At 73.1% G+C, this 108508-nt stretch carries 89 protein-coding genes, 1 tRNA gene, 3 rRNA genes and 15 pseudogenes; 56 read left to right on the top strand and 52 right to left on the bottom strand.

The features are described from left to right. On the bottom strand, nt 1–1117 hold a 1117-nt coding region (locus KPL57_RS12080), incomplete at its 3' end, for an MFS transporter (protein ID WP_226351657.1). 89 nt (nt 1118–1206) lie between these two features. Next, on the bottom strand, nt 1207–3357 hold the full coding sequence (locus KPL57_RS12075) for a malate synthase G (protein ID WP_226351656.1): 2151 nt from the start codon (nt 3355–3357) through the stop codon (nt 1207–1209). Between the two features lie 175 nt (nt 3358–3532). On the opposite strand from KPL57_RS12075, the gene KPL57_RS12070 reads away from it, so the two are divergent. The 3 genes from KPL57_RS12070 to KPL57_RS12060 all read left to right on the top strand — a co-directional run bounded on the left by KPL57_RS12070 (nt 3533) and on the right by KPL57_RS12060 (nt 7611). Next, complete coding sequence (locus KPL57_RS12070; protein ID WP_020622066.1) at nt 3533–4987, top strand: FAD-binding oxidoreductase; 1455 nt, start codon at nt 3533–3535, stop codon at nt 4985–4987. Nucleotides 4988–5069: 82 nt separating this feature from the next. Then, a complete protein-coding gene (locus KPL57_RS12065; protein ID WP_226351655.1) occupies nt 5070–6215 on the top strand; it encodes an FAD-binding oxidoreductase in 1146 nt (381 codons plus the stop codon). Nucleotides 6216–6222: 7 nt separating this feature from the next. Next, nucleotides 6223–7611, top strand: a complete 1389-nt coding sequence (locus KPL57_RS12060; RefSeq protein ID WP_226351654.1) for a (Fe-S)-binding protein — start codon at nt 6223–6225, stop codon at nt 7609–7611. Nucleotides 7612–7635: 24 nt separating this feature from the next. On the opposite strand, the gene KPL57_RS12055 is transcribed toward KPL57_RS12060, so the two are convergent. Next, entirely contained in the window at nt 7636–8520 is an 885-nt protein-coding gene (locus tag KPL57_RS12055; protein WP_264197998.1) for a LysR family transcriptional regulator, read from the bottom strand. A 98-nt stretch (nt 8521–8618) separates the two neighbouring features. Between KPL57_RS12055 and KPL57_RS12045 the strand changes: the two genes are divergently transcribed. Continuing rightward, entirely contained in the window at nt 8619–9509 is an 891-nt protein-coding gene (locus tag KPL57_RS12045) for a TIGR03564 family F420-dependent LLM class oxidoreductase (protein ID WP_226351653.1), read from the top strand. Nucleotides 9510–9520: 11 nt separating this feature from the next. On the opposite strand, the gene KPL57_RS12040 is transcribed toward KPL57_RS12045, so the two are convergent. After that, entirely contained in the window at nt 9521–9877 is a 357-nt protein-coding gene (locus KPL57_RS12040; RefSeq protein WP_226351652.1) for a hypothetical protein, read from the bottom strand. A 315-nt stretch (nt 9878–10192) separates the two neighbouring features. Between KPL57_RS12040 and KPL57_RS12035 the strand changes: the two genes are divergently transcribed. Further along, nucleotides 10193–10417 (top strand): hypothetical protein, encoded by a 225-nt coding sequence (locus tag KPL57_RS12035; protein ID WP_020622071.1) that lies wholly within the window; start codon nt 10193–10195, stop codon nt 10415–10417. A gap of 81 nt (nt 10418–10498) precedes the next feature. On the opposite strand, the gene KPL57_RS12030 is transcribed toward KPL57_RS12035, so the two are convergent. Continuing rightward, complete coding sequence (locus KPL57_RS12030) at nt 10499–11500, bottom strand: thiamine-phosphate kinase (RefSeq protein ID WP_226351651.1); 1002 nt, start codon at nt 11498–11500, stop codon at nt 10499–10501. A gap of 85 nt (nt 11501–11585) precedes the next feature. Between KPL57_RS12030 and KPL57_RS12025 the strand changes: the two genes are divergently transcribed. Both KPL57_RS12025 and KPL57_RS12020 read left to right on the top strand, forming a co-directional pair. Continuing rightward, on the top strand, nt 11586–11822 hold the full coding sequence (locus tag KPL57_RS12025; RefSeq protein WP_020627802.1) for an Lrp/AsnC family transcriptional regulator: 237 nt from the start codon (nt 11586–11588) through the stop codon (nt 11820–11822). A gap of 28 nt (nt 11823–11850) precedes the next feature. Beyond that, nucleotides 11851–12372, top strand: coding sequence for a DUF3515 domain-containing protein (locus KPL57_RS12020; RefSeq protein ID WP_226351650.1), 522 nt, complete (start codon nt 11851–11853; stop codon nt 12370–12372). Here the strand turns inward: KPL57_RS12020 and KPL57_RS12015 are convergent, their stop codons facing one another. Then, nucleotides 12373–13443 (bottom strand): D-alanine--D-alanine ligase family protein, encoded by a 1071-nt coding sequence (locus tag KPL57_RS12015; RefSeq protein WP_075307684.1) that lies wholly within the window; start codon nt 13441–13443, stop codon nt 12373–12375. A 23-nt stretch (nt 13444–13466) separates the two neighbouring features. After that, nucleotides 13467–14822, bottom strand: a complete 1356-nt coding sequence (locus tag KPL57_RS12010; RefSeq protein ID WP_226351649.1) for a PLP-dependent aminotransferase family protein — start codon at nt 14820–14822, stop codon at nt 13467–13469. Between the two features lie 68 nt (nt 14823–14890). On the opposite strand from KPL57_RS12010, the gene KPL57_RS12005 reads away from it, so the two are divergent. The 5 genes from KPL57_RS12005 (at nt 14891) to KPL57_RS11985 (ending at nt 22111) form a co-directional block, all read left to right on the top strand. Beyond that, nucleotides 14891–15544 carry a pyridoxamine 5'-phosphate oxidase family protein gene (locus KPL57_RS12005; protein WP_020622422.1) on the top strand — a complete coding sequence of 218 codons (654 nt, stop codon included), beginning with the start codon at nt 14891–14893 and terminating at the stop codon, nt 15542–15544. A gap of 98 nt (nt 15545–15642) precedes the next feature. Then, nucleotides 15643–16623 (top strand): mechanosensitive ion channel family protein, encoded by a 981-nt coding sequence (locus KPL57_RS12000; RefSeq protein ID WP_255676766.1) that lies wholly within the window; start codon nt 15643–15645, stop codon nt 16621–16623. Nucleotides 16624–16646: 23 nt separating this feature from the next. Then, on the top strand, nt 16647–17030 hold the full coding sequence (locus tag KPL57_RS11995; RefSeq protein ID WP_020622424.1) for a globin: 384 nt from the start codon (nt 16647–16649) through the stop codon (nt 17028–17030). A gap of 186 nt (nt 17031–17216) precedes the next feature. After that, the gene (locus tag KPL57_RS11990) at nt 17217–18575 is read left to right on the top strand and encodes a hypothetical protein (protein ID WP_226351647.1); all 1359 of its coding nucleotides are present in this window, start codon (nt 17217–17219) and stop codon (nt 18573–18575) included. Nucleotides 18576–20509: 1934 nt separating this feature from the next. Next, the gene (locus KPL57_RS11985; RefSeq protein ID WP_226351646.1) at nt 20510–22111 is read left to right on the top strand and encodes a hypothetical protein; all 1602 of its coding nucleotides are present in this window, start codon (nt 20510–20512) and stop codon (nt 22109–22111) included. Between the two features lie 24 nt (nt 22112–22135). On the opposite strand, the gene KPL57_RS11980 is transcribed toward KPL57_RS11985, so the two are convergent. The 4 genes from KPL57_RS11980 to KPL57_RS11965 form a co-directional block, all read right to left on the bottom strand. Then, nucleotides 22136–22780 carry a hypothetical protein gene (locus KPL57_RS11980; RefSeq protein ID WP_226351645.1) on the bottom strand — a complete coding sequence of 215 codons (645 nt, stop codon included), beginning with the start codon at nt 22778–22780 and terminating at the stop codon, nt 22136–22138. Next, complete coding sequence (locus KPL57_RS11975; protein WP_226351644.1) at nt 22777–23202, bottom strand: thioesterase family protein; 426 nt, start codon at nt 23200–23202, stop codon at nt 22777–22779. The genes KPL57_RS11980 and KPL57_RS11975 overlap by 4 nt, the downstream gene beginning before the upstream one ends. A gap of 9 nt (nt 23203–23211) precedes the next feature. Then, nucleotides 23212–28053: an NAD-glutamate dehydrogenase gene (locus KPL57_RS11970; protein ID WP_374203700.1), complete on the bottom strand. Its 4842-nt coding sequence runs from the start codon at nt 28051–28053 to the stop codon at nt 23212–23214. 118 nt (nt 28054–28171) lie between these two features. Continuing rightward, nucleotides 28172–32134 carry a hypothetical protein gene (locus KPL57_RS11965; RefSeq protein ID WP_226351642.1) on the bottom strand — a complete coding sequence of 1321 codons (3963 nt, stop codon included), beginning with the start codon at nt 32132–32134 and terminating at the stop codon, nt 28172–28174. 53 nt (nt 32135–32187) lie between these two features. Between KPL57_RS11965 and KPL57_RS11960 the strand changes: the two genes are divergently transcribed. Continuing rightward, entirely contained in the window at nt 32188–32451 is a 264-nt protein-coding gene (locus tag KPL57_RS11960) for a hypothetical protein (protein WP_226351641.1), read from the top strand. 39 nt (nt 32452–32490) lie between these two features. After that, nucleotides 32491–33400: pseudogene (locus tag KPL57_RS11955) on the top strand (IS5 family transposase); the annotation flags it as partial. 65 nt (nt 33401–33465) lie between these two features. Here KPL57_RS11955 and ettA read toward each other — a convergent pair. From ettA to KPL57_RS11930, 5 genes are all read right to left on the bottom strand, one after another. Then, nucleotides 33466–35142: an energy-dependent translational throttle protein EttA gene (gene ettA / locus KPL57_RS11950; RefSeq protein ID WP_075307698.1), complete on the bottom strand. Its 1677-nt coding sequence runs from the start codon at nt 35140–35142 to the stop codon at nt 33466–33468. Nucleotides 35143–35166: 24 nt separating this feature from the next. After that, a complete protein-coding gene (locus tag KPL57_RS11945; RefSeq protein ID WP_226351640.1) occupies nt 35167–35709 on the bottom strand; it encodes a single-stranded DNA-binding protein in 543 nt (180 codons plus the stop codon). 1315 nt (nt 35710–37024) lie between these two features. Further along, nucleotides 37025–37141 (bottom strand): 5S ribosomal RNA (gene rrf, locus KPL57_RS11940). 104 nt (nt 37142–37245) lie between these two features. After that, nucleotides 37246–40335: ribosomal RNA gene (locus tag KPL57_RS11935) — 23S ribosomal RNA — on the bottom strand. Between the two features lie 316 nt (nt 40336–40651). After that, nucleotides 40652–42171: ribosomal RNA gene (locus KPL57_RS11930) — 16S ribosomal RNA — on the bottom strand. Together the 16S, 23S and 5S rRNA genes form the textbook arrangement of a ribosomal RNA operon. 734 nt (nt 42172–42905) lie before the next feature. On the opposite strand from KPL57_RS11930, the gene KPL57_RS69605 reads away from it, so the two are divergent. After that, the gene (locus KPL57_RS69605) at nt 42906–43529 is read left to right on the top strand and encodes a methyltransferase domain-containing protein (RefSeq protein WP_226351639.1); all 624 of its coding nucleotides are present in this window, start codon (nt 42906–42908) and stop codon (nt 43527–43529) included. 3 nt (nt 43530–43532) lie between these two features. On the opposite strand, the gene KPL57_RS11920 is transcribed toward KPL57_RS69605, so the two are convergent. Then, on the bottom strand, nt 43533–44336 hold the full coding sequence (locus KPL57_RS11920; protein WP_020624704.1) for a PP2C family serine/threonine-protein phosphatase: 804 nt from the start codon (nt 44334–44336) through the stop codon (nt 43533–43535). A gap of 192 nt (nt 44337–44528) precedes the next feature. On the opposite strand from KPL57_RS11920, the gene KPL57_RS11915 reads away from it, so the two are divergent. Then, nucleotides 44529–44602, top strand: a tRNA-Arg gene (locus tag KPL57_RS11915). Nucleotides 44603–44698: 96 nt separating this feature from the next. Here KPL57_RS11915 and KPL57_RS11910 read toward each other — a convergent pair. The 6 genes and pseudogenes from KPL57_RS11910 to KPL57_RS11885 form a co-directional block, all read right to left on the bottom strand. After that, a complete protein-coding gene (locus KPL57_RS11910) occupies nt 44699–45169 on the bottom strand; it encodes a nuclear transport factor 2 family protein (RefSeq protein WP_226351638.1) in 471 nt (156 codons plus the stop codon). 246 nt (nt 45170–45415) lie between these two features. After that, nucleotides 45416–46237 carry a family 1 encapsulin nanocompartment shell protein gene (locus KPL57_RS11905; RefSeq protein ID WP_226351637.1) on the bottom strand — a complete coding sequence of 274 codons (822 nt, stop codon included), beginning with the start codon at nt 46235–46237 and terminating at the stop codon, nt 45416–45418. Nucleotides 46238–46239: 2 nt separating this feature from the next. Continuing rightward, the gene (locus KPL57_RS11900) at nt 46240–46812 is read right to left on the bottom strand and encodes a hemerythrin domain-containing protein (RefSeq protein WP_226351636.1); all 573 of its coding nucleotides are present in this window, start codon (nt 46810–46812) and stop codon (nt 46240–46242) included. A gap of 9 nt (nt 46813–46821) precedes the next feature. After that, nucleotides 46822–47220: pseudogene (locus KPL57_RS11895) on the bottom strand (protein kinase); the annotation flags it as partial. After that, nucleotides 47169–48144: pseudogene (locus KPL57_RS11890) on the bottom strand (IS5 family transposase). The pseudogenes KPL57_RS11890 and KPL57_RS11895, both read right to left, overlap by 52 nt. Next, on the bottom strand, nt 48050–48595 hold the full coding sequence (locus KPL57_RS11885; protein ID WP_226351634.1) for a serine/threonine-protein kinase: 546 nt from the start codon (nt 48593–48595) through the stop codon (nt 48050–48052). The pseudogene KPL57_RS11890 and the gene KPL57_RS11885 overlap by 95 nt, the downstream one beginning before the upstream one ends. 358 nt (nt 48596–48953) lie before the next feature. Here KPL57_RS11885 and KPL57_RS11880 point away from each other — a divergent pair, with 358 nt between their 5' ends. Continuing rightward, complete coding sequence (locus KPL57_RS11880; protein WP_075307712.1) at nt 48954–49766, top strand: LmeA family phospholipid-binding protein; 813 nt, start codon at nt 48954–48956, stop codon at nt 49764–49766. Between the two features lie 119 nt (nt 49767–49885). On the opposite strand, the pseudogene KPL57_RS11875 reads toward KPL57_RS11880, so the two are convergent. Together KPL57_RS11875 and KPL57_RS11870 are read right to left on the bottom strand one after the other, a co-directional pair. Then, a pseudogene (locus KPL57_RS11875) lies at nt 49886–51384 on the bottom strand (FAD-dependent oxidoreductase). A gap of 13 nt (nt 51385–51397) precedes the next feature. Then, nucleotides 51398–52327 carry a diiron oxygenase gene (locus KPL57_RS11870; protein WP_020627538.1) on the bottom strand — a complete coding sequence of 310 codons (930 nt, stop codon included), beginning with the start codon at nt 52325–52327 and terminating at the stop codon, nt 51398–51400. 186 nt (nt 52328–52513) lie between these two features. Between KPL57_RS11870 and KPL57_RS11865 the strand changes: the two genes are divergently transcribed. Genes KPL57_RS11865 through KPL57_RS11855 form a run of 3 tightly spaced genes read left to right on the top strand, consistent with a single transcriptional unit; the run spans nt 52514 to nt 54142 of the window. Then, nucleotides 52514–53095 (top strand): carboxypeptidase-like regulatory domain-containing protein, encoded by a 582-nt coding sequence (locus tag KPL57_RS11865; RefSeq protein ID WP_226351633.1) that lies wholly within the window; start codon nt 52514–52516, stop codon nt 53093–53095. After that, entirely contained in the window at nt 53092–53337 is a 246-nt protein-coding gene (locus KPL57_RS11860; RefSeq protein ID WP_308252849.1) for a carboxypeptidase-like regulatory domain-containing protein, read from the top strand. The genes KPL57_RS11865 and KPL57_RS11860 overlap by 4 nt, the downstream gene beginning before the upstream one ends. Beyond that, a complete protein-coding gene (locus KPL57_RS11855; RefSeq protein WP_020627540.1) occupies nt 53330–54142 on the top strand; it encodes a YceI family protein in 813 nt (270 codons plus the stop codon). The genes KPL57_RS11860 and KPL57_RS11855 overlap by 8 nt, the downstream gene beginning before the upstream one ends. A gap of 106 nt (nt 54143–54248) precedes the next feature. Here KPL57_RS11855 and KPL57_RS11850 read toward each other — a convergent pair whose 3' ends face one another. The 3 genes from KPL57_RS11850 to KPL57_RS11840 are packed head-to-tail and all read right to left on the bottom strand — an operon-like array spanning nt 54249 to nt 57942. Further along, nucleotides 54249–54578, bottom strand: a complete 330-nt coding sequence (locus KPL57_RS11850) for a hypothetical protein (RefSeq protein ID WP_226351631.1) — start codon at nt 54576–54578, stop codon at nt 54249–54251. 38 nt (nt 54579–54616) lie between these two features. Further along, a complete protein-coding gene (locus KPL57_RS11845) occupies nt 54617–55912 on the bottom strand; it encodes a YeeE/YedE family protein (RefSeq protein WP_226351630.1) in 1296 nt (431 codons plus the stop codon). A 23-nt stretch (nt 55913–55935) separates the two neighbouring features. Beyond that, nucleotides 55936–57942: a hypothetical protein gene (locus KPL57_RS11840; RefSeq protein ID WP_226351629.1), complete on the bottom strand. Its 2007-nt coding sequence runs from the start codon at nt 57940–57942 to the stop codon at nt 55936–55938. Between the two features lie 165 nt (nt 57943–58107). Here KPL57_RS11840 and KPL57_RS11835 point away from each other — a divergent pair. From KPL57_RS11835 to KPL57_RS11820, 4 genes and pseudogenes are all read left to right on the top strand, one after another. Further along, a pseudogene (locus KPL57_RS11835) lies at nt 58108–58218 on the top strand (IS5/IS1182 family transposase); the annotation flags it as partial. Nucleotides 58219–58232: 14 nt separating this feature from the next. Then, a pseudogene (locus KPL57_RS11830) lies at nt 58233–59187 on the top strand (IS5 family transposase). Beyond that, nucleotides 59141–59833: pseudogene (locus tag KPL57_RS11825) on the top strand (transposase family protein); the annotation flags it as partial. The pseudogenes KPL57_RS11830 and KPL57_RS11825, both read left to right, overlap by 47 nt. Before the next feature lie 123 nt (nt 59834–59956). Then, nucleotides 59957–60118, top strand: coding sequence for a hypothetical protein (locus tag KPL57_RS11820; RefSeq protein WP_226351628.1), 162 nt, complete (start codon nt 59957–59959; stop codon nt 60116–60118). A gap of 27 nt (nt 60119–60145) precedes the next feature. On the opposite strand, the gene KPL57_RS11815 is transcribed toward KPL57_RS11820, so the two are convergent. Next, on the bottom strand, nt 60146–60295 hold the full coding sequence (locus tag KPL57_RS11815; RefSeq protein ID WP_226351627.1) for a hypothetical protein: 150 nt from the start codon (nt 60293–60295) through the stop codon (nt 60146–60148). A gap of 168 nt (nt 60296–60463) precedes the next feature. Here KPL57_RS11815 and KPL57_RS11810 point away from each other — a divergent pair, with 168 nt between their 5' ends. Both KPL57_RS11810 and KPL57_RS11805 read left to right on the top strand, forming a co-directional pair. After that, nucleotides 60464–60976 carry a hypothetical protein gene (locus KPL57_RS11810; RefSeq protein ID WP_226351626.1) on the top strand — a complete coding sequence of 171 codons (513 nt, stop codon included), beginning with the start codon at nt 60464–60466 and terminating at the stop codon, nt 60974–60976. A gap of 73 nt (nt 60977–61049) precedes the next feature. Next, a pseudogene (locus KPL57_RS11805) lies at nt 61050–63206 on the top strand (DEAD/DEAH box helicase); the annotation flags it as partial. Here the strand turns inward: KPL57_RS11805 and KPL57_RS11800 are convergent. Beyond that, nucleotides 63207–64116 (bottom strand): annotated as a pseudogene (locus tag KPL57_RS11800) (IS5 family transposase); the annotation flags it as partial. Here KPL57_RS11800 and KPL57_RS11795 point away from each other — a divergent pair. Continuing rightward, nucleotides 64114–66468 (top strand): annotated as a pseudogene (locus KPL57_RS11795) (DEAD/DEAH box helicase); the annotation flags it as partial. The pseudogenes KPL57_RS11800 and KPL57_RS11795 sit on opposite strands and share 3 nt — an antisense overlap. A 67-nt stretch (nt 66469–66535) precedes the next feature. Next, nucleotides 66536–67105 carry a hypothetical protein gene (locus KPL57_RS72025; RefSeq protein ID WP_374203699.1) on the top strand — a complete coding sequence of 190 codons (570 nt, stop codon included), beginning with the start codon at nt 66536–66538 and terminating at the stop codon, nt 67103–67105. 23 nt (nt 67106–67128) lie between these two features. On the opposite strand, the pseudogene KPL57_RS11790 reads toward KPL57_RS72025, so the two are convergent. Then, a pseudogene (locus KPL57_RS11790) lies at nt 67129–67922 on the bottom strand (carbon-nitrogen hydrolase family protein). A 73-nt stretch (nt 67923–67995) separates the two neighbouring features. Between KPL57_RS11790 and KPL57_RS11785 the strand changes: the two are divergent. Continuing rightward, complete coding sequence (locus tag KPL57_RS11785) at nt 67996–68601, top strand: GntR family transcriptional regulator (RefSeq protein WP_226351625.1); 606 nt, start codon at nt 67996–67998, stop codon at nt 68599–68601. Here KPL57_RS11785 and KPL57_RS11780 read toward each other — a convergent pair. Then, nucleotides 68591–69784, bottom strand: coding sequence for an MFS transporter (locus KPL57_RS11780; protein WP_226351624.1), 1194 nt, complete (start codon nt 69782–69784; stop codon nt 68591–68593). The genes KPL57_RS11785 and KPL57_RS11780 overlap by 11 nt on opposite strands. A gap of 9 nt (nt 69785–69793) precedes the next feature. Between KPL57_RS11780 and KPL57_RS11775 the strand changes: the two genes are divergently transcribed. Together KPL57_RS11775 and KPL57_RS11770 are read left to right on the top strand one after the other, a co-directional pair. Beyond that, the gene (locus KPL57_RS11775) at nt 69794–69955 is read left to right on the top strand and encodes a hypothetical protein (protein ID WP_226351623.1); all 162 of its coding nucleotides are present in this window, start codon (nt 69794–69796) and stop codon (nt 69953–69955) included. Between the two features lie 86 nt (nt 69956–70041). Continuing rightward, complete coding sequence (locus KPL57_RS11770; RefSeq protein ID WP_226351622.1) at nt 70042–70917, top strand: DNA-formamidopyrimidine glycosylase family protein; 876 nt, start codon at nt 70042–70044, stop codon at nt 70915–70917. A 142-nt stretch (nt 70918–71059) separates the two neighbouring features. Here the strand turns inward: KPL57_RS11770 and KPL57_RS11765 are convergent, their stop codons facing one another. The 4 genes from KPL57_RS11765 to rimO all read right to left on the bottom strand — a co-directional run bounded on the left by KPL57_RS11765 (nt 71060) and on the right by rimO (nt 74715). Continuing rightward, nucleotides 71060–71908, bottom strand: a complete 849-nt coding sequence (locus KPL57_RS11765; protein ID WP_226351621.1) for a PspA/IM30 family protein — start codon at nt 71906–71908, stop codon at nt 71060–71062. Nucleotides 71909–72097: 189 nt separating this feature from the next. Next, entirely contained in the window at nt 72098–72469 is a 372-nt protein-coding gene (locus KPL57_RS11760) for a helix-turn-helix domain-containing protein (RefSeq protein WP_020623215.1), read from the bottom strand. A gap of 135 nt (nt 72470–72604) precedes the next feature. Next, nucleotides 72605–73222: a CDP-diacylglycerol--glycerol-3-phosphate 3-phosphatidyltransferase gene (pgsA, locus tag KPL57_RS11755; RefSeq protein WP_149663878.1), complete on the bottom strand. Its 618-nt coding sequence runs from the start codon at nt 73220–73222 to the stop codon at nt 72605–72607. Further along, complete coding sequence (gene rimO, locus KPL57_RS11750) at nt 73219–74715, bottom strand: 30S ribosomal protein S12 methylthiotransferase RimO (protein WP_226351620.1); 1497 nt, start codon at nt 74713–74715, stop codon at nt 73219–73221. The genes pgsA and rimO overlap by 4 nt, the downstream gene beginning before the upstream one ends. Before the next feature lie 52 nt (nt 74716–74767). Between rimO and KPL57_RS11745 the strand changes: the two genes are divergently transcribed. Genes KPL57_RS11745 through KPL57_RS11730 form a run of 4 tightly spaced genes read left to right on the top strand, consistent with a single transcriptional unit; the run spans nt 74768 to nt 77027 of the window. Beyond that, nucleotides 74768–75289 carry an amino-acid N-acetyltransferase gene (locus KPL57_RS11745; protein WP_020623218.1) on the top strand — a complete coding sequence of 174 codons (522 nt, stop codon included), beginning with the start codon at nt 74768–74770 and terminating at the stop codon, nt 75287–75289. Between the two features lie 29 nt (nt 75290–75318). Next, nucleotides 75319–76179: a helix-turn-helix transcriptional regulator gene (locus KPL57_RS11740; RefSeq protein WP_226351619.1), complete on the top strand. Its 861-nt coding sequence runs from the start codon at nt 75319–75321 to the stop codon at nt 76177–76179. After that, on the top strand, nt 76176–76562 hold the full coding sequence (locus tag KPL57_RS11735; protein WP_226351618.1) for a VOC family protein: 387 nt from the start codon (nt 76176–76178) through the stop codon (nt 76560–76562). Before KPL57_RS11740 ends, KPL57_RS11735 begins: the two co-directional genes overlap by 4 nt. A gap of 3 nt (nt 76563–76565) precedes the next feature. Then, a complete protein-coding gene (locus KPL57_RS11730) occupies nt 76566–77027 on the top strand; it encodes a tRNA (cytidine(34)-2'-O)-methyltransferase (RefSeq protein ID WP_226351617.1) in 462 nt (153 codons plus the stop codon). Here the strand turns inward: KPL57_RS11730 and KPL57_RS69600 are convergent. Further along, nucleotides 76994–77884 carry a GntR family transcriptional regulator gene (locus KPL57_RS69600; protein WP_226351616.1) on the bottom strand — a complete coding sequence of 297 codons (891 nt, stop codon included), beginning with the start codon at nt 77882–77884 and terminating at the stop codon, nt 76994–76996. The genes KPL57_RS11730 and KPL57_RS69600 overlap by 34 nt on opposite strands. 96 nt (nt 77885–77980) lie before the next feature. On the opposite strand from KPL57_RS69600, the gene KPL57_RS11720 reads away from it, so the two are divergent. Further along, a complete protein-coding gene (locus KPL57_RS11720; protein WP_226351615.1) occupies nt 77981–79132 on the top strand; it encodes an FAD-dependent monooxygenase in 1152 nt (383 codons plus the stop codon). A gap of 15 nt (nt 79133–79147) precedes the next feature. On the opposite strand, the gene KPL57_RS11715 is transcribed toward KPL57_RS11720, so the two are convergent. From KPL57_RS11715 to KPL57_RS11680, 8 genes and pseudogenes are all read right to left on the bottom strand, one after another. Then, nucleotides 79148–80062: a YceI family protein gene (locus KPL57_RS11715; protein ID WP_226351614.1), complete on the bottom strand. Its 915-nt coding sequence runs from the start codon at nt 80060–80062 to the stop codon at nt 79148–79150. 135 nt (nt 80063–80197) lie between these two features. Next, complete coding sequence (locus KPL57_RS11710) at nt 80198–82789, bottom strand: DNA translocase FtsK (protein ID WP_226351613.1); 2592 nt, start codon at nt 82787–82789, stop codon at nt 80198–80200. 79 nt (nt 82790–82868) lie between these two features. Beyond that, nucleotides 82869–84557 (bottom strand): ribonuclease J, encoded by a 1689-nt coding sequence (locus KPL57_RS11705; protein WP_043277545.1) that lies wholly within the window; start codon nt 84555–84557, stop codon nt 82869–82871. Nucleotides 84558–84726: 169 nt separating this feature from the next. Further along, nucleotides 84727–85757, bottom strand: a pseudogene (gene dapA, locus KPL57_RS11700) (4-hydroxy-tetrahydrodipicolinate synthase). Between the two features lie 37 nt (nt 85758–85794). Next, nucleotides 85795–86421 (bottom strand): TIGR03085 family metal-binding protein, encoded by a 627-nt coding sequence (locus tag KPL57_RS11695; RefSeq protein WP_060712821.1) that lies wholly within the window; start codon nt 86419–86421, stop codon nt 85795–85797. Then, nucleotides 86418–87998, bottom strand: coding sequence for a glycosyltransferase family 39 protein (locus KPL57_RS11690; protein ID WP_226351612.1), 1581 nt, complete (start codon nt 87996–87998; stop codon nt 86418–86420). The genes KPL57_RS11695 and KPL57_RS11690 overlap by 4 nt, the downstream gene beginning before the upstream one ends. 134 nt (nt 87999–88132) lie before the next feature. Next, complete coding sequence (locus tag KPL57_RS11685) at nt 88133–88534, bottom strand: MauE/DoxX family redox-associated membrane protein (protein ID WP_226351611.1); 402 nt, start codon at nt 88532–88534, stop codon at nt 88133–88135. A gap of 29 nt (nt 88535–88563) precedes the next feature. After that, a complete protein-coding gene (locus tag KPL57_RS11680; protein ID WP_020622815.1) occupies nt 88564–89262 on the bottom strand; it encodes a DUF2848 domain-containing protein in 699 nt (232 codons plus the stop codon). A gap of 119 nt (nt 89263–89381) precedes the next feature. On the opposite strand from KPL57_RS11680, the gene KPL57_RS11675 reads away from it, so the two are divergent. The 3 genes and pseudogenes from KPL57_RS11675 to KPL57_RS11665 all read left to right on the top strand — a co-directional run. Continuing rightward, nucleotides 89382–90707 carry an MFS transporter gene (locus KPL57_RS11675; protein WP_226351610.1) on the top strand — a complete coding sequence of 442 codons (1326 nt, stop codon included), beginning with the start codon at nt 89382–89384 and terminating at the stop codon, nt 90705–90707. 188 nt (nt 90708–90895) lie between these two features. Next, the gene (locus tag KPL57_RS11670) at nt 90896–91636 is read left to right on the top strand and encodes a Crp/Fnr family transcriptional regulator (RefSeq protein WP_060712822.1); all 741 of its coding nucleotides are present in this window, start codon (nt 90896–90898) and stop codon (nt 91634–91636) included. A gap of 14 nt (nt 91637–91650) precedes the next feature. Continuing rightward, nucleotides 91651–92584, top strand: a pseudogene (locus tag KPL57_RS11665) (IS5 family transposase); the annotation flags it as partial. Nucleotides 92585–92603: 19 nt separating this feature from the next. On the opposite strand, the gene thyX reads toward KPL57_RS11665, so the two are convergent. Then, on the bottom strand, nt 92604–93368 hold the full coding sequence (gene thyX / locus KPL57_RS11660) for an FAD-dependent thymidylate synthase (RefSeq protein WP_020627863.1): 765 nt from the start codon (nt 93366–93368) through the stop codon (nt 92604–92606). A gap of 151 nt (nt 93369–93519) precedes the next feature. On the opposite strand from thyX, the gene KPL57_RS11655 reads away from it, so the two are divergent. The 3 genes from KPL57_RS11655 to KPL57_RS11645 all read left to right on the top strand — a co-directional run bounded on the left by KPL57_RS11655 (nt 93520) and on the right by KPL57_RS11645 (nt 95761). Next, entirely contained in the window at nt 93520–94098 is a 579-nt protein-coding gene (locus KPL57_RS11655; protein ID WP_226351609.1) for a toxin-antitoxin system HicB family antitoxin, read from the top strand. Then, a complete protein-coding gene (locus KPL57_RS11650) occupies nt 94095–95252 on the top strand; it encodes a DUF4097 domain-containing protein (protein WP_226351608.1) in 1158 nt (385 codons plus the stop codon). The genes KPL57_RS11655 and KPL57_RS11650 overlap by 4 nt, the downstream gene beginning before the upstream one ends. A gap of 65 nt (nt 95253–95317) precedes the next feature. Next, entirely contained in the window at nt 95318–95761 is a 444-nt protein-coding gene (locus tag KPL57_RS11645; protein ID WP_139318968.1) for a nitroreductase family deazaflavin-dependent oxidoreductase, read from the top strand. Nucleotides 95762–95765: 4 nt separating this feature from the next. On the opposite strand, the gene KPL57_RS11640 is transcribed toward KPL57_RS11645, so the two are convergent. Continuing rightward, entirely contained in the window at nt 95766–97013 is a 1248-nt protein-coding gene (locus KPL57_RS11640) for a winged helix-turn-helix domain-containing protein (protein ID WP_226351607.1), read from the bottom strand. A 63-nt stretch (nt 97014–97076) separates the two neighbouring features. Further along, the gene (locus KPL57_RS11635; protein WP_226351606.1) at nt 97077–97961 is read right to left on the bottom strand and encodes a 3,4-dioxygenase subunit beta; all 885 of its coding nucleotides are present in this window, start codon (nt 97959–97961) and stop codon (nt 97077–97079) included. A 154-nt stretch (nt 97962–98115) separates the two neighbouring features. Here KPL57_RS11635 and KPL57_RS11630 point away from each other — a divergent pair, with 154 nt between their 5' ends. After that, nucleotides 98116–98646 carry a GNAT family N-acetyltransferase gene (locus KPL57_RS11630; RefSeq protein WP_020627869.1) on the top strand — a complete coding sequence of 177 codons (531 nt, stop codon included), beginning with the start codon at nt 98116–98118 and terminating at the stop codon, nt 98644–98646. Between the two features lie 4 nt (nt 98647–98650). On the opposite strand, the gene dapB is transcribed toward KPL57_RS11630, so the two are convergent. Continuing rightward, entirely contained in the window at nt 98651–99409 is a 759-nt protein-coding gene (dapB, locus tag KPL57_RS11625; protein ID WP_226351605.1) for a 4-hydroxy-tetrahydrodipicolinate reductase, read from the bottom strand. Between the two features lie 5 nt (nt 99410–99414). Next, nucleotides 99415–99894: a DUF456 domain-containing protein gene (locus KPL57_RS11620; protein ID WP_226351604.1), complete on the bottom strand. Its 480-nt coding sequence runs from the start codon at nt 99892–99894 to the stop codon at nt 99415–99417. 230 nt (nt 99895–100124) lie between these two features. On the opposite strand from KPL57_RS11620, the gene KPL57_RS11615 reads away from it, so the two are divergent. From KPL57_RS11615 to KPL57_RS11560, 13 genes and pseudogenes are all read left to right on the top strand, one after another. Next, nucleotides 100125–100730 (top strand): hypothetical protein, encoded by a 606-nt coding sequence (locus KPL57_RS11615; RefSeq protein ID WP_226351603.1) that lies wholly within the window; start codon nt 100125–100127, stop codon nt 100728–100730. Further along, on the top strand, nt 100706–101107 hold the full coding sequence (locus KPL57_RS11610) for an ABC transporter permease (protein ID WP_308252848.1): 402 nt from the start codon (nt 100706–100708) through the stop codon (nt 101105–101107). Before KPL57_RS11615 ends, KPL57_RS11610 begins: the two co-directional genes overlap by 25 nt. A gap of 1 nt (nt 101108) precedes the next feature. Next, nucleotides 101109–101825 (top strand): ABC transporter permease, encoded by a 717-nt coding sequence (locus KPL57_RS11605; protein ID WP_264197995.1) that lies wholly within the window; start codon nt 101109–101111, stop codon nt 101823–101825. Then, complete coding sequence (locus KPL57_RS66290) at nt 101765–102064, top strand: ABC transporter permease subunit (protein WP_308252850.1); 300 nt, start codon at nt 101765–101767, stop codon at nt 102062–102064. Before KPL57_RS11605 ends, KPL57_RS66290 begins: the two co-directional genes overlap by 61 nt. Then, nucleotides 102061–102210 carry a hypothetical protein gene (locus tag KPL57_RS11600; protein ID WP_226351602.1) on the top strand — a complete coding sequence of 50 codons (150 nt, stop codon included), beginning with the start codon at nt 102061–102063 and terminating at the stop codon, nt 102208–102210. The genes KPL57_RS66290 and KPL57_RS11600 overlap by 4 nt, the downstream gene beginning before the upstream one ends. After that, nucleotides 102207–102593, top strand: coding sequence for an ATP-binding cassette domain-containing protein (locus tag KPL57_RS11595; RefSeq protein ID WP_226351601.1), 387 nt, complete (start codon nt 102207–102209; stop codon nt 102591–102593). The genes KPL57_RS11600 and KPL57_RS11595 overlap by 4 nt, the downstream gene beginning before the upstream one ends. A gap of 102 nt (nt 102594–102695) precedes the next feature. Continuing rightward, nucleotides 102696–103043 (top strand): hypothetical protein, encoded by a 348-nt coding sequence (locus KPL57_RS11590; protein WP_226351661.1) that lies wholly within the window; start codon nt 102696–102698, stop codon nt 103041–103043. Then, entirely contained in the window at nt 102961–103260 is a 300-nt protein-coding gene (locus tag KPL57_RS11585; RefSeq protein WP_226351664.1) for a hypothetical protein, read from the top strand. The genes KPL57_RS11590 and KPL57_RS11585 overlap by 83 nt, the downstream gene beginning before the upstream one ends. Next, nucleotides 103235–103294 (top strand): annotated as a pseudogene (locus KPL57_RS72020) (hypothetical protein); the annotation flags it as partial. The gene KPL57_RS11585 and the pseudogene KPL57_RS72020, both read left to right, overlap by 26 nt. A 55-nt stretch (nt 103295–103349) precedes the next feature. Continuing rightward, nucleotides 103350–103625, top strand: a pseudogene (locus KPL57_RS72015) (peptide ABC transporter ATP-binding protein); the annotation flags it as partial. A gap of 643 nt (nt 103626–104268) precedes the next feature. Next, complete coding sequence (locus tag KPL57_RS11570) at nt 104269–104469, top strand: hypothetical protein (RefSeq protein ID WP_226351600.1); 201 nt, start codon at nt 104269–104271, stop codon at nt 104467–104469. A 96-nt stretch (nt 104470–104565) separates the two neighbouring features. Continuing rightward, a complete protein-coding gene (locus tag KPL57_RS11565; RefSeq protein WP_226351660.1) occupies nt 104566–105114 on the top strand; it encodes an ABC transporter substrate-binding protein in 549 nt (182 codons plus the stop codon). A 139-nt stretch (nt 105115–105253) separates the two neighbouring features. After that, the gene (locus KPL57_RS11560; protein WP_226351659.1) at nt 105254–105877 is read left to right on the top strand and encodes an ABC transporter substrate-binding protein; all 624 of its coding nucleotides are present in this window, start codon (nt 105254–105256) and stop codon (nt 105875–105877) included. Nucleotides 105878–106083: 206 nt separating this feature from the next. Here the strand turns inward: KPL57_RS11560 and KPL57_RS11555 are convergent, their stop codons facing one another. Both KPL57_RS11555 and KPL57_RS11550 read right to left on the bottom strand, forming a co-directional pair. Further along, entirely contained in the window at nt 106084–107400 is a 1317-nt protein-coding gene (locus tag KPL57_RS11555; protein ID WP_226351658.1) for a pitrilysin family protein, read from the bottom strand. Between the two features lie 64 nt (nt 107401–107464). Further along, on the bottom strand, nt 107465–108508 hold a 1044-nt coding region (locus KPL57_RS11550; protein WP_226351599.1), incomplete at its 5' end, for a polyribonucleotide nucleotidyltransferase.

The following is a 108508-nucleotide window of genomic DNA, read 5'->3' as shown; positions in this document are numbered from 1 at the left end:
GACCAGGCAGAGCGCCTGCACCCCGGCGACGACGAGCAGCAGCACCGGGTACCCCGCGACCCCGGTCAGAGCCGAGAGCAGCATCGGCAGCAGGAACCCGAGGTAGGTCAGCGAGTAGAACACCGCGGTGAGCCCGACCAGGTGCTCCGCGCGGCGATCCGCTGGACCTCCTGCAGCCCGGACAGCAGCACGAATCCGTAGCCGGCACCGAGCAGCGCGGCCGCGACGAACGCCACCGGGATGCTGCGCCCGGCCGCGCCCAACGCGGCCACCACCGTCCCGGCGACGACGAGCGCGAGCCCGATCCGGGTGGCGGCCAGCGGCGAGCGGGCGTCGACGGCGCGGCCGGCGGACTGGCGAGGAACCCGCAGCCCAGGGTGACGGCGGTGAGCAGGGTCGCGTCGAGCAGCCCGTAGCCGCCGAGGACGTCGCCGAGCGCGGTCGGCTGCACCGCGAACGACAGCGCGGCGGCGCCGAACACCCAGGGCGCGGCGGGCAGCACCAGCCACCGGAAGCGCGGGTGGGCGGCGGCGGGCACCCGCAGGTCGCGCAGCCAGGACCGGGAGCGGCCCGGCTCGACCGTCTCCGGGGCGGCCACGAGCCACCAGGTGACGGGGACCATGAGCACGATGTGCACCAGGTAGGGCAGCTCCATCGGCAGCGGCGCGAACTGCGCGAGCAGCCCGCCGACCAGCGGGCCGAGTCCGAATCCCGCGGTGAGCGCGAGTGCGGCCCGCCGCGCACCCTCACCCTCGCCGGACAGCTCCTTGACCCAGGTCGTCGCCACCGCCATCGCGACGCCGATGCACAGGCCGAACAGCAGTCGTCCGATGTAGAGGAGGGGCTCGGAGAACGCCCCCAGCGCGATGACGGCACTGGCCGGGATCGAGGCGGCCGTGGCGGGCAGCAGCACCCGGCGCCGCCCCCAGCGGTCCGACGCCGGCCCGCCGACGAGCAGGCCCGGGGCGAGACCGAGCACGTAGACGCCGAAGAACGCGGCGACCACGGTCGCCGAGTAGTGGCCCTGCTCGCGGTACATGACCATCAGCGGGCTGAACTGGTTGGCGCCGTAGCCGACGCCGAACAGCACCAGCGCGGGCCGCATCCACGGCTTCACGATCCTCGTCCTCCCTGATCACGACGACGCCCCCGGGAACCCGTCCCGGGGGCGTCGTCGTCGACGGTGGTGGTGACGGTGATGCGACCTCAGGCCGCGGCCTTGGCCCGCTGACGCCAGCGGGTGAGCGTCCGCTCGGTGTAGCCGTTCGGCTCGGTCGCCCCGCTGAACACCAGCTCCAGCGCGGCCTGGAACGATTCGCTGGACTCCAGGTCCTTGGCCATCGCGGGGTAGCCGTCCTCGCCGGCGTTCTGCTCGTCGACGACGGCGGCCATCCGGGCGAAGGTGTCGCGCACGACCGCCTCGTCGACGACGCCGTGCCGGAGCCAGTTCGCGACCAGCTGCGCGGAGATCCGCAGGGTGGCGCGGTCCTCCATCAGCCCCACGCCCTCCAGGTCCGGCACGGTGGAGCAGCCGATGCCCATGCCGACCCAGCGCACCACGTAGCCGAGGATCGACTGGGCGTTGGTCTCCAGCTCGTGGGTCACGTCCTCGGCCGACAGCGACGACGCGTCGGTGACCGGGACCTCGAGCAGCGCGCGACGGTCGGCGGTGGGGCGGGAGGCGATCTCGTCCTGGACCCGGTGCACGTCGACGCGCAGGTAGTGCAGCGCGTGCAGGGTCGCGGCGGTGGGCGAGGGCACCCAGGCGCAGTTCGCGCCGGCCTTCGGGTGGCCGATCTTCTGCTCGATCATCTCGGCCATCGCGGCGGGCTTGGCCCACATGCCCTTGCCGACCTGCGCGGTGTGCGCGAACCCGGCGGCGAGCGCGACGTCGACGTTGCGGTCCTCGTAGGTCGTCAGCCAGGTGGTCGACTTCATGTCGCCCTTGCGCAGCACCGGGCCCGCGGCGAAGCAGGTGTGGATCTCGTCGCCGGTCCGGTCGAGGAAGCCGGTGTTGACGAAGATGACCCGGTTCGCGGCCTCGGCGATGCAGGCGGAGAGGTTGACCGAGGTCCGCTTCTCCTCGTCCATGATGCCGATCTTGAGGGTGTTCGGCTGCAGTCCGAGGGCCTCCTCGACGGCGCCGAACAGCTCGACGGTGAGCGCGACCTCCTCGGGCCCGTGCTGCTTGGGCTTGACGATGTAGACGCTGCCCGCGCGGGAGTTGGTGTGCGGGCCCTTGCCCTGCAGGTCGTAGAGCCCGGCGACGGCCGAGACCAGTGCGTCGAGGACGCCCTCGGCGATCTCGCCGCCGTCGGCGGTGCGCACGGCGTTCGTGGTCATGTGGTGGCCGCAGTTGCGGACCAGCATGAGCGACCGTCCGGGCAGGGTGAGGGCGGAGCCGTCGGCCGCGGTGTACTCGCGGTCCGGGTTGACCCGGCGGGTGACGGTCTTCCCGCCCTTGCGGAACTCGGCGGTCAGGTCACCGCGGAGCAGGCCGAGCCAGGTGCGATAGGCCAGGGCCTTGTCCTCGCCGTCGACGGTCGCGACCGAGTCCTCGAGGTCGACGATCGTGGTGACCGCGGACTCGAGCACGACGTCGGCGACGTCGGCGTGGTGCTGGGTGCCGACCTGGGTGGTCGGGTCGATCGTGATCTCCAGGTGCAGCCCGTTGCGGGTCAGCAGGACGGCGCCGCGGCCGTCACCGTCGACCGGGCGGAAGCCGGCGAACTGCGCGGGGGCGGCGAGCCCGACCGTGCCGTTCGCGGCGGTGTCGACGACGAGCCCGTCGGTCGACGGCCGGTAGGCGGTGGCGTCGGCGTGGCTGCCCTTCGCGAGCGGGAACAGCTCGTCGAGCAGCTCGTCGGCGGCGGTGATGACCTGCGCGCCGCGGCGCTCGTCGTAGCCGGGGGCGAGCTCGTGGTCCTGCGGCAGTGCGTCGGTGCCGTAGAAGGCGTCGAACAGCGAGCCCCAGCGCGCGTTGGCGGCGTTGAGCGCGTAGCGGGGCACGGTGGAGGGCACGACCAGCTGCGGGCCGGGGATCTCGGCGATCTCCGGGTCGACCCGGTCGACGTCGATCGTCGGGGACCGTTCCGGGAGCAGGTAGCCGAGGTCGGTGAGGAACTTCTCGTAGTCCTCGACCGAGCCGGTGCCGTGCTCGCGGTGCCACTCGTCGATGCGTGCCTGGATCTCGTCGCGACGGGCCAGTGCGTCGGCGATCTTGGGAGCGAAGCGCTCCTGGAGCCGCGCGAGGGTCGCCCAGAAGTCGTCCGCCGTGAGGTCGACGTCGGACAGGAGCTCGCCCTCGACGAAGGACCTCAGGTGCTCGTCGACCTGCAGGCCGGCGGTGTCGGCCATCTGTGACCACCCTCTCCGTGTGGATGTCGGAACTGGTCGCATTTCTACCAGTGGATTATCTTTTCCGCATCACGGAAGTGACGCGGACCCTGTCCGTGACGTCGAACAGGCGTGGCGTCACCGTGTCGACGTACCCTCCCGTGAGCCCCGCCACGCGCAGCAAGGGAGTCCAGCGATGCCTCTGGCCCGCTCGATCCACGACGAGTTCGTCGCCCTCCTGGGTGCCGCGGACGTGCTCGACGACCCGGTCCGGACCCGGACCTACGAGTGCGACGGCCTGACCGGCAGCCGGGTCGTCCCCGAGCTGGTCCTGCTGCCCCGCACCGCCGACGACGTCGCCGGGTGTGTACGGATCTGCGCCCGGCACCGGATCCCGTTCGTCGCCCGCGGCGCCGGTACCGGCCTGTCCGGCGGCGCGCTGCCGGTGGCCGAGGGCGTCGTCATCGGGCTGAACCGGCTCAACCGGGTGCTCGAGGTCGACCCGGAGAACCGGCGCGCGGTGCTGGAGCCCGGCGTCACCAACCTGGAGATCACCGCGGCGGCGTCGCCCCACGGGCTGTACTACGCCCCGGACCCGTCGAGCCAGCAGGTGTGCACGATCGGCGGCAACGTCGCGGAGAACTCCGGCGGCGCGCACTGCCTGAAGTACGGCTTCACCACCAACCACGTGCTGTCGATGGAGGTCGTGCTCCCCGACGGCGAGGTCGTGACCCTCGGGTCGGACTCGATGGAGCAGTCCGGGCCCGACCTGCGCGGGGTGTTCCTGGGGTCGGAGGGCACCCTCGGGATCGTCACGAAGGTGACCGTGCGGCTGCTGCGCACCCCCGAGGTCATGCGCACGCTGCTGGCGGACTTCCCGTCCGTGTCGGCGGGGGGCCAGGTGGTCTCCGACATCGTGGCGGCCGGGATCGTCCCCGCCGCGGTCGAGATGATGGACGCGCTGGCGATCGAGGCCGCCGAGGGCGCCACCGGCGCCGGCTACTCTCTCGACACCCCGGCCGCGCTCGTCGTCGAGCTCGACGGCACCGTCGAGGAGTGCGAGGAGCAGTTCGCGCTGGTCAAGGAGATCTGCGACCGGCACGGCTGCACCCGGCTGCACATCGCGGGATCGCCGGAGGAGCGGGCGAACATCTGGCGCGGCCGCAAGGCGGCGTTCGCCGCGGTCGGCCGGATCTCGCCGGACTACATCGTCCAGGACGGCGTGGTCCCCCGGACCCGGCTCGCCGAGATCCTCGAACGGATCGACGAGATGGGCTCCGAGGCCGGGCTGCGCGTCGCGAACGTCTTCCACGCCGGCGACGGCAACCTGCACCCGCTGGTCCTGTTCTCCGCCGCGGAGGGCCAGACCGACGAGGCCGAGCACCTGTCGGCGCGGATCGCGGAGCTGTGCGTCGAGATGGGCGGGTCGCTGTCGGGCGAGCACGGCATCGGCACCGACAAGGCCTGTTCGATGCCGCGGATGTTCGGCGAGGACGACCTGGCCGTCATGCGCCGCATCCGCGACGGCTTCGACCCCGACCACATCTGCAACCCCGGCAAGCTCCTGCCGACCCCGCGGCTCTGCGGCGAGAAGCCGGGGCGCTACCGCCCGCACCCGCTGGAGGAGGCGGGCCTGATCGAACGGCTGTGACCCGTCCGGCCGACCCGTCCGGCCGACCCGTCCGGCCGACCCGTCCGACCGACCCGCACGCGACCCGGAAGGGCCCGACGACATGACACGCGCCGCTCCCACCACGCTGCGCCCCATCTCGGCCAAGGAGGTCCGGGACGCCGTCCTGGACACCCCCGGCCGCCTCGCGATCACCGGCGCCGGCACCGCCGCCGGCTGGGCAGGACGCGCGGACGACGACGTCGCCGCGACGCTCGACCTCTCCGGGCTGTCCGGGGTGATCCACCACAACCCCGGCGACATGACCGTCTCGGTGCACGCCGGGACCCCGGTGCTCGCGCTGCAGGAGCACCTGGCCGAGCACGGCCAGCGCCTCGCGTTCGACGCCGCCCGGGTCGCCCGCGGCGCCACCGTCGGCGGGCTGCTCGCCACCGCCGACGCCGGCCCGTCCGCCCTGGTCTGGGGCGGTCTGCGGGACCTGGTCATCGGCACCACCTCGGTACTCGCGGACGGCACGATGGTCCGCTCCGGCGGGCACGTCATCAAGAACGTCGCCGGCTACGACATGGCCAAGCTCCTGCACGGCTCCCACGGCACCTTCGGCCCAGTGGTCGAGGTCGTCCTGCGGCTGCACCCGGTCCCGAAGGCGGTCGCCTGCGTGGCCGTCGACGGCCCGGTGGCCGAGGCCGCGTCGCGGGTGCTGGAGCTGATGGCCAGCCCGCTGGAGCCGATCGCCGTCGAGTGGGTCTCCGGCGACCCGGGACGTCTGCTGGTCCGGCTGGAGGGCGGGGCCGGGACCCTGCCGGCGCGGGTGAAGAGGCTGCGCGAGCTCCTCGGGGCCGACGCAAGGGAGGTGGGTCCGGACGCGTGGGACGCCCACGCGTCGCTGACCGACGGCCCGCACGCCGGCGGCGGCGCCGACGGGCCCGCCCGCGACGGCGCCGTCGTCCGGATCGGGTGCGCCCCGACCCGGCTGGCGCCGCTGGTGGAGCAGCTTCCCGCCATCGCCGTCACGGCCGGGCTCGCGACCGGCGTCGCGACCGTCACCGTGCCGGGGGCCGCCGTGACCGAGGTGCACGACGCCGTCGCCGCGGTCGGCGGCACGAGCATGCTGCGCGACCGCCCCGAGGCGCTGGACGCCCCGGCGTGGGGCCCCGCGCCGTCCGCGCTCGCGCTGCTGAAGGCGATCAAGAACCAGCTCGACCCCGAGGCCCGGTTCGCCGCCGGTCGCTTCGCCCCCTGGATGTGAGGCACGCATGACGAGCACCCACGAGCCCGTAGGCACCCCCGCCGGAGCGGCCGAGACCAAGATCCCGCAGCAGGGACCGAGCGCGTTCGACCCGGGCCACCCGCCCCAGCGCGAGCTGCTCGACGACTGCGTGCACTGCGGTTTCTGCCTGCCGACCTGCCCCACCTACGTGCTGTGGGGCGAGGAGATGGACTCCCCGCGCGGCCGGATCCTGCTGATGGACCTGGCCGAGAAGGGCGACATCACCCTCGACGGCCCGTTCACCGAGCACATCGACAACTGTCTGGGCTGCATGGCGTGCGTGACCGCCTGCCCGTCCGGGGTGCAGTACGACAAGCTCCTGGAGTCGGTGCGCCCGCAGATCGAGCGCAACGTGCCCCGCAGCGCGTCGGACAGGCTGTTCCGGGACGCGATCTTCTCCCTGTTCCCCTACAAGCGACGGCTGCGCGCCGCCGCCCTGCCCGGCGCGCTCTACCAGCAGCTGCGCAAGGTCCCCGCGATCCGCAGGCTCGCCGAGAAGCTGCCCGACCAGCTCGCGGCGATGGAGTCGTTGCTGCCGCCGGTCTCGGTGCGCGAGGCGTTCGCGCGGCTCCCGGTGCACACCCCGGCCGTCGGCACCCGCCGGGCCCGGGTGGCGCTGCTCACCGGGTGTGTGCAGGACGTGTTCTTCCACCGGGTCAACGAGGCCACCGTGCGGGTGCTCTCCGCCGAGGGCTGCGACGTGCTCGTCCCCCGCGACCAGCAGTGCTGCGGCGCGCTGGAGGTGCACGCCGGGCGCGAGGAGTCCGCCCTGGACCGGGCCCGGCGCACCATCGCCCGGTTCGAGACCCTCGACGTCGACGCGGTCGTCACCAACGTCGCGGGCTGCGGCTCGTCGATGAAGGACTACGGCCATCTGCTCGCCGACGACCCGGAGTGGAAGGACCGCGCCGCCGCCTTCTCGGCGCGCTGCCGCGACGTGCACGAGGTGCTCGCCGACCTGTACTCCCGCGACGACGACGGCGGCCCCCGTGCCCCGCGCACGCCGGTCCCCGGCCGGGTCGCCTACCACGACGCCTGCCACCTCGGGCACGCCCAGGGTGTGCGCAGCCAGCCCCGCGAGGTGCTGCGGACCATCCCGGAGCTGGAGCTGGTCGACATCGCCGAGGCGTCGCTGTGCTGCGGCTCGGCGGGCATCTACAACATGGTCAAGCCGGACGCGGCCGCCGACCTGGGCGTGCGGAAGGCGGAGAAGATCCGGGAGGCGAGGCCCGACGTCGTGGTGACCGCCAACCCGGGCTGCCTGCTGCAGATCGGGAAGTACCTGCCGAGCGAGGACGTCGCCGACGTCCCGCTGCTGCACCCGGTGCAGCTGCTCGACGCGAGCATCCGCGGGGCGGCCGTCCCCCGGCGCTGACGGGCCGCCGGACCCGGTGCCCCGTCATGCCGACGCCAGATCGGTGAGGTCGGCGTCACGGAACGCGTCGACGACCGCGGCGAGGCAGCCCGGGGTCGTCGACGACGGCGCGACCACCGACCCGGTGACCGTCACCGGTGGGTCGAGCGGGATCTCACGCACCCGCGACGCCCCGGACGCCGCGGCCCGCCCGGCGGGCAGCAGCGTCCACCCGGTGGGATCGGCCCCCATCTCCGCGACGACGGCCTCGCCCACCCCGACCGGCCGGCCCATCCGGGCCCCGGACGGGGCGACCGTCCGGGCGAGGGCGTCGTGCCAGGGCGGGTCGGTGTCCCGGCACGGCGGCCGGAACGGCCCGGCCGCGGCCAGCGCCGACAGCCGCACCGAGGACCGGCGCCCCAGCGGGTGCCGGTCGGACACGACCGCGTGCAGCTGCTCGCTCCACGCCGGGCGCACCACCAGGCCGGGTCCCGAGGGCTCCCCCCGGGCCACCGCGAGGTCCAGGAGGCCGTCGGTCACCGCCGACAGCCGCTCGGGCACCGCCAGGTCGAACAGCTGGACCTCGAGATCCGGGGAGCACTCCTGCAGCCGGCGCAGCGCCAGCTCCAGACGACCGGTGAGCCCGGGCGCGGTGCCGACGCGGATCCGGGTCGCCGGCGCGTCCACGACCGCACGCACCCGCTCCGCCGCCGCCAGTGCCTCCCGCGCCGCGGCCAGCACCCGGTGCCCGGCGGGGGTGAGCCGGACGTGGCGCGAGGACCGGTCCAGCAGCCGGGTCCCGAGCTCGCGTTCGAGCCGGGCCACCTGTTGGCTCACCGCGGGCTGCACGATGTGCAGCCGCTCGGCGGCCCGGCCGAAGTGCAGCTCCTCGGCCACCGTCACGAAGTAGCGCAATCCGCGCAGTTCCATCCCGCACCCTCCCCGACCTCTGTCGATCACGAACGCCGATCGCTGCGCGGGTTGTTCCGGTCTGGTTCCCCGGGCTCGGCGCGGCTGCACTGGTGACCATGCGGATCGGAACCCTGAACCTCACCCCCGACGGCCCTGCCGCCGTCCGGGAGACCGTGCTCGACGCGGGCCGCCGGGGCCTCGACGCGGTCTGGGCCAACCAGATGCCCGGCAGCTGGGACCCGTTGACCCTGCTCGCCGCGGCGGAGCCGGGTACCGGGCCCGCCGAGCTCGGCACCGCGGTCACCCTGACCGGTCCCCGGCACCCCATCGCGCTCGCCGCCCAGGCACTGACCACGCAGGCGGCCCTCGACGGCCGGCTGACGCTCGGGGTGGGCCCGGGCCACGCCCCCTACCTCACCGGTGAGCTCGGGCTGCCGTTCGACGCGCCCGCCGCCCGGACGCGGGAGTACCTGGAGGTGCTGATCCCGCTGCTGCACGGGGAGCGGGTGACCCACCGAGGCCGGTTCCTCGACGTCGACACACAGCTCACGTTGCCGCGGCCGGTGCCGGCGCCGCGGGTGCTGCTGTCGGCCCTCGGCCCCCGGATGCTGGAGATCGCCGGGGAGCTGACCGACGGCACCGTCGTGACCTGGGTCCGTCCGGAGTTCGTGCACGACCACCTGCGGCCCGCGCTCCCGGACACCGCTCGGATCGTGGTCTCCGTGGTGGTGGGCGTGACCACCGACCCCGACCGGATGCTGGAGTCGGTCGCGCAGGACTTCTCCGCCGTCGGGACGCTGCCCAGCTACCGGGCGCTGCTGGACCGCAGCGGGCTCCGCGGGCCGGAGGACACGGTGGTGGCCGGATCGGAGGAGCACCTGGCGCGGGAGTTCGCCCGGTTCGCCGAGGCGGGTGCGACCGACCTCGTGGTGCTCGACCTGAACCCCGAGGGCCGGTCGGCGCTCGACGTGGCGACCACCCTGTCGTCCTCGCACGTCACCGCCTGACGCCGCCCCGTTCAGGAGGGGCCCCGCCGGGTACGACCCTCCGGGCGCCGGTGCGACCGGCGCCATGCCGTGGCGCCGGCCGTCCGGGTACGTCCGGGCGCCCCGCCGGCGGGGACCGGGGACCCGGTGTCGCCGCCGGCCGGGCGGGAGCCACCGGCAGTGCGGGAGCCGCTGGCAGGGCGGGAGCCGTCGTCCGGTCGCCGGTGCAGCGCCCGCAGCTCCGCACGCAGCGCGACGATGTCCCACTTGCGGGCGGTGTGTTCCCGCTCCAGCCGTTCCAGCCGCCGGTGGGCCACCACGAGCAGCACGCCGGCGGCGATCCATCCCGCCAGGGCGGCCCACGCCACCACCGCCACCAGCCCCGACACACCCGCTCCGTCCACTCGTCCCGCCTGCTCGGCATTCACCGTAGCGAGCACCCGGGTGCCCGACGGCCCGCCCGGTGAGCCACCGCACACGTCTCCGGCACACGTCACGTCGGTACCCTGGGCGGGCAGGCACCGCCGCCCCGCGCTCCCCTTCCCGGGCCCCGCGGTGGCCCGTCACGAATGCGGCACGCGCGGAGGGACCCCGGCCCCGGCGGGCACGGGACCCGGCGATGTACCCCGCCCGAGACCGTGAGGAGGCCGGAGATGCAGCAGTTGGTCGGTAACGATCGAGCCACCGCGAGCGATGGAACGGCCGTGGAGGAGACGACCGTGCACCCCGAGAAGACCCCGTCGCCCGATGCGCGCCACTTCCCGCAGACCCTGGTCGCGATGGACCCGCCGACCCTCCCGGCGGCCCACCTGACCCCGCCGCCCGCGGAGTTCCGGCAGTTCCCGGCCCCGCAGCGGTCGGTCCCCGGTCACCCCAGCCTGCGCAACCGGCTGCGCCGGGCGCTGCTGTTCTGGCGCCGCGGCGCCTGAGCCCCGATCTTCCGGCGGCCCGGTCCCTCACCGAGGGGCCGGGCCGCCGTCGTGTGCGCGTGCCGCGGTCGGTGGCCGCGGTCAGTAGCGGGTGAAGTGGGCCCAGCCGGCGTCGCCGTCGTAGGGGCGGCCGTCGACAGTGACCGCGGGGCCCTCGGCATCCGCTGCCTCGACGGCCCCGACCTCGGTCCAGCCCTCGGGCAACGGCGCGTCGCCGGGGAAGGTCGCCGCGAGCGCGTGGTCCTCACCGCCGGTCAGGACCCAGCGCAGCGGGTCAAGGCCCAACGCCGACGCGATCTCGGCCAGCCGCGCAGGCACCGTGAACGCCCGCGACCGCAGCCGCAGCGTCACCCCCGAGGCCCGCGCGACGTGCGCCAGGTCGGCCAGCAGGCCGTCCGAGACGTCGATCATGGAGGTGGCGCCGGCGTCGGCGGCCTGCGGACCCGCGGAGTAGGGCGGTTCCGGGACCCGGTGCGCGTCGACCAGCACCGCCGGGGACCGGAACCCACGCTCGAGTACCGCCAGCCCGGCCGCGGACCAGCCCAGCCGCCCGCACACCGCCACCCGGTCGCCCGGCCGCGCGCCGGAGCGCAGCACCGGCGAGCGACCCTGCAGGTCCCCCAGTGCCGTCACCGAGACCACGATCACCGGCGCCGAGGTCAGGTCGCCCCCGACGAGCCCGGCCCCGGTCGAGCGGGCCTCGGCCCACAGCCCGTCGGCCAGCTGCTCGAGCTGCGCCGCGGGCGTCGACGAGGGGCACGCCAGCCCCACCAGCAGCGACGTGGGCACCGCCCCCATCGCGGCGATGTCGGCGAGGTTCGCGGCCGCGGCCTTGCGTCCGACCTGCTCGGGGCTCGACCAGTCGAGCCGGAAGTGCACGCCCTCGACGAGCACGTCGGTGCAGGCGACGACCCGCCCGTCGGCCGCGGTGACGACGGCCGAGTCGTCACCGGGTCCGAGCTCCGTCGTAGCCGGTTGGACACGGTCCGTGGTGACCCGGTCGATCAGGGCGAACTCACCGACCTCCCGGAGTGAGACACCGGTCTCGGAACCGCCCTCGGGCGTGATCGCGGATGGGGACACGGGGGCGGCCTCCGGTAGGTTCTGCGTCCGACATTCCTGCCGTCAACCATCCGGCAGGTCGGCAGTTACCGGAAAGGGGCACGCCGTGGTGCAGGCATACATCCTCGTCCAGACCGAGGTCGGCAAGGCCGCCTCGGTCGCCTCCGAGATCGGGGGTCTGCCGGGCGTCGTCTCGGCCGAGGACGTCACCGGCCCGTACGACGTGATCGTGCGCGCCGAGGCGGACGACGTCGACGAGCTCGGCCGGCTGGTCGTGGCCCGGGTGCAGAACGTCAACGGGATCACCCGGACGCTCACCTGCCCCGTGGTCAAGCTGAGCTGAGACGGGGACAGACGTGGCAGGGGCACGCGTGTCACCACCGGTCGTGGTGGCACTCGCGCTGCCCCTGCTGCTCGCCGTCGTCGTGGCGGGGCTCGCGGTCTGGGCCCGCCTGACGACGGGGCCGGACACCGGCCCCCTGGAACTGCCGGCACGGGCCGCACCGCAGGCGTCGTCGCCGTCGTGCGAGGCGGTGCTGCGGGCGCTGCCCACCGCGCTCCCCGGTGACACCGGCGACCTCGCGCCGCGCGAGATCGACCCGCAGGTCCCCGGCGCACGGGCCTGGGTCGCCGAGCCCGAGCCGGTCGTGCTGCGCTGCGGCACCGAGCGGCCCGCCGAGCTGGGGCCGACCTCGCCGCTGATCGTGGTCAACGGGGTGAGCTGGCTGCCGCTGGGCACGCCGCCGGGTGCGCTCGCCACGACCTACGCCGTCGTCGACCGCGGGGTGTACCTGGAGCTGTCCGCACCCACCGAGACCGGCCCGGGGCCGCTGCAGGCGGTGTCCGACGCGGTCGTCGACACCCTCCCGCCGCAGCCGGTGCGGGTCCGCTAGCTACCGCAGCCCCGTCCCGCGGGCCAGCGCGGTGTCGATCATGGTGCTGAGCAGCTCGGAGTAGTCGAGGCCGGTGACCGCCCACATCTTCGGGAACGCCGAGCTCGGAGTGAAACCGGGCATCGTGTTGACCTCGTTGACGGTGATGTCGCCGTCGTCGGTGACGAAGAAGTCGACCCGGGCCAGCCCCTGCACGTCGAGCGCGCGGAACGCGGTGATCGCCTTCCACCGCAGCGACTCGGTGATCTCGTCGTCGAGCTTGGCGGGGATCTGCAGGTCGGAGGTGTCGAGGTACTTGGACTCGAAGTCGTAGAACTCGCCGGTGTAGCGCAGCTCGGCGGGCAGGCTGGCGCGGACGCTGCCGTCGGGGAACTCCAGCACCGCGCACTCGATCTCGCGGCCGGGCACGGCCGCCTCGACGAGCACCTTCGGGTCGTGCCGGCGGGCCTCGGCGACGGCGGCGTCGAGCGCGGCCGGGTCGGTGACCCGGGTGACGCCCATCGAGGACCCGGCGCGGGCCGGCTTCACGAACAGCGGCAGCCCGAGGCGGTCGCGGTCGGCGAACCCGATGTCGGTGCCGGGGCGGAGCACGACACCGTCGGCGACGTGAAGGCCCTCGGCGCGCAGCAGCTTCTTCGCGAACTCCTTGTCCATGCCGACCGCGGAGGCCAGCACGCCGGCGCCGACGTAGGGCAGGCCGGCCATCTCCAGCAGCCCCTGGATGGTGCCGTCCTCGCCGAACGCGCCGTGCAGGATCGGGAAGACGACGTCGACCGAGGTCAGCGCCTCGCGCGCGTCGAGGCGGACCAGGCCGCGGCCCGGCTCGCCGGGCAGCACCAGGGACTCGGCCGCGCCGTCGACCTCGGGGAGCTCCCGGCCGGAGATCGCCAGCCGGGCGGGGTCGGACGGGCCGGCCACCCATGCGCCGTCCGGGGTGATCCCGACCGGGACGGCCTCGAACCGCTCCGGGTCGAGGTGGGTCAGCACGCTGCCCGCGGACACGCACGAGATCGCGTGCTCGGAACTGCGGCCGCCGAAGACGACGGCGACCTTCACCCGGTCGGCACTCATGGGGCCCGAGGGTAGGCGGGGGCTCACAGCCGGGCGGCGGCGCACCCCACCAGCGCCGCCAGCGCGGCGGTCAGCTCGGCCCGTGTCCCGGCCGCGTACCCGACGACCAGCCCGGACGTGCGGGGCGTGCCCTGGTGGTAGTCGGCCAGCCCGCGCACGGCGACGCCGCGCCCGGCGGCCGCCGCGATCGCGGCCCGCTCGCCCTCGGGCGGACGCAGCACCAGGTGCGCTCCGGCCGGGTCCCCGTGGACCGCCCAGCCCGCCGCGCGGGCCGTGGCCAGCACCTGGGTGCGGCGCTCGCGGAGCTCGCGGCGCAGCCGTCGCAGGTGCCGGGACAGGTCGCCGCGCGCGGCGAGCGCGGTGAGGACGAGCTGCCCCGCCGGCGACGGCCGGGTGCCGGTCCGGGCGCGCAGGTCCCGCCAGGCGTCGACGACGGCGGGTGGCGCGACCACCCAGCCGACCCCGAGCGTCGGGCTGAGGATCTTGCTCGCCGTGCCCAGGTGCACGACGTGGCCGGGTGCGAGCGCGGCCAGCAGGGGCAGCGGGGCGACGTCGTAGCGCAGCTCGCCGTCGTAGTCGTCCTCGATGACCAGGAGGTCCTCGGTGCGGGCCCGCTCAACCAGGGCGACCCGGCGGGCGGCGGAGAGCCGCACCGCGGTCGGGAACTGGTGTGCGGGGGTGGTGTAGACCGCCGCGCATCCGGCCGGGACCGCGTCGACGACCAGGCCGTCGTCGTCCACCGGCACGCCGACGACCCGCAGCCCGGCGGCGCGCAGCGCGCTGACCGCCCGCGGGTACCCCGGTTCCTCCACGGCGACGGTCGCCCCCGGGGGCAGCAGCCGGGCCAGCTCCGCGACGGCGGCTGAGGTCCCGGCGGTGGCCAGCACGGTGTCCGCGGGCGGGGTGAGCCCACGGTGGCGCAGCAGGTGCCCGGCGACGGCCTCGTGGAACGGGGCCAGCCCGTCGGCGCGGGGGCGGTCGTCCGGGGGCGGGTCGGCGGCGGCCCGCCAGGCACGGCGCCACATCGCGGGGTCCAGCGCCGCGACGCACGGCCGCCCCGGGTCCAGCACCGACGGCTCGGCCCGCGGCCGGGGCCCGGTGGTCGCTCCCGGGCCCGTGGGGGCGGGCCCGGGGACCGCGGTCACGAACGTCCCCGCGCCCACCCGACCGGTGACCCAGCCCTCGGCGAGCAGCTGGTCGTAGGCCGCTGCGGTAACCGTCCGGGACACCCGCAGCGTCGTCGCGAGCCCGCGGGTCGACGGGAGCCGGTCCCCGGGCCGCAGTGCACCGCCGGCGGCCGCGGCGCGCAGGGCGTCGGCGAGCTGGACCGCCAGCGGGGTCGCCCCGGCGCGGTCGAGGACGATCGGGAGATCCGGCACAGTGGCCTTTCGTAAGGGGACGGAAGTGGCCGTTCCAGGATGCCACTGTCGCCGGTCATGCTCGGGGTGTGACGCTATCCCCCACCACCCGCAGCACGCTGGGCCGCAAGCGCGACCGGGCCGCCGTCGACCGGGCCGACCTGCACGCGGTCCTCGACGACGGCCTCGTCGCCCACCTCGGCTTCGTCCGCGACGGCGCACCCGTCGTCCTCCCGACCGCCTACGGCCGCGACGGCGACACGCTGTTCCTGCACGGCTCGTCCGGGGCCCGCTACCTGACCGGGGACACGCTGCCCTGCTGCGTGACCGTGACCCACCTCGACGGCATCGTGCACGCCCGCGCGCTGATGCACTTCTCGATGAACTACCGCAGCGCCGTCGTCCACGGCGACGCCCGCCGCGTCACCGGTGACGACGAGCGTCTGCACGCACTGCGGGTGATCGTCGAGCACCTCGCCCCGGGCGCCTGGGACCACGCCCGCCGCCCGGACCGCCGGGAGCTGGCCGCCACCGCGGTGTTCGCCCTCGACCTGGCCGAGGCGAGCGTGAAGAGCCGCTCCGGGCCGCCGTCGGACGACGACGCCGACGTCGCCGCCGGTCTCGCCTGGGCCGGCGTAGTGCCGCTGCGAACCGTCGCAGGGCCTCCGGAAACTGCCCCTGACCTGCAAGGACACCGACCGGTTCCGGACCACGTGCGCGACCGCCGTCACACCGGAGGGTGACGTAGCCTCGGGGGCTCCGACGCAGCCCTCACCGCCCCCGAGGAGGACTCGTGACCCCCGTCGTGCTGCCCGACATTCCTCTGCAGGACGTGTCGCTGATGCCCGACTGCGTCCAGGACGCCGGCTCGTGGTGCGCCACGCTCTACCGCTGGACCAGCAACGACTTCCTGGCCCAGCACGCGGACACCCTGGTCAGCAAGACCGTCGCGATCACCGTGATCGTCGTGGTCGCGGTGCTGTTCCGCTGGCTGGCGCACCGGGCGATCGGGCGGATGGTCGACGGCGCCACCAACGGCCGGTTCACCGCGCTGGTCGGCCGGGCCCGCCGGTTGCGGCCGGGCGGCCGTGGGGCCGCCGCCCCGGCGGACCCCGGCACCCAGCGACGGGCGCAGCGGGCACGCACGATCGGCTCGGTGCTGCGGTCGATCGTCTCGGCGGTGGTGCTGCTCGTCGCGGTGATGATGGTCATGAACGAGCTCGGCTACCCGCTGGGCCCGCTGCTGGCCGGCGCCGGGGTGATCGGGCTCGCCATCGGTTTCGGTGCGCAGAACCTGGTGCGCGACTTCCTGTCCGGCATGTTCATGCTGCTGGAGGACCAGTACGGCGTCGGCGACGTCGTGGACGTCGGGGAGGCCGTCGGCACCGTCGAGGCGGTCGGCCTGCGGATCACCACGATCCGCGACATCAAGGGCACCGTCTGGTACGTCCGCAACGGCGAGATCCTGCGCGTGGGCAACATGAGCCAGGGCTACGCGGTCGCGGTGGTCGACCTGCCGATCGCGCACCACGCCGACGTCGAGGAGGCCACCGAGCTGGCAGGGAGGACCGCCACCGAGCGCGCCGCCCAGGACGACATCGCCGGGGACGTGCTGGAGGCCCCCGAGGTGCTCGGCGTCGACAAGATCGGCCCGGAGGGCGTCACGCTGCGGATCACCGTGCGGGTCAGCCCGGGCCGGCAGTGGGCGGTGCAGCGCGCGCTCAACGGCGCGATCACCGACGCCTTCGACGACCACGGCATCCCCCGGCCGATGGTGTTCCCCGGCGCGGCCCTCGACGGCCCGGCCCAGAAGCAGAACTGACGGATCCTGGGAGACTGGTCGGCGTGAGTGCACCGCAGAACTTCTACGCCGAGGTGGGCGGCGCGCCGGTCTTCCACCGGATCGTCCACCGGTTCTACGAGGAGGTCGCCCGGGACGAGGTGTTGCGGCCGCTGTACCCGGAGGAGGACCTCGGCCCGGCCGAGGAGCGCCTGCGGCTGTTCCTGGAGCAGTACTGGGGCGGCCCGCGCACCTACTCCGACCAGCGCGGCCACCCCCGGCTCCGGATGCGGCACGTGCCGTTCAGGATCGGCCCGATCGAGCGCGACGCCTGGCTGCGCTGCATGCGGATCGCCGTCGACGAGGAGAACCTCTCCCCGGAGCACCGTGACCAGCTGTGGAACTACCTGCAGTACGCCGCGGCGAGCATGCAGAACTCCGAGTTCTGACCTCGGTAGGGGCATTACCACACAGCGTGATCATCCACTCGCCAGTCCGGCGGCCGTTCGAGTGATGTTCGGACGCTTTCCGGGCTGATCCACCGCCGAACGTGACCGAACGCGTCCGGGCTCGTTGGACGGATCGCCGCCGCGGCACGTCGGGCGGCTCGTAGTCACCCGTCTTGGGGGTTCATCGTGAGCGTCTCTCCCGCACCGTCCGGTCCGCATCGGCACGAGCCGGTCAACGGGTCGTCGCGGCACGCGCACCCCGGCGGTGACGCCGGGGCCCACCCCGACCGCCACGACGGCGAGGACGGCTCGTGGTTCACCGTCGTGCTGCGCGGCTACGACCGTGGCGAGGTCGACAGCCGGCTGGCCGAGCTCGACCACCGCATCCACGACGAGATCCGCCGCGCGGACGCCGCCGAGCAGTCGCTGTCCGCGGCCCGTGCGCAGATCCGGCGACTGCAGGAGCAGCTGGAGAACGACTCCGCCGCCCGGGCCGGCGAGGACCGCCGCGCCGAGGAGGCCGGGTTCGGCCGGCGCGTCGAACGCGTCCTGCAGGCCGCCGAGCAGGAGGCAGCCGAGCTGCGCGGGCGCGCGGCCGACGAGGCCGCGGAGATCGTGGAACGCGCCCGCCGCGAGGCCGAGGACCGTCGTTCCCGCACCGAGGAGGCACTGCTCGGCCGCGCCGCCACCCTGGACCGCGAGTTCACCTCCCGCAGCAGCACCCTCGACGACCGCGAGCGCGACGCCGACCGCCGCGAGCGCGATCTCGCCGAGCGGGAGCGCACCGTGTCCGACCGGTTGTCCGACGTCCGCACCGAGGCCGAGCGCATCCTCGCCGACGCCCGTTCCGACGCCGAGCAGACGCTCTCCGCCGCGCGCGCCGAGGCCGCCGCGCTGCTGCGGGACGCCGAGCAGGGCGCCGGGGAGCGGCGGTCGGCGGTCGTGCGCGAGGTAGAGCGGCTCGCCGCGCTGCGCGACGACGTCCGTGACGAGCTGACCCGCGTGCAGCGCACCCTCGCCGAGGAGCTGGACCGTGAGCCGGTCTCGGCCGCCCTCGACGACGCCCTGTTCGGCCCGGCACCGCTCTCCCCGCCGGCCCTGCTCACGTCGTCGGTCTCGTCGTCGTTCCCGGGGCCGTCGTCGGTCTCGTCGTCCTCCCCGGCTTCGTCCGCGGCGTCGTCCTCGGACGGGGACCCGATCGCGTCGGTGTCGGAGCTGGGCTCCCGGTCGCCGATCGACCCTGCCGACTCCCTCTCCGGGTCGAGCACGGACCACGGCACCGACGACGACACCGACGACGAGGACGCGCCCGTCACCGGCTCCCTGCTCCTCGGCCCCGGTCGCCGCCCGGCCGAGGAGGACGCGGACAGCACCACCGTCGGTCGCATCCCGCCGATCTCGCTCACCTCGATCGGGGTCCTCCCGTTCGGTGATCTCGGAACGGGCCGTGACCAGCCCCGGACCAGGACAGACGCCGCAGGCGGGACGACCCGGACGGGGCGGGGGGCGACCCGGGGTCCGGGCCCGGGACGACGCTCGCGATAATCGAATCGTTATGTGCACCCGACCGCCGCAGAACGCATGACGTCGGCGCCCGGTCACCCGGGCCCCGACGACCGCTCCCCCGGCGTGCCGACGGCCCGCCGGGCCCCGATCCGAACCCCGACGGGCTCGGCGAGGCGATCCGGACCGGCCGCGTGCCGGTGGTCCCCGGCTCCCTGGTCGATCTGGTCATGCGGTCGGGCTCCGGGGAGGAACCGGAGCGGGAGGCCACGTCCGAGGACGACGGCGCCCGGCGCGAGCCGACCCCGACGGGCTTCACCGAACTGGTGTCCCGCGACGGCGGTCCCGCGCCCTCGGCACGTCCGACCCCGGGACCGCGGCCCGCCGCCCCCGAACCGCCGTCGGATCCGGGTGACTACGCCGATCTCGGCGACCTCGGCGACGACCCGTTGGGCGTCGGGCCGCTGCCCGACGAACCCGGCGATGACGGTCTCGACCCCCTGCACACCCCGGCGGACCGCTTCGCGCCGCCGCCGTCGTTCGCGCCGGACTCACCGGACGGGCTGACGACGCCCGCGACGGACGGCGCTCCGACGCCGCCCCGGCCCGGTCCGGTGGACGCTGCTCAGCCGGATCCCCGGCCCGCTCCGTCGGACTCCTCCCGGGCGGAGGACGCCCCGCCGGGTCCCGCACCGGAGGCGGGGAGCCCCGTCACCGGGACGGGTGGGGACCGGCCGGACCCCGTCGCCACCCCGGCGGAGGGCGGCCGTCGCACCGACGCCGGCCCCGGGCCGGACGGTGTGCCGGTCACCGAGCCCGCACCGACCGTCGTCCCCCCGATCGCGCCCACCCCCGCGGCCGCTCGGCGACGACACCCGCCCCGCCGCGGGCCCCACCCCGAACCAGGACCCGACGCCGTCGCCCTCGGCCGGGGACAGCACGGGCTCCGGCGCCACCGGGTCCGACGACGAGGGCCGGGACACCGGGGAACAGCACACCGCGAAGCGGTGGCCGCCACGCCCGGCGCGCAGCAGCGCCGACGGCCCGGAGACCGACATCCTGCCCCCCGGCGCGCTGATCGGGCACTACCCGAACACGGGCTCCACCGACGGCCGGGCCGAGCAGCCGCCCGCGCGGCCCTCGACCCCACCGTCCGGGAGCCGTCCGACCATGCCCGGCCACCGGCCCCCCGCCCCCGCGGGCCCGGAGCGGCGTCAGGCGCCCCGTCCGGCGATGGGTGGTGTCCCGTCCGGTCCGGCGATGGCCGGTCTGTCGGGCAACGACCTGTTCGCCACCGTCGGCGGCGACCCGGGCAGCGGTTTCGGCCGGCTCCCGAGCCGCGCCGACGACCCGCGGGACTCCCGCACCGACGGCGCGGCCGCCACCCCCGACGCGGAGCGCCCTCCCCCGACGGCGCCCCCGACGACCTCGACCGCGCCGACTCCCTCCGGGCCGACTCCGTCGGCGACGATTCCCTCCGAGACGACTCCGTCCGGGACGACTCCGTTGCCCGGGGCGACGTCCCGGGCCCGGCAGCCGCCGCGTTCTCCGGACCGACCCGGACCGGGGCGTTCCCCGGCCTCGGCGCGGGTCCGGACGAGCGGCCCGGCGGAGAGGGCACCAACGGGTACCCGGACGGTCGGCCCGGCGGGCACGGCACGAACGGTTACCCGGACGGTCGGCCCGGCGGGCAGGGACCGCACGGGTACACCGACGGTCGGCCCGGCGGGCCGGGCACCGGCGCGTACCCGCCCGCATGCCGGAGCGACAGGGCGCCGGCATGTCCCCGACCGACCGCGCCGGGGGGCAGGGCACGGGCACGTACCCCGTCGGCCGACCGGGTGGACAGGGCCGGGGCCGTATCCGACCGACCGGCCCGGCGGCCCGGGTACCGGCGGTCACCCTGGCGGCCCGGGTACCGCCGTCCCCCGCCGCACGGGCCCGGCGCCCCGGCACCGGCACGTTCCCCGCGGGCGGTGGCCCACGCCCCGCCCCGCGCGACCCCGGTGCCCGTTCCTGGGCGCCCACCCCGGACCGCCCCGGCCCAGCAGGACCGGACGGTCGGACCGCAGCGCGACCGGACCCCGCGTCCGACACTGCGTCCGGCTCCGCGCCCGACACTGCGTCCGACACCGAGACCACCGTGTGTCCTGCGGGCCGTCGGCACCGACGACGAGCCGCCGACGCTGCGGGGCCTCACCCCGGCCACCGGGCAGCCGGACGCTCCGGCACCGGCGGACGGCACGGCCGGCCCGTCGGCCCCGGACCAGCCGGACGCCGCGACGACCAGTCGCAACGCCGCCGCCGCGGCCTCGGTCGGGGCCGTCTCGGTGGCCGCCGCCCGCGCCGCGTCCGGCCGGGACGGCACGGTCGAGGACACCGGTGAGAGCACCGCGGTCCAGCCCGCAGCCGCGGAGGCCGCCGCCCACGCCGCGGCGACCGGGGACAAGCCGGTCACCCCGCGCCACGAGGCGATCATGTCGGCGAAGCCGCGCAACGGCCGTCGCAGCCCGTCCGCGGCCGGCCTCGCGATCGCGCTGGCGATCGTGCTCCTCGGCGCGCTGACCCTGTGGGCGATGCTCTCGCCCAGCACGTCCACCCCGGGTGCGAACGCGACCCGGCCGGCCGTCTCGGCCGGCCCGGGGACAGGACCGCGGCCGGAGGTGGCCGCGGCCGGGACCAGCCTGGCGCAGCCGACGGTGCGGGCGACCGTGCAGGTCCCCGGCGCCCCGGTCGCCGTCGCGGCCGCCCCCGACGGCGCGACGGCGCTCGTCGCGGTCCGCGACGCGAACCGGCTCGCGGTCGTCGACACCGCGACCGACGCCGTCACCGGCGAGGTCGGGCTCCCGGCAGCGCCCCAGGGGCTGGTGACGTCCCCGGACGGCACCCGTGCCTACGTCAGCACCGGTGGGCCGGGCGGCGGGCAGATCGCCGTCGTCGACGTGCCGGGGCGGACCGTCGTCGGCACGGCGGCCGTCGGCGGGGACCCCGGTGCGGCCTCGGTCTCCCTCGACGGCCGGTTCCTCTACGTGCCGTCGCGCACAGACGGCACCGTGCAGGAGCTCGACCCGAACGCGGGCACCGTGACCCGGACGGTGCCGGTGTCACGCGACCCGTACGCCGGTGCCACGAACGCCGCGGGCGACCGCGTCTACCTCGCCACCCGCGGCGCCGACCAGCTCACCGTGCTCGACCCGGACAGTCTCACCGTCCTCGGCAGCTTCCCGGTGCGCGGTGGTGCGGAGTCCCTGGCCGTCAGCCCCGCATCGGTCCCGCGGACCATGGTCGCGGTCGGCGGGCCGGAGTCCGGGACCGTGATGGTCCTGGACCCCGCCGACGGGCGCGAGATCGCGACCGTGCAGGTCGACGGCGGCGCGACCGGCATAGCCTTCGCCCCCGACGGCCGGCACCTCTACGTCGCGACCCGGCAGGGTCTCGTCACCGTCGACACCGGGACCTGGCAGGTCACCGGTACCACCGACGTCGCCCCGAACCCGACCGGGGTCACCGTCGCCCCCGACGGCCGGACCGGCTGGGTCACCGGTGACGGCGCGGTCAGCGTCCTGAACCTGACCTGAGCCGGTCCCCGCGGCGGGAACGGCTCAGGGCGCCACCGACAGCGGCAGCGACACCACCCGTCGCTTCACCACCGCCCCGTACCGGGCGTCGAGCCGAATCCACGACCCGGAGGCGGAGACCCGTACCTGGGGGCCGTCGGTCTCCTGCGGTGCCGAGCCGAGGAACCCCATCCCGGACATCGCGAACAGCACCCGCATCGGCACCGTGACCGGGCGGCCCTGGTCCGGTGGGGACACCGTCAGCACCGTCTGGTCCAGCAGCGACGCCGGCGGGCCCATCGGGCCCGCGTGCTCCCGGGCCAGTGCCAGCCCCCGGTCGGCGAGCTCGTCGAGTTCCGCGGCGGGGACGTCGTCGACCCGGGACCAGCCGTCGTCGGGCGGGAGCTCGTCGAGCCACGGCGCGGGCGGGCCGGGGTCGACCGCGGTGGAGCGGTCGACGGCCAGCGCCGTCAGCAGCGTCGACGCCTGTGCGGTGACCGGCACCGCCGGGTCGAGCTCGCCGGCCACGGAGCGGGTCACGAGGACGTCGAACGGCGTGCGGGCCCACGCGGTGACCCGGCCGACACCGGCGGTGAGCCGGACGGCGGCGGTCTGGTCGAGCCGGACGACGCGGGCGGTGAACGCGCCGAGATCGTCGCGCTCGGTCGCGTCCGCCAGCCGCAGGGTCACGACACGTCTCCCAGGTGACGCTTCAGGAAGTCCCGCTCCTCGGCGGTGAGCCGGCGGACCCGGTTCGCCCCGAGGTCGTAGAGGGCCATCCGGGTCCACGCGGTGACCGCGACCGGGTCGTCCGCGCCGGGCCCGTCGTGCAGGGCGTAGTCGAGGACGAACGACGCCGCCCGCAGCTCCCGCACGGTGATCGCGCAGCGCAGCGGCTCGGGCCGCCACGGCAGCTGCCGCTTGTAGTCCACGTGCAGCCCGGCGACGAGCAGCCCGGAGGAGAACCCGGCGAGCCCCTCCCGCCCGGCGGCGGTGAACGCCAGCGCGCCGCGGGCCTCCTCGATGAGCGTGACGATCCGGGCGTGGTTGACGTGCCGGTAGGCGTCCTGGTCGGTCCAGCGCAGCGGGACCTCGGCGACGAATGCGGTCACGAGCGCCCCCTACCGGGCCAGCCCGCGCAGCTGACGCGAGATCACCGACAGCGTCGCGAGGTCCAGCGACGCCGACGCCCCGATCTCCTCCAGAGCGCTGCGCGCCCGCGACAGCTTCGAGGCGTTGGCCTGCTCCCACGCGGCGATGGCCTCGTCGACGTCGGTGCCGGGCGGGGTCTCGCGCAGCGCGTCGAGGGTGATCGAGCGCAGGGAGCCGTAGAGGTCGTCGCGCAGCGCGAGCCGGGCCAGCGCGTGCCAGCGGTCGCCGCGGTCGAGCCGGGACACCGCGGTCAGCGCCTGGTCGACCCCGAGGTGCTCGGACAGCGCGTAGTAGAGCCGGGCGACCTCGGCGCCGGGCCGCGGCTCGGCCTCCCGGTCGGACAGCTCGACGAGCTCGACGACGTCGAGCAGCCCGTAGGCGTAGAGCGACAGCGCCGCCGGGTCCACCATCTCCGCGGGGACACCGCAGTCACGCAGCTCCGCGGCGCGGGCCTGCACGGCGTCGAGCTCGCGGCCCTGCAGCAGCTCGGGCAGCTGGGCCCGCAGCTCGGCGATCGGCCCGGCGAACCGGTTGATCTCGGCGCCGACGGCCAGCGGCTGCGGTCGGTTGGTCAGGAACCAGCGCGACACCCGGTCCAGCAGCCGTCGGGACTGCAGGACGACACCGTCGGCGACCGCGACCGGGACGTCGGCCCGGCGGACCGCGTCCCACAGCGCGGGCAGCTCGAACACCCGGGTGGCGACGGTCCAGGCGCGCACGACGTCGTCCGGCCCGGCGGAGATCTCCTCGCCGAGGCGGAACGCGTAGCTGATCCCTGCCCCGTCGACCATCTCGTTGACCAGCGAGGTGCCGATGATCTCCCGGCGCAGCGGGTGGTTGCGCACGGCGTGGCCGAAGCGTTCCCGCAGCGGGTGCGGGAAGTAGGCGGGCAGCGTGGGCGCGAACGCGGGCAGGTCGGGCAGGTCGGTCTGCAGCAGCCGGTGGGTCAGGTCCAGCTTGGTGTGGGCCAGCAGCGTCGACAGCTCGGGACCGGTGAGGCCGAGGCCGGCGGCGGCGAGCCGGGCGAACCCCGCCTCGTCGGGCAGCACCTCGAGGGTGCGGTCGAGCCCGGTGCGCTCGGCGAGGTCGGTGACCATCCGGGCGTGCACGGCGACCATGCCGGGAGCGTGTGCCCTGGCGACCCCGAGGACCTCGTTCTGCGCGACGTTGTCGGCGAGCACGAGCTCGGCCACCTCGTCGGTCATCGACGCGAGCAGCTCGTTGCGGGCGTCGCGGTCCAGGGTGCCGTCGGCGACCGGGCGGTCCAGAAGGATCTTGATGTTGACCTCGTGGTCGGAGCAGTCGACGCCCGCGGAGTTGTCGATGGCGTCGGTGTTGATCCGCCCGCCGAGACCGTCCGGACCGCCGTGGCGGGCGAACTCGATCCGCCCGCGCTGGGTGAGCCCGAGGTTGCCGCCCTCGCCGACGACCCGCACCCGCAGGGCGCGGCCGTCCACCCGGATGGCGTCGTTGGCCTTGTCCCCCACCTCGGCGTCGGTCTCGCCGGACGCCTTGACGTAGGTGCCGATCCCGCCGTTCCACAGCAGGTCGGCGGGGGCGAGCAGGATCGCGTGGATCAGCTCGGGCGGGGACATCGCGGTGACCGTGTCGGCCAGCCCGAGCGCGGCGCGCATCGCCGGCCCGACCGGCACCGACTTCGCGGTCCGCGGCCACACCCCGCCGCCGGCGCTGATCAGGGAGGTGTCGTAGTCGGCCCAGGAGCTGCGGGGCAGCTCGAAGAGCCTGCGGCGCTCGGCGTAGGAGGTCGCGGCGTCCGGCGTCGGGTCGACGAACACGTGCCGGTGGTCGAACGCGGCGACGAGCCGGATGTGGGGGGACAGCAGCATCCCGTTGCCGAACACGTCGCCGGACATGTCACCGATGCCGACGACGGTGAACTCCTCCCGCTGGGTGTCGACGCCCAGCTCACGGAAGTGCCGCTTGACCGACTCCCACGCGCCGCGGGCGGTGATGCCCATCGCCTTGTGGTCGTAGCCGACCGAGCCGCCGGAGGCGAACGCGTCGCCCAGCCAGAAGCCGTAGGACTCGGCGACGGAGTTAGCCAGGTCGGAGAACGTGGCGGTGCCCTTGTCCGCGGCGACGACGAGGTAGGAGTCGTCGCCGTCGTGGCGGACGACGTCGGTGGGCGGCAGTGTCTCGGTGGAGCCGTCGGCGCGGGTGAGCAGGTTGTCGGTGACGTCGAGCAGCCCGGAGATGAAGGTCCGGTAGCAGTCCCGGACGTGCTCGGGTGCCGGTGCGGGCCGGCGCACGACGAACCCGCCCTTCGCCCCGACCGGGACGATGACGGCGTTCTTCACCGCCTGGGCCTTGACCAGGCCCAGCACCTCGGTGCGGTAGTCCTGCTGGCGGTCGGAGAAGCGCAGGCCGCCACGGGCGACCGGGCCGAACCGCAGGTGCACGCCCTCCACCGCGGGCGAGTACACGAAGATCTCGAACCGCGGACGCGGCAGCGGCATGTCCGGCACGGCGGCCGGGTCCAGCTTGAAGGAGAAGAACGGGCGACCCCGGAACCAGTTGGTCCGCAGCGTCGCCTCGATGACGGCGAGCAGGCCCCGCAGGATGCGGTCGGCGTCGAGACCGGACACCTCGTCGATCAGGGTGGTGACGTTCTCCAGGGCCCGCTGGTGGGCGGCCTGGCGCTCGTCGGGGTCGGCGGTGGCCGGGTCGAACCGCGCCCGGAACAGGGTGATCAGCCCCTGGGCGACCTGCGGGTGCGCGACCAGGACCCCGGCCGTGTACTGGAGGGTGAACAGCCCGCCGAGCTGGCGGGTGTAGCGGCTGTAGGCCCGCAGGACGGCGGCCTCGCGCCAGTGCAGACCGGCCCGCAGGACGAGCGCGGAGAACCGGTCGGACTCGGCGTCACCCCGCCAGGCGGCGGCGAACGCCTCCTCGAAGCGCCGACCGGCGTCCTCGACGGTGACCGTCGGTACCGCGGGCGCACCGGCGGGCTGCGGGGGCCGGAGCCCGAAGTCGTAGAGCCAGCAGCGACGGCCGTCGGGGCGGCGGAACTCGTAGGGCCGTTCGTCGACGACCTCGACGTCGAGCTGCTGCAGCAGCGGCAGTACGCCGGTGAGGGTGACCGGGTCGTCGCCGACGTAGAGCGCGAACCGGATGTCGCCCTCGACGCTGCGGTAGAGACGCAGGTCGAACGCGTCCTCGCCCTTCTCCCCCAGCGTCATCAGCCGGCGCAGGTCCTCGACGGCCCGCAGCGGGGTCACCGTGGCCTTGTAGGACTCGGGGACCCCGGCGAGCATCGGGCGGGCGGCGGGCCCGGCGTCGCCGAGCGCGGCGACGAGCAGGTCGTCCCAGGTCCGGGTCGCCTCGGCGACGTGGTCCTGCAGCTCGGCCAGGTCCACCGTGGGCGCTTCGGCGCCGGGGTCGGTGGTGATCGTCAGGTGCAGCAGCGCCAGCTCGGCGTCGCCGACCTGGGCGGTGTAGCTGACGTCGGTGCCGCCGAGCTGGGTGCGCAGGATGTCGGTGATCTTGAGCCGGGTCGCGGTCGTGTAGCGGTCGCGCGGCAGGTAGACCAGGCAGGACAGGAAGCGCCGGTACGGGTCGGGGTGCACGAACAGGCGCACCGCGCGGCGGGCGCCCGCCTCCAGCACACCGACCGCGGTGTCGTGCAGACGTTCCTGCGACGAGGTGAACAGCTCAGCGCGGGGCAGCTGGGAGAACACCTCGAGCATCTGCTGCCCGGAGTAGGAGTCGGCCGGGAAGCCCGCGCGCCGGATCGCGCCGCGGATGCGCCGGGCGACGACGGGGATGTCCAGCACGGACTCGTGCCGGGCCGGCACGGTCAGCATCCCGAGGAAGCGGTGCTCGCCGGTGACGGTCCCGTCGGCGTCCCGGGTGCGGACGCCCACGTAGTACGGGTGCACCGCGCGCAGGACCCGGCTGCGCTCGCTCGCGCGGGTGAACAGCAGCAGGCCCGCGGGGTCGGCGGCGCCGGTCTCCTCGGGGAGGAAGACGTTCGCGCCGGCGTCACCGGGGCGCAGCACACCCAGGCCGGTGTCGGTGGCGGGCCGCAGCTGCCCTTCCGGGCCGCCCTCGCCGTCGGTGCGCCGCGAGTAGTGGCGGTAGCCGACGAACACGAAGTGGTCGTCGACGAGCCAACGCAGCAGGTCGGCGACCTCGGCCGGGTGCACGTCGTCCTCGTCGGCCTCGACGGCCGTGGCGGCACCGGCACCCGAGAGGTCGTCGGCGAGTGCACGGGCGCGCAGGGTCATCGCGGCGGTGTCGTCGACCACCTGCCGGACCGCGGCGAGGGTGCGCTCCAGCTCGGCGTGCAGTGCGTCCGGGTCGAGATCCCCGGAGGACACGACGTCGACGTGCATCCACGACTCGACCGAGGCCCCCTCGGTGGGGTCGGTCGGGTCGGCGTCGGTGTCGACGCCGGTCAGCGTGCCGTCGGCGGCGCGGTGCACGACCAGGATCGGGTGCACGACGCGCCGCGCGGTGCCGCCGGCCCGGCCGATCCCGGCGAGCACCGACTCGACGATGTAGGGCATGTCGTCGGTGACGATGTCGACCGTCACGGCGTCGCCCCCGGCGGCGGTCACCCGGACGGCGGCGCGGCCGGGTTCGCGGTGCGCACCGAGCCCGAGGTGGGTGTCGACGACGGTCGCCGGGCCGGGCAGCTCCGTGCCGCCGGCCGTGTCGGTCTCGGGCGTGTGCCGGGCGTAGAGACGGACGAGGTCCGCGGCGGCACCGCTCCCGGGGCGGGGATCACCGCCCGGCCCGTCGGTGCTCGTGGTGTTCCCGGTCTGCCCCGTCGTACCGCTGCTCACGATCCACTCCGGCCCCGTGCGTGTGCTGACGGCAGTCACCCTATCCCGCGGTACCGACGCCACCGGCGGACCGCCGACGGTCGCGCCCGCGACGACCGGACGAGCGGTTCCCCGCGTCCGGTCAGATCTCGCGGTAGGCCGCGAGGGCCCCGGCGAGGAGATCGGCGAGGCCCATGTCCTCGGGGATCGCGCCGGGCTCGGACGGGGCAGGTGTCGCCGGGGAGCCCGGCGTCTCGTCCGTCGATGACGACGTCGTTCCCGGGCGTTCTGTCGTTCCCGGGCGTCCTGTCGTTTCCGGCCGCTCGGTCGTCCCCGAGTGCTCCGTCGTCCCCGGATACTCGGTCGTCCCCGGCTCCGTCGCACCCGTGTGTTCGGCTGTCGCGGATCGCGCGTCGTCCCAGGTCGCGGGGGTTCCCGCTTCGCCGTGCTGCGGATCGGTCGCCGGACCGTTCGCGGTGGTGGATCCGCTGGCGGTGCCCGGGCCGTTCACGGGGGTCGGTCCGCTCGTGGTGGACGGTCCGCTCGTGGCGGCGCCGTCGTCGGTCCCCGGAGCGACGATGTCCGGCGCGCCCCGCACGACGGTCGGTCCGGCCGCGGAACGCAGTGTCCAGGTCCCCGCGCCGCTCCCGTCGGGCTTCCCGGACGCACCGTGCGCAGCACTGTCGTGCTGGTGGCCACCGCCCCGGACGGAGGCGGTCCCGTTCCCGTCGAACAGTCCTGCGGTCCCGTCGTGTCCGTCGTCGGCCGGCGGAGTGGCGTCCCGCCCACGACGACGGGGCAGCGCGGACTCCCCCGCCCCGTCGTCGACCCCGGACCACCGCACCGGCAGGCCGGAACGCTCCCGGGCCGGGCCGTCGTGCCGGGAGGCGGCGCCGTCCGTCCCGGGGAGGTCGAGGTGGGCCCGAACGGCCTCGGCGAGGCGTCGGTCCGGTTCCGGGGGCAGCGCGAACCGGGTGTCCAGCGGGTCCGGTGCCGACGTGCGGTCCACCGGGGCGGAACCGCCCCACACCTGTGACGTCGTGGTCCTCTCCGGGTCGGTGGAGTCCGTGCCCGCCGCACCGCGGCCGGACGGGGCCCGGACGTTGTCGTCCCCGGCGGAGGGGCGCGGCTCCGCGGCGCTCCCGGAGGGACGATCCGGACCACCGGGGTCAGGGCCGGCCAGGTCCCGGGCGGTCCGGTCGGGGGGCGTCGGGCTCCCGACGGGTCCGTCGGAGCGCCGCCGCCCGCCGCTCCCGGGCCGGACGGTGAGACCGACGGCGCTCAACGACGTCGCCGCGTCACCACCGGCCCGTCGACGCCCACCCCGGTCCGCGCCTCCGCCGGTCAGGTCCAGCGGCGTGGCCAGTGCCGGCCCGGCGACCGGCTCCGGGGCCGACGACCCGCCGCCGTCCGACCGGTCCGCCTCGGCGTTCTGTGTCGTGCCGGAGTGTCCGTCGGCCCGGTCCCGGAACGAGGAGGCTTCGGGGAGGGGCGCCGGTGTGTCCGGCCCGGTCAGCTCGGTGACGATCTCCCCGCCCTCGACACCGTGCGGGCCGACGGCCTGCACCCGCAGGGACGTCCCCGCCGGCAGCCCGCCGCGGCGTACGCGGGCGCTGAGGTGCGTCGCGAGCGACCGTGCCCAGAGCAGGACGGTGACGTGGTCGACGTCGGGCAGGGTGACCCGCACCGTGTCGTCGTCGCGACGTGTGGTCCCCGACGGCGGAACCAGCCGGCGGGTCCGGACGACCACGTCGTGCAGGGCCCCCACCGCCGCCGTACCGGTGATCGTCTCGAGATCGCCGTCGACGAGGTCGAGGACGATCGACCGCTCCGCCGGCCCCGGTGGCCCGGTCGGGGTCGCAGGGGCGGCCGGGGTCGCAGCCCGGCCCGTCTCCGGAGCACGGCCCCCAGCGCGCCCGCTCCCCTGATCGGTGCGCGTGCCGGCGTCGGCGGGGGGCGGCTCGGGCGCCGCCCGATCGGCGACGACGGTCGGCTCCGGAACGGGAGAGCCGTTCCGGTGGTCGCCGGCGCGGCCTGGGTCGTCCGCGCCATCCGCGCCGTGGTCCTCACCGGACCGGTGGGCCCCGTTGCGTCGTGTTCCGTTCCGTCGTCCGGACTCGGCCGGGACGTGGGACCCGTTGCGGGGCGCGGCGGGAGGCGGCTCGGGGGTGCGCCACTCGGCCAGGAGGGCGTCGGCGAGCGGTGAGCCACCTGCCGCGTCGGGGGTCCACGACGGACCGGTCCACGAGGGATCCCGAGGTGCCGTCGACGCCGGCTCGTCCGTGAGGAGACCGGAGATACCCAGCGGGTCGGCGGGGTCGATGCCCGTGGGTCGTTCGCGGCCGCTGCTCGTGGTGCCGTCGACCCCACGGTCGGCTGCCCCGGCTGCCTCCGCAGGGCCCGCAGGGTCGGGTCCGGTCGGCTCCGTGCTGCTCGTCGTGTCCGGACGGGCTGTCCCCGGGTGCCCGGTGGTGTTCGGCGGGCCGACCGTCTCCGCGGGGTCCGTGGTGTCCGGCGCGGCAGCCGTCTCCGCGGGGCCCGTCGTGTCCGCGAGACCCGTCGTGTCCCCGGGGATCGTCGTGTCCGCGGGGATCGTCGTGTCCGCGGGGATCGTCGTGTCCGGGATCGTCGTGTCCGGCGCACCGGTCGCCGACGACGTACCTGGTGCGACGCCGGCGTCGCCGGTACCGCGACCGTTCCGGTTCGCGCCGGCGGACCGGTCCACGGCGCGGTCGTCGCGCGACGGATCAGCCGGTCCGGGACCGTTCGCCGTGCCGGGGCCCAGGAGCAGGCTCGCCGAGGGCGCCCAGCGCAGCGGGAAGCGTCCGGGCAGGTCGTTCGCCGGACGGCCGTTCGCATCCCCGGGTCCCGCGGCGTCGTCGTCCCCGGGCCGGGCCGGCCCGTCGTCCCTGGCGCCGCCCGAACGGTCGTCCCTGCTCGGCGTGCCGGTGGAGCGGTCCTCCCCGGGCCGGTCGCCGGCAGGACCGCCGTGGTCGGACTCGGTGGGTCCGATTCCGGCGGGCCGGTCGGTCCCGACCCTCGCGCCGACCGGTTGGTCCCCGACCGGCGTCCCGGTGGACCGGTCGTCCCCAGCCCGCTCGTCCCTTCCGGACGGCGACACGGCCCTGCCGGAGCCGGTCCCGGCGAGACCGCGCTCCGACGCACCGCGACCTGCGTCCTCCCGGGCCCCGGCACCGGGCCCACCGCTCGGGGCCCCGGCGACGGTGCCTCCGGTGGCAGCCGAACGCTCCGCGGACGCGGCTGGCACTCCGCCCGTGCGCGGGAACGGGGTGGGCCGCTCGGCGGTGGTGAGGACGTCCGCGAGCGGCAGCAACGCCGCCATCGCGGCGCGGAAGCGCGTGCCGCGGTCGCGATCGATCTGGTCGGCCTCCATCGCGGCCCGCATCGCCTCGAGGGCATCGCGGTACCGGCCCGAGCCCTCGTGCAGCTCGGACTGGGCGGTACGGCAGGCCGCGACCAGCGCGGGGACGCCCGCCTGTTCGGCGCCGTCAGCGGCCTCCACCAGGGCGCGGGCGGCGAGGTCCGCACGGCCCGCCTGCACCCGGGCGAGCGTGAGCCGCAGCAGAACGCCCTGACGGCCGGCGTCCGCGGCATCGCGCTGTGCGGCGGCCGCGGCGACCGCATCGGCCGGGACGTGCCCGGAGTCGAGCAGCGCAGTGATCCATTGGCTGAGCAGCGCCGCAGCGAGGTGGGTCGACAGGGGGCGGGCCCCGGGCCGTTCCGGTGTCCAGCCGAGCTGGGCCAGGCCGCGCAGCGCGCGGTCGACGGCGGCGTCGTGTTCGCGCCGCGCCCGGTGGACCGATCCGACGACGAGGTCCGCGTACGCCGCGGGCTCACCACCGAAGCCGGACCCGCAGGAGTCGACGTCGCTGCGCAGCCGCTCGAGTTCGGCGGCGGAGGCTCCGGCCAGTGCGCAGCGCACCTCGACCGCGAGCCGGTCGAGGCGCAGCAGCCCCGGGTCCTCGCCCGGTGCGTCGTCCGGCAGTCCGACGACGAGTGCCCGGGCCGCCTCGAGCTCACCGTCGGCCTGGGCGACCCCCGCCAGCTCCACCCGCAGACGAGCGCCCTCGGGGCGGGTGAGCACTTCGGTACGGGCGCGCGGAGGGGGACCGGGACCGTGGTGTCACCCGCGGTGACGTGACCGGTCACCCCGGCGACGACGGCGGTGGCGACGTCACGGGCGTCCCCACCGGCGGCGTGGCCGTCGAGCAGCCAGCCCGCAGCCTGCAGCCAGCGCAGATCGTCACCGTCTGCGACGGCTCGCCCGCACGCCTGCTCGGCCAGCTCCGCGGTGAGCAGCGGCCGCTGCCAGCGCAGGGCCGCCGCTGTGCGCAGCTCGGCCGTCGTCGCGCCGGCGGCCCGACCTCCCAGGTCGAACGTCACATCGCCTCCCGTGAGTGACACCACCGTCCGGACCTCCCGGTGAGAGCGTGTTTGGAAATGGTGGGTGTGTCGGGATGGTCGACACGGCTGGGGTGCTCCATCGTGGTCGGCATGCAGGAACGACCGCGCCGGTACCCCTCGGACACCAGTGATGCCCAGTGGGTGGTGATCGAGCCGTTGTTACCGCCGCTCGCGCGGCGGGGGCGGCCTGTTGCTCATGCTCGTCGGGACGTGCTGGACGCGATCTTGTATGTCGTGCGGACCGGGTGTGCCTGGCGGGCGTTGCCGGTGGACTTCCCGCCCTGGCAGACCGTCTACTGGTACTTCAACCAGTGGGAACAGCAGAAGGTCACCGAGAAGATCCTCCCGGTCGTGCGGGGGCAGTTACGTATCGCCGAGGGCCGTGATCCGGAGCCGAGTGCGGGGATCATCGATTCCCAGTCGGTCAAGGGCGCCGACACCGTCGGCCAGGACTCCCGCGGCTACGACGCCGGGAAGAAGACAGGCGGACGGAAACGGTTCATCGTGACCGACACCCTCGGTCTGCTGCTGACCACGATGGTGTGCTCGGCCTCGGCACAGGACCGCGACGGCGCCAAGCCGATCCTGCTCAACCTCTACCTGCGCACCAGGGTGCGGTTCGTCTACGCCGACGCCGGCTTCGCCGGGCGACTGCTCGACTGGGCCGCCACGATCCTGCAGACAACGATCGAGATCATCCGCAAGCCACCCGAGCAGCGCGGATTCACCGTCCTCCCACGAAGGTGGGTGGTCGAACGGACCCTGGCCTGGCTCACCGCACACCGACGCCTGGCCCGAGACTACGAACGCCACCCCACCACATCCGAAGCCATGATCCGCTGGGCCGCGATCAACACCATCACCCGCCGCATCGCCCGTGGATACCCCGCCACCCGCCAGCAGAAACACACGACACCCTCAACCCACTAGAATTTCCAAACACGCTCTGAGCCGGTCACCCGTCTCCGGGGACCGGACCGACCGGATGGCGAGGTCCGGACCGGGCGGTGATCAGTCGCGGGTGAGCTTACGGTGGGTGACCCGGTGCGGGCGCGCCGCCTCCGCGCCGAGCCGCTCCACCTTGTTCTTCTCGTAGGCCTCGAAGTTGCCCTCGAACCAGAACCACGCGGCCGGGTTCTCGTCGGTGCCCTCCCACGCCAGGATGTGCGTGCAGGTCCGGTCGAGGAACCAGCGGTCGTGGGAGATGACCACGGCGCAGCCGGGGAACTGCTCGAGCGCGTTCTCCAGCGAACCGAGGGTCTCGACGTCCAGGTCATTCGTCGGCTCGTCGAGCAGGATCAGGTTGCCGCCCTGCTTGAGCGTCAGCGCCAGGTTGAGCCGGTTGCGCTCACCGCCGGACAGGACCCCGGCCGGCTTCTGCTGGTCCGGGCCCTTGAACCCGAACGCAGCGACGTAGGCGCGCGACGGCATCTCGGTGTTGCCGACCTGGATGTAGTCGAGTCCGTCGGAGACGACCTCGAAGACGGTCTTCTTCGGGTCGATGCCGCCGCGGTTCTGGTCGACGTAGGACAGCTTGACCGTGTCGCCGATCTTGACCTCGCCGGAGTCCGGGTGCTCCAGCCCGACGATCGTCTTGAACAGCGTCGTCTTGCCGACACCGTTCGGACCGATCACACCGACGATGCCGTTGCGCGGCAGCGTGAAGGAGAGGTCCTTGATCAGCTGGCGGCCGTCGAAGCCCTTGTCGAGGTGGGAGGCCTCGACGACCTGGCTGCCCAGACGCGGGCCCGGCGGGATCTGGATCTCCTCGAAGTCGAGCTTCTTGTGCCGCTCGGCCTCGGTCGCCATCTCCTCGTAGCGGTCGAGCCGCGAGCGGCTCTTCGCCTGACGCGCCTTCGGGTTGGAGCGGACCCAGGCCAGCTCCTCCTTCAGCCGCTTCTGGAGCTTGGCGTCCTTCTTGCCCTGGACGGCGAGACGCTCGGCCTTCTTCTCCAGGTAGGTGGAGTAGTTGCCCTCGTAGGGGAAGGTGCGTCCCCGGTCGAGCTCGAGGATCCAGCCCGCGACGTTGTCCAGGAAGTACCGGTCGTGGGTGACCGCGAGGACGGCGCCCGGGTAGCTCGCGAGGAACTGCTCGAGCCACAGGACGCTCTCGGCGTCGAGGTGGTTGGTGGGCTCGTCGAGCAGGAGAAGGTCGGGCTGGGACAGCAGCAGCTTGCACAGCGCGACGCGCCGGCGCTCACCACCGGAGAGGTGGGTGACCTGGGCGTCCCCGGGCGGGCAACGCAGCGCGTCCATCGCCTGCTCGAGCTGGGAGTCGATCTCCCACGCGTCGGCGTGGTCGAGCTCCTCCTGGAGCTGACCCATCTCCTCCATCAGCTCGTCGGTGTAGTTGGTCGCCATCTCCTCGGCGATCGCGTTGTACCGGTCGAGCTTGACCTTCACGTCGCCGAGGCCCTCCTCGACGTTCCCGAGGACGGTCTTCTCCTCGTTGAGCGGGGGCTCCTGCTGGAGGATGCCGACCGTCGCGCCGGGCTTGAGGAACGCGTCGCCGTTGTTCGGGTTCTCCAGCCCTGCCATGATCTTGAGGACGGTCGACTTCCCGGCCCCGTTGGGGCCCACGACACCGATCTTCGCCCCCGGCAGGAAGCTGATCGACGCGTTCTCCAGGATGACCTTGTCGCCGTGCGCCTTACGCACGTTCCGCATCGTGTAAATCAAATCCGCCACGATGCGATGGTAGATCGGGCCGGCTCAGCCGCTCGAGGCCGGTGCGGTCGTCAGCCGCGCGAGCTCCTCGATCTCCGCACTCTCCGCCTCGTCCGGCTCGTCGTCGTACCCGTCGTGGTCCGGCGCCTCGGTCGGCGGGACTCCCCACCGGGAGACGGCATCGTCGGTGTCGCGGACCGCCGGAACCGACGGACCTGCCTGCACCGACGGACGCGGCGCGACGGCCGCCGGGGAGAAGCGGATGTCGAGCCCGACGCTCGACGGCTCGATCCGGATGCTCTGACGGACGTCGCCCTCCCGGCCCGTCCACTCCTCGACGTACATCCGGCCGATGACGATGACGCGGTGCCCCTTCTCGAAGGTCCGTACCGCGTGCTCTGCCAGGGTCCGCCAGCACGTCACCGTGTAGTAGGTGCAGGTGACGTCGCGCCACTGCTCGGTCATCGGGTCCTTGCGTCGGTGGTTCACCGCGACCATCAGGTCCGTGACCGGGATGTTGTTCGCGGTGTAGCGCAGGACGGGGGTGCGGGTCAGGTTGCCGACGATGGTGGCGGTGTTGTCGCTCATCGGATCCTCCGGAGCTCTCGGGTGCGTTGTCCCCATGAGCTTCACCCGCCCACGCCCCGTCAACGGGGTCGCTTCGCTGTCTGTGGACAACTGCGCCCATTGGGGATGAGTGGCCATCCCATCTGGACGGAGCCACGGAGATTGTCGGGCCGCTGTGCCTGCCCTGGCCTCTCGCCTACCCCGACGTGTCCAGCGTGGTGGCCGACACTCCCGTGAGCAGCGACGACGACAGCCGCACGGAATCCTCACGTCGCAGGTCGCCTGTGAACCGGAAGAACTCGGGGACCGCGGCGCTCCATCGGAGCAGGCACCGTCGCACGTCCACCACCCTCATGATCCGGTCGCGCCGGACGAGAGCCACTGTCCGCACAGAACTGAGATGCCAAGGATCAGCGGAGCACCCGGTGCGATCCCCCGGTATTGCACTGACGGGGCACGTCACGGAGCTGCGCTACGACCGGGCCCGGTGGTGGCCCTGGCGATGGAGCCGGCCGACCACAAGGGATCGCTCACCGGCGCCTTCCGAACGAACGGCACTACCCGAGACTACCGATTAGTGCCCCAGATCCCGATCAAGCAGCCAGCTGACCAGCACCGACGGCTCACGACCCCTGACTACCTGTGCAACTCGGGCCTGACAGCTTTGGTGGCTGGTGTTGCCGCCGGAGGTGGCTGGTGTTGCTGGCGGGGGTAGCTGACGTTGCAGGCGGCGGTTGTTCCCGGCCGACTGGGTGTCCTCACAAGCGAGACTCCGCCTGTGTGTGCCTTATTGGCCCTGGCGTGCTCTCTCGCCGGTGGTGGAGAGTCGCGGGCTAGCCGGTGGTGCAGGGTCACGTCTTATCGACGGTGCGAGTCGCGACGGAGCAGCGTCATCGGCGGAGCAGCGTCATCGGCGGACCGGGGGTCGCCGGGGCCCCGGCCCCAGGCCGAGTCCACGCCCACTCTCACCCCGCATCGCCCTGCCTTACCGCGCCTCGTCTATCGCCGCGGGTGCGTTCGACCTCGCACACCGTCCTACGACGTCGCAGCCCCTGCAGCAGATGCGAGGTCGCAGAAACCTGTGCAACGTGCCCCGCCCGGCTCACAGCCGGCGCAGAACAGAACGGGACGGGAGGGGGCGGGACGGGGAGGGTGCGACTCCACAACCGAAAGCGGGGCCCCGAGCACAGGCACACAACGCCCCGCACCCCGCCGGCCGCACTGTGGGCAGCGCTGTCGTGCCCTGGCAGCCTACGAAGAGCCGACCGGAACAGAGCCCAGAAAACAGGAAACGCCCCGGACAATGAAGTCCGGGGCGTTTCCAGTTCATGTTGAATGTCGGCGGCGACCTACTCTCCCACACCCTGGCGAGTACAGTACCATCGGCGCTGGAAGGCTTAGCTACCGGGTTCGGAATGGGACCGGGCGTTCCCCTACCGCAATGACCACCGACAACACTATTCAACAAACCCCCACACAAACATGGGGGGACCTACGAACACACAACCCGCACAGGGTTGTGGGCTCAGGGTCACACAGTGGATGCGAACAACTCGTTGTGGCAAGCCCTCGGCCTATTAGTACCGGTCAACTCCACCCCTCACAGGGCTTCCATCTCCGGCCTATCAACCCAGTCATCTCCTGGGAGCCTTACCCACTCAAAGGTGGTGGGAGACCTCATCTTGGAACAGGCTTCCCGCTTAGATGCCTTCAGCGGTTATCCCTCCCGAACATAGCCAACCAGCCGTGCCCCTGGCGGGACAACTGGCACACCAGAGGTTCGTCCGTCCCGGTCCTCTCGTACTAGGGACAGCCTTCCTCAAGTCTCCAACGCGCGCGGCGGATAGGGACCGAACTGTCTCACGACGTTCTAAACCCAGCTCGCGTACCGCTTTAATGGGCGAACAGCCCAACCCTTGGGACCTACTCCAGCCCCAGGATGCGACGAGCCGACATCGAGGTGCCAAACCATGCCGTCGATATGGACTCTTGGGCAAGATCAGCCTGTTATCCCCGGGGTACCTTTTATCCGTTGAGCGACACCCCTTCCACAAGGTGGTGCCGGATCACTAGTCCCGACTTTCGTCCCTGCTCGACCCGTCAGTCTCACAGTCAAGCTCCCTTGTGCACTTACACTCAACACCTGATTGCCAACCAGGCTGAGGGAACCTTTGGGCGCCTCCGTTACTCTTTGGGAGGCAACCGCCCCAGTTAAACTACCCACCAGGCACTGTCCCTGAACCAGATCATGGCCCGAGGTTAAGACACCCAATTCGACCAGAGTGGTATTTCAACAACGACTCCACCACCACTGGCGTGATAGCTTCACAGTCTCCCACCTATCCTACACAAGCCGAACCGAGCACCAATACCAAGCTATAGTAAAGGTCCCGGGGTCTTTCCGTCCTGCCGCGCGTAACGAGCATCTTTACTCGTAGTGCAATTTCGCCGAGTCTGTGGTCGAGACAGCGCCCAAGTCGTTACGCCATTCGTGCAGGTCGGAACTTACCCGACAAGGAATTTCGCTACCTTAGGATGGTTATAGTTACCACCGCCGTTTACTGGCGCTTAAATTCTCCGCTTCGCCCCGAAAGGGACTAACAGGTCCTCTTAACGTTCCAGCACCGGGCAGGCGTCAGTCCGTATACATCGTCTTGCGACTTCGCACGGACCTGTGTTTTTAGTAAACAGTCGCTTGGGCCTGGTCTCTGCGACCGGCCATCCCTAGCCCGCACAGGGCATCAAGACAACCGGCCCTCCTTCTCCCGAAGTTACGGAGGTATTTTGCCGAATTCCTTAACCACAGTTCGCTCGATCGCCTCGGTATTCTCTACCTGACCACCTGTGTCGGTTTGGGGTACGGGCCGCAACAGCACTCGCTAGAGGCTTTTCTCGACAGCATGGGATCACCCTCTTCGCCTCAATCGGCTACGCATCACCTCTCACCCTTCACGACCCCCGGATTTACCTAGGAGATCAGGCTACAGGCTTACACCACGACAACCACCGCGTGGCGGAGCTACCCTCCTGCGTCACCCCATCACTTGCCTACTACCAGATCGGATCCCACGCTCCCCCACAAACAACACTCCCGAAGGAGCGAAGGTGGGTTCGGATGGTTAGCATCACCAGCCTCGGCATGGACGCACTATCACGAGCACGGGAATATCAACCCGTTGTCCATCGACTACGCCTGACGGCCTCGCCTTAGGTCCCGGCTCACCCTGGGCGGAACAACCTGGCCCAGGAACCCTTGGTCATCCGGCGGCAGAGATTCTCACTCTGCATTCGCTACTCATGCCTGCATTCTCACTCCCACACCCTCCACCCGTAAATCACTCCCGGGCTTCACCAGACGCAGGACGCTCCCCTACCCAACAACACCACAAAGATGTCATTGCCACGGCTTCGGCGGTGCGCTTGAGCCCCGCTACATTGTCGGCGCAGGACCACTTGACCAGTGAGCTATTACGCACTCTTTCAAGGGTGGCTGCTTCTAAGCCAACCTCCTGGTTGTCCGGGCGATCCCACATCCTTTCCCACTTAGCGCACGCTTAGGGGCCTTAGCCGGTGATCTGGGCTGTTTCCCTCTCGACCACGAAGCTTATCCCCCGCAGTCTCACTGCCGCGCTCTACACTCACCGGCATTCGGAGTTTGGCTGACTTCGGTAAGCTTGTCGGCCCCCTAGGCCATCCAGTGCTCTACCTCCGGCGAGAAACACACGACGCTGCACCTAAATGCATTTCGGGGAGAACCAGCTATCACGAAGTTTGATTGGCCTTTCACCCCTACCCACAGCTCATCCCCCAGGTTTTCAACCCTGGTGGGTTCGGGCCTCCACGACGTCTTACCGACGCTTCACCCTGGCCATGGGTAGATCACTCCGCTTCGGGTCTACACCCCGCGACTCAACCGCCCTATTCGGACTCGCTTTCGCTACGGCTACCCCACACAAGTTAACCTCGCCACGAAGCATAACTCGCAGGCTCATTCTTCAAAAGGCACGCCATCACCCCGAAAGGCTCTGACGGCTTGTAAGCACACGGTTTCAGGTACTATTTCACTCCCCTCCCGGGGTACTTTTCACCTTTCCCTCACGGTACTTGTCCCCTATCGGTCACCAGGTAGTATTTAGGCTTGACGGGTGGTCCCGCCAGATTCACAGCGAATTTCACGGGCTCGCTGCTACTCGAGAACAATGCCCACAACAGAACCAAACATTTTCGCGTACGGGGCTATCACCCACTACGGCCGACCATCCCAGAATCGTTCCGCTAACACCGGTTCTCGTTGTCCCACCCTCGGCAGAAGATGAACGACACGCCTCACAACCCCGCACCCGCAACGCCTGCCGGCTTGACACGGACACGGTTTAGCCTCATCCGCTTTCGCTCGCCACTACTCACGGAATCACTATTGTTTTCTCTTCCTGTGGGTACTGAGATGTTTCACTTCCCCACGTTCCCTCCACGCACCCTATGAATTCAGGTACGGGTAACGCCCCATGACGGGCGCTGGGTTTCCCCATTCGGACACCCTCGGATCACAGCTCGGTTGACAGCTCCCCGAGGCCTATCGCGGCCTCCCACGTCCTTCATCGGCTCCTGATGCCCAGGCATCCACCATGTGCTCTTAACAACTTGACCACAACAAGATGCTCGCATCCACTATGCAACACTCAACCCACAACCACACCCAACCAAGAAACAACCACCACCCACCACAAGCAGGCGTTAGGAAGCCCCCGACCAGAGCGGCCAAAGAAAACAACCCGTTCACCAGGTGTCTCCTCAGGACCCAACAGTGTGCCAAGCCAAACCGGCCCAACGAACTGCGTTCCACCCAACGCACCCAACCCACAGACGGAGTTGATGGCGCGATTCAATGAAGGAACCACAGAAACCCACAGAGCAAAACCCTGTGAAGCCATGTGGTGCCCCATCACATGATGGGACTCCTTAGAAAGGAGGTGATCCAGCCGCACCTTCCGGTACGGCTACCTTGTTACGACTTCGTCCCAATCGCCAGTCCCACCTTCGACAGCTCCCTCCACAAGGGTTGGGCCGCCGGCTTCGGGTGTTACCAACTTTCGTGACGTGACGGGCGGTGTGTACAAGGCCCGGGAACGTATTCACCGCAGCGTTGCTGATCTGCGATTACTAGCGACTCCAACTTCACGGGGTCGAGTTGCAGACCCCGATCCGAACTGAGACTCACTTTAAGGGATTCGCTCCACCTCACGGTCTCGCAGCCCTCTGTATGAGCCATTGTAGCATGTGTGAAGCCCTGGACATAAGGGGCATGATGACTTGACGTCATCCCCACCTTCCTCCGAGTTGACCCCGGCAGTCTCCCATGAGTCCCCACCATAACGTGCTGGCAACATGGAACAAGGGTTGCGCTCGTTGCGGGACTTAACCCAACATCTCACGACACGAGCTGACGACAGCCATGCACCACCTGCACACCAACCACAAGGGAAGCCCTATCTCTAGGGATGTCTGGTGCATGTCAAACCCAGGTAAGGTTCTTCGCGTTGCATCGAATTAATCCACATGCTCCGCCGCTTGTGCGGGCCCCCGTCAATTCCTTTGAGTTTTAGCCTTGCGGCCGTACTCCCCAGGCGGGGCGCTTAATGCGTTAGCTGCGGCACAGAAACCGTGGAATGGTCCCCACACCTAGCGCCCAACGTTTACGGCGTGGACTACCAGGGTATCTAATCCTGTTCGCTCCCCACGCTTTCGCTCCTCAGCGTCAGTATCGGCCCAGAGACCCGCCTTCGCCACCGGTGTTCCTCCTGATATCTGCGCATTTCACCGCTACACCAGGAATTCCAGTCTCCCCTGCCGAACTCAAGTGATGCCCGTATCGACCGCACGCTCAGAGTTAAGCCCCAAGTTTTCACGGCCGACGCGACACACCGCCTACGAGCTCTTTACGCCCAATAATTCCGGACAACGCTCGCACCCTACGTGTTACCGCGGCTGCTGGCACGTAGTTGGCCGGTGCTTCTTCTCCAGGTACCGTCAATCACTCTTCGTCCCTGACGAAAGAGGTTTACAACCCGAAGGCCGTCATCCCCCACGCGGCGTCGCTGCGTCAGGCTTCCGCCCATTGCGCAATATTCCCCACTGCTGCCTCCCGTAGGAGTCTGGGCCGTGTCTCAGTCCCAGTGTGGCCGGTCGCCCTCTCAGGCCGGCTACCCGTCACCGCCTTGGTAGGCCATCACCCCACCAACAAGCTGATAGGCCGCGGGCCCATCCCCCACCGAAAAAACTTTCCACCACCAACCATGCGATCAATGGTCCTATCCGGTATTAGACCCAGTTTCCCAGGCTTATCCCAGAGTGGAGGGCAGGTCACCCACGTGTTACTCACCCGTTCGCCGCTCGTGTACCCCCGAAAGGGCCTTACCGCTCGACTTGCATGTGTTAAGCACGCCGCCAGCGTTCGTCCTGAGCCAGGATCAAACTCTCCAACAAAACCCTGACAAACAAACACTAGCCACAACACCCGACGGAGGCCGAATGCTGCAACCAAACAAACAATTTGGCACAAAACGCCAAACCGATTCAAATAGCTCGACACACTGTTGAGTTCTCAAAAGACACCCGCACCGCAATCACCCACACCCTCCAACAGAGAGCGGGATCCTGAAGACGGATCGCCTCGACCCACCAAGACAACCACACCGAGAAACTCGGCGAACCACCAGGGGGTCAGCTGTCCGCGGGGCCTGTTGACCGAACCACTCAGGGCCCGTTCTGTCCGGCTCACTCCCTGACAGGAAGAAAGTTACGCCATGCGATTCGGGCACGTCAAACCGGGGTCGGAAACACCCGCTGACCTGCGCAAACCCGTCTCCGGGCCGCACAACACCGCGGTCGAGCCCGACCCTGCCGAGCGACGAACGGTCGCCCTGACGAGCTCACCTCGGATACTGGTTGACCAGCACCGATCGCGCAAGTGGAAGCTCGCGGTGGGGGTTCGAACCGGAGCTCCATCCGTCGTTCGTCCCACGCCTGCCTGCTCGCCAACTGTTTTCAAGATTTTTTTCGACCGTCCGTCGTGGCGTCCGGCCGCGACAAACGGTCGGTGGCCTGGAGGTCGTCCCCGGGGGCGACGGGCTCAGGCGGTGATCACGATCGTCGACCGCGGGTGGCCGTTCGTCGTGGTGCCTCGTAGGCCCGGTGCGTCGCCGCGCGAGACTCGACGCGTGCACTCCGACGGAGACGTCCTCCCGCCCGTCCTGCACCGGCTGCGTGCCGGCGCGGAGCTCACGGCCGCGGCTTGGTGCCGTACCCCGGGTGCGACGGGTCGGTTCCGGGCGACCGTCGTCGCCGAGCAGCTCGTGGTGGAGGCGGGCGACAGTGAACCCCTCCGGATCACGGCGTCGCCCGTGGCGCTCCCCCTACGGACCCGGTCGGTGGACCGGGTCGCCGTCCCGATGCTGCTCCCCCACCTACGGGACATCGACGGTCTGTTCGCGGAGCTGCGGCGGGTCCTCGCACCGCACGGGCTCATCTCGGTCCTGGTGCCGGCGCCGCGGTCGTTCGGCTGGCACGGGTCCGCGTTGCGGAAGGCGGTCCGTGGTGCGTGGCGGCACAGGGCGGCCGTCGAGCACCCGGAGTGGCTGGCGGCCGCCGCGGACTTCGCCGTACTCGCCGACGACCGTCTCGACTTCACCCTCGACGGGGACGCAGCGTCGGCCGGCGCCGACGAACTGTGCGCGGCCGGCGTCTACCCGCCCGATCTCCCGGACCGGGCGCGTGCGGACCTCGCGGCGCACCGCACGGCGCTGCGGACGGTCCGGTTGCGGCGGGTGGTGGCCCGGCGCTGAGGATCAGTCCGCGGTGGCGATCTCGGCGACGGCCCCGGCGATCCGCAGATCCTGACCCGGGCCGTCGGCGTCGTCGACCTCCACGACGTCGGCGACGATCGCGGTGATGTTGTCGGGCCCGCCGCCCTCGTTGGCGAGCCTGATGAGCTCATCGACGACCTGCTCCGGCTCGGCGCCGGAAGCGAGCTCGCGGTGCAGGACGTCGTCGTCGAGCACGGCGGTCACACCGTCGGAGCAGAGGAGATAGCGGTCCCCGACGAGGATGTCGACACGGTCGAGGTCCGGTTCCGGCGCGTGGTCGGTGCTCAGCGCGCGCATCAGGACGGAGCGGCGCGGGTGGTGCGCCGCCTCCTCGAGGGTGATCTGCCCCTGGTCGACGAGCTGCTGGACCATCGTGTGGTCGTGGGTGAGCCGGCTCAGCTCGCCGTCCCGCAGCAGGTAGATCCGGGAGTCCCCGATGTGGGCGAGCGCGAGCTGGTCACCGGTGAGGAGCAGCGAGACGACGGTCGTGCCCATCCCCCGCATCTCCGGCTCGTCCGCGGCGCGGCGGGCCAACCGGTCCGTGGCGTCGTTGAGCGCTTCGATCATCTCGGCCGCGAGGTCGATGTCGGTGAGGTCCTGCGGGAGTCGAGACTCCAGCTCGGTGAACACCGACACCGTCGTCGCACTCGCGATCTCGCCGTGGGCGTGACCGCCCATCCCGTCGGCCACGATCAGCAGTCGGCCGGTCGTCGCTCCGGAGTCCTGGTTCGACGTCCGGCGACGGCCCACATCCGACCCGAGCGCGGATCGCAGTCCCAGCACCATGGGGACAGTATGGACGTCACGGTCCGTCAGCGTCGCAGGCGAGGCCCGTTCGGCGTGTGCTTCAACCGGTCGGATGGCGCTATGCCCTGCGCACGGGCCGGATCGGGTGGTTCGTGACGGCGGAGCCGCAGCTGTGATCGCTTGCCCTCCTCGCTACGGTGGGGGCGCACCGGACGAGGTCCGGGGCGGCCGGCCCTCGTAGCTCAGCTGGATAGAGCAAGAGCCTTCTAATCTCTAGGTCGCAGGTTCGAATCCTGCCGGGGGCACTCACCTACACACCGAGTCGGTTGCTCCCGGCACGGGTGTGCTCGTCGTCGGCGTACATCGCCTCCAGACGCGGGCACGTCACTCGGCGGGACCACTCACCGGCCCTGCTGGTCGCGGAGAAGTGCGGCGACCTCGTCCCGCGTGTGCTCGTCGGGTTCGTAGCTGGTTCCCTGCTGGGTGAGGCATCGCCAGCCGTCGCTCCCGTGAACCCAGGTTGCGGTGAACCGGGTGTGCGCGGAGAGGTCCTCGCCGTCGTTGGTCACAGAGTGGGTGAAGTAGTCGCCGTCGAGCTGGGCGATCGGGCCGTTCACCCGGGCCGCGGCTCGATGGACGATGTAGGTCGCTCCTGGTTCGAGGCTCCGGACGAGCGTCAGGTAGCCGTCACGGTCGTAGCGGCGGCCGAAGACGCTGACGTAGAGGAACGCCGGGTGCAGGTACTGCTCGAGCTGGTCGACCAGCCCCGACGAGTTGCACCGGGTCCACTGCTGAAAGCGCAGTCGTAGTGCGGTCGCGATCTCGTCGTCCCACGTCCACGCGGGCGGCGGTCGGTCGGTAGCTGGGGACATCAGGATCTCCGACTCGGGAGGGGGCCGCGGGATCCGCGCGCTGCCGGACCGACCGCAGGGACACACCCATCGTGCGAGCGACCGGTGCCACCGCCCATGCACCTGTCGGAGAAAGGAATCCGTCCGGGTTGTGCGCGGCGACGGAGCGCGGATCCGCGGAGCCACGGAGGTGCGGGCCCGTCCCCCGACACACGACCGTGCCCCGCCGGACGACGACGGGGCACGGTCTCGCGGACGAGCGGCAGGTCAGAGCAGGCGCACGCTCGCGTCCGGCTCGACGGCGCGGAAGGTGAAGCTCTCCTCCAGGTAGAGGTGCACCTCGCGGGCGTCGTGGTCGGAGTAGCCGATCGCCAGGTCCTGGCCGACGTCGAGCAGGAAGTCCCCGCCGCGTTGGCTGACGACGACGGCACCGTCGAGACCGTGTGCACGCAGGATCTGCCCGCCGAGGATCCGGCTCAGGTGCTCGAACAGCGGGTAGCCACCGTGCTCGGCGGTCTCCACGATGCGGGTGTAGCCCTCGGGCGCGATCGCCATCGCGTAGGGGCCCTCGATACCGTTGCGGCGCAGCTGGTCCACCGCACGGGCGACGGCCCCCGGGTAGGTCTCGGGGTCGTCGCCCAGGGCCACCGTGTCGTACGGCGAGACGCCCGCGATGCCCTCGAAGCCGGCCTCGGGCCAGCCGTGGAAGATCGCGCGGTTCTCGATCGCGGCGGCCGCGCGGGCGGCGCGGGCGAGGTCGTCGAACTCCGGGGCCTTCGCGCCGCGCTGCAGGTCGTCGATCTCGTCGCGGGAGACCGTGAACGGGACCCGGAACTCGGCGAACGGCTGCACCCGACGCAGGCGCGCGGTGATGCCGGCACCCGCGACACCGGGCGGCGGCCCGTCGAGCCGCTGCGAGCGGCCGAGGTCGACCGAGGACGTCTGCCAGCCCGCGGTCCCGGTCCAGTCCGCGAGGCGACGCCCGGCCAGCAGCGGCGTCAGGCGCTCGCGGGCCTCGTCGTCGACGGCCTTCCAGGCCGTCGTGGGGATCGGCGCCTTCTCCCGCATGAGGTGGTCGTGCACGGCCATGTCTACTTTCCCTTCAGGCTGCCGATGCCGAGCCCGTCGCGGGTCGGGTCGGACGGGTCGATCTCGGCCTGGATCGCCTCGACGTAGTTCTCGGGGTCCTTGTCGGAGTTGTCGAGACCCGCGGTGGTGGGATGGGCGTCGAGGAACTCCGCGAACTGCTGGCCGAGGGCGTCGCGCAGGCCGGTGGTGGCGTTCAGGCGGAAGTTGGCGAGGCCCTCGTTCTCCTCCTCGCCCATGTGCTCGTCGTTCGCGCGGCGGGCAGCCCAGACACCCTCCCACCACTGCCCGCTGCCGACCGGGCTGCGTTCGGCCTGCGCCACGCCGTCACGGATCTCGTTGTGGTCCCCGATGGCGTCGAGCGTCTCGTCCTTCGGGTCCTCCCCGTGGGCGAGCAGCTGCGGGTAGAAGATCTTCTCCTCGGCCAGGGCGTGCACGTCGAGGCGCGCGGCGAGCGGCTCCCAGAGGCGGGCGAGCTCACGGGGGTCGGCGTCGCGCGCCTGGAGCTCGTCCAGGGCTGCGAACTGTCGGCGGAACCAGGCGTGGTCGTCGAGGATCAAGGTGGTGATGTCCGGCACCCGCGCAGGCTACGACGGTCCGGGGCCGCCGGCTCGCCGGAGATCCATCGGTCGCCGGTGGTGCCGGAGGAGCAGGGCGAGGTCGTCGGCGGCCGACCGTTCGTCCGGGTGCCGGCAGGTCGCGGCGGCCAACGCCCGGTGCAGCCGGGGCGACAGCTCCCCGGGGACCCGCGGAGGCCGGTGCAGCCGGGCGACGGCGGACTCCACCGTGGTCCCCGGGTACTCCCGCTCCCCGCTGAGCGCTTCGAGCAGGACCAGGCCCAGGGCGTACACGTCCGCGGCGGGGCCGACCGTCTCACCGGCGACCTGCTCGGGCGCGAGGTAGGCCGCGGTGCCCAGGACGGTGTCGGTCCGGGTCAGCGCCGAGCAGCCCAGCACGCGGGCGACGCCGAAGTCGGTGAGACGTGCCCGGCCGGTCTCAGAGCGTGTTTGGAAATTCTAGTGGGTTGAGGGTGTCGTGTGTTTCTGCTGGCGGGTGGCGGGGTATCCACGGGCGATGCGGCGGGTGATGGTGTTGATCGCGGCCCAGCGGATCATGGCTTCGGATGTGGTGGGGTGGCGTTCGTAGTCTCGGGCCAGGCGTCGGTGTGCGGTGAGCCAGGCCAGGGTCCGTTCGACCACCCACCTTCGTGGGAGGACGGTGAATCCGCGCTGCTCGGGTGGCTTGCGGATGATCTCGATCGTTGTCTGCAGGATCGTGGCGGCCCAGTCGAGCAGTCGCCCGGCGAAGTCGGCGTCGGCGTAGACGAACCGCACCCTGGTGCGCAGGTAGAGGTTGAGCAGGATCGGCTTGGCGCCGTCGCGGTCCTGTACCGAGGCCGAGCACACCATCGTGGTCAGCAGCAGACCGAGGGTGTCGGTCACGATGAACCGTTTCCGTCCGCCTGTCTTCTTCCCGGCGTCGTAGCCGCGGGAGTCCTGGCCGACGGTGTCGGCGCCCTTGACCGACTGGGAATCGATGATCCCCGCACTCGGCTCCGGATCACGGCCCTCGGCGATACGTAACTGCCCCCGCACGACCGGGAGGATCTTCTCGGTGACCTTCTGCTGTTCCCACTGGTTGAAGTACCAGTAGACGGTCTGCCAGGGCGGGAAGTCCACCGGCAACGCCCGCCAGGCACACCCGGTCCGCACGACATACAAGATCGCGTCCAGCACGTCCCGACGAGCATGAGCAACAGGCCGCCCCCGCCGCGCGAGCGGCGGTAACAACGGCTCGATCACCACCCACTGGGCATCACTGGTGTCCGAGGGGTACCGGCGCGGTCGTTCCTGCATGCCGACCACGATGGAGCACCCCAGCCGTGTCGACCATCCCGACACACCCACCATTTCCAAACACGCTCTCAGCGCAGAGCAGGATGTTGGCGGGCTTGACGTCGCGGTGCACCACCCCACGGGCGTGCAGGTGCGCGAGGCCGGACGCGATGTCGGCACCGATCCCGGCGACCTGCTCGACCGGCAGCGGACCGTGGGCCAGCCGAGCCGCGAGCGTCCCGCCGACGACGAGCTCGGACACCATGAACGGGCGGCCGCGGTCGACGCCCCCGCCCAGCAGCGGCACCAGGCTCCGGTGGTCCAGGTGCGCCATGGTCCGCAGCTCGCGGCACAGCCGGTCGAGGCTGCCGTCCTCGCAGCGGTCGAGGAACAGCTTGACCGCGACCGCCCGGTCCTCGTGCGGGTCCCAGGCCCGGTAGACGGTCGCGGTCGACCCGATGCCGACATGGGTCGCGAGGATGTAGCGGCCGACGATCACGTCGGTCTCCGGGACCGCAGAGCGCATCACTGCCATGACAGACGGTGCCGCCACCACCCGGGCCCGTGTCCAGACCGGAGCAGGTCCATCACTCTCCCGGGTTGTCCTAAACGCCCCGATGGGGCTGTTCCCGGACCGGATGCCTTGCGGGACAACACCCGGGCGACGGGGTGCCCGCCCCGGGCCGGTGTCGACCGCGGCACGCGGCCGGGCGTCCGTCGACGGCGGGCCGCGCCGTGCGCCGGTGCCGACCGACCGCCGTCGTGCCACCGGCCGACGACGGCGTGCGGGTCGTCGCACATCCCCGACGCGGCCGCGCGGAGGAGCGCCCGGCCTGCGACGCTCGGACCGACCGCGTCCACCGTTCGAGGGAGCCAGCAGCGTCATGGCAGTCGAGACGCCGGCCGGCCCCTCCGCGGCGACGGCCCTGCTCGACGCGGGGACCGCGCCCGGATCGGCGTTGCTCCTGCGCGCGCTGCTGGAGGCCGCGCGGCTGCGCTACGTCGGGCGCCCGACCACGCTGCGCTCCCGCGGGGCCCAGGTGCGGCTGGTGCCGACGGCCGTCGCGTCGTCGGGGCTCGGTGCCCGGGCGCTGACGACCGGGCGGTTCGCCACGGTCACCCTCGCCGCACGCGACGTCGTCCGGCCCGGTCTCACGCTGCGCGGGCTCACCGTGACCGCCGCGGACGTGCGGCTGCGTCCCGGCCTCGCGCCGGAGCTGGTGACCGGCCCGGTGGAGATCGAGGCCGAGCTCGACCCGGCCTGGGTCGCCGGGCGGCTGCGGGAGCACCTCCCGCAGGTCGAGGTGGGTGTCGACGACGACGGCGTCGCCCGGGCCCGGCTGCGTCGCCGTCCCGGGCTCGGGGCCGCCGACCTCGCGGTGTCGGTGGACGGGCATACCCTGTCCTGGAAGGTCACCGGTCTGACCGTCGCCGGGCGGTGGATGGGTCCACCCCGCTCGGCGGACACCCGTCGCTCGGTGCGGGCGATGGTCGACCGCAGCCCGCTGGCGGCGATCCGCTCGGGCCGGGCCGAACTCCCCGGGCTGCCCGGCGCGCTGCGGCTGCACGGGCTGGACCTCGCCCCCGGGCGGATCCTGGTGCGCGGCACGCTCGACGAGTGGCGCCGCAGCGTCCCGGTCGCGCGGATCGACGACGTGCTGCGCGGCGCGCTGTCCCTGCTGGACCTGAGCCGCTGACCCGGGACAGCTGCCCGTGCCCGCCCGTGCCCGAGCCGCCCGCACGTCGATCAGTACTTGAGCGTCGTCGTCCGACCGCGGGACAGCGCTGAGGTACTGATCGACGCGCAGGGTGGCGGTCAGCTCCGGCGGAGCCGCCGGGTGATGGCGCCCAGGCGCGAGGTCGGGCGGCGCGACGGGAGCAGGCCGGCGACGGCGTCGTCGAGCAGGGACCCGATCGTCTCGGCCGCGCAGGTGCGGTTGGTGCCGATCCCTCCGGACGGGCCCCGCTTGATCCAGCCGACGACGTAGTGGCCGGGACGGCCCTCGACGCGGCCGGCGTCGTGCGGGACGACGCCGCGGTCGTCGTCGAAGGGCAGGCCGGCGACGGAACGGCCGCGGTGCCCCACGGCGCGCACGACCAGACCGGCCGGGATGTCGGTCCCGTCCGCGGTGTGCACCCCCTGGGCCCGGACGGTGCCGTCGATCCGCTCGGGCGCCGAGTGGAACCGGAACACCACCCGTGGGCGCTCGGCCGGCACCGACCAGTCGATCTTCTCCCGGCGGGCGCCGCGCAGCAGCGCGTGCGACGGGGACGCGGCGGGGCCGTCGAGGGACTCGGCGATGCGCGGGTCGTGCTCGTCGACGACGACCTCGACGCCGCTGCGGCCGAGCAGCTCGCGCAGCTCCGGTGCGGTCGCGGCGACGGCCTCGGGGCCACGGCGGGCGAGCAGCACGACCTCGGTGATCGCACCGGTGCGCAGCGCGGCGAGCGCGGCCGGGTCGATCGGCGTGCCCTCCAGATCGGCGGCCGACGCGGTGAGGACCCGGGCGACGTCGATCGCGACGTTGCCGGTGCCGACCACGACGACGCGCTCCACCGAGGTGTCGACGGCGTCGCGCGGCACGTCGGGGTGGCCGTTGTACCAGCCCACGACGGTGTCGGCGGCGATGCTGCCGGGCAATCCCTCCCCCGGCAGGCCCAGGTCGCGCGGCGCGGGCGCACCGACGGCCCAGACCACGGCGTCGTGCCGGGCGGCCAGCTCGTCGGCCGAGACGTCCCGGCCGACCTCGGTGCCCAGCCGCATCCGCACCCGCGGGTGGGAGTGGAACCGGGCGAAGGACTCCCCGATCCCCTTCGTCGACGGGTGGTCGGGCGCGACCCCGAACCGCACCAGCCCGCCCGCGACGTCGAGCCGGTCGTAGAGCGTGACCGTCGACGAGGTGTGCAGCAGCAGGTCCTGTGCGGCGTACATCCCGGCGGGCCCGGTCCCGACGACGGCGACGTCGAGCGGGGCCATGTCCGCGGGCAGCGACCGCGTGAACTTCAGCGGGTACCACTCGTGGAACAGCGGGAGTCGCCCTCCAGCTTCCCGGCGACCGGCTTGCCCTCGAAGTAGTCCGCGTTGACCTCGGCGTACCCGGCGAGTGATGCGCTCAGCCGCTCCACCGGGAAGATCGCGTCCACCGGGCAGGCGTCGGCGCAGGCCCCGCAGTCGATGCACGCCCGCGGGTCGATGTAGAGCATGTCGGTCGTGGCGAAGTCGGCCTCGTCCGGCGTGGGGTGGATGCAGTTGACCGGGCAGGCGGCGACGCACGACGCGTCGGTGCAGCAGGTCTGGGTGATCGCGAAGGGCACGGCCGGCTCCGGATCAGATCAGGTTGGCGCGACGGTAGAGGGCCAGCGCCGGCTTGGTGAGCAGGCCGCAGGAGGACAGGAACTCCATGAGCCCGGCGCAGGAGGACCGCAGCAGTGCCTTGTGGTGCTCGTTGTTCCGCGCCTCGCGCAGCGCGCGCTTCCGGTCGAGGCCCGCGTTCTCGTACAGGTCCTCGTTCCACATGGCGGTGACGATCTCGTAGGCGGCCAGCGCCACGAACAGGGCCTGGACCTGGCGGCGCAGCGGGCCCGCCCCGCGGAGACGGTCACGCGTCTCCTCGCGGGCGAACTTCATGTGCCGCGACTCCTCGACCACGTGGATGTTGTTGATCGTCCGGACGAACGGGACGACGCGCTCGTCGCGCATCCAGTCCCGCTGCATCACGTCGAGGACCTCCTCCGCGACGAGGATGGAGGCGTAGGCGGCCTCACCGGAGTAGACGGCCGCGCAGAGCCGGCCCATCGCGACGACGCGCTTCTTCGGGATGTAGGCCGGGGCGCCGAGCTTGGCCGAACCGCGGGCGAACATGATCGAGTGGCGGCACTCGTCGGCGATCTCGGTCAGCGCCCACTGGAACGCCGGGTCGGTCGGGTCCTTGGCGTAGAAGTCCCGCAGGATCAGCTGCTGCAGGATCATCTCGAACCAGATGCCGGTCGAGGCGACCGACGCCGACTCCTGGCGGGTCAGCTCCTTGCGCTGCTCCTCGGTCAGCTCCGCCCAGTAGGCGGTGCCGTAGAGACTGCTCCACTCCGGGCTCATGCCGTGGTAGTCGCGGTCCAGCGGCGTGTCCCAGTCGACCTGGGTGGCCGGGTCGAACGAGAGCTCCTCGGAGGACCGCAGGAGGCGCTCGGCGGTGTCGTGCCGGTCCTCCGCGTGCCGGTCGTTCCCGGCCTCGAGCCCGTGCTCCGGAACGGTGGCGGTCATGTCGACTCCTCGCAGACAACGACGTCAATGCTGTAACCACCGGTAACGTTACCACCGGTTACACGTGACGCAAGCCCCCCGAGCGCACGGCGGCCCGATCACCGGCCGGCGACACCGGTGCGGGTGACGCACCGCCCACCCGGGAGGGTTATCGTTGCGATGCGCAACTAACTGGGAGGTCGCGACGTGACACCGGAACGGGACGGACCTGCGGTCGTCGGCACCGTGCGGGGGCGGTCCGGCACCCCCGTGCCGGGCGCGACCGTCACCGTCACCGACCTCGACGGCCGCCAGCACGGGCGGACCGCCAGCGGCGACGACGGCACCTACGCCGTGCCCCTGGGCACCGGCGGGACGTACCTGGTGGTGACCCGCACCGACGGCGCCGGGCCCGACGCCGGGCTGGTCGCCGTCGGCGCGTCCCCCGCCCGGCACGACGTGACCGTCGCCGGCGGCGGCACGGTGCGGGGCACCCTGACCGACGCGACGGGCCACCCGGTCGGTGCCGCCGCCGTCACACTGATCGACACCGCGGGCGAGGTCGTCGCGCACACGCCGACCGACCCGGCCGGCCGGTTCCTGGTCGAGACCCCCGGCACCGGCCCGCACACCCTCACCGCGACCGCACCCGGGCACGGGCCGCTGGCCCGCACCGTCGACGCCGACCCGGCCGCGCCGCCGGTGGAGCTGCGTTTCCCCGCCCTGGCCGGGATCGCCGGTGTCGCCCGCAGCGGCGACGGCCGCCGGTGCCCGGGGCTCGGATCGTGATCGGCGACAGCGACGGCCGCACCGTCGCCGAGACCACCACCGGCCGGGACGGCAGCTACGAGCTGCACGGACTCCCGCCCGGACGGCACGAGCTGACCGCGAGCGGCTGGGCGCCGGTCGTCGTCGCGGTACAGGTGGCACGGGGGGCGACCACGCCGGTCGAGGTGCGCTTCGGCGCCCCGGACCCGACCGACGACGACCGGATCGGCGGCCCGACGCGGACGGAGCACGGACATGGCTGAGCTCTACGGACGGCTGAGCACCCCCGACGGCTGGCCGGTGACCGGCGCGACGGTCACCGTCATGGACGCCACCGGCGTGCAGCGGGGCCGGGCGGCCAGCCGGGCCGACGGCGGGTTCGCGGTGGCGGAGCTGGCGCCGGGACCGCACACGGTCGTCGTCGCCGCGGCGGGGTACGAGCCCTCCGCGCGGGCGGTCTCCCTCGCCGGGGACGGCGTCGACCTGGGCCGCGTCGAGCTCGCCAGGGCCGGCGGCGCGGTGCTGCCCACCCCGGGGCTGTGGCGGATCGACCCGCAGCACTCCAGCATCCGGGCCACCGCGCTGCACCTGGGCATGAGCCGCATCCACGGCAGGCTGCGCCGGTTCTCCGGCGACCTGCGGGTGGCCGACCCGTTCGAGGCCAGCTCGGTCAGTGTGTCGATCGACGCGGGATCGGTGGACTCCGACGACCCCGACCGCGACTCCCACCTGCGGACCGCGGACTTCCTCGACGTCGAGACCCACCCGGCCATCGGCTACGAGGGCGACGGCCTGACCCGGGTCGACGCCACCCGCTGGACGGTGCACGGGATGCTCTCGCTCAAGGGCGTCAAGGCACCGGTCGACCTGCACATGACCTACGGCGGCACCGGCCCCGACCTGTGGGGCGGCACCCGGGCGGCGTTCACCGCCACCACCGAGATCTCCCGCGACGAGTTCGCGATCGACTGGAACCAGTCGGTGCTGGCCGGCGTGCTCGCCGTCGGGCGGACGCTGCGGATCGACCTCGACGTGCAGGCCGTCCTGCAGGAGGCCCCGCACGCGTGATCGCCCCGCCCGGGAGATCCCGGACGGGGCGATCCCGGCCCGCCTGCCCCGTGCGAGCCGGTTGCACCCCGGGCGGCCCTGTGCACGACCGCCCGGGGCGGACCGGTCAGCTCAGGCCGGCGAGCGCCCCGAACACGGGCGCGGTCAGGTCGACCGGGGTCAGCAGGTCCTTCGGCAGCGGCGCCGCCGGGACGTCCTTGAGCAGGTACACAGGGGTGTTCCCACCCGGCCGGTCACCGGCGGACGGGTTCAGCTCGGCCGAGTCGCTCGGGGTCGCCTCGCCGTCGTAGTGCCAGACGGTGCCGTCGTAGTGGGCGTCTCCGTGGCCGTGGCCCTGGTGGCCCTCGTCGGCGTGCGCGAGCCCGCCGGCCAGGGTGGCCAGCGCCCCGGCGCCGGCGACGGCGGCCAGCGCGCGGGCGGTGGTGCGTGCGGTCATGGTGTGAACCTCTCTGGTGGGGGGAGCGTCCGGCCTGCTCAGCAGAGCGAGTCGACCGGCTTGGGGTTGGTCAGGCCGAACAGCGGCCGAAGCCGCAGCCCGACCCAGGTGCCGCCGAGTGCGACGACGGCCCAGATCCAGCCGTGCAGGCTGAACGAGGCGATGCCGGAGAAGTAGGCACCGATGTTGCAGCCGCCCGCGAGGCGCGCGCCGTAGCCCGTCGCGATGCCGCCGAGGACGGCGCCGAGACCGAGCTTCCAGGGGATGCGCTTGTGCAGCACGAACGCGCCGCCCACCGCGGAGGCCACCAGCGCGCCGATCATGATGCCGACGTCGAGGTTGGAGATGCGGTCGGCGAGCACCGGCGCGGCCAGCGACCGGGCGTTCGCCGGGACCTGCCAGTAGGCCAGCCCCGCCATGTCGAACCCGACCGCCTGCAGGACCTTCGAGCCCCACAGCGCGAACGCCGAGGTCACACCCCACGGGGCGGCGGAGACGAACAGGACGGCCGCGTTGAGCACCGCGAGCACGAGCGCGCCGACCCACATCGGCCACGAGCCGCGCAGCACGCGTGCCGCACCGCGGGCCGACGGCGGCCGCTCGACCGGGGGCGGGGTGCGGCGCCGGGCGACGACCCAGGTCACCACGGTGATCCCCGCCGTGACCAGCAGCGTCACCGCGACCGCACCCGGGTAGCCGAGCAGCTGGGCCAGGTTGATGCTCGGACCCTGCGGGACGGTCTGCGTCCAGAAGGTGTGGGTGAACACCGCGAACATCGACCCGACGATGAACCCGAACAGCGTCAGCACGATCGCGGACTGCCCGCTGCCGACGGCGAACAGCGTCCCCGACGCGCACGACCCGCCGACCTGCATGCCGACGCCGAACAGGAAGGCGCCGACGACGAGCCCGATGCCGATCGGGTTGGTGAAGCCCCGCGGGTCCCCGGCGAGCGCGAACCCGGACGAGAGGATCACCGCGAACAGCACCGACGCCGTCGCCAGCATGAGCATGTGCGCGCGGATCGCGGCGCCCTGCCCGACGGCGACGAGCTGCCGCCAGCCGGAGGTGAAGCCGAACCGGGAGTGGAACAGCGTGAAGCCCAGGGCCAGGCCGAGCGCGGCGGTGCCCACCATCGTCGCCGGGGCGACGGCGCCCACCCCGACGAGGAACAGCACCGCCAGGACCAGGCCGACCGCGACCACCGGCCACTGCGGCGGGGCGGCCTCGCGGTCCTGCGGGCCGTAGGCGGTGCGCCCGGCGGCGGGCAGCTCGCGCAGGGCACGGACCAGGGAGCCCGGCGACCGGCCGGGCGGATCCTTCGTGATCGACACGGGACTCTCCTCGTGGGTGGCGGTCAGGGGGTCGGGCCGGCGGGGGTGCCGGGACCGGTGTCGAGTGCGGAGCCGATCCGGACGACCGCGCCGCCCGGGAACCACGCCGCCTCGTTGGGCGACCCGTGGTGGCCGCCGTCGGTGTCGGCGGTCATGGGCACATCGACCGGTGCGGCGGCGTACAGCGACGGCACCGGGTCGGCGTAGGTCTCGCCGGACGTGGCGGCCCAGGCTCGCAGCCCGGACAGCGACGGCGCCGAGCCCGGGGCGACGGCGGCCAGCAGCCGCACGTAGCGCTGCGGGGCCGGCTCCTGCGGACCGAAGTCCAGCGGGAGCAGGGTGCCCGGGCTCTGGCCGAGCACGCCGCCGGTCAGCAGCCAGGGTGCCAGGTAGGTCCCGCCGAGCGCGGTGGGCGTGGTGAGCGCCGCGCGGGCGGTGTCGCGCACCGTGGTGGCGGCGAGCTGCCAGCCCGAGACGACCAGCAGCGCGTCCTGGGGGCCCGCGGCCGGGCGGACGGGCAGCCCGGCGGCCGCGGCCTCGGCCCGCACGACGTCGGCGGCGGCCCGCGAGCGCGGCGACGCGTCGCCGGCGATCGCGAGGCCCGGCGCGCCCTGGCCGCCGAGCGCACGCACGGTGCCACGCAGGGCACCGGCGTCGGCCGGGTCGAGCACCTCGGACGGGCAGTTCCCGACGGTGGCGTCGCCACCGGCGACGATCCGGCCGACCGTGGCCGACAGGCACTCCGGGGCGTCGGGCCCGGTCGCGCCGGCCGGGGCGGTGCGCTCGGTGCCGACGTCGACCGGCACCGAGCGGGTCAGGCCACCCGCGGTGAGGGTGATCGACGAGGTCCCCGCGGGCAGGTCGACGAGGGCCCAGCCGCCGCGGACCTCCGTGCGGGCGGTGAACGGGACGACCCGGTCCCCCACCCGTACCGCGTACCCGGCGGGGGCGCCCGGGTCACCACCGTGCCCGGCGGGCATCCGTGCGTCCGGGCCGGTCACCTCGACCCCGCCGCCGGTGAGCTGCACCAGGTTGGGTCCGGGGCGCATCGGGGACACCGCCAGGGTCAGCGGGCCCGCACCGAGGTCGACCGAGCGCAGCAGCGCCTGGCCGGGGGTGGCCCCCGGGGCCGGGGCGGGCAGTGCGGCCGGCAGCGTCGCCGCACCGACCGCGGCGAGGGCGGCCAGCACGACCGGGGTGCGGAGACGGTCGCGCAGCTCGGCGGCACGCACCGCGTCGGAGCGGGTCCCGGCCGTCGCACGGCGGGTCACCCACGCCTGCACGGCGAGCAGGGCCGCGACCGCGGCCGGGGCCAGCACGGTGACCAGCACCGCCCGGCCGTAGCCGGTGCCGTGCAGGTCGGTGAGCGAGAACGGTCCGGCGAGGGCGACCCGGACCGCGGCGAGCACCACCCCGACCGTCCCCGCCGCGATGCCGACGATCCGCACCCGGGCGGCCCGCGGCGCCGGGTCGGTAGCGGTGGCCAGGTGCAGCGCGGCACCGGCGGCCAGGGCACCCGCGACCGCGTACCCGGCGTCGAGGACGAACCACGGCGCCGACGGGGTCCCGGCCAGCTGGATCGCCAGCAGGCCGGTCACCACCACCGCGGGGACGACGGCGAGCACCGGCCGCGGGCCGGCGAGCAGCGCGGGCACCGCCACCGTCGCCAGCAGGAGCAGCAGGGTCCAGCCGGAGATCCCGGCGCCGGACCGGGTCACCGCGGCAACCGCGGCGGAGACGGCGACGAGCGCCGCGACTCCCGCGACGACCCGCTCGGCGCGTCCTGGCGTATCGGCGAGGACACGCACCAGGCCGGATCCGGCCACCACGGCGAGCGCGGTGAGCAGGACCAGGCGCAGGGCCGTGTCCGCGAACGGCACGCCGTCGGAGGGTCCTGCGGCGAGGACCGCCGGGGCGGCCCCCGCCACTGCACGGAGCAGGGCGGGGGCGTCCCCGGCCGGGCCGGCGGGCAGGAGCCCGCCGGCCGGCACGAGTGTCGCGAACGACGTCGAGAACGACACGGACGTCATCAGTCCTTGATGTCCTCGTCCGCGGCGACGAACAGCATCGAGTGCGGCTTGGCATTGAGCCTTTTTCAACCTGACGTTTGTGCTGGTCAGGGGCGTGAAGGCCGGCCGGGGTGGGGCTCCTGGTAGACGGATGGGTGTCGAACCGTCGTCTGCCAGGAGCCCCGTGTGCTGTCCTACCCATCCGGGATGAACGTGTCCAGCCGTAGCGTCCGTGATCTTGCTGATCTTCTCCGGGGGCATCGGCGTCAGCGTGGAACACGCTGGCGCCGGCTCTCAGAGCGTGTTTGGAAATGGTGGGTGTGTCGGGATGGTCGACACGGCTGGGGTGCTCCATCGTGGTCGGCATGCAGGAACGACCGCGCCGGTACCCCTCGGACACCAGTGATGCCCAGTGGGTGGTGATCGAGCCGTTGTTACCGCCGCTCGCGCGGCGGGGGCGGCCTGTTGCTCATGCTCGTCGGGACGTGCTGGACGCGATCTTGTATGTCGTGCGGACCGGGTGTGCCTGGCGGGCGTTGCCGGTGGACTTCCCGCCCTGGCAGACCGTCTACTGGTACTTCAACCAGTGGGAACAGCAGAAGGTCACCGAGAAGATCCTCCCGGTCGTGCGGGGGCAGTTACGTATCGCCGAGGGCCGTGATCCGGAGCCGAGTGCGGGGATCATCGATTCCCAGTCGGTCAAGGGCGCCGACACCGTCGGCCAGGACTCCCGCGGCTACGACGCCGGGAAGAAGACAGGCGGACGGAAACGGTTCATCGTGACCGACACCCTCGGTCTGCTGCTGACCACGATGGTGTGCTCGGCCTCGGTACAGGACCGCGACGGCGCCAAGCCGATCCTGCTCAACCTCTACCTGCGCACCAGGGTGCGGTTCGTCTACGCCGACGCCGGCTTCGCCGGGCGACTGCTCGACTGGGCCGCCACGATCCTGCAGACAACGATCGAGATCATCCGCAAGCCACCCGAGCAGCGCGGATTCACCGTCCTCCCACGAAGGTGGGTGGTCGAACGGACCCTGGCCTGGCTCACCGCACACCGACGCCTGGCCCGAGACTACGAACGCCACCCCACCACATCCGAAGCCATGATCCGCTGGGCCGCGATCAACACCATCACCCGCCGCATCGCCCGTGGATACCCCGCCACCCGCCAGCAGAAACACACGACACCCTCAACCCACTAGAATTTCCAAACACGCTCTCAGCCGGTCGGCAGGCCTTGCTGGTGCTCGCCTACCTGCGTAAGGGCGAGACCTACGCTGCCCTGGCCTGCGGGTTCGCGGTGAGCACCGCGACGGTGTACCGGTACCTGACCGAGGCGATCGGTCTGCTCGCCGCGCTCGCCCCGACCCTGGAACAGGCCATCACCGTCGCCGCTGGGAAGGCGTTCGTGATCCTGGACGGCACGCTGCTGCGTATCGACCGGGTCGGCATGACATCCGGCTACGACCGGGCGTTCTACTCCGGCAAACACAAGTGCCACGGCCTGAACGTGCAGGTCATCGCCGACCCCGTCGGCAGGCTGGTGTGGATCTCCCCACCGCTACCCGGAGCCCGGCACGACATGGGTGCCGCCCGCGCCCACGGGATCATCGACGCGGTCAACACCGCCGGGGTGCGGGCGATCGCTGACACCGCCTACCAAGGCGGCGGGCCCGCGATCACCGTCCCCCACCGACGCCGCCGCCGCGACCTCGACACCGGCCGGTACCGGCCCCTGTCAGCGAATCAGAAAGCGGTCAACGCCGCCCACGCCCGACGACGGGCACCCGGTGAACGGGTCAACGCCGAGCTGAAGAACTGGAAGATCCTCCGCAAGATCCGCTCCAGCCCCAACCAGGCCACCCAGCTCGTCGCCGCGGTCCAGACCCTCATGATCACAGCTACCTGACCAGCACAAACGTCAGGTTGAAAAAGGCTCAGTGGCTCAGTCGCACGTCCGCGAGGGTAGACGGGTCACCCGTTCCGTGCGGCGTCCGCCCGATGACGCCCCGGAGCAGGTATCCTGGGTGATATGTCCGAACTGCCCGCCACCGTCCCGGTCGACGTCGCCGACGAGGTCCTCGCGACGACCGGCATCGGATCGCCGCTGGCGTGGCAGATCGTGTCCCTGCTCGCGCTGCTGTCCGCGCTGGTCGTGCTGGTGCGCTGGTGGCTCCACCAGCGCCGACGCTGAGAGTCCCGCTCAGCCAGCCGCCGGGCGTCACGCACCGGCCGAACGCACCGCCACCAGCAGGAACGGCACCGTCACCACGACCGCCACCGCGCCGAGCAGCGCGTAGGACGACACCGTCACGAGCACCCCGGCCACGATTCCGGCGGCGGCACCGGCCAGGTTCATCGCCACGTCCACCGAACACCTGAACCATCGCGAGAACCGTCAGCAGCCAGGGCTGCGGGGGTCCTGGGGCGGGGAGACGGCGTCGGGTGCGGCGGTCACGGACGGATGCTGCCGTGCGACGGCCGCCGTGTGCCAGGGCGTTACGCTCCGGCCCGGCCACACGAGCGGAGGACGGTGGACATGGCGGGGACGACCCCGAACGCACGCAGGTCGGCGGGCGCGGAGCTGCGGAACGCCTACCGCATGGTGTCCGACGTGCTGGCCGGGGCGGTCCGCGAGACGCTCGCCGCGCCGGGGCCGGATCCGGCCCGGTTCGCCGTGCGCCGGCTGACCGCGGTCGACCGGGACGTGCCGCCGGACGCCACGCCGCCCGGCTGGTCGCTGGCCTTCCTGGTGCTGGCCGACTGGTACGACGCCGCCCGCGCCGCGCTCGTCGACCACGACGACCGCGCCGAGCGGGCGCTGGCCTGGATCGGGCAGAACCTGGGTCCGCGGTACGCGGCCCGGGCGCGCTACACCATCGCCCCGCTCGTCGACCCGGCCGACGCCCGCGAGACCTCGCACTACGTCGACGCGCTGGGCGTGGACTTCCTGGCGTCGATGGTCTGGACGGTCGCGGCGGTCGTCGCGGAGTTCCCGGCCGAGGACGCCGCGGAGGTCTGGCCCCGTACCAGGGCCGACGCCGCCCGCTGACCTCGCAGGTCACACCCCGGTTCGACGGGTGCTCGACGGGTGGCTCGACGGGTGACTGTCGGACCCCACCCGCATGATGGTCGGCGTGACCGCACTCGAGGGCTTCTCCCCCGCCACCCGCCAGTGGTTCGAGGGGGCCTTCGCAGCGCCCACCGCGGCCCAGGAGGGCGCCTGGTCCGCGGCGCAGGCCGGGCGCAACGCCCTCGTCGTCGCGCCGACCGGGTCCGGCAAGACACTGGCCGCGTTCCTCTGGGCGCTCGACCGGCTCGCGGCCACGCCACCGCCCGCCGAGCGCAAGCACCGCTGCCGGGTCCTCTACGTCTCTCCGCTCAAGGCCCTCGCCGTCGACGTGCAGCGCAACCTGCGCTCGCCGCTGACCGGCATCCGCCAGGCCGCGCAGCGGCTCGACGAGCCGGTTCCGGACATCACCGTCGGGATGCGCACCGGCGACACCCCGGCCGACGAGCGGCGCCAGTTCCAGCGCACCCCGCCGGACGTGCTGGTGACCACTCCGGAGTCGCTGTTCCTCCTGCTCACCTCGGCCGCGCGGGAGTCGCTGCGCGGGGTGACAACCGTGATCCTCGACGAAGTGCACGCCGTCGCCGGCACGAAGCGGGGGGCGCACCTGGCGGTGTCGCTGGAACGGCTCGAGGAGATCACCGAGGCCACCCCACAGCGGATCGGGCTCTCGGCGACCGTGCGCCCGGTCGACGAGGTCTCGACGTTCCTGTCCGGTACGCGCCCGGTCGAGGTCGTGCAGCCCGCGATCCCCAAGACGATCCGGGTCGAGGTCCAGGTCCCGGTGCCCGACCTGGCCGCGCTCGACGAGCGGCCCGCGCCGGGCAGCACCGACGATGAGGTCGTCGGGTCCGCCGCGGGCACCGCACGCAGGCCCTCGATCTGGCCCGCCGTCGAGGAGCGGCTGCTCGGCCTGGTGCGCGAGCACCGGTCGACGATCGTGTTCTCCAACTCCCGCCGGCTCGCCGAGCGGCTGACCTCCCGGCTCAACGAGCTCGCCGCCGAGCAGGAGGCCACCGCACTGGAGGAGGCCGCGCTGGAGGAGGCCGCCGACCTCGACACCGCGCCGGACGCGTTTCCCGGCCGAGGCGGTCGGGCAGTCCGGGGTGGGCGGCGGGGCCGCACCGACGGTCGCCAAGGCCCACCACGGCTCGATGTCGCGCGACCAGCGGACCCTGGTCGAGGAGGAGCTGAAGTCCGGCGTTCTGCCCTGCGTCGTGGCGACGTCCAGCCTGGAGCTGGGCATCGACATGGGCGCGGTCGACCTGGTCGTGCAGGTCGAGGCACCGCCGTCGGTCGCGTCCGGGCTGCAGCGGGTCGGGCGCGCCGGGCACCAGGTGGGCGCGGTGTCCGAGGGTGTCGTGTTCCCGAAGTACCGCGGGGACCTCGTGTCCTGCGCCGTCGTCGCCGAACGGATGACGACCGGGTCCATCGAGTCCACCCGCTATCCCCGGAACCCGCTCGACGTCCTGGCCCAGCAGATCGTCGCGATGGTCGCGATGGAGTCGTGGCGGCTGTCCGACCTGGCCGCGACGATCCGTCGGGCGGCCCCGTTCGCAGCACTGCCGGACTCGGCGCTGCACTCGGTGCTCGACATGCTGGCCGGGCGCTACCCGTCCGAGGAGTTCGGCGAGCTGCGCGCCCGCATCACCTGGGACCGGGTCACCGACGAGCTGCGCGGGCGCCCGGGCGCGCAGCGCCTGGCCGTCACCTCCGGCGGCACCATCCCCGACCGCGGCCTGTTCACCGTGATGACCCCGGGCGGCGCGGACGGCGCCGGGTCGCGGGTCGGTGAGCTCGACGAGGAGATGGTCTACGAGTCCCGCGTCGGGGACACGTTCCTGCTGGGGACCTCGTCGTGGCGGGTCGAGGACATCACCCACGACCGCGTGATCGTCACCCCGGCGCCGGGGGTGCCCGCCCGGATGCCGTTCTGGAAGGGCGAGTCGATCGGGCGGCCGCTGGAGCTGGGCCGGGCGGTCGGCGCGTCGTGTGCGCGAGATGTCCGGGCTGGCCGACGCCGACGCCCGCGAGCCGCGGCCACCGCGGCCGGGCCTCGACGAGTGGGCCTGCGACAACCTGCTGTCCTATCTGCGCGAGCAGCGTGAGGCGACCCGGCACGTGCCGAGCGACCGCACGATCCTGGTGGAGCGGTTCGCGCGACGAGCTGGGCGACTGGCGCCTCGTCGTGCACTCGCCGTTCGGTGCTCAGAGCGTGTTTGGAAATTCTAGTGGGTTGAGGGTGTCGTGTGTTTCTGCTGGCGGGTGGCGGGGTATCCACGGGCGATGCGGCGGGTGATGGTGTTGATCGCGGCCCAGCGGATCATGGCTTCGGATGTGGTGGGGTGGCGTTCGTAGTCTCGGGCCAGGCGTCGGTGTGCGGTGAGCCAGGCCAGGGTCCGTTCGACCACCCACCTTCGTGGGAGGACGGTGAATCCGCGCTGCTCGGGTGGCTTGCGGATGATCTCGATCGTTGTCTGCAGGATCGTGGCGGCCCAGTCGAGCAGTCGCCCGGCGAAGCCGGCGTCGGCGTAGACGAACCGCACCCTGGTGCGCAGGTAGAGGTTGAGCAGGATCGGCTTGGCGCCGTCGCGGTCCTGTGCCGAGGCCGAGCACACCATCGTGGTCAGCAGCAGACCGAGGGTGTCGGTCACGATGAACCGTTTCCGTCCGCCTGTCTTCTTCCCGGCGTCGTAGCCGCGGGAGTCCTGGCCGACGGTGTCGGCGCCCTTGACCGACTGGGAATCGATGATCCCCGCACTCGGCTCCGGATCACGGCCCTCGGCGATACGTAACTGCCCCCGCACGACCGGGAGGATCTTCTCGGTGACCTTCTGCTGTTCCCACTGGTTGAAGTACCAGTAGACGGTCTGCCAGGGCGGGAAGTCCACCGGCAACGCCCGCCAGGCACACCCGGTCCGCACGACATACAAGATCGCGTCCAGCACGTCCCGACGAGCATGAGCAACAGGCCGCCCCCGCCGCGCGAGCGGCGGTAACAACGGCTCGATCACCACCCACTGGGCATCACTGGTGTCCGAGGGGTACCGGCGCGGTCGTTCCTGCATGCCGACCACGATGGAGCACCCCAGCCGTGTCGACCATCCCGACACACCCACCATTTCCAAACACGCTCTCAGGTCAACGGGCCGTGGGCACTGGCGATCGCGGCCCGGATGCGGGAGCGACGCGGGGTCGAGGTGAGCGCGTCGGGCGCGGACGACGGGATCGTGCTGCGCCTGCCGGACGCGGTCGACGACAACGGCACCGAGGTCGTCCCGAACGCGGAGGACGTGCTGCTGGAACCGGGCGAGATCGAGCAGATCGTCGTCGCGGAGCTGGGGAACTCGGCGCTCTACGCCTCCCGGTTCCGGGAGTGCGCCGCGCGGGCGCTGCTGCTGCCCCGCCGCGACCCGCGCCGCCGCAGCCCGCTGTGGCAGCAGCGCCAGCGCTCGGCACAGCTGCTGGGCGTGGCGGGCAAGTTCGAGCAGTTCCCGATCACCCTGGAGGCGATGCGGGAGTGCGTGCAGGACGTCTACGACCTGCACGGGCTCCGCGAGCTGATGGGCGACGTCGCCGCGCGCCGGGTCAAGGTCGTCGAGGTCGAGTCCGCGCAGCCGTCGCCGTTCGCGCGCAGCCTGCTGTTCGGCTACGTCGGGATGTTTCTCTACGAGGCCGACGCGCCGCTGGCCGAGCGGCGCGCGGCCGCCCTGTCGCTGGACTCGACGCTGCTGGCGGAGCTGCTCGGCTCCGAGGCGATCCGGGAGCTGCTCGACCCGGAGATGCTGGCCGAGATCGAGGGGCAGCTGCAGCGCACCGACCCGGAGCGGCACGCCCGTGACATGGAGGGTGCCGCGGACCTGCTCCGGTTCGTCGGTGACCTGTCCGAGGCCGACGCGCGGGCCCGAGGCGTCGACCCGGCGTGGCTGGCGCAGCTGGAGCGCGACCGCCGGGCGCTGCGGGTGCGGATCGCCGGTGAGGAGCGCTTCATTGCGATCGAGGACGCCGGGCGCATCCGGGATGCGCTGGGCACGGCGCTGCCGGTCGGGGTGCCGGAGGCCTTCACCGAGCCGGTGCCCGACCCGCTCGGGGACCTCGTGCTGCGCTGCGCACGCACGCACGGACCGTTCACCGCCGCCGAGCTCGCCCGTCGCTTCGGGCTGGGAGTGGCCGTGGTCGCCGGAGTGCTGGAACGGCTCACCGGCACCGGGCGGCTGATGAAGGGCGAGCTGCGCCCGCAGGCCTCGGTGCCCGCCGGATCCGGCGGTGAGCCGGAGTACTGCGACGCCGAGGTGCTGCGCCGGCTGCGGCGCGCGTCGCTGGCGAAGCTGCGCCACGAGGTCGAGCCCGTCGAGCAGCGGGCACTGGGACGGTTCCTGCCGCAGTGGCAGGGCGTGCAGGTGCGGTCGGGCTCCGAGCGGCGCGGCCGGGTGCGCCGTGCACCGGGCGCGGAGGACGTGCTCGGTGTGGTCGAGCAGCTCGCCGGGGCTCCGCTGCCGGCGAGCGCGGTCGAGTCGCTGGTGCTGCCCGCCCGGCTGCCGGGCTACACCCCCGCGCTGCTCGACGAGCTGACCGCCGCCGGTGAGGTGACCTGGATCGGGTGCGGCGCGCTGTCCGGGCAGGACGGCTGGCTCGCGCTGGCCCCGGCCGACGTGGCGGACCTGCTGCTGCCCGCCCCGGACCTCGACACCGCGGGCACCCCGCTGCACACCGCGGTGCTGGCCGCGCTCGGGCTGACCGACCCGGCCGCGCTGACCGACCCGGGGGCGGCGCCCGATTCCGGGGGCGGTGCGCTGTTCTTCCGCGAGCTCGCGACCCGGGCCGGGGTCCTGCTGACCGAGCAGGGCGAGCCGGCTCCCTCCGACGACGACGTCGTCGCCGCCGTCTGGGACCTGGTCTGGGCGGGTGCGCTCACCAACGACACGCTCGGCCCGCTGCGGGCCCGGCTGTCCGGGGGCGGCTCACGACGGGGCGCCTCCGGGCGGCAGGGCGGGGCGCACCGCACGGCGCGGCGACCGGCCCGCGGACGCTACGCACAGCTGCGTGCGGGGCGGCCGTCGATGCCCAGCCGGACCGGGCCGCCGTCGGTCGGCGGGCGCTGGTCGGTGGCGGTGCCGCGCGAGCCCGACCCGACCCGCCGCGCGCACGCCGCCGCGGAGGCGTTCCTGGAGCGTCACGGCGTGCTGACCCGGGGCGCGCTGGGCACCGAGCGGGTCACGGGCGGGTTCGCCGCGGTCTACAAGGTGCTCCGGGCGATGGAGGAGTCCGGCCGGTGCCGACGCGGCTACATCGTCGAGGGGCTGGGCGCGGCGCAGTTCGCGGTACCGGGTGCGATCGACCGGGTCCGGGCCCTCGCCGGCACCTTCGCCGCCCCCTCCACCTCCCCGCAGACCGGCCCGCGCCGCCTCGGCGCCGGTCCCGGGGCGGTCATCGCCGACCCCGCCGACCGTCCCGGCCCGTCCGTCCCCGACCCCGACGACCTCTCGGAGCCCGGCGGCCACGCCCCGCACGACGGCCATCCGGATCCCACCGGGTCCGCCGGTGACGCCGGGGACGGGGACCCGCTGCCTGGCGACCTCGTCGGTGACGCGTCCGGCTCCCCCGGGACCGGACGACCCGTACGCCGGGGTGCCCGACGACCTGCGCGGCGGCCTGGGCGGGCTCGGCGGCGCGGGTCGCCACGCCGAGTTCGACGGGGGTGCCGGTCGCCGCCCGCAGGCACCACGGGAGGCGTGGCGCGAGCTGTCCCGGGTGGTGCTCACCGCCACCGACCCCGCCCAGCCCTACGGCGCCGCCCTGCCGTGGCCGGACACGACCGGCGAGACCCGGCACCGCCCCGGTCGCAAGGCAGGCGCCCTGGTCACTCTCGTCGACGGGGCACCAGCGCTCTACGTCGAACGCGGCGGGAAGTCGCTGCTGTCGTTCACCGAGGACCGCGACGAGCTGCGCGCCGGGGCCGAGTCGCTCGCCGGGGCGGTGCACGAGGGTTGGCTGGGCTCGCTCGCCGTCGAGCGCGCCGACGGACAGGACTCGCTGGCCTCGGCGCTGTCGGAGGTGCTCACCGAGGCCGGGTTCCGGGTGACGCCGAAGGGGCTGCGGCTGCGGGCCTGACCGGCGACACCGCGCACCCCGGGTCAGTACCGCCGGTTGGCCAGGACCGGGATCGCCCGGCGGGCCGCGGTGACCGCGTCGAGGTCGAGGTCCACGACCAGGGTCCCCGGTGCGGCGTTCAGCGCCGCGACGACCGAGCCGGTCGGGCCGGCGACCGTGCTCGCCCCGATCCGGTCGGGGCGCCACCATCGGGGACCGGGCGCCCCGCCGCCTCCGGGTCCGCCTGGTCGCAGGCCACCACGAAGGCCGTCGTGTCGAGGGCCCTGGCACGCACCAGCAGCTCCCACTGCTCGCGCTTGCCCGGCCCCGCGCCCCAGGACGCGGGCACGACGACGAACTGCGCCCCGGCGTCGCCGAGGGTCTGGAACAGGCCGGCGAACCGCAGGTCGTAGCAGGTCGCGAGGCCGACGGTGACGCCGTCGACGGTGACCGTGACCGGCCGGTCACCCGGGGCGACCGTGTCGGACTCGGCGAACCCGAACGCGTCGAACAGGTGGATCTTGTCGTAGTGCTCCTCGACACCCGGGCCGGTGACGAGCAGGGTGTTGCGGACGCGGCCGTCGTCGGCGGGGGTGAACATCCCGGCGACCACGGTGACCCCCGCACCGGCGGCGATCCCGCGGACGCGGGACGCCCAGGGGCCGTCGAGGGGCTCGGCGACCGGGCCGAGCGGCACGCCGAAGCGGCACTGGGTGGCCTCGGGGAACACGACCAGCCGCGCGCCCCGGGCGGCCGCGCCGGCGACGCCGTCGGCGACCAGGGTGAGGTTCTCCGCCGGGTCGGTGGTGGCGGCGATCTGGACGAGGGCGATCCGCATGGCGTCTCCTGGGGTGGTTCGGTGTATACGTGTCGTATGCCGACGTCACGGGAGTCCGGTCGCGACCCGCGCGTTGCACTACCTGCGCGAGACCGTCCTGGTGGACCCGCGGGTGCAGGGCACGTTCCTCAACGAGAACGAGCTCGCCGGCCGGATCGGGGTGTCGCGCACCCCGGTCCGTGAGGCGTTGCTGCTGCTCGTGGCCGACGGCCTGGTCGAGATGCTGCCCGGTCGCGGCGCCTACGTGCCGCCGTTGACCGGCCGGCAGATCTCCGAGCTGATGGAGCTGCGCGGGGTCCTGGAGAAGCACGCGGCGCGCGCGGCGATGGGCGCCGACGGTGTGCCGTTCGAGGCGATGAACGCTGCCCTGGACCGGCAGCGCGAGCTCGCCGGCGCCGGCGGGGACCCGGCCGAGTTCATCGAGCTCGACATGGTCTTCCACCAGGCGCTCGTCGACGCCACCGGGAACGCGCTGCTCTCGCGGACCTACGCCGGGCTGCGGGTGCGCCAGCGCCGGGTGGGCGTGACCGCGCTGTTCCGGACCGAGGACCGGCGGCAGGCGGTCTGCGCCGAGCACGACCGGATCGTCGCGGCGCTGGCCGGCGACGACCCGGACGCGGCGGCGGAGGCGATCGACGAGCACCTGCAGCTCACCCTGCGCGTGCTGCTCAGGGCGTGAGGGCGAGGTAGGCCTCGTCCTCGTCGTGGTCCGGGTCGCGACCGATGACCAGCCCGACGACGGTCAGCGCGCAGGCGATGGCCAGGTAGGCCGCGACCGGCACCCAGTTCCCCGACCCGCCGGACAGCGCGGTGAACGCCAGCGGCGCGACGGCGCCCCCCACCACGCCGGCGATGGTGTAGGCCAGCGAGCTGCCGGTGTAGCGCAGCCGCGGTGAGAACTGCTCGGTGACGAACGCGGCCTGCGGCCCGTACATGAACGAGTGCAGGCCGAGCCCGACCACGATGCCGACGACGAGCAGCGCGAACGAGCCGCCCGCGATCATCGGGAAGAAGACGAACGGCCACACCGCTCCCCCGACCGCGGCGACGCCGTAGACCAGGCGCCGGTTGAACCGGTCGGTGAGTGCCCCGGCCAGCGGGATCGCGGGCAGCTGCAGCGCCGAGCCGATCAGGATCGCGCCGAGCACCTCCGACCGGGAGAATCCGAGGTGGGTGGTGGCGAAGGTCAGCACGAAGACGGTGAACAGGGCGTAGCTGACGTCCGGACCGATCCGGCTGAGGATCCCGGCGAGCAGCGGGCGGCGTTCGGTGGTGAACACCTCACGCACCGGCGCCGACGGTCGGTCACCGGACTCGGCGATCGCGCGGAAGACCGGGGTGTCCTCCAGCTTGAGCCGGATCCACAGCCCGAACGCCACCAGCACGGCCGACAGCAGGAACGCCAGCCGCCAGCCCCAGTCCAGGAACTGCTGGTCGGTCAGCAGCAGGGTGAGCAGGGCCAGGACACCGTTGGACAGCAGGTTCCCCGCGGGCGGCCCGACCTGGGCGGCCGAGGCCCAGAACCCGCGCCGGCGCGGCTCGCCGAACTCGCTGGAGAGCAGGACCGCGCCGCCCCATTCCCCACCGACGCCGACGCCCTGGGCGAAGCGCAGCAGCACCAGCAGGATCGGGGCCGCGACGCCGATCGTGCCGTAGGTCGGCAGCAGCCCGATGAGGAACGTCGCGACGCCGATCAGCACGAGCGTGATGACCAGGACCTGCTTGCGACCGATGACGTCGCCGAGCCTGCCGAACACGACACCGCCGAGCGGGCGCGAGACGTAGCCGACGGCGTAGGTGGAGAACGCGAGCAGCAGACCGGTCACCGGGTCCGCGGCCGGGAAGAACAGCACCGGGAACACCAGGACGTCGTGATCTTCCTCGGGAAGGACCCCGGCCTGCTCGCGCCCACCGGGGTGGCGCTGCGGCCGGTCGCCGACCTCGGCGACGGCAACCGCATCTGGCTGGGCGAGGGCATGACGCATCCGTGGTCGCAGGTGTGGCCGCAGCTGCGGACACTCGTCGTCGGCTGAGCCGGCGACTGAGCCGGCGCCCTGGCCCGGCCGGGTCGTCCGCCGAGCCCGGGCCGGGTCCGGCCGGCCCGGGTAGCGTCGCGATCGTGCCCGAGGGAGACACCGTGTACCTGGCCGGCAAGCGGCTGCACGCCGCGCTGGCCGGGCACGAGCTGCTGCGCGGCGAGCTGCGCCACCCGCGGCTGGTCGAGCACGATCTGGCCGGGCTGACCGTCACCGGCGTCGTCTCCGTCGGCAAGCACCTGTTCACCCGTTTCGACGACGGCCGCAGCCTGCACAGCCACTTCCGGATGGACGGCTCCTGGCACCTGTACCGCCCCGGGATGCGCTGGCGCCGGGTCGCCCACGAGGCGCGCGCGGTGCTGGCGACCGCCGACCGGGTCGCCGTCGGATTCGCCCTGCACGACCTGGAGCTACTCCCGACCGACGACGAGCACACCCTCGTCGGGCATCTCGGGCCCGACCTGCTCGACCCGGCCTGGGGGCCCGCCCACGACGCCGAAGCGCTGCACCGGATGACCGCCCGCGCCGACCACCCGCTCGGGCTGGTGCTGCTCGAACAGCGGGTCATGGCCGGCCTCGGCAACCTCTACCGCAACGACATCTGCTTCCTGCTCGGGCTCACCCCGTGGGTGCCGGTCCGCGACGTACCCGACCTGCCCGGGGTCATCGACCTGTCGCGGCGGCTGCTGTCGTCGAACAAGGACCGCCCGGAGCAGACCACGACCGGCTCGCTGGCCGCGGGCGAGGCGCACTGGGTGTTCGAGCGGGCCGGGCGGCCGTGCCGCCGCTGCGGCACCCGCATCCGGACCGCCGACCAGGGCAACGACCACCGGGCCCGGGTCACCTACTGGTGCCCGCGCTGCCAGGCCGGGCCGTCGCCGCGCCCGGTGCGCCGCGGCACCGGCCCGCGTCGCGGCGCACCCGGGCGGCCGCCGCCCGGCGCGGCCCGCACGCCCTGACCACGTCGGCCACGTCGCGACCGACGGCCGGAGCCGGCGAGACGCCCGGAGCCGCATCGCCCGGCCCGGACGGGCCCGGACACACGTCCGCCGCGGCCCCGGGATCGGGACCGCGGCGGACGGTGTGGAACGGCTGAGCGGCTCAGGCGGTGCCGGGCTGCTGCTGGTTCTGGGTGTTCTGCTGCTGGGCCGGTGCCGGCGAGGACGGCAGCTGCTGGGTCGACTCGCCCTGGCCGACCTGCGGAGCCTGCTGTCCACCGGCGATCGGCGCCCCGGACATCGACGCCCGGATCTGCTCCAGCCGCGACATGCCTGCCATGTCGGTGGTCGACTGCTGGACCTCCAGCATCCGGCCCTGCACCGAGTTCTGGGCCAGCTCCGCGGACCCGAGCGCGGTGGCGTACCGCTTCTCGATCTTGTCGCGGACCTCGTCGAGCGAGGGCGCGTTGCGCGGCGCGGACAGCTCGCTCATCTGCTGCAGCGACTTCGCGGCCTGCTCCTGCATCTTGGCCTGCTCGAGCTGGCTGAGCAGCTTGGTGCGCTCGGCGATCTTCTGCTGCAGCATCATCGAGTTCCGCTCGACGGCCTGCTTGGCCTGGGCAGCGGCACCGATCGACTGGTCGTGCAGCGTCTTGAGGTCCTCGACGCCCTGCTCCGCGGTCACCAGCTGGGTCGCGAAGGTCTGCGCCGACTGCTCGTACTGCTGGGCCTTCTGCTCGTCGCCCTGGGAGCGGGCCTGGTCGGCCAGCACGAGTGCCTGCCGCGCCGACGACTGCAGCTTCTCGATCTCACCCAGCTGCCGGTTCAGCTTCATCTCCAGCTGACGCTGGTTGCCGATCACCGCGGCGGCCTGCTGCGACAGCTGCTGGTGCTGGCGCTGGGCGTCCTCGATGGCCTGCTGGATCTGCACCTTCGGGTCGGCGTGCTCGTCGACCTTCGACGAGAACAGGGCCGACAGATAGCTGAAGAACTTGGTGAATCCGTTGGCCATCTCTGCGCGTCCTCCGCCTGCGTTCGCTCGCGACCGTGCCCGCCACCACGGCGGGCGTGCGGACCCCGGACCGACCCCGCGTTCCCCCCGTGGTCGGAACCGGGCCTCCGGCCCTGTCCATCCTGGCATCGCTGCCGGTCTGCCCGCACCCTACCGCGCAGGAGCGGTCGGCCGGGGTCGGCGGTGCGATCAGGCGGCCGAGGCCACCGGCCCGCCCGAGGACGCCGGTGCGGCGACCACGGAACCCGGCCGTCCGGCCAGGCGCAGCTCGGCGTGACGCTGCCCGATCGGGACGAGCACGTCGTCGCGGCGGCTCGCGGCCGCGGCGGAGGTCGCCGTCGCCATCTCGGCGGCGACGGTGGTCAGCAGGTCCGGCACGGAGACCCCGAGTGCCTCGCAGATCGCCGCGAGCAGCTCGCTGGAGGGCTCCTTGCGCCCGCGCTCGACCTCGGAGAGGTACCCGAGGCTCACCCGCGCGGCCCGCGAGATGTCGCGCAGCGTGCGCCGGCGCGCCGTGCGCACCTCACGCAGCCCACTGCCGATCGCTTCCCGCAGCAGCATGTGCCCTCCTCGACTGCTCCCCGGACATCCGGTGATGTCTCACCGTACCGACTTCTCCGGTTCCTCCGCGCCGTGACGCTGTACGCCCACGGCGAACACCTCAACACCACACGGGCGCCGGATCGTCCCCGCAGGTCAGGCGGCCCGGGGCCGGACGGCCTTGCGGACGTAGTCGGCGCCGGTCACCACGGTGAGCACCAGCGCGACGGCCATCACCGCCCACTGGAGCACGAGCACGGCGGTGGCGGCCGCGGTGCCGGGGCCCAGCAGCTCCGGCAGCGGCAGCAGGAACAGCCCGATCGCGACCGTCTGGGCGACGGTCTTGGCCTTGCCGCCGCGACTGGCCGGGATGACGCCGTGCCGGCGGATCACGACGAAGCGCAGCACGGTGATGCCCAGCTCGCGGACGACGATCACGATCGTCACCCACCAGGGCAGCACACCGAGGATCGACAGCCCGATCAGGGCCGCGCCCATCAGTGCCTTGTCGGCGATCGGGTCGACCAGCGCGCCGAACCAGGTGACGAGCCCCCGGCTGCGGGCCAGCTGGCCGTCGAGCCGGTCGGTGGCCGCCGCGACGACGAACACCGCGAACGCGACCAGCCGCCACACCACGTCCTCGCCGCCGCCGACGAACAGCGCGACCACGAACACCGGGACGAGCAGCAGCCGCAGGACCGTCAGCGCGTTCGCGATGTTCAGCAGGGGCGGGTCGCCGACTCCGGCGGCGCCCCCGGCCGGGTGCGAGCTCATCCGGCCGCGGAGGCCGCCGGGACGGCGGCGGCCGGTGCGTTCGGGTCGATCAGCTCGAGGGCCTCCACCAGCAGGTCGACGCCCTCGGTGTCCACGACGCGGCAGCGGACGAGGTCACCGGGACGCAGCGAGTCCGGCTCGGGGCCGTCCTGCGCCGCCGCGACGACGGTGCACTCGCCGTCGGCGTCGGGGCCCTGGTGGGCGGCACGGCCGGTGCAGTCGTCCTCGTCGCCCTCGGCGGACTCGACCAGCACGACGACCTCGGTGCCGATGCGCTCCTCGGCGCGCTGCTCCATCAGCTCGTCGACCAGCGCCGAGATCCGCGCGACGCGGGCCCTGACCTCGGCCGGATCGACGTGGCCGTCGTAGCCCTCGGCCTCGGTGCCGTCCTCGTCGGAGTAGCCGAACACCCCGACGGCGTCGAGCCGGGCGCCGGTCAGGAACGCCTCCAGCTCGGCGAGGTCCTCCTCGGTCTCGCCGGGGAACCCGACGATGACGTTGGAGCGGATCCCGGCCTCCGGCGCCAGCGCGCGGATGCGCTCGCAGAGGTCGAGGAAGTCGGTGCGCGACCCGAACCGGCGCATCCGGCGCAGCACCCGCGCCGACGCGTGCTGGAACGACAGGTCGAAGTACGGCGCGACGCCCGGCGTGGTCGCGATGACGCGCAGGAGGTCGGGCCGGAGCTCGGCGGGCTGCAGGTAGGCGACCCGGATCCGCTCGACGCCCTCGATCGCGGCGAGCTGCGGGAGCAGGTCGACCAGCGCGCGGGTGCCGCCGGGGAGGTCCTTGCCGTAGCTGGTGGAGTTCTCGCTGACCAGCACGAGCTCGCGCACGTCCTGCCGGGCGAGCCAGGCGGCCTCGCCGAGCACGTCGGCCGGCGGGCGGGACACGAAGCTGCCGCGGAAGCTCGGGATCGCGCAGAACGCGCAGCGGCGGTCGCAGCCCGAGGCCAGCTTGAGCGAGGCCACCGGCCCGCCGGACAGGCGGGTGCGCGCGATGTCGGGCACCCAGTCGTGGCCGGGGACCGAGACGTCCGCGGTCGCGGCCGGGCGCTCCGCCGGCGAGATGGGGAGGAGCTTGCGACGGTCGGTGGGGACGTGCGGGGCCGGGGCATGCCCGCCCAGGACGTCGCCGAGCCGCTCGGCGAGCTCGGGGTAGGCGTCGAAGCCGAGCACCGCGTCGGCCTCGGGGAGGTCGGCGGCGAGCTCGGCGCCGTAGCGCTCGGCCAGGCACCCGACCGCGACGACCTTCGCCCCGGCGGGACGCGCCACGTCCGCCGCGGCCAGCACCGTGTCGATCGAGTCCTTCTTCGCCTGCTCCACGAACCCGCAGGTGTTGACGACGATGACGTCGGGGCTGCCGTCCTCGGCGTCGACCAGTTCCCAGCCGGACCCGGCCAGACGGCCGGCGAGCTCCTCGGAGTCGACCTCGTTGCGCGCGCAGCCCAGGGTCAGCAGGGCGGCGCGCCGGGGCGCAGTCTCGGGGGAAGCCACGAATACCAGGGTAGACGGCGCCGTCGGCGACCCCGGTCTAGGCTCTCCTGCCGTGCCCGACCCCGTGTCCGCCCCGGTCCCCGACGTGATCGTCCGCCGCGCCCGCACCCGCGACGTCCGCCGGATCCGTGAGCTCGTCGACGAGTACGCGGGCACCGTCCTGCTGGCCAAGGAGACCGTCACCCTCTACGAGGCGGTCCCGGAGTTCCTGGTCGCCGAGGTCGACGGCGTGGTCGTCGGCTGCGGCGCGCTGCACGTGCTGTGGGAGGACCTGGGCGAGATCCGCACGGTGGCGGTGTCGCCGTCGGTGGTGGGTCGCGGTGTGGGCCACCGGATCGTCTCCGCGCTGATCGACGGCGCGCGCGAGCTGGGCCTGGAGCGGCTGTTCGTGCTCACCTTCGAGAAGCAGTTCTTCGCCCGGCACGGCTTCGCCGAGATCGACGGGACGCCGGTGTCGGCCGAGGTGTTCGCGGCCATGCTGCGCAGCTACGACGCCGGCGTCGCCGAGTTCCTCGACCTCGCCCACGTCAAGCCGAACACCCTGGGCAACGTGCGGATGCTGCTCACCCTCTGACCTCACCCGGCGGCGCTACCCTGGCCCGCATGTCCGACGGGGCCCGGCGCTGGCGTCCCTCCGCACGGCTGCGCCCGCTGGTCTCCGGGATCTGGTGCTGGTCCTCCCCCGCGGGTCCGACGGGGACGCACCAGGGCGTGTCCAGCGCCCACCTGACCGTCGTGCTCTGCCTGGACGGCACGGTCGACCTGCTCGCCGCCCCGGACCCGCAACGCGGCCCGGGCCGGTTCACCGCATCGGCGGCCGGCCTGCACACCGCGCCCGCGCTGCTCGCCTCCGGCGCCCCGCAGTCCGGGATGCAGCTGGAGATGACCTGGCGCGGCGCCCGCACGCTGCTCGGGCTGCCCGCCGGCGAGCTGGCCGGCGACGTCGTCGACCTCGCGCTGCTCCTCCCCGGCCTGGACACCCTGCTCGACCGGCTGCGCGCCGAGCCGGGGTGGGCCGGGCGGTGCGCACTGCTCGACGCCGCGCTGTGCCGCGTCGCCGACGCCCGGGACGGCCCCGGCGAGCCGGCACCGGAGGTCGTGCACGCCTGGGAGCTGCTGGTCCGCAGCGGCGGGACCGCCCGCGTCGCCGACGTCGCCGGGGAGGTCGGCTGGTCGCCACGCCACCTCGGTGAACGGCTGCGACGCGAGACCGGGCTCGGGACGAAGGCCGCGGCACGGGTCATCCGGTTCGAGCGGGCGTGCACGCTCCTGCGCCGCCCGCTCGCCCCTCCGCTCGCCGAGCTGGCCGCGACCTGCGGCTACAGCGACCAGCAGCACCTGGCCCGCGAGTTCCGCGAGCTCGCGGGGACCACCGCGCTGAGCTGGCGGGCCGAGCGGGTCGCGCCGGCGGCTCCGATTCGTCCACGACCGGCCCGCGCGGCCTCGGCACCCTCGTCCTCATGAGCGACCTGCCCGGCCTCTGGCCCAGCCTGTCCAGCCCCGACCCGCGCGCCCTGGTCACCTTCCTGACCTCGGCACTGGACTTCACCGAGCGCGCCGTCCACACCGGCGACGACGGCGCGATCGTCCACGCCGAGCTGGTACGCCCCGGGTCGACCGGCGCCCCCGGCGGCGTGATGCTCGGCCCCACCCACGACGGGTGCCGCCCGCCCGGCGGCGCCGCCGTCCATCTCGTGTGCGACGACCCGGACGCCCTGTTCGTCCGTGCCGTGGCGGCCGGCGCCACCGTCGTGCACGCGCCCTTCGACGCCGACTACGGCAGCCGCCTGTTCGAGATCGCCGACCCGGACGGCAACCACTGGAGCGCGGGCACCTGGTACGAGTAGCGGGTGGTCCGCCTCGCCCTGCACACCCCGGAGATCCCGCCGAACACCGGCAACGCGATCCGGCTGGCCGCCAACACCGGCGCCGAGCTGCACCTGGTGCGCCCACTCGGCTTCTCCCTCGACGAACGCTCGGTGCGCCGGGCCGGGCTCGACTACGCCGATCTCGCCGAGGTCGTCGTGCACGACGACACGGCCGCGTTCGCCGGCTGGGTGCGGGCCGCCGGGGCGCGGGTGTTCGCGTTCGTGCCCGGTGCGCCGGTCCGCTACACCGACGTCGCCTACTCCGGCGGGGACGTGCTGCTGTTCGGCCGCGAGTCGACCGGGCTGCCGCCCGAGATCGCGGCGGCGGACTGGGTGACGGGCACGGTGGCGCTGCCGATGCGGCCGTCGAACCGTTCGCTGAACCTGGCCAACGCCGCCGCCGTCGCCGTCTACGAGGCGTGGCGGCAGCAGGGGTTCAGCTGATCCCGTCGAGGAGCCGGGCGATCCCGGTGTCGAACACCCGCTGCAGGTCGTACGGGTAGTCGCCGACCCGGCGCAGCGCGGGCCCGCCCGCCGTGACGGCGCAGCGCAGCCCGCAGCCCCGGGTCGTGCTCGGACCAGGTGTCGGCGTCGACGCCGGTGTCGGCCTGCGCCTCCTGCTCCGCGGCCAGGGTCAGCGCCATCCCCCGCACGAATCCGGTCAGCGCCAGGTGCAGGTCGAACCGCTCCACCGGGTCCGCGACGACCTCCTCCAGCGCGGCCAGCTCGAACTCGGCGAAGCGCAGCAGCGACGGCAGCGCCTGCGGCCGGGACAGCGACAGCACCCGCGCCAGCCACGGGTGCCGCCGGTGCACCCGCCACTGGGCGTGCGCAGCGCCCTCCAGCCGGGCCCGCCACGGCCCGTCGGCCGGGGGCAGCACCAGCTCGGCGAACACCGTCTCGAGCATCGCCAGCAGCAGCTCGTCCCGGCTGCGAACCAGCCGGTACAGCGACATCGTCGGCACGCCGAACGCCCCGGCGAGGCGCCGCATGGACAGCGCGGCCAGGCCCTCGTCGTCGGCGATGCCGATCGCGGTCCGCACCAGCCGGGCCGTGTCCGGTGGCGGAGCGGTGCCCGCAGGCGTGGCCCGCTCCGCCACCACCGACCCGACCCGCGCCGTCGTCCGCAGCAGGCCCTCCTCGCGCAGCCGGGTCAGCGCCCGGGCGGCGGTGGACATCGCGACACCGTGCTCGGCCACCAGCGCGCGCACCGACGGCGCGCGGTCCCCGGGCCGCAGATCCCCCGACTCGACACGGGCACGCACCGCGGCCGCGACCCGGTCCGTGGGCGAACCGTCCACCGGCCACCTCCCTGTACCACCTGTGCCGCTACACGACACCCGTCATCGCAGCTCGCAGCGGCATCGTCGACGCGTACACCGTACCGAGGAGGACACATGACCGACATCCTGATCAGCGGGGCCGGTATCGCAGGGACGACGTTCGCGTGGTGGCTGCGCCGGCACGGGTTCCGCCCGGTCGTCGTCGAGTCGGCGCCGGGGCCACGGCCCGGCGGGCAGGCCGTCGACGTCCGGGGGCCCGCGCTGACCGTCGTCGACCGGATGGGGCTCGGAGCCGCACTGCGCGCCGCCCGCACCGCGATGGACGGCATGTCCCTGGTCGACGAGGACGGCACCGAGGTCTTCCGCAGCACCGAGGTGACACTCACCGGGGGGCCGGTCGCGAGCGACGACGTCGAGATCCTCCGCGACGACCTCGCCGCGCTGCTCACCGGTGCGCTCGACGGCGTCGAGCACCGGTGGGGCGACCGGGTCGTCGCGCTCGATCCGGACCCGGCGGGCGGGGCCCGGGTGCGCTTCGCGTCCGGCACCGAGGAGCACTACGACCTCGTGGTGGGCGCCGACGGCCAGCACTCCGGCGTCCGGCGCCTGGCTCTCGGCCCCGACGACGACGACCGGCTGGTCCCCCTCGGCCAGCACGTCGCCGTGTTCACCCTGCCCAACACCTTCGGGCTGCGCCGCTGGCAGGTGTTCCTCCAGCGTCCGGACGCGATGGCCGGGCTCTACACCGCCCACGACGACACCGAGGTCCGGGTGATGCTCGGCTTCTCCGACCCGGACGCCACCTACCACCACCGCGACCTCGGGGCGCAGCGCGCGCTGGTGACGCGGCACTTCGCCGGCGAGGGTTGGTGGCTGCCCGAGCTGCTCGCGGGGATGGACCGTACCGAGGACCTGTACCTCACCCCGATCACCCAGGTCCGGCTGCCGACCTGGTCACGCGGTCCGGTCACGCTCCTCGGCGACGCCGCCTGGTGTCCCACGCTGCTGTCCGGTCAGGGCACCACGCTCGCCGTCGTCGGCGCCTACGTGCTGGCCGGGGAGCTCGCGTGCTCCGGCGGCGATCCCGGACCGGCGGCCGCCGCCCACGAGCGGCGGATGCGCGACTGGGTGGAGGCCAACCAGGAGCTGGCGCTGACCAACGCCGCGCGGGTCCGGGACCTCACCACCCCGGACGCCGCCGCTCCCGGGCTCGTCGAGCACTGGGCCGCGACCGCCGCGACGGCCCTCACGCTCCCCGAGTACTGAGCGCGCCGTGCGGGGTCAGGACTGCCGGACCGCCTGCACGTCGAGCTGGATCCGGATCGTCGACCCGACCACCGGCAGACCCTTGGCGATGGTCTGCTGCCAGTTGAGCGTGTAGTGCTCCCGGTGCAGCTGGGTGGTGGCGATCGCGCCGACCCGGTCGCCGTTCCACTCCGCCGAGCCCAGGAAGGTGGTGTCCAGCGAGACGTCGCTGGTCAGGCCGTGCAGGGTCAGGTCGCCGTCCACCGTCCACCGGTTCCCGCCGTGCGCGGCGAAGCGCACGCTGGAGAAGCGCAGCTCGGGGAAGCGCTCGACGTCGAGGAAGTCGGCGGAGCGCAGGTGGGTGTCGCGGGCGGCGACGTTGGTGTCGCCGCTGGCCGCGTCGATCACGACGTCCACGGAGGACTCCTCGAACGGCTCGGCGATCCGGATCTGCCCCTGGAACCGGTTGAACCGGCCGTACACCTTGGACATCCCGATGTGCCGGGCGACGAAGCGGACCGAGCTGTGGTCGCCGTCGATGACGAAGACACCGGGCCGCGGCGGGCGCAGCGCCGGGTCCTCACCGAGGACGATGTGGCCTATGTCGGCGTGCTCGCCCCAGGACACCTCGACGACGTCGGTGACCTGCTGGTAGCCGCCCGCCTCGACCCGCACTCGGTACCGGCCGGGCATCAGCGACGCGGCGAACCGGCCGAACGGGTCGGTCTCGACGTACACGGCACGCCGGTCCGCGGGGTCCATCACGGACACCTCGGTGCCGGCCAGCGCACCGCCCTGCTGGTCGCGGACCTGGCCGGACAGCACCCCGCCGGTCAGCGGAATCGGGACGAGGGCGTGCCGGTCGGTGGTGCCCCGCGCCGGGCGACGACGGTCCTTCTTCCTCCAGAACACCAGCCAGTACCTCCCCTGCCCGGCGTCGACGGGCAGCACGACGTGCGATCACCGGACGGCGACCCGAGGCCACTGTGGCACGAACGTGACCGTCCCGTTAAGCCGTGAGCCCGAAATGTCGATCACCGGCGGTGTCGGGATCATCACCGCCCGAGACCGTCACCCGGCGGGGGGTCACTCGTCGTCGTCGGCGACCTCGCCGCCGTCGGCGGTCCCGCCGCCCCGGATCAGGAGGAGCGCGCCCTCCAGCTCGTCCGGCTTGACCAGCACGTCGCGGGCCTTCGAGCCCTCCGAGGGCCCGACGATGTTGCGGGTCTCCAGCAGGTCCATCAGCCGGCCCGCCTTCGCGAACCCGACCCGCAGCTTGCGCTGCAGCATCGACGTCGACCCGAACTGCGAGGTGACGATCAGCTCAGTGGCCTGCAGCAGCAGGTCGAGATCGTCGCCGATGTCGGCGTCGATCTCCTTCTTCTCGCCGGCCTTCTGCGCGGTGACGCCCTCGGTGTAGCTGGGCTCGGCCTGCTCCTTGGTGAACGCGACGACCTTGGAGATCTCGTCGTCGTCGACGAAGGCGCCCTGCATGCGGACCGGCTTGCCGGCGCCCATCGGCAGGTAGAGCGCGTCGCCCATGCCGATCAGCTTCTCCGCGCCCGGCTGGTCGAGGATGACCCGGCTGTCGGTCAGCGACGACGTCGCGAACGCCAGCCGGGACGGGACGTTGGTCTTGATCAGACCGGTGACGACGTCCACCGACGGCCGCTGGGTCGCCAGGATCAGGTGGATCCCGGCCGCACGCGCCTTCTGGGTGATCCGGACGATCGCGTCCTCGACGTCGCGCGGGGCGGTCATCATGAGGTCGGCGAGCTCGTCGACGATGCACATGATGTACGGGTAGGGCCGGTACACCCGCTCCGATCCGGGCGGGGCGGTGATCTCCCCGGTGCGGACCTTGCGGTTGAAGTCGTCGACGTGCCGGACCCGGTTGGCCTGCATGTCCTGGTAGCGCTGCTCCATCTCCTCCACCAGCCAGGCCAGCGCCGCGGCGGCCTTCTTCGGCTGGGTGATGATGGGCGTGATCAGGTGCGGGATGCCCTCGTAGGGCGTCAGCTCGACCATCTTCGGGTCGATGAGGATCATCCGGACCTCGTCCGGCGTGGCCCGGGTCAGCAGCGACACCAGCATCGAGTTGACGAAGCTGGACTTGCCGGAGCCGGTGGAGCCCGCGACCAGCAGGTGCGGCATCTTCGCCAGGTTCGCGACGAGGTAGTGGCCCTCGATGTCCTTGCCCAGACCGATGCCCATCGGGTGCTGCTCGGCGCGGGCGTTGCCCGAGCGCAGGACGTCGCCGAGGCGGACCATCTCGCGGTCGGTGTTGGGCACCTCGATGCCGACAGCGGACTTGCCGGGGATCGGCGCGAGGAGCCGCACGTTGTCGTTGGCGACGGCGTAGGCGAGGTTGCGCTGCAGCTGGGTGATCTTCTCGACCTTCACCGCCGGGCCGAGCTCGATCTCGTAGCGGGTGACCGTCGGGCCGCGGGTGAAGCCGGTGACCTGGGCGTCGACGTTGAACTGGTCGAGGACCCCGGTGATCGCCTCGATCATCGCGTCGTTGGCGGAGCTGCGGGACTTCGGCGGCGGGCCGGACTCCAGGGTGTCCGCCGGCGGAAGGATGTACTCGGTGTCGGACTGCGGCTGGCGGATCGCCATCGAGAGCTGCTCGCCCTCGATCGGCTCGTCGGCCACCTGCGGCGTCTCGACGACGGGCTTGCGCGGCTTCTTCGCCGGCGGCGCGGCGGCCGCGGGGACGGCGGCGGGGACGTCGTCCTCCGGGGCACCGGGCAGCGACGGGTCCACCGGGGCCGGGGCGTGCTCGCCCTCCTCCACCCGGAACGCGTCGGCCTCCGCGGCACCCTGCCTGCGCCGCGCCGGGCGACGCCGCTTCGGGGTCTGGTCGGCGTCCTCGGCACGGCCCTCCCGCTCGGCGACGGCGTCGGCCACCGTGCGCGGGCGGTCCGCGCCGGACTCGCCCTCGCCGTCCTGCTCGGGCGGCAGCTGCCCGGTGAGCCTGCGGACACGGTCCGGCAGCTCCCGCACCGGGATCCCGGTGACCAGCAGCACCGAGTAGAGGGTCAGCAGGACGAGGACGGGGACGGCCGTCCACAGGCTGAGCCCGGCCTTCAGCGGGGTCCCCGCGACGTAGCCGAGCGCGCCGCCCGCGCCACGCCAGGCGTCGGGCTCGGCGGGCGCTCCGGCGCCCAGGTGCACCAGCCCGAGCACGCCGAGGGCGAGCAGCAGGCTGCCGGTCACGATCCGCGGCCGGGCCTCCGGGTGCCCCTCGGTGGTGACCAGCACGATGCCGATGCCCAGCAGGATCGCCGGCAGCGCGACGCCGGCCTGCCCCATCACCGCCTGCACGAGGAAGGTGAACCAGTAGCCGACCGAGCCGCCGGCCTGCCACCACAGCCCGGCGGCGGCGATGACGGCGAGCACGAGCATGCCGAACCCGATGCCGTCGCGGCGGTGCGCGGGGTCGATCTCGCGGGTGCGCCCGACCGCGCGCCCGGAGGCGCGGACGGTCTTGGCCACCCCCCGGCCGACCGCGTCGATCCCGCGGTCGACCAGGTCGGGGCCCTGGCGCCGGGCCGGCGGCCTCCGGCCTGCCGACGGACGCCTGCGGGCGGTGGACGCGCGCGAGCCCGACCGCCCCGAGCCGCGGCCCGCGGCCGCAGTCGTGGTGGTCCTGCCCGTGCCCGTGCGTCCTGCCATGTCACACACGGTAGCCCGGTTCGGTGATCGAACCGGGGACCGACGCGGCTGTGGAGGGGTCGACGACCCCTCCACATGCTCACACCGCGATGACCGTGGGGACGATCATGGGGCGGCGACGGTAGGTGTCCGACACCCAGCGTCCGACGACGCGCCGCACGCCCTGGGCGATCCGGTGCGGGTCGGTGACGCCCTCGTTCTCCAGCCGGGACAGCTCGTCCTCGACCAGTGCCTGGGCGGCGTCGAGCGCCTTCGGGTCGTCGGAGAACCCGCGACCGGACAGCGTCGGGCGCGAGAGCGCGCGGCCGGTCTTGTGGTCGATCGCCACGTTGATCGCGATGAAACCGCCCTCGCCGAGCGCGATGCGGTCACCGAGCGTGGTCTCGCCCACATCGCCGACCGACAGCCCGTCGACGTAGACCTGCCCGACCTCGACCCGGCCGGTGATCGCCGCGCGGCCGTCGACGAGGTCGACGACCACGCCGTTCTCCGCGATGACCACCGACTCCTCCGGCACCCCCGTGCGACGCGCGAGCGCGGCGTTGGCCCGCAGGTGGCGCCACTCCCCGTGCACCGGCATGACGTTCGACGGGCGCACCGCGTTGTAGAGGAACAGCAGCTCGCCGGCCGGCGCGTGCCCGGAGACGTGCACCTTGGCGTTGCCCTGGTGCACGACGGTGGCGCCGAGCCGGGTCAGCCCGTTGATCACGCCGAAGACGGCGGTCTCGTTGCCGGGGATCAGCGAGCTGGCCAGGATGATCGTGTCGTCCGGGCGGATCGTGATGCTGCGGTGGTCCCCGCGCGCCATCCGGGACAGCGCGGCGAGCGGCTCACCCTGCGATCCGGTGGAGACGAGCACCAGCTTCTCGTCGGGCAGGCGCATCGCCTCGTCGATGTCGACGAGCAGCCCCGGCGGAATGTTCAGCAGCGAGTGGTCGTCGGCCAGGCCCATGTTGCGGACCATGGACCGTCCGGTCAGGCACACCTTGCGGCCGTGGGCCTGCGCGGCGTCGAGCACCTGCTGGACACGGTGCACGTGGCTGGCGAAGCAGGCCAGGATGATGCGCGACGGTGCCCGGCGGACCAGGTCGGAGATGACCGGCCCGATGTCGGCCTCGGGGGTGACGAAGCCCGGCACCTCGGCGTTGGTGGAGTCGACCAGGAACAGGTCGACGCCCTCCTCGCCCAGCCGGGAGAACCCGCCCAGGTCGGTGAGCCGCCCGTCGAGCGGGAGCTGGTCCAGCTTGATGTCACCGGTGTGCAGCAGCAGCCCGGCGGGCGTGCGGACGGCGACGGCGACGGCGTCGGGGATCGAGTGGTTGACCGCGAAGTACTCGCAGTCCCAGCCGCCGTGGGAGACGCGGTCGCCCTCGCGGATCTCCTGCAGGTGCGGGGTCAGGCGGTGCTCCTTGCACTTCGCCGCGACCAGGGCGAGCGTGAACCGGGACCCGACGACGGGGATGTCCGGGCGCATCCGCAGCAGCCACGGCACGGCACCGATGTGGTCCTCGTGGCCGTGGGTGAGCACGAGCGCGTCGATGTCGTCGAGGCGGTCCTCGATGGTGCGGAAGTCGGGCAGGATCAGGTCGATGCCCGGCTCGGAGTCGGAGGGGAACAGCACGCCGCAGTCGACGATGAGCAGCCGGCCCTCGTACTCGAAGACGGTCATGTTGCGACCGACCTCACCGATGCCACCGAGCGCGTAGACGCGCAGGCCGCCCTGCGCGAGGGCGGGTGGCGGGCCGTCCGGGAGCTCCGGACGCTCGATGTGCTCCGGCGGCGCGGAGAGCGACCGGCCGGGCCGGTTGCGTCGGTCGTTGCGCTGGGGACTCACAGGGGTTCGTGCCTCACATGGGTTCGTGTTCTCGGGTTCGTGTCAGGGGGGTCGGGTCGCGTCGCCGCGGGGCGGGCCGGGCGCGCGACGGCGACCGGGGGACCTACGTCCGGTGGTAGGCGACCTCGGCGCCGAGGTCCGCCGCGGTGCGGCCGCCCAGGGCGCCGTGGCCCGGCTGGTACAGCGGGAGGTTCGGGCGGGCCTGCGGGTCGAGCGCCACCCCGGCGACGGCGAGGTCCCCGGCGATCGCGGCGATCTGGTCCTCGGTGGCGGGCGGCAGCGGCAGCCGGGTGTCGCCGACGTCGATGCCCCGCAGGCGCAGCGCGGTCTTGGCGAACACCGCGCCACCGACCCGGCCCATCCCGCGGATGACCGGGAGCATCGCGTAGTGCAGCGCGCGGGCCCGCTGGTGCTCACCGGCGTGGTAGGCGTCGATCATGGCGCGCAGCCGGTCGGCGACGACGTGGCCGATCACGCTGACGAAGCCGACCGCCCCGACCGAGAGCCACGGCAGGTTCACCGGTCGTCGCCGGAGTAGTAGGCGAGCGTGGTGGTGGCCAGCACCTCGGTGCCGACGCGCAGGTCGTTGCGGGCGTCCTTCACCGCGACGATGCGGGGGTTCTGCGCCAGGCGCTGGAAGGTGTCGACGTCGATGCCGATGACGCTGCGCGGCGGGATGTCGTAGAGCATCACCGGCAGGTCGCCCGCATCGGCGACCGCGGTGAAGTGCGCGAGCAGGCCCTCCTGCGGCGGCCGGGAGTAGTACGGCGTGACCACGAGCAGCCCGTGCGCACCGGCGCGCTCCGCGCTGCGGGCCAGCTCGATCGAGTGCGCGGTGTCGTACGTGCCGGCCCCGGCGACGATCGTCGCCCGGTCCCCCACCGCGGACACGACCGCGCGGATCAGCTCGGACTTCTCGGTGTCCGACGTGGTCGGGCCCTCGCCGGTGGTGCCGTTGACGACGAGCCCGTCGTTGCCGAGGTCCACCAGGTGGGTCGCCAGCTCCTCGGCCTTGGCCAGGTCCAGCTCGCCGTCGGCGTCGAACGGCGTGACCATCGCGGTCAGCACCTCGCCGAACGGTCGGCGCGGCGGGTGCTGCTGCCCGCCGGGGGCGGGATCGGGACCGGTGCTCATGACTGGTGACGGTACCGCCCGGTACCGACGGATCCGGTCAGATCCCGGTCGGTGCGCCGCGGTAGGCCTCCACGTCGGCGGGCAGACCGGTCACCTCGACCCGCGCCGCGTCCCGGCCGAAGGCGTGCAGCACCAGCTCGGCGGGCTCGCCGGTCACCGTGACCACGCCGAACCCGGTCGCGACGACCTGGGTCGCGCCCTCCGGGCGGGCCAGGACCACGCCGACCGGGCTGCGCCGGAACAGCAGCCTGGCCTGGGTGTGCAGCAGGTTCCACAGCTGCCCGTCGCGCCCCGGGTCGGACGGGCGGGGCTCCCAGCCGGGCTCCCCGCGGCGCAGGTCCTCGTGGTGGACGAAGAACTCGGCACCGTTGGCGATCTCGTCGATCTTGCCGACCTTGAACGGCGACCACGCGGGCGGGCCCTTGCGCAGATCGTCGATCATGTTCGGCCAGGCCGCGGACGCGTAGCCGTCCATCGCCTTGTCGGTCATCGCCGACAGCGCGGGCAGCACGATCCCCCCGGCGCTCCACGGCTGCCGCTCGCGGACCAGCAGGTGGGTGAGCAGGTCGCGGGCGTTCCAGCCCTCGCAGAGCGTCGGGCGGTCGGGGCCGGAGCGTTCGAACTCGGCGCAGAGGGCGGCACGTTCGGCGGTGGCGAGGCTCACCGTCCCCAACGTAGTACCGGACGTGCGCGACCGCACCGCGACGAACGGTCGACAGAAGTCCGACGGAACGCACGTCTTGTGTAGCTGGTGATACAGATCTCACCCGTCCGTGTGTCGATACTCCGATCCGTCCCACTCATCGCTTCTCGACGGAGAGAACACACGTGACGAACGCTGCCACCACGCAGCCACCGCGGTCGATGCGCCGGATCGCGCTCGCGAGCATGACCGGCACGGTCATCGAGTTCTACGACTTCTTCATCTACGGGACCGCCGCGGCCCTGGTCGTCCGGGGGCGGGTCGAAGTAGCCGTAGCTGCGGTTGCCGCTGTACCCGGGGGGCAGGCCCAGCGCGGGGTCGGCGGTGTCGACGTAGGCGGCGAAGATGTAGGAGTCGCCCACCACGACCGCACGGTCGCGCCGGTCCGGGGGCAGCCCGTCGCGCACCCGGGCGACCTCGGTGACGATCCACTCCGGCACGGCGGGGTCGGCCGCGGCGACGCTCGCGGACAGCATCGTCGTGGCGAGGGCGACCGACAGCACCCCCGCGGGCCACGCCACCCAAGACCACCGTCGTCGCCCGGCCTCGCGCCGCTGCTGGAACCACACCGCACCGAACGCGGCGACGGCGCCGTGCAGCCCGCAGAGGTAGTAGGCGCGCCCGACGGTCACCGCGAACACGACCCACAGCAGCAGGAAGATGACCGCCACGAAGCGGTAGGGCCGCAGCCGCGGCACCGTGAACGCCGCGACCGCGCCGACCACCACGAGCACCGTGCCGAGCAGGCCCGCCAGCAGCAGCATCGCCACCGCGTTCGGGCCCGGACCGCCGAACAGGATCGACTCCTGCGCGACGACCGCGGTCATCCGCAGCTGCGGCCAGCCGTGCACGGCCTGCCACACCAGCGTCGGCGACGCGATCAGCGCACCGACCACCGCGGCCCACCAGAACGCCGGCCGGCGCAGCATCGCCCGCGGCCCGGCCACGCCGATCGCGACCACCAGCACCGCGCCGAGCAGGATCACCTGGAACTTCGTGAGCGCGGCCAGGCCGAGCAGCGGCCCGACGGCGAGGAGCAGCCGGTCGTCGCGGACCCGGGTCCAGCGGACCAGCAGCCACAGCAGCAGCGCCCACTGCAGCGGTTCGAGCGAGTACGGCGTCACGAAGTGCCCGAACATCGTCACCCACAGCCCGGTGGCCTGGGCGAGCGCGGTGAGCACCTGGGCCCTGCGGTCCCCGCCCAGCTCCCGGGCGATCAGCGCCGCGACGACGACCGCGCCGGCCGTCGACAGGGACGGCACGATCCGCAGCACCCCGTTCACCCCCGGCGCGAGGGCGTCGGCGAGCCCGGCCAGTGCCGGCGCGACCGGCGGCTGGTCGGCCGATCCCCAGTCCAGGTGGTGACGCCCGATCGCGAGCATCAGCGCCTCGTCGAACCAGTGCCCGCGGCCCAGCGCCCCCATCACGAGGTGGACGGCGGCCACCACCGCGGCGACGATCCCCACGGGCAGCCGCGCGAGCGGAGGGACGGCCGCGGGTGCGGCGTCGGAGTCCCGGACCGTGGTCGACGACGTCATGTGTCCCCCCGAGCGACGACGTGGGCGCCGTCGGTCCCGGGCCCGGCGCCATCAGACCCCGGCGGGTCCCTCCGGCGCAGCGGGCATCGGGTGGCCGACGATCGACTTCGGTCTACCGGCGGCCCATCCTCGGGTCAGCCGCGCGGGGCGCTGCGGGCGATCCGGAGCGCCCACAGCACCAGCGGGACCTGCAGCGGCAGCCGCCCCCAGCCGATCGCCCGGTACAGCGGAGCCTTGCGGTTCCAGTGCAGCGCCATCGACACGTTCGCCGGGAACACCGCCGCGAACAGCGCGGCCGCGGCCCAGCCGCCCGCACGCCGGGTCCGCGGAAGCGCGACCGCCGCGGCGACGGCGCCCTCGGCGACCCCGGAGGCATAGGTCCAGAACCGGGGTTCACCGGGCAGGCTGCGCGGCACGATCGAGTCGAACGGCTCGGGCCGCACCGCGTGCAGGACGGCGGCGGTGCCGAGCAGTCCCGCGAGCCCGACGGCGAGGCGCCGGTCGCGGGACGGGGTGGTGAGGGAGCGACGGATCATGACCGGGATGGTGCCACCCGGCCGGGCGGTCAGCCGATCGGCGCCGGGAGCCGGTCGACTTCGTAGGTCAGGCCGATCGTGTCGCCGGTGGCGGGGTCGTGCAGCTCCACCCGCCAGGCGTCGGCGAACTGGTCGACCCCCGCCTTCATCGCGACGGTCCCCGACAGCAGGACGGTGCCGGGCACCAGCCAGCCGCGCTCGCGCAGCACCTCGACCCAGTAGGCGGGCGGCAGCAGGGCCGCCAGCGTCGCGTCCTGCACGAGCGCCTCGGTGCCGTCGTGGTCGCCGCCGTGACGGACCCACGCGCGCAGGGTGATGTCGTCGAGCCGGTCGGCGACCTCCGAGAGCCGCCAGGCCTTGCGCCCCAGGACGTCGAGACCGGCGTTCTTGCTCCAGGCCACACCGTGCACCTCCAGCGCGCGGTCGGTGTGGTCGCACGCGACGGTCAGCAGCGGGTCGGTGACGTCGTCGCCGACGACCAGTGCCCACTCCGCCTCGCCGGAGGTCCGGTCGTGCTGGGCGGGGACCCGGTCGGTCTGCGACGCCAGGTACGGCGAGACCGGGTACAGCGCGGGCACCGTGTCCGGGGCGGGCACACCCAGCTCGGCCAGCTCGGCGACGTGCGCGGCGACCTCCTCCTGGGCGCGGCCGGCGTAGCCGGCGTTGAAGACCCGGTGGACCTCCACCGAGCGGGTGTCGCCGTCGGGCAGGGTCAGCTCGAGCGTCACGGGGGACCTCCGTCAGATGTGTACGTCGCGTTACCGATGCGCACGAGGGTTGCGCACACACTGTGTATACAGCAAGTATGAGGCCCGTCCACCCCACCGCCCGACCCCGGGAGCCCGCGATGACCTCGCCCTCCGCCTCCTCGTCACCACCGGTCGACCGCCGTGACCTGCGCAAGGCCTTCGTCGCGAGCCTCACCGGCACCTCGCTCGAGTGGTACGACTTCGCCGTCTACTCCGCGGCGGCCGCGCTGGTGTTCAACAAGGTCTTCTTCCCCGAGCTCGGGGCGGCGGTCGGTACCGCACTCGCGCTGGCCACGTTCGGTGTCGCCTTCGTCGCGCGGCCGTTCGGGTCGGTGCTGTTCGGCCACTTCGGCGACCGCCTCGGCCGCAAGGGCACGCTGGTCACCACGCTGCTGCTGATGGGCTTCTCGACGCTCGCGATCGGCCTGCTGCCCACCACCGGCACGATCGGCGTCCTGGCGCCAATCCTGCTCGTGGTGCTGCGCATCCTGCAGGGCCTCGCCGTCGGCGGCGAGTGGGCCGGGGCGACCCTGCTCACCGCGGAGAACGCGCCGACCAAGGCCCGCGGGAAGTACGCGCTGTTCCCGCAGCTCGGCCCGTCGGTGGCCTTCGCGCTGGCGTCGGCGACCTTCCTGGTCACCGCGCTGACCATGAGCAACGAGGCGTTCCTGGCCTGGGGCTGGCGCATCCCGTTCATCGGCTCGGTGCTGCTCGTCGCGGTGGGGCTCTACGTGCGGCTCGCGCTGGAGGAGACGGCGGGCTTCCGCAACAGCGGCCCGGTGTCGACGAAGCTCCCGATCACCGAGGTGTTCACCACCCGGCCGGCCGCGGTGCTCCTCGGGGCCGGCTCGACCACCGCGGTGTTCGCCTTCTTCTACATCGGCGTCACCTACCTGACCAGCTACGGCACCCAGCAGCTGCAGCTGCCGCGCCCGTCGGTGCTGGCCATGGGCATCGTCGGCGGCATCGTCTTCGCCCTGACGACGATCGCCTCGGCGATCCTGTCCGACCGGGTCGGGCGACGGAAGATGGTCGTCGGCGGCAACATCGCCTCGGTCGCCGCCGGGCTGGTCGCGTTCCCGATCATCGACATCGGGACGGTGTGGTCGTTCGGGCTGGGCCTGTCGCTGGTGCTCGGCGTCGTCGGCATCGCCTACGGGCCGATCGGCGCCCAGCTGCCGGAGCTGTTCCCGACCCGCTTCCGCTACACCGGCGCCGGGATCGCCTACAACCTCGCCGGTGTGTTCGGCGGCGGCGTGGTCCCGCTCTTCGCCGCGGCACTCGCCGCGTCGACGCTGGGCAGCCTCGGCATCGGCCTGCTGCTCTCGGCGGTCTCGCTGCTCAGCCTGCTCTGCACGCTGGCCCTGCCGCAGACCGACGCGGACTCCCTCGCCGAGCAGGACGCACAGCTCGCGGCCGCCTGACCGGCCACCGGGGCGGCCCGTCCGGGCGGGCCGCCCCGCACCCACCCGGTGCCGGCGGCCGCCGGTCGGCACCCCCGGACCCGACGGCCCGGACGCACCCCTCGGCGTCCGGGCCGTCCGCCTACCCGCAGGCGCCCCGGCCCGCTACCGTCCGGACGAACCATCGGCGACGGCCGGGAGGCGGGACCATGAGCAGCGCGGCGCGGAGGCCGGACGGCACCGTGCGGGCGCTGCCCGCACCCGATCCCGACGACCACCCGGTCTCACCGTTCCTGACCGCACCGTGGACCTCGGTCACCGCCCGGATCGCGGAGCTGGGCAGCCCCCGCCACTACGCCCGTGGCGAGCACGTCTACACCCAGGGCCAGCTGTCGTCGCGGTTCCATCTCGTCGTCTCCGGGCGGGTGCGGATCTACCTGCACCGACCCGACGGCTCGGAACGCTCGCTGGCCTACGCCGAGCCCGGCGCCACCCTCGGCGAGGCGGCCTGCGTCGACGGACGGCCCCGCCACCTCGCCTCGGTCTGCACCCTGCCGTCGGAGATCGTCTCGGTGACCCGCGACGCGCTGCTGACCGCCGCCCGCGACGAGCCGGAGCTCCTGCTCGAGATCACCCGTCGGATCGCCTACAAGCAGCGGGTCATGCAGCTGCACGTGCTCATCGAGGGGCTGCCCGCCCGCGAGCGGATCATCCTGCTCCTCGGTCACCTCGTGGAGGCCTACGGCGAGATCGCGCTCGACGAGGTGGCCCGGCTGTCGATCCGCCCCGCCGTCGACGAGCTGGGGCTGCTCGTGGGACTCACCCGGGTCACGACCAGCCGGGAGCTGTCCCGACTGGTCGCCGAGGGCCTGCTGGAGAAGGAGGGACGCGGGTTCGTCGTGCGGGACCTGCCGGACCTGCGACGACGGGTGCACGCCGTCCTCGCCTGAGAGCGTGTTTGGAAATGGTGGGTGTGTCGGGATGGTCGACACGGCTGGGGTGCTCCATCGTGGTCGGCATGCAGGAACGACCGCGCCGGTACCCCTCGGACACCAGTGATGCCCAGTGGGTGGTGATCGAGCCGTTGTTACCGCCGCTCGCGCGGCGGGGGCGGCCTGTTGCTCATGCTCGTCGGGACGTGCTGGACGCGATCTTGTATGTCGTGCGGACCGGGTGTGCCTGGCGGGCGTTGCCGGTGGACTTCCCGCCCTGGCAGACCGTCTACTGGTACTTCAACCAGTGGGAACAGCAGAAGGTCACCGAGAAGATCCTCCCGGTCGTGCGGGGGCAGTTACGTATCGCCGAGGGCCGTGATCCGGAGCCGAGTGCGGGGATCATCGATTCCCAGTCGGTCAAGGGCGCCGACACCGTCGGCCAGGACTCCCGCGGCTACGACGCCGGGAAGAAGACAGGCGGACGGAAACGGTTCATCGTGACCGACACCCTCGGTCTGCTGCTGACCACGATGGTGTGCTCGGCCTCGGTACAGGACCGCGACGGCGCCAAGCCGATCCTGCTCAACCTCTACCTGCGCACCAGGGTGCGGTTCGTCTACGCCGACGCCGGCTTCGCCGGGCGACTGCTCGACTGGGCCGCCACGATCCTGCAGACAACGATCGAGATCATCCGCAAGCCACCCGAGCAGCGCGGATTCACCGTCCTCCCACGAAGGTGGGTGGTCGAACGGACCCTGGCCTGGCTCACCGCACACCGACGCCTGGCCCGAGACTACGAACGCCACCCCACCACATCCGAAGCCATGATCCGCTGGGCCGCGATCAACACCATCACCCGCCGCATCGCCCGTGGATACCCCGCCACCCGCCAGCAGAAACACACGACACCCTCAACCCACTAGAATTTCCAAACACGCTCTGAGCTCTCGCTCGGCGCCGATGCTCGCTCGGCAAGCCTCGCTCAGCCTTCCGCGACCAGCGGGCTGGAGGCGATCTCGGTCCCGTCGGCGAGGGTCTGGATCTGGAAGTCCGCGAACACGTTCGGGACCTCGGCCTGCAGCTGGCGCAGGCACTCGACGGCGAGCTTGCGGATCTCGACGTCGGCGGCCTCGGAGGCGCGCATCGCGATGAAGTGCCGCCACGCCCGGTAGTTCCCGGTCACGACGATCTTGGTCTCGGTCGCGTTCGGCAGCACCGACCGCGCGGCCTGACGGGCCTGCTTGCGCCGCAGCGTCCCGTTCGGCACGTCGGCGAAGCGCGCCTCGAGCCCCTCGAGGAGCTTCTCGTAGGAGGCGAGCGCGTCGGCCGAGGCCTGCAGGAACAGCTCGTGCAGCTCCGGGTCCTGGGCGATGACGTCCGGCTCGACCATCGCGGCGTCCCGCTCGGGGACGTAGCGCTGGGAGAGCTGGGAGTAGGAGAAGTGCCGGTGCCGGATCAGCTCGTGGGTCAGCGAGCGCGAGATGCCGGTCAGGTAGAAGCTGACCGAGCCGTGCTCGAGGACCGAGAGGTGCCCGACCTCGAGGATGTGGGCGATGTAGCCGGCGTTGGTCGCGGTGCGCGGGTTCGGCTTGCCCCACGACTGGTAGCACGCGCGACCGGCGAACTCGGCCAGCGCCTGGCCGCCGTCGGCGTCGGTGGACCACGGGACGTCCGCGGGCGGGGTGAACTCGGTCTTCGCGACGAGCTGCACGGTCAGCGGGACGGTCTTCGGCGCGGTCTCCGGCATGCCGCGAGGGTAACGACCGGTGTGCCCGGCACCCGCCGGGCCCCGCGCCCGCACCCACGGTGGCGGCCACGGCACCCCCGGTACGCTGCGACGTCGCGGCCGACGCCACGAACCGGTGGCGTGATGTCATCAGTGACGCCATAGTGGTGTCATGGACCTCACGCCGTACGTCGCGCAGCTGCGCGACGACCTCGCCGCCGCGGCGGCCGCGGGCGACGAGCAGACCCGCCGCACCGCGGCACTGCTCGGCTCCGCGATCGAGCCCGCAGCCCGGCTCGCGATCATGAACGCACTGTCGGACCTGGCCTCGGAGGCGACCGCCGCGCTCGGCGACCGTTCTGTCGAGGTCCGCCTGCACGGCCGGGAGGTGCGCGTGTCGGTGTCCGGCGGCGACCCGGAGCCCGGACACGCACCCACCCCGGACCCCGCTCCGGCGGGCGAGGGGACGTCCCCGTTCGGCGGCACCGCCGCCTCCGGTGGTCCGACCTCCTCCGGCGGCCCGGCGACCGGCGGATCGCCGTTCTCCGGCGACGCCGGTGACATCAGCCGGGTCACCCTGCGCATCGTCGAGCAGATCAAGGCCCAGGCCGAGCGGGCCGCCCAGTCGCAGGGCGTCTCGCTCAACACCTGGGTGTCCCAGGCCGTGCAAGGGGCACTGGCCGGCGCGGAGGGGCGCACCGGCCGACCGCACCGCGACGGGCGCAGCCTGAAGGGATGGGTGCAGGGATGAGCGACGAGCAGACCGGCCCCGTCGGGCCGGACGACGCCGGCGGTGACGCCACGCACGGCGGCGGCGCCCACACCGACGGCACCGGCGCCGGCGCCACCGGTGCGAGCAACGGCGACGCCGGCCACCCGCCGACCGGTCACTCGTCGACCGGCGACACGGCCCCCGGCGGTGCGGGCACCGGGGACGCCGGCACCGGCACACCCTCCCGCGCCGAGCGGTTCGACTGCGCCGGTGCCGCCGAGATCGAGGTGACGACCGGCGCAGGCCGGGTCCGGATCGACCTGGTCGACGGCGCCGACGAGGTGCGCGCGGAGATCACCGCCGACCGCAGCGCCGCACCCTGGTCCGGCGGCCTCGGTGGGCTGCTGGACTGGATCGGCAGCTCGATGACCGGCCGCGCCGGCGTCCCCCAGGCCGGGGCGGGCTGGTCCGGGCGCGGGTTCGACCCGATCGTCGGTGCCCCCTGGGAGGCCACCGGAGATCCCTCGGCCGACGCCGTCGACGCCGTCACCGTCGAGTGGTCGGCGGCGACGCGACGCCTGGTGGTGCGCGGTCCGGACGACGCCGCCCTCGGCGCAGTGCCGCTGGTGGTGACCATCTCCGCGCCCGCCGGGTCGCGGCCCGCGGTACGGACCGGCGCGGCTTCGGTCGAGCTGACCGGCCGCGCGTCCTGGGCCGCGGTGCGGACCGGGTCCGGTGCGGCCCGGCTCGCCGAGGTGCACGGCGACGCCGACGTCACCACCGGTGCGGGGTCGATCGACCTGGGCACGTGCTCCGGCCGGGCCCACCTGCGTGCCGGCTCCGGCGGGGTCGAGGCCGGATCGCTCGGCGGCGCGTCGCGCATCCGGACCGGCAGCGGCGACATCCGTGTCGGCGAGCTCACGGCGGACCTGGAGGTGCGCTCGGGGTCGGGGGACGTGGTCGTCGCCGATGCGGGGTCCGGTGACGTCCGCCTCGGCACCGGGTCGGGGTCGGTCCGGGTCGGGGTGCACTCCGGTGTCGCCGCCGAGCTGGACCTGTCGACCGGGTCGGGCCGTGCCCGCTCCGAGCTCGACGTCCGCCACGACACCCCGCCGACGGCGCCGGCGGTGCGGCTGTCCGGGCGCACCGGCAGCGGTGACGTCCTGGTGACCCGCGCCTCCGTGGCGGTCTGACCCACACCAGGTATCTCGCTCGTCGAGATGATCGGCGAGCGAGATACCGGCGTAGGATCGGCGTCGTGGACCGCACCGAGATCGCCGCGACGAACGCCTCCATGACCGCCCGGGTCCTGCAGATGCCTCCGGCCCCCGTCCCGGACGGCGGCTATGCACTGCGTGTGCTGCGCACCCGCGGGCGGCGCAGCGGGGAGCCGCGCGACACCCCGATCGGCGTCGTCGGGCACGACGGTGCCACCTACCTGGTCTCCCCCACCGGTGGGCGGGACTGGGTGCGCAACCTGCGGGCGACGCCGGAGTGCGCGATCCGCTCCGCCGCGGGCGACGAGCCGCACCGGGCGGTGGAGCCCGACCGCGCCGAGGCCGCGGCGGCCGTCGTCGGCTACCTGCGGGCGCTCGATGTGCCGTGGGCCCTGGCGGCGTTCCCGGTGCCGGCCGACGCCACCGAGGAGCAGGTCGCCGAGCACCTGGACGCGATCGCGGTGTTCCGTCTCGACCCCGCCTGAGCCGTCAGCGGGCGGCGACCTCGGCACGCAGCTCCGCGGCCAGGTCGCCCCGCTCCCCCACGGCGACGCCGTCGAGCCCGAGCCAGCCCGCCATCGTCGCGAGCTCACCGGCCAGCTCGGCGGCGATCCGCGGGCGCGGTGCGGTGGCCCCGGGCTCGGCGAACGCCCCGGGCACCCGCAGCACGCCGGCCGCCCGGTCGGCCTTGAGGTCGACGCGGCCGACGAGCTCGCCGTCGAGCAGGAACGGGAAGACGTAGTAGCCGTACTCCCGCTTCGGCTCCGGCACGTAGATCTCGATGCGGTAGCGGAATCCGAAGATCCGCTCGGTCCGGCCCCGCTCCCAGACCAGCGGGTCGAACGGACACAGCAGCGCACGCCCGGTCACCGTGCGCGGCACCCGGGCGGCCGGGTCGCGGTAGGCGGGCCGGTCCCAGCCGCGCACGCTCACCGGCTCCAGGGCACCCGCGTCGACCAGCTCGGCGATCGCGGTGCGGGTGCGTTCCGGGCCGAGCCGGTAGTAGTCGCGCAGGTCGGTCTCGGTACCGACCCCCAGTGCGGAGGCGGACCGCGCGACGAGCTCACGCGCCGCGTCGGCCGGGTCGGGGGCGGGCAGCGCGAGGATCTCCGGCGGCAGCACCCGCGAGGGCAGGTCGTAGCGGCGCTCGAAGTGCACACGCGTGCCGACCGCCAGCTCGCCGACGGCGAACAGGTACTCGCAGACCCGCTTGACCTCCGACCGCTCCCACCAGGTCGCTCCCGGCGGGCGCGGGCGCACCTCACCGGCCCGCCCGTGCGGGGCGAGCGCCTTCTCGATCGCACCGGCGCCCAGCGGCCCGGACTCCGCCACCACGTCGAGGATGTCCCCCGCCAGGGACGGGTGCTTCTCCAGCAGCGGGCCGTAGTGCTTCCACCAGCGCCGCGGCAGCGCCTCGTGGGAGAGCAGCGGCATGTCCTGGACCGGGACCAGACTCGCCTCGTGCGCCCAGGTCTCCGCCAGCAGGCGCGGTCGCCGCGCGCTCGGTGACCAGGCCGCGTCGTCGAGGAGGGCGGTGGGATAGGCACCGAGCCTGCTGAACAGCGGCATGTAGTGCGCGCGCACCGCGATGTTGACCGAGTCGAGCTGGAGCAGCTTCACCCGGTCCAGCACCCGGCCGAGGTGGCGACGGGTGACCGGCCCGGACGGCCGTGGATCGGTGAAGCCCTGGGCCGCGAGGAAGGTCCGACGGGCGACGTCGGCGGAGATCGTGCGCACGGCCGGGATGCTGCCACGGGGCACCGACAGGATCCGGCACGGCGTCGGGTGACCTCCGGCCGGTCAGCTGCCGGGCGGGGGGCCACCGGCACCCGGCCGACCACCGCCCGGGGCGGCTCCCGCGTCCGGCTGGGTGGTGACGTCGACGGCTGCGGTCAGCGCGACCGTGTAGCCCGTGGTCGGGTCGCCGGTGACCGTGGCGAGCTGCAGGGCCCCGCCGTCGTCGCCGAAGACGGTGTCGGAGGCGAGCGAGACCTTCGCCAGGTTCGTGACCGACTGCTCGTAGCCGGCGGTGGCGTAGACGGCGGCGCACACGTCCTGCGGGAGGGCCACCTGGGGGGTGGCGACCGCGTTGCCGGCGTCGGTGATGTCGGCCTGCGCGGGGTACACCTCGAAATGGATGTGCGGCCAGCGGCCGTCGTAGCAGGCCGGGACGATGCTGGTGAAGCGCACCGCCCCGTCGCTGCCGGCGACCTGGACCCCCCGCAGGTAGTTCTCGGCCTCCAGCCCCTCGGAGTACAGGGAGTACCGGCCTTCCCGGTCGCAGTGCCAGACGTAGACCGCGGCACCGGCCATGCCGGCGGCGGCCATGTCGGTGATCGTGAGCTCCAGGGTCATCGGTACCCCGGCCGCGGTCGCCGAGCCGCTGCCGAAGCTCGACCGGATGTCGCTGCGCACCACCCCGGACTCGGTGAGCACGTTCGCGCCGTTGGAGCCGTCGCCGGGGTACGGGCCCGCCGTCTCGTCCGGGATCTCGCCGGTCGAGGTCGCGGTCGTCGCCGACGGGGCCGCGGTGCCGCAGGCCGCGAGCCCGGCGGTGACGGCGCCGACGCCGAGCACGGCCAGCATGCGGCGCCTGCCGAGCAGGGTGCCGAGGTCGAACCCGAGACCCTGGTCGACGACCTCGTCGTCGGGGCGGGGCAGGGCACGGCCCTGGTAGCGCGGCATGGCGGGTCCTCCGGTGCGTCGTCGTGCGGGACTGTCGTGCGGAACGAGAACGACGGTAGGAACCGGACATGGGCCCCGGATCGCACCGCCCTGTGGACCCGCTGTGGACCCGGGCGGTGACGTGGCCCGCGGGGTCGCACGGTAGGCATGACCCATGGCCACCGCGACCGTCCGCCCCGCCACCGACGACGACGTGGGCGCGATCATGGCGATCCAGGACCGCACCTGGCGCACCGCCTACGCCGGGCTGCTACCCGAGGAGGCGTTCGCGGGACTCACCTCGGACGCCGCGCGCTCGCACTGGAGCGACGCCGTGCACGCCGGCGACGGCTACCACCTGTTCGTCGCCGTCGAGGGGGACGAGACCGTCGGGTTCGCCGCCGCCGCCCGCTACGCCGGGGCCGACGGTCTGGCGATCGCCGAGGTCAGCACGCTGCTGGTGGAGCCGCGCTGGGGCAGGCGCGGGCACGGCGGGCGGCTGCTCGCCGCCGTGGCGGCCGCGCTGCGGGAGTCCGGCTCGGACACCGGGCGCACCTGGGTGCCCGAGGCCGACACCGCCTCACGGAACTTCTACAGCCGCGCCGGTTGGGCGCCCGACGGCGCGGTGCGCACGCTGGACACCGGCTCCTCGACGCTGCGCGAGGTCCGCCACGCCGGGACGCTGGACCTGCACCTGGTCGACTGAGGACTCAGCCGAGCCCGAGCAGCGGCTCCAGCCCGATCGTCAGCCCCGGGCGCTCGCGCACGGCACGCACCGCGAGCAGCACGCCCGGCATGAAGCTGGTCCGGTTCATCGAGTCGTGGCGCAGGGTGAACACCTCGCCGTCGGTGCCGAGGACGACCTCCTGGTGCGCGATCAGCCCGGGCATCCGGACCGCGTGCACGTGGATGCCCTCGACGACCGCGCCACGGGCGCCGTGCGGGTCGTCGGTGGTGGCGTCGGGAACCTTGCCGAGGCCGGCCTCGCGCCGTGCCGCGCCGATCACCGACGCGGTCCGCGCGGCGGTGCCGGACGGGGCGTCGACCTTGCCGGCGTGGTGCAGCTCGATGACCTCGGCGGAGTCGAAGAAGCGGGCGGCCTGTGCCGCGAAGTGCATCATCAGCACGGCGCCGACCCCGAAGTTCGGGGCGACGAGCACGCTGCCCGAGCCGTGCTCGTCGAGGATCGCGCGGACCTCGTCGAACTTGGCGGCGTCGAAGCCGCTGGTCCCGACGACCGGGGCGACCCCGCGCGCCAGGCACTCGCGGATGTTGGCGATCGCGGCGCCGGGGTGGGTGAAGTCGACGGCGACGTCGGCGCGGTCGAGGGCGGACAGGTCGTCGCCCGCGTCCAGCGCGGCGACCAGCTCGGTGTCCTCGGCGGCCTCGACCGCCCGGCACACCTCGCTGCCCATCCGGCCCTTCGCGCCGAGGACCGCCACCTTGATCGTCACCGTGTCCGTGCTCACGGGCGTCACCCTACGACGAGGCCGCCGATCCACACCGCGACCGTGACCAGCCCCGCGGCGAGCTCGATCAGGATGCTCCAGCCCACGGCGGCGAGCGCCTCGCGTGCCGAGCGCCAGGCGGTGGCGGCGTCGGGCAGACGGGCGAGCTCGGCCAGCCAGACCCCGAGCACGAACCCGAGGAACAGCCCGACCACGGGCACGACGAAGAACCCGACGACGCCCAGCACGAGCCCGGCGAACAGGGTGCGGGTGGGGACCCCGGCGGCCTTGAGCCGGCGTCCGGGGAGCAGGTACTTCGCGACCTGGCCGGCGACGGTGACGAGCACCGCGATGCCGAGAACCCACCAGCCGACCGCATCGCCGCGCGGGACCGCCCAGACCGCGACCCCGCCGACGATCAGCAGCGGCCCGGGCAGGACGGGCAGCACGATCCCGGCCAGGCCGACGAGCATCATCAGGCCGGCGACGACGGCGAGGGCGGTCATGGCGCCCAGCCTGCCAGCAGGTCCGGCGATTCCCTCGGACGAACCCGCGGCGACGGGAGGGTGTCATCATCACGAGTGGGTAAACGCTGTGAGCCGGGACTACCAACTTCTGGTACTGGCGTGCCAGCCTCGATGTCACCCGAAACAGTGACACCCGCTCACCTGCGGTCGTCCCACCACCCGCGCGCTGCCGGTCACCACCGCACCGCGGACGAACAGAGAAGAGCAGCGTGCTCCGGTACCTCCTGCGCAGGGGCGCCGGGTGGCTCGCGATGATCGTCGTCGCGACCAACCTGGTCTACTTCCTCGCGAACTCCTTCCTCGACCCCCGGGTCAACTACCTGCAGTTGCGACCGCCGCGCACCGACGCGGAGATCGCCCGGTCGCTGGGCCAGTACAACCTGGACTCGAACGTCCCGGTCCTGGAGCGGTGGTGGATCTGGATCACCGGGATCGTGACCCGCTGGGACTGGGGCACCAGCCCGATCGGCGACCCGGTGAACGCGCAGGTGGCGTTCCGTGTCGTGGTGTCCGGGCAGCTGGTGTTCTTCTCGCTGCTGCTGTCGATCGTGATCGGGGTGGCGCTCGGGGTCTACTCGGCCCAGCGCCAGTACCGGCTCGGTGACCGCGCCGCCCAGCTGACCTCGGTGTTCACCCTGAACATCCCGTCGGCGGTCGCGGCGCTGGCGGTCGTGTTCGTCGCCATCGCGATCAACCAGGGTGTCGGCGGGACGCTGTTCTACGTCGCGGGGTCCGAGTCGCCCGGGGTCACCGGTTCTGGCCGCTGCTGGTCGACCGGGCCCAGCACCTCGTGCTGCCGACGATCTCGCTGCTGATCATCTCCTACGCGGGTTACCACCTGCTGCAGCGCTCGATGCTGCTCGACGTGGTCAACTCCGACTACGTGCGGACCGCCCGGGCCAAGGGGCTGACCCGCAGGCAGGCCATCCGGCGTCACGGGCTGCGCAGCTCGATGATCCCGGTGGCGACTCAGGTGGCGTTCGCGATCCCGGCGCTGTTCACCGGTGCGGTGATCACCGAGAAGACCTTCGCCTGGCAGGGCATGGGCGACTACTTCATCCGCACCATCTCGACCAACGACATCCACGGCGTCGTCGCCACGGCGGCGTTCGGCGCGGTGACGACGGCGGTCGGCGCCATGCTCGCCGACATCGCGGTCGTCGCCCTCGACCCGAGGGTGCGGGTGAACTGACATGAGCCTGAACATGCCCGAGCTCGCCCCCACCGTCTCCGACGGTGCCGACGGCGCCCCGGAGCCGGGCGCACCCCGTCGTCGCCGGGGTGCGCGCGCCGCGCTGGTGTGGCGTCGCTACCGGCGCAACCGGCCCGCGATGGCAGGCCTGGTCGTCTTCGGCCTGCTGGTGCTGTTCTCCCTGGTCGGCGGGTTCCTCTCCCCCTACGACCACACCGACGTCGACTTCGCGGCGCTGACCGCGGCGCCGTCGCTGGACCACCCGCTGGGCACCACGGCCGGCGGCAACGACGTCTACGCCCAGGCCGTGCACGGCCTGCAGCGCTCCCTGACCATCGCCGTCACGGTCTCGCTGCTGACCACCCTGATCGCCGCGGTGGTCGGGGCGGGCGCGGCCTACCTGGGCGGCGGGCGGACCTGGGCCCGGCGCGGCGAGCGCGTCCTGCTCACGGTCGTCCACTTCCTGATGGTGGTGCCGTCGTTCCTGATCCTGGCGCTGGCCTCCCAGTGGGGGTCGGGCGACTACCGGATCCTGATCGTCGCCCTGACCCTGCTGGGCTGGATGACCACCGCCCGCGTGGTCTGGACCGTCGCGACGACGCTGCGCGAACGCGAGTACGTCTCGGCCACCCGCTTCATGGGGGTGTCCGGGCCGGGATCGTCTTCCGCCACCTCATCCCGAACATCGGCTCGCTGCTCATCGTCACCTTCACCCTGAACGTGGCGAGCACCGTGCAGAGCGAGACCGCGCTGTCGTTCATCGGGTTCGGCGTGCAGATCCCCGACGTCTCGCTGGGCACGATGCTCGCCGACGGCGGCTCGTCGATGGCGACCGCGCCGTGGATCTTCATCGTGCCGTCGGTGCTGCTGGTGCTGCTGACCGCGTCGCTCGCGTTCGTCGGCGACGGCCTGCGCGACGCCCTCGACCCGACCTCCCGGGCCGGAGGCAGCGCATGAACGCCCCCGTGCTGTCCGTGCGCGACCTGACCGTCGCGTTTCCCTCCGAGGCCGGCCGGGTGGCGGCCGTCCGCGGCGTCGACTTCGACCTGTTGCCCGGGCGCACGCTCGGCATCGTCGGCGAGTCCGATCCGGCAAGTCGGTGACCTCGCTGGCGGTGATGGGCCTGCTGCCCGAGACGGCGTCGGTGACGGGCTCGATCACCCTGGCCGGCCGCGAGCTGGTCGGACTGTCCGACGAGGACCTGTCCGGGATCCGCGGCAACGACATCGGGATGATCTTCCAGGACCCGCTGTCCTCGCTGACGCCGATCTTCACCGTCGGCGACCAGCTCGTCGAGGCCATGCAGATCACCGCGACATCGGCCGCGCGAAGGCCCGGGGGCGTGCGAGCGGGCTGGTCGAGCTGCTCGACCTGGTCGGCATCCCCGGACCCCCGACGACGCGTGCGCGCCTTCCCGCACGAGTTCTCGGGCGGCATGCGCCAGCGCGTCATGATCGCGATGGCGATCGCGAACGACCCGTCGTGATCATCGCCGACGAGGCCGACGACCGCCCTGGACGTCACCGTGCAGGCCCAGATCCTCGACGTGCTGAAGGTGGCACGCGACGAGACCGGCGCCGCCGTCGTCATGATCACCCAACGACCTGGGGGTGGTCGCCGGGGTCGCCGACGACGTGCTCGTCATGTACGCCGGGCGCCCGGTCGAGGACGGCCCCGGTGGACGAGCTGTTTCGCCGCGCCGCGGATGCCGTACACGATCGGTCTGCTCGGCGCGGTCCCCCGCGTCGACAGCGTCGAGCGGCGCCCGCTGTCCCGGTGCCCGGCAGCCCGCCCGCACCGACCGACCTGCCGACGGGCTGCCCCCTTCGCGCCGCGCTGCCCGGTCGCCGTCGATGCCTGCCGCACCGCCGAGCCGCCGCTTCGGCCCGTCCCGGGTCGCGACGACCACGCCGCCGGCCTGCGTGCGGACCGGTGAGATCGTCGACGGTGCGATCGACGGCGAGCCCGTGTTCGCCGTTCGGACCTCCTCCTCGACGACGACCGCACCGGCGACCGCGAGAGCCGCCCCGCGTGTGCTGTCGGTGAGCCACCTGCGCAGGACGTTCCCCCTCATGAAGGGGTCCCTGGTGCGACGCCGGGTCGGCACGGTGCACGGCCGTCGCCGACGTGGACCTCGACATCCGGCGCGGTGAGACCCTCGGCCTGGTCGGCGAGTCCGGCTGCGGCAAGACCACGACGCTGCTGGAGATCATGAACCTGCTCCCGCCGGAGAGCGGGAACGATCGAGATCGCCGGAACCGACGTCGCCACGCTGCGCGGGCCGCAGCGACATCGCCGCGCTGCGGCGCGAGATCCAGATCGTGTTCCAGGACCCGATGGGCGCGCTCGCCCGCGCATGACGGTCGGCGACATCCTCACCGAGCCGCTGCGGGCGGCCGGCTGGACCGACCGGGACCGGGTAGCCACCCGGGTCGACGAGCTGATGGCGCTGGTCGGTCTGGACCCGGAGCACGTCGACCGGTTCCCGGCGGCGTTCTCCGGCGGGCAGCGCCAGCGCATCGGGATCGCCCGCGCGCTGGCGACGAAGCCGTCGCTGCTGGTGCTCGACGAGCCGGTGTCCGCCCTCGACGTCTCGGTGCAGGCCGGGGTGCTGAACCTGCTCACCGAGCTGCAGCGCGAGCTGGGGCTGAGCTACCTGTTCCGTCGCGCACGACCTGTCGGTGGTGCGGCACGTCGCGGACCGGGTCGGTCGCGTCATGTACCTGGGCCGGATCGTGGAGTCCGGCGCGGTCGCCGACGTGTTCGGCAACCCGCAGCATCCTACACCCAGGCGCTGCTGTCGGCGATCCCGGTGCCGGACCCGCAGGTCGAACGGACCCGGCAGCGGGTGTGCTCTCCGGGGACCTGCCCAGCCCGACCGACGACGCGCCGGGCTGCGCGTTCCTGGGCCGCTGCCCGCTGGCCCGGACGCTGTCCGAGCAGGAGCGCTCGCGCTGTGCCGCGAGACCCCCGAGCTCCTGGTCAAGGACGGCGCGAGCGACGCCGACCTCCGACCACCGCAAACGCCTGCCACTTCCGCTGCCCCACCTCGACCCGACCGGGAACCGAACGAAGGAGAGACATGCGCAGACCCATCCGACGCGGGGCGACCACCGCCGCCGTCGCGCGCTGGCCCTGGTGCTGGCGGGCTGGGGCGGAGGTTGGCTCCGGCGGGCCCGCGCAGACGGCCGAGTCGCTGTCGACGGACGCCGTCGTACAACGCCCAGCCCTACGAGAACGTCAAGGACGGCGGCCAGGTCACCCTGCCGTTCCGCTCGGACCTGAACCCGCAGTTCAACTACTTCACAGGAGACTCCACCACCGACACCCGGCTCTCCTGGACCTTCTACACCCCGTGGTGATCTCGTTCAGCCCGACCGGGGACCCGATCGTCAACCCCGACTACGTGACGAAGGCGAGCCGGTCGACAGCGGCGGAAGACCACCGTCACCTACACGATCAACCCGAAGGCCGTCTTCAACGACGGCACGCCGATCGACTGGCGGGCCTTCGAGTCGACCTGGAAGGCCAACAACGGGAAGGACACCGCGTTCATCCCGAGCTCGACCGACGGCTACGACCGGATCGCCTCGGTGACCCGCGGTGCCGACGACAAGCAGGCCGTCGTCGCCTTCAACGGGCCCAACCCGTGGTGGCCGAGCCTGTTCAACTACCTCGTGCACCCGAAGGCGGCCACCCCCGACGTCTTCAACAAGGGCTACCTGAACAACCCGCACCCCGAGTGGGGAGCGGGCCCGTACACCGTGGCGAACTACGACAAGCAGAACGCCACGATCACCTTCGAGCGCAACCCGAAGTGGTGGGGCAAGAAGGGCAAGCTCGACCGCATCACCCTGGTGCAGATGGAGCAGCAGGCCAAGATCAACGCGTTCCGCAACGGTCAGCTCGACGCGACCGAGGCCGAGACCGCGGACTTGCTCGCCCAGGCCCGCTCCGTGCCGAACGCCGACATCCGCATCTCCGCACCCCGGCGAACTACCTGCTGATGCTGAACAGCACCACCCCGGTCCTGAAGGACCCCGTGGTCCGCAAGGCGATCTTCGACTCGGTCGACCGCCAGCAGATCGCGAAGATCACCTTCCAGGGCCTGGACTACACCGAGACCCCGAGCGGGTCGCTCACGAGCTGCAGCCCTATCAGAAGGGCTACGAGGACAACCTCGCGAGCGCCGTCACCTTCGACCCGGAGGCCGTCAAGCGGGATCTGGACGCGGCGGGCTGGGTCGCAGGTCCGGACGGGATCCGCGCCAAGGACGGGCAGAAGCTGACCTTCTCCTACGTCCAGACCGGAGACACCCCGACCAAGCGGGCCACCTCGGGTGCGCTCGTCGCGATGCTGAAGAACGTCGGCATCGACATGCAGGTCCGCGTCGTGCCCTCGACCGACTTCTCGAAGATCCTGTCGAACAAGGAGTTCGACATGGTCTTCCTCGGGTTCAAGTCCACCGACCCGTACGGCGTGGCCTACATCTGCCAGCAGTACTGCTCGGACTCGCAGCTGAACCGCTCCGGGACCGGTAGCAAGGAACTCGACGCCGAGCTGCGCAAGGTCAACACCCTGCCGACCGCCGACGAGCAGTACGCCGCCGCCAACGTGGCCGAGAAGAAGGCGCTCGCCACCTATGGCGTGCTCCCGGTCTACTCCGGTCCGAGCATCTGGGCAACCAAGCCCGGCCTTGCGAACTGGGGTTCGGCGCTGTTCGCGTTCCCGCCGCTGCCCGAGACCCTCGGCTGGCAGAACGGCAGCTGACCCACCGGCATCATCACGCCGGGGAGCCCCGGACCACCCGGTCCGGGGCTCCCCCGCGTCGTGGCACCCGCGTCGTGGCACCGGCGTCCTGGCCACCCCGCGTCCCGCTCCCAGGGTCACCCTCGTTGCCCTAGACGCCACGAGGGTGACCCTGGGAGCGCCTGGGAGGCCCTCGTGTGCCCCTGAGGGCGGCCGCAAGGGTGGCGTCAGGCCAGGTCGCGCAGGGCGACCGGGAGGTCGTCGACATCGGCGTAGGGCCCCACGACCGCCGCCGTCAGCGGCTGGGCCAGCAGGTCCGCGGCCAACGCCGCGACCTCGCCCGGGGTGACGGCGTCGATGCGGGCGAGGCTGTCGGCCAGCGACCGCTGCCGACCGTGGTCCAGCTCGGCGCGGCCGAGCCGGTTCATCCGCGACGCGGTGTCCTCACAGCCCAGCACCAGTCCCCCGCGCAGGGCGCCCTGGGCACGGACGACCTCCGCCTCGGTCAGACCGTCGGCCGCGACCTCGCCGAGCACGTCGCGCACCACGGCCACGACCTCGCCGAGGCGTTCGGGGGCGCATCCGGCGTACACCGACAGCGCGCCGGCGTCGGCGTAGCGCACCGTCGAGGAGTAGACCTGGTAGGCCAGCCCGCGCTGCTCCCGGACCTGCTGGAACAGCCGCGAGGACAGCCCCCCGCCGAGGGCGGAGTTGAGGACGGCGAGCACCGGGAGGCCGCGGCCGGCGCGGCCCGCGGTGGGCACGCCGAGCATCACGTGGGCCTGCTCGGACTCGTCGTCGAGCAGCCCGAGGGCACCGGTGCGGACCGGGCGGACACCGGTGGCGCTGCGCGGGGGCACCGGACGGGCCCCCTCGTGGTGCCGCGCGGCCGCGCCGAGGGCGGCGGCCACGAGCTCGGCGACGTGGGAGTGGTCGAGGTTCCCGGCCGCGGCGACGACCATCCGCGGCGCCGTGTACTCCCCGCGCCAGAAGCTGTGCAGGGTGTCGCGGCTCATCGCCCGGACCGACTCCTCGGAGCCGATCACCGGGCGCCCCAGCGGGTGGTCGCCGAACAGGGTCTCGTCGAACAGGTCGCCGAGCAGGTCCTCCGGGTCGTCGTCGCGCATCGAGATCTCCTCGAGCACGACGCCGCGTTCCAGCTCGACGTCGGTGTGCGCCAGCTCGGCGTCGGTGACGACGTCGGCCAGCACGTCCACCGCGAGCGCCACGTCGGTGTCGAGGACGTGGGCGTAGTAGCAGGTGTGCTCCTTGGCGGTGAACGCGTTCAGCTCACCGCCGACGGCGTCCATCTCCTCGGCGATGCCCGCCGCGGTGCGCCGCCGGGTGCCCTTGAACAGCAGGTGTTCCAGGAAGTGCGCGGCGCCGGCCTGCTCGGGGGTCTCGTCGACCGAGCCGATCCCGATCCAGATGCCGAGTGCCACCGAGCGGACCCCGGGCACGGCCTCGGTGACCAGCCGCACCCCGCCGGGCAGATCGCTGCGGCGGACGGTGTCACCGGTGTCGCCGTCGGGGAGCGGGGACACACGGGCGGCGGCCCGGGAGGAGTCCCGGGCCGCCGTCGCGTGGTCGTTCTCAGATGCCAACAGTTCAGCTCGGGTTGGCGGCGGCCTCGGCCGGAGCCTCGGCGTCGACGACACCCTCGACGGGCGCCTCCGCGACCGCGGACTCGTCGACCACCGGGATCAGCGAGATCTTGCCGCGGTTGTCGATGTCGGTGACCTCGACGCGCAGCTTGTCGCCGACCTTGACGACGTCCTCGACCTTGCTGATCCGCTTCCCGTTGCCGAGCTTCGAGATGTGGACCAGGCCGTCCTTGCCGGGGACCAGCGAGACGAAGGCACCGAACGCGGCGGCCTTGACCACCGTGCCCAGGAAGCGCTCGCCGACCTTCGGCAGCTGCGGGTTGGCGATCGCGTTGATCATGCCGATCGCCTCCTCCGCGGAGGGGCCGTCGTTCGCACCGACGTAGATCGTGCCGTCGTCCTCGATCGAGATGTCGGCGCCGGTCTTCTCGGTGATCGAGTTGATCATCTTGCCCTTCGGGCCGATGACCTCGCCGATCTTGTCGACCGGGACCTTCACCGCGGTGACCCGCGGCGCGTACTTGCTCATCTCGTCCGGGCCGTCGATGGCCTCGCCGATCACCTCGAGGATGGTCAGGCGGGCGTCCTTGGCCTGGTTCAGCGCGGCGGCGAGCACCTCGGACGGGATGCCGTCCAGCTTGGTGTCCAGCTGCAGCGCCGTGACGAACTCCTTGGTGCCGGCGACCTTGAAGTCCATGTCGCCGAAGGCGTCCTCGGCACCGAGGATGTCGGTCAGCGCGACGTAGCGCGTCTGGCCGTCGACCTCGTCGGACACCAGGCCCATCGCGATGCCCGCGACCGGCGCCTTCAGCGGAACACCGGCGTTGAGCAGCGACATCGTGGACGCGCAGACCGAGCCCATCGAGGTCGAGCCGTTCGAGCCGAGGGCCTCGGAGACCTGGCGGATCGCGTAGGGGAACTCCTCGCGGTTCGGCAGGACCGGGATCAGGGCCCGCTCGGCGAGCGCGCCGTGGCCGATCTCGCGGCGCTTCGGCGAGCCGACGCGACCGGTCTCACCGGTCGAGTACGGCGGGAAGTTGTAGTGGTG

Source organism: Pseudonocardia sp. ICBG601, assembly GCF_020496245.1.
The sequence above is the reverse complement of the archived record's forward strand: the minus strand, read 5'-3'. Positions and strand labels throughout refer to the sequence as shown.

Bases quoted from the DNA above. Each gene is read 5' to 3' on its own strand.
- KPL57_RS12075 (WP_226351656.1), bottom strand. From the start codon at position 3,357: ATGGCCGACACCGCCGGCCTGCAGGTCGACGAGCACCTGAGGTCCTTC.
- KPL57_RS12045 (WP_226351653.1), top strand. From the start codon at position 8,619: ATGCGGATCGGAACCCTGAACCTCACCCCCGACGGCCCTGCCGCCGTC.
- KPL57_RS11675 (WP_226351610.1), top strand. From the start codon at position 89,382: ATGACCTCGCCCTCCGCCTCCTCGTCACCACCGGTCGACCGCCGTGAC.
- KPL57_RS11630 (WP_020627869.1), top strand. From the start codon at position 98,116: ATGGCCACCGCGACCGTCCGCCCCGCCACCGACGACGACGTGGGCGCG.
- KPL57_RS11880 (WP_075307712.1), top strand. From the start codon at position 48,954: ATGGCAGTCGAGACGCCGGCCGGCCCCTCCGCGGCGACGGCCCTGCTC.
- KPL57_RS12055 (WP_264197998.1), bottom strand. From the start codon at position 8,520: ATGGAACTGCGCGGATTGCGCTACTTCGTGACGGTGGCCGAGGAGCTG.
- KPL57_RS11905 (WP_226351637.1), bottom strand. From the start codon at position 46,237: ATGGCCGTGCACGACCACCTCATGCGGGAGAAGGCGCCGATCCCCACG.
- KPL57_RS12065 (WP_226351655.1), top strand. From the start codon at position 5,070: ATGACACGCGCCGCTCCCACCACGCTGCGCCCCATCTCGGCCAAGGAG.
- KPL57_RS11650 (WP_226351608.1), top strand. From the start codon at position 94,095: ATGAGCGACGAGCAGACCGGCCCCGTCGGGCCGGACGACGCCGGCGGT.
- KPL57_RS11850 (WP_226351631.1), bottom strand. From the start codon at position 54,578: ATGACCGCACGCACCACCGCCCGCGCGCTGGCCGCCGTCGCCGGCGCC.
- KPL57_RS11600 (WP_226351602.1), top strand. From the start codon at position 102,061: ATGAACGCCCCCGTGCTGTCCGTGCGCGACCTGACCGTCGCGTTTCCC.
- KPL57_RS11620 (WP_226351604.1), bottom strand. From the start codon at position 99,894: ATGACCGCCCTCGCCGTCGTCGCCGGCCTGATGATGCTCGTCGGCCTG.
- KPL57_RS11870 (WP_020627538.1), bottom strand. From the start codon at position 52,327: ATGACCGCCACCGTTCCGGAGCACGGGCTCGAGGCCGGGAACGACCGG.
- KPL57_RS11735 (WP_226351618.1), top strand. From the start codon at position 76,176: ATGAGCGACCTGCCCGGCCTCTGGCCCAGCCTGTCCAGCCCCGACCCG.
- KPL57_RS12070 (WP_020622066.1), top strand. From the start codon at position 3,533: ATGCCTCTGGCCCGCTCGATCCACGACGAGTTCGTCGCCCTCCTGGGT.
- KPL57_RS11765 (WP_226351621.1), bottom strand. From the start codon at position 71,908: ATGGCCAACGGATTCACCAAGTTCTTCAGCTATCTGTCGGCCCTGTTC.
- KPL57_RS11920 (WP_020624704.1), bottom strand. From the start codon at position 44,336: ATGGTGCTGGGACTGCGATCCGCGCTCGGGTCGGATGTGGGCCGTCGC.
- KPL57_RS11670 (WP_060712822.1), top strand. From the start codon at position 90,896: ATGAGCAGCGCGGCGCGGAGGCCGGACGGCACCGTGCGGGCGCTGCCC.
- KPL57_RS12060 (WP_226351654.1), top strand. From the start codon at position 6,223: ATGACGAGCACCCACGAGCCCGTAGGCACCCCCGCCGGAGCGGCCGAG.
- KPL57_RS11590 (WP_226351661.1), top strand. From the start codon at position 102,696: ATGATCACCCAACGACCTGGGGGTGGTCGCCGGGGTCGCCGACGACGT.
- KPL57_RS11635 (WP_226351606.1), bottom strand. From the start codon at position 97,961: ATGCCGCGCTACCAGGGCCGTGCCCTGCCCCGCCCCGACGACGAGGTC.
- pgsA (WP_149663878.1), bottom strand. From the start codon at position 73,222: ATGAGCTCGCACCCGGCCGGGGGCGCCGCCGGAGTCGGCGACCCGCCC.
- KPL57_RS11820 (WP_226351628.1), top strand. From the start codon at position 59,957: ATGTCCGAACTGCCCGCCACCGTCCCGGTCGACGTCGCCGACGAGGTC.
- KPL57_RS11945 (WP_226351640.1), bottom strand. From the start codon at position 35,709: ATGAGCGACAACACCGCCACCATCGTCGGCAACCTGACCCGCACCCCC.
- KPL57_RS11840 (WP_226351629.1), bottom strand. From the start codon at position 57,942: ATGACGTCCGTGTCGTTCTCGACGTCGTTCGCGACACTCGTGCCGGCC.
- KPL57_RS11910 (WP_226351638.1), bottom strand. From the start codon at position 45,169: ATGTCCCCAGCTACCGACCGACCGCCGCCCGCGTGGACGTGGGACGAC.
- KPL57_RS11710 (WP_226351613.1), bottom strand. From the start codon at position 82,789: ATGGCAGGACGCACGGGCACGGGCAGGACCACCACGACTGCGGCCGCG.
- KPL57_RS11690 (WP_226351612.1), bottom strand. From the start codon at position 87,998: ATGACGTCGTCGACCACGGTCCGGGACTCCGACGCCGCACCCGCGGCC.
- KPL57_RS11810 (WP_226351626.1), top strand. From the start codon at position 60,464: ATGGCGGGGACGACCCCGAACGCACGCAGGTCGGCGGGCGCGGAGCTG.
- KPL57_RS12000 (WP_255676766.1), top strand. From the start codon at position 15,643: ATGCCCGACTGCGTCCAGGACGCCGGCTCGTGGTGCGCCACGCTCTAC.
- KPL57_RS11655 (WP_226351609.1), top strand. From the start codon at position 93,520: ATGGACCTCACGCCGTACGTCGCGCAGCTGCGCGACGACCTCGCCGCC.
- KPL57_RS11685 (WP_226351611.1), bottom strand. From the start codon at position 88,534: ATGATCCGTCGCTCCCTCACCACCCCGTCCCGCGACCGGCGCCTCGCC.
- KPL57_RS11760 (WP_020623215.1), bottom strand. From the start codon at position 72,469: ATGCTGCTGCGGGAAGCGATCGGCAGTGGGCTGCGTGAGGTGCGCACG.
- thyX (WP_020627863.1), bottom strand. From the start codon at position 93,368: ATGCCGGAGACCGCGCCGAAGACCGTCCCGCTGACCGTGCAGCTCGTC.
- KPL57_RS11585 (WP_226351664.1), top strand. From the start codon at position 102,961: ATGCCTGCCGCACCGCCGAGCCGCCGCTTCGGCCCGTCCCGGGTCGCG.
- KPL57_RS11720 (WP_226351615.1), top strand. From the start codon at position 77,981: ATGACCGACATCCTGATCAGCGGGGCCGGTATCGCAGGGACGACGTTC.
- KPL57_RS12015 (WP_075307684.1), bottom strand. From the start codon at position 13,443: ATGAGTGCCGACCGGGTGAAGGTCGCCGTCGTCTTCGGCGGCCGCAGT.
- KPL57_RS11885 (WP_226351634.1), bottom strand. From the start codon at position 48,595: ATGCGCTCTGCGGTCCCGGAGACCGACGTGATCGTCGGCCGCTACATC.
- KPL57_RS11855 (WP_020627540.1), top strand. From the start codon at position 53,330: ATGGCTGAGCTCTACGGACGGCTGAGCACCCCCGACGGCTGGCCGGTG.
- KPL57_RS11740 (WP_226351619.1), top strand. From the start codon at position 75,319: ATGTCCGACGGGGCCCGGCGCTGGCGTCCCTCCGCACGGCTGCGCCCG.
- KPL57_RS11605 (WP_264197995.1), top strand. From the start codon at position 101,109: ATGAGCCTGAACATGCCCGAGCTCGCCCCCACCGTCTCCGACGGTGCC.